This window comes from Afifella sp. IM 167 (assembly GCF_020144925.1).
GTDB lineage: Bacteria > Pseudomonadota > Alphaproteobacteria > Rhizobiales > Afifellaceae > Afifella.
In genome coordinates, this window is the sequence record NZ_NSLC01000009.1 from 57,432 (window position 1) to 169,647 (window position 112,216).

Here is a 112,216-nt window from a genome sequence, read left to right on the forward strand (position 1 = left end):
CACGCGCGGCGTCGATCTTTACGCGCACCAGGCGGGTTTCCTGCTCCAGGAACGGGTCGGGCGTGCGGATATGGATTCCTTCCGGCGCCGGCGGCGTCACGAAGTGCGGCAGCCGCGCCAGGTCGAACGTGGCGGTTGCGTCGGCGATCTCCGGCAGGATCTTGAGCGCTGTCCAGCAGGCGGAATGGCGCGACATCGCCCAGCCGGCGAGCGCATATTCCACCACCTCCGGGACGCTCGCGGGAAAGAGGAGCGGCATCTGCAGGTCGGTGCAGGTGACCTCGCAATTGTGCGGCTGGCTGGAAGACTTCGCCAAGTGATCGTCGCCCATCACGGCGAGTGCGCCGCTGAAGGGGGCGCTTCCGGCCGCATTGGCGTGGCGCAGGACGTCGATGGAGCGGTCGACGCCGGCGCCCTTGCCGTACCACAGGCCGAAGACGCCGTCGTACCGGCCGCCTTCGTAGAGATTGACCTGCTGGCTGCCCCAGACGGCCATCGCCGCGAGCTCTTCGTTGACGCCCGGCTGGAAGCGGATGTGGTGCTCCGTGAGCAGCGTTTCCTGGCGCTCGAATTCCCGGTCGAGGCCTCCGATCGGTGAGCCGCGGTAGCCGCAGGCAAATCCCGCCGTGTTGAGGCCGGCCGCCGCATCACGGCGGCGCTGCTCGAGCATCGCCCGCACCAGGGCATGGATGCCGGACAGGAGCACGGTTCCCTCCGAAGCCTCGAAGCGGTCGGCGAGGGATACGTCGCGCAAGATGGCGGTCATGAAGTCTCCAGGCATTGGACCTTCCCGGTGGGCCGCTCCCGGACGCGGCGTTTGCGCCGTTGGCCGCGGGCGGCGCCGACAGGGATGGCGCAGCCTATCAAATCGCGCGGCTCCACCCTGTCAATTGAAATCGAGAAAAGTTTGGGTTTGGTGGAGCATCGTATATCGAATGCGGAACCAAGGAAACAAGAGTCGATAAAATATCGGATATGAGTTGACGCTGGTGCGAAGGCGCCGATAGGCTTGCAAGGTCACGAGCGGTGGCTGATGCCGCCGGGGGAGGGCGCGATGAGGAAGACAAGACAGACTGGCCCGCGCCATGTGCGGCTGCGGCAGGCACGCATTTCATGTCGTCCCTGACGGCGGCGCGGCCCGAGGCGGAAGAGCTTCTCCAGCGCGTCGACGACGCCGCCATTCGCAAGACCACGCGATGCGGCGACGACGCCGTCATGGTCTGGCGCAAATGGGGTGAGGGCCGGCCCGTCGTTCTCCTGCACGGCGGGTCCGGAAGCTGGACGCACTGGATCCGGACCATCCCGTTTCTGGCGCGGCGCCGGTCCGTCTGGGTGCCCGACATGCCGGGTTTCGGCGATTCCGATCTGCCGGAAGACGTCGTCGATGCCGATAGCGTGGCACCTCACGTGTGCAATGGGATCTCCGAGGTGCTTGACGACCGGAGTTTCGACCTCGTCGGATTTTCGTTTGGCGGGCTGGTTGCGGGTCTCATCGCAGCCGAGGCGCCGGTGAACCTCGATCGCCTCGTCTTCGTCAGCGTTGCCGGCTTCGGCATCATCGAAAAGTCGCCGCAGCTCAAATCCCTGCGCAACGTCACCGATCCGCAGGAACGGGAGGACGTCCTGCGCTTCAATCTGAACGCGCTGATGCTGTCCGATCCCGCGGCGGCGGACGATCTGGCGCTCCTCATCCAGCAGAAGAACATCCCGCGCGACCGGGTGCGGGGCCGCAGCCAGGTCATGCAGCCGATCCTGCCGCGTCTGGCGGGCCGCTGGACGTGCCCGGCCTATGGCATCTGGGGGCGCGAGGACGCTCTCTACCGCACCGATATCGCCGCCCTGCAGAAGGCGGCTTCGACGCTTGGCCTTGCCGGCGAGACCTATCTGGAGGGCGCGGGACACTGGATCCAGTACGAGCGGCCGCAGGCCTTCAATGCCGTCCTCGATAGCTATCTGAACGCGACGGTCTAGGGCCGGGCCATGATGCGCGGCGCCTCGAAGACTTCGGCCCTGCCGCTGCACGATGTGAAGGTGCTGGAGCTTGGCCACATCGTCTCCGGCCCGACGGCGGGGCAGATCCTTGCCGATCTCGGCGCGGAGGTGATCAAGGTCGAGCCCTTGTCGGGCGATCAGGCGCGCCAGATGCCCGGCCCGACGGCCGCCATGTTCGGCTTCCTCAATCGCAACAAGCAAAGCATAGCCCTCGATCTGAAGGGCGGCGGCAAGGCGGTCTTCCTGCGCCTCGCGCGCGATGCCGATATCGTCGTCGACAATTTCGCCTACGGCGCTGCCGAGCGGCTTGGCATCGGCTATGAGCGGCTGGTCGGCACCAATCGCGGCCTCATCTGGCTGTCGATCAAGGGCTTCTTGCCGGGGCCGCTGCAGGAACTGCCAATGCTTGACGAACTCGCCCAGATGATGGGCGGGCTCGCCTATATGACCGGCCCGCCGGGCAGGCCGATGCGCGCCGGAGCATCCGTCATCGATGTGGGTGCCGCGACTTATGGCGTGATAGCGGTGCTGGCGGCGCTCCGGGCGCGCGATGCGGAGGACGGCGAGGGGCAGTACATCACCGCCGGACTCTTCGAGACCTCGGTCTATTGGGTCGGCCAGTGGATGGCGGCCGCACAGTACAGCGGCGAGACGTCGGTTCCGATCTCGGAGATTCAGCAGGGCACCCGCATGGGTTGGGGCGTCTACCGTCTGTTCGCCGCTGCCGACGGCCAGGAGATCTTCATCGGCATCGTCTCCAATGCGCATTTCGAGCGCTTCTGTGAGGCTTTCGGCCTGCAGGAGCTCCTTTCCGACGAGCGCTTCCACGATAACGCCGCGAGGGCTGCCGCGCGGCCCGTGCTCAACGAAAGGATCGAGGGGGTGATCGGCGCAATGGATTCCGCCGAAGTGCTCGGCCGACTGGAGGCGGCGAAAGTGCCCTTTGCGCCGTTGCGGCGGCCGGACGAGCTTGCCGCCGAGCGCCAGCTTGCCGAGAGCGGCCAGCTGGTCGAGGCCGAGTTTCCCGGCGCCAGGACCGGACGTGTGCCGAAACTGCCATTTCGCGCCAGCGGCTTCGACATGACGAGCCGCAGCCCGGCTCCGTCCCTGGGTGCCGATTCCAGGCGAATCCTCGCCGCGTCCGGCTATGGCGCGGAAGAGATTGAGCGGCTGATCGCCGAAGGCGCCGTCGGTGTCCCGGAGGAGGGCGCGCGATGACGGCTGCCGAAACGGGGCGCTCGCTTGCCAGCTATCTGGGTGAACTGAAGCCTCTGATGGGCGCCGGCGCGCCCGAAGTGGAAGCGACCCATCCGGTGGAGGCAAGCGAGGTTCGCCGCTTCATTCAGGCGTCGATGGACGATCCCGCCCGCTACTGCGACGAGGACGGGACGCTCCGTTTCGCCCCGCCTGCCTTTCCCATGCACATGTTCCGTCGCGGGCTCGACGAGGCCGATCCCCTGGAGGCGATGACGGATGCCGGGTTCGACGGGCTGCGGCGTTCGTTCCGCCCGGGCCTGCCGGCGATCGACTTTCCCTTCAGCCGGCTGCTCAACGGCGGCTATGCCTATTCCTTCTTCCGTCTCGTGCGCATCGGCGAAAGGGTGCGGCGTGCGAGCAGTTACCGCGATATCTATCATCGCGAGGGCCGCTCCGGCGGCAGCCTCTTCCTCCTCATTGCGGACGCCTATGCGACGGCCGACGGCGAGCCGCTCCTCGAAACCGTCGAGACGGTGATCATGCGATGAGCGAGGAGCCGCAGCGTGTCTTCGAGGACGTTTCCGTCGGCGACGCACTCGCCGATCTCGTCAAGGGGCCTCTCAGTCCCGCCCACCTGATGCGTTGGTCGTCGGCCATCGAGAACTGGCACCGCATCCACTACGACCGGCCCTACGCCATCGAGCACGACAGGCTTCCGGATATCCTCGTAAGCGGATCGTGGAAGCAGCACGTGCTCCTGCAGCTCCTTTCGCGCTGGGCAGGGAAGGGGGGCTGGGCCTGGCAGGTCCGCCTTCAGTTTCGTGCCATGAACGTGCCGGGCGAGGTGCTGACCGCCTGGGGCCGTGTTGCCGGCCTCCAACGTGCCGGCGCCTTCGGTCTCGCCGATCTTGAGATCGGCATCCGCAACGAGGCGGGTGCGGAGAGCACCCCGGGTTCGGCCCGGGTCCTTCTGCCCGTGCGCGGCGGGCCGCCTGTGCCGCGCCCCTTCACGCCGGATGTCGTGCCGCGGGCGCTGCGCTGAGGCCAGGGCGGATGGCCGCCGGCAAGCAATAAATCCGATAAAAATTTGGTTTATAAGAGCAGTTTCAGGATTTTCCGGAGCCGCAGGCAATCCAAAACTCGAAATATTATCGAGAGTTCATTGACAGTCCGGACGCCATTCGGATAATCGCCGGGAACCAATCGGTCGAGCCTGGCGGCTGCGTCGGGCGGCGGCTGCAACGCGATAAAGAGAAGAGGCAGGCATGGCGGTAACGTTCGAAGGCCGGGTGGCGGTCATCACCGGGGCAGGCGCGGGACTGGGGCGTTCGCACGCCCTTCTCCTGGCGCGGCGCGGTGCAAAGGTCGTGGTCAACGATCTCGGCGGCGCCGTCGACGGTACCGGCAATTCCACCAGCGCTGCGGACAGCGTCGTGGAAGAGATCCGCAAGGCCGGCGGCGAGGCCGTTGCCAATTACGACAGCGTCTCCGATCCGGCGGGCGCCGAGCGTATCGTCGGCACGGCAATCGATACCTTCGGCCGCCTCGACGTCCTCATCAACAATGCCGGCATCCTGCGCGACAAGACCTTCGCCAAGATGCCGCTGGAGGATTTCCGCACCGTCTGCGACGTGCATTTCCTCGGCTCGGTCTACTGCACTTCCTTCGCCTGGCCGCATATGCGCGAGAACAATTACGGCCGTGTCGTCATGACGAGTTCGGGTGCCGGCCTCTACGGCAATTTCGGCCAGTCCAACTACGGTGCGGCGAAGATGGGCGTCGTCGGCCTGATGAACGTCATCAAGCTCGAGGGTGCGCGCTACAACATCCGCGTCAACACGGTGGCGCCGATCGCTGCCACGCGCATGACCGAGGCGCTTATGCCCAAGCATGCGCTGCCGCATCTGAAGTCGGAATACGTCTCCTCCGCCGCCGCTTTTCTGGCGAGCGAGGCCTGCGATTTCTCCGGCCATATCATCAGCGCCGGCGCGGGCTATTTCGCCCGCGCGCAGATGATGGAATCGGAGGGCGCGTTCCTGGAAGGCGAGGCGGCCGGCGATCCCGATGCCGTCGCTGCCGCCTATGACAGGATCGGCGACCTCTCCACGGCGAGGGCCTTCGAATCTGCCGAAGACTACGTCAGCCAGGCGCTCGATCGCTTCAAGGAGCCGGCCGAGAGCGGGGCCGCATAATGGATACCGAGGCGGCGCACTTCCACGCCGAGATCCGCGACGGCACCGCCTGGGCGGTCTTCAACCGCCCGCGCTCCCTCAACGCCTTCTCCTTCCAGATGCGCGAGGAGATCATCCGCTTCCTGGGCGAGGTGGAGCACGATCCGAAGGTGCGCTGCGTCGTGCTCAGCGGCGCCGGCGACCATTTCATGGCCGGCGGAGACGTGAAGAGCTTCACCGAGCAGTTCGATCAGTCGCCGGCCGAGCGTCGCGCCCATTTCGAGGCGGCGTGCCATGCCATGCATCCCATCATCTACCGGTTGCGGCGCTTGCCGAAACCGGTCGTCGCCAGCGTGCGCGGCGCCTGTGCCGGCCTCGGCCTCAGCCTGGTGCTTGCCTCAGATCTCGCCATCGCCGCGGAGAAGGCCTTCTTCACGCTCGCCTACGCGCGGATCGGCACGACGCCGGATGGCGGAGCTTCCTATTTTCTTCCGCGCACGGTCGGCATGAAGCGGGCCATGGAGATCGCACTCCTGAGCGACCGTTTCGATGCGCAGAAGGCGCTTCAGTTCGGCATCCTCAATTGGGTGGTGCCGGATGCGGATCTGGAGAAGGAAACCATCGCCCTTGCCGGGCGGCTGTCGAGGAGCGCGCCGCATGCCGTCGCCCGCACCAAGGCGCTCCTTGCCGATGCGCTCTCGCGCGATCTGGAAGCTCATCTGCAGGCCGAGGCGGTCAGCTTCGGCGCCTGCGCGGCGACCAGCGAGATGGCGGAGGGCGTCGCCGCCTTCCTGGAAAAGCGCGATCCGCAATTTTCCCGCGGTTGAGCCGTCCGCGCGATAGCATGGCGCGCGCGTCTTTCACCAAGCTAGTCAAGGGACCATGATGCCCAGCAAGAACGTTGTTTCGGAGATCGCAGGCTCCGTCTGGAAGATCGAAAAGAAGGCCGGCGATACGGTCGAGGCCGAAGAGACGATCGTCATCCTGGAATCCATGAAGATGGAAATTCCGATCGCCTCGCCGATCGCAGGCAAGGTCGCCTCCCTGGCGGTGACGGAAGGCGACATGGTGGATGTCGACCAGCTCATCGCCGTGGTGGAGGGCTGAGCTCCGTTTCGGCTTCGGCCGCACAAAAGAAGATGTGGGAGGATATGTAGGCAGATGAGCTGGCAGCCCGAGATTGACGAGCTGAGACGGCGCGAAGAGCTCGCCCGCCGTATGGGCGGGCCCGAAAAGGTCAAGCGTCAGCACGATGGCGGCAAGCTCACCGTCCGCGAGCGCATCGACAGGCTCCTCGACAAGGGCAGCTTTCACGAGGTCGGCGCCATCGCCGGCAAGGCGACCTACGATGACGAAGGCGCCCTGACGGACTTCCTGCCGGCGAATTTCGTCATGGGTCGGGGCCGGATCGAGGGTAGGCCGGTGGTTGTCGGCGGCGATGATTTCACCGTGCGCGGTGGCGCTGGCGACGCGGCGATCGGCAGCAAGCAGGTTTACGCCGAGCAGATGGCGAACGAGCTGCGCCTGCCGCTGGTGCGTCTCATCGACGGGACCGGCGGCGGCGGTTCGGTCAAGTCGCTGGAGATCGACCAGCGCACCTATGTGCCAGCCAACCAGGGCTGGGACTGGGTGACGGACAATCTCGGCAAGGTGCCTGTGGTTGGCCTCGGCCTCGGCTCCGTCGCGGGCCTCGGCTCGGCGCGTCTCGTCACCAGCCATTATTCGCTGATGGTGCGCGAGATCTCCCACATGTTCATCGCCGGCCCGCCGCTGGTGGCGCGGCTCGGCCAGAACCTCACCAAGGAAGAACTCGGCGGCAGCGACATCCATGCGCGCGCCGGCGCCGTGGACGATGTCGTCGACAGCGAGGAGGAAGCCTTCGAGCGCACCCGCGCCTTCCTCTCCTATCTGCCGTCCAACGTCTTCGAGCTGCCGCCGCGCGCGGCCTGCGAGGACGATGTCGACCGGCGCGAGGAATGGCTGATCGAGGCCGTGCCGCGCGACCGGCGCAAGGTCTACGACATGCGCAAGGTCATCGCGGCGGTGGTCGATACGGGCTCCTTCTTCGAGATGGGCCGCAAATACGGCGGGCCGGTCATCACCGGTCTCTGCCGCCTCGATGGCTGGCCGGTGGCGATCCTCGGCAGCGATCCGCGCTTTTACGGCGGCGGCTGGACGGCGGATGCCGCGATCAAGGTCACCCGCTTCATCGATCTGGCCAACACCTTCCATCTCCCGGTGGTCAATCTGAGCGATGTGCCGGGCTTCCTGATCGGCAAGCAGGCGGAGGTGGACGGCACCATCCGCCATGGCGCCCGCGCGCTGGCCGCGCTCTATCAGGCGAGGGTGCCGTGGTGCACGGTGATCACCCGCCGCTCCTTCGGCGTCGCTGGCGCCGCGCACGGCAACCATGTGCGTCTGCATTACCGCTATGCCTGGCCCTCCGCCGACTGGGGCTCTCTGCCGATCGAGGGCGGCATCGAGGCCGCCTACCGTTCCGAGCTTGCCGCCGCGGAGGATCCGAAAGCCCTGCACGCGGAGATCGAGGAGCGGCTCAACCGCTACCGCTCGCCCTTCCGCACGGCCGAGGCCTTCCTTGCCGAGGAGATCATCGATCCGCGCGATACGCGCCCGCTCCTGTGCGAATTCGCCAATCTCGCGGCGCCCCTGCGCGAGCCGGGCATGACCGGCTTCGCCATGCGGCCCTGATCCGGGGTCGGACACTCAAAAAACGAGGTTTGTTCGAATTATTTCCTCCCGTTGACATGCGCGTGTGGGCAAAAATAACCTGATAAAAATTCGAGTTATGAGGGTGGCGAAGGCCGCTCCGACATTTTGAAAGGATGAGCATGGCTCCCCCGACCCCTTCACCCGATGCCCCGGGTGTCAAATTCCAGGCCTTCCTCGCCGAGGGCAGCTTCAGCCTGCAGGTCTGCGACGGCTGCGGCACGCAGATCTTCTTCCCGCGCACCCTCTGCCCGTCCTGCGGGTCGAGGGCGCTCACCTGGAAGAAGGCTTCCGGCGAGGGGACCGTCTATTCCACGACGACGGTGCGCCAGAAGCCGGAACGTGGCGGCGACTACAATGTCTCCATCGTCGAGCTTGCCGAGGGCGCGCGGATGATGAGCCGCGTGGAAGGGGTCGAGCCCGCTGCCGTCACCATCGGCATGGCGGTGACGGCCGTCATCGCCACCGACGACGCGGGTCCGCTCGTTGTCTTCAGGCCGGCCGAGGGAGGCGGCGCATGAGCGCGAGCGATCTGCGCTGCAAGGCCGCCTTCGTCGGGGCCGGGCTCGCCGGCATGGGCCTGGCGCCGGGCTACACGCATCTCGACATTCTCGGCGAGGCCGTCGCCGCGGCGCTGGAAGACGCCGGCATCGACAAGAGCGAGGTCGATGGTCTGTTCACCGCCAATATGGACAACATCCTGCCGACGCTCGTCGTCGGCGAGTATCTCGGCATTCGTCCGAAGGTTGCCCTCGGCACCAATACGGGCGGCAATTCCTTCGTCGATCACGCGCTCTGGGCGGCGATGGCGCTGGAGCAGGGGCTCTGCAATGTGGCCGTCATCTGCTACGGCAGCGTCGCCCGCACCGGCGGCAGCGCCGCTCCCGACCAGCCGCCCTACGAAATGCGCTACAGGCCGCGCGAGCCGATCTCCTCCTATGCCTTCGCGGCGGCGCGGCACATGCACGAATACGGCACGACCCGCGAGGATCTCGCCTCCGTCGCCGTCTCGGCCCGCAAATGGGCGGCGAAGAACCCGCTCGCCTTTGCCCGCGATCCGCTGAGTGTGGAGGACGTGCTGGCGAGCCGGATGATCTCCGATCCCCTCAGCCTTCTCGATTGCTGCCTCGTCACCGATGGCGCCGGTGCCGTCGTGATGGTGCGGGCCGACCGCGCCAGGGATGCCAGGCAGAGCCCGGTCTATCTTCTCGGCTGCGCCACGGCGCAGACGCATCGCCAGATCAGCCAGATGCCGGATCTTACCGTCACGCCGGCCGCCGAATCCGGCCCGCGCGCCTTCCAGATGGCGGGCCTGAAGCCCGCCGATGTGGACGTCCTTCAGCTCTACGACGCCTTCACCATCAACGTGCTCCTCTTCCTGGAGGATCTCGGCTTCTGCAAGAAGGGTGAGGCCGGGGCGCTGGTCGCCGGCGGAGCGATCGCGCCGGGCGGCGACCTGCCGGTCAACACCAATGGCGGCGGGCTCGCCTGCGTGCATCCGGGCATGTACGGCATCTTCACCCTCGTGGAGGGCATTACGCAGCTGCGCGGCGCCGGCGGCGAGCGTCAGGTGGAGGGCGCCGAAGTGGCGCTCTGCCACGGCAATGGCGGGCTTCTGTCCTGTCAGACGACGGCGCTCCTGGGCGCTGCCTCCGTCCTCTGAGGAAGCCCGAGCGAGGTCCTGCCGTGAAAAAGATCCTGATTGCCAATCGCGGCGAGATCGCCTGCCGGATCATTCGCTCGGCCCGGGCGATGGGCATCGCCACGGTTGCCGTCTATTCCGAGGCGGACGCCTCCGCTCTGCATGTGGAAATGGCCGACGAGGCCTACGCGATCGGCCCGGCGCGGGCGGCCGAAAGCTATCTCGTCATCGCCGGGCTCCTCGATGCGGCGCGCGAAAGCGGCGCCGACGCGGTGCATCCGGGCTATGGCTTTCTCGCCGAGAGCGCGGATTTCGCCGAGGCGGTGGCCGAGGCTGGGCTTATATGGATCGGTCCGGACGCGGCATGCATCCGCGCCATGGGCGACAAGCAGCGTGCCCGCAGCATCGCCGTTGAGGCTGGTGTCCCGGTTCTGCCCGGCAGCCGGCGCTTCACCCGTGCCGCCCCCGAGGGGCTGAAAGAAGCCGCCGAGGAGATCGGCTACCCGCTCCTCATCAAGGCGGCGGGCGGCGGCGGCGGCATCGGCATGCAGCGCGTCGATAGTCCTGACGAGCTGGTGCGCAAGGCCGCCTCCACCCAGACCATGGCGGAGAAGGTCTTCGGCGACGATGCCATCTACCTGGAGCGTCTGGTGGAAAGCCCGCGCCATGTCGAGGTTCAGGTGTTCGGCTTCGGCGATGGCGGCGGCGTGCATCTTTTCGACCGGGACTGCTCGGTGCAGCGGCGCTACCAGAAGATCATAGAGGAGGCGCCGGCCCCTAATGTCCCCGAGGCGGTGCGGCAGCGCATGTACGAGGCTGCGCTCGCCCTGGTACGCCAGGTTCGCTACCGCAGTCTCGGAACGGTGGAATTTCTCTACGACCAGGAAAACCAGGCGCCGTATTTCCTGGAGATGAATACGCGCATCCAGGTGGAGCATCCGGTGACGGAAATGATCACCGGCAAGGATCTCGTCGCCTGGCAGATCGAGGAGGCGCGGGGCGAGGGGCCGCGCCCGGCACAGGCGGAAATCCAACGCAACGGCGTCGCCATCGAGGCGAGGCTCTACGCGGAGCGGCCGGAAAAGAACTTCATGCCCTCACCGGGAAGGATCGAGCGCCTGGAGATTCCCGAAGCCGAGCATCTGCGCGTCGATTGCGGCATGCGGAGCGGCGATACCATGACTCCCTATTACGATCCGATGGTGGCCAAGATCGCGGTGTGGGGGGAGGACCGCTCCAGCGCGCTCGAGCGCCTGAACGGCGTGCTCCGCCAGACGGTGGTGGAGGGCATCCATTCCAATCGCGAGTTTCTCGCCGGCATCTGCCGGAACGCGAACTTCCGCGCCGGACGCTTCTCCACCCGTTTCGTGGAGGATCTGCGCGCCGAGAGCCTGAAGGCCGCCGTCTGAGAAGCCCTCAGGACGCGGCGCTCGCCTTCTTGCGTGCGGTGCGTCGTGGCCGGCGGGCGACGGGCGGTTCGGGCGGATTGTCCAGCAGCGTCATCATCCGCTCGACCATGGGATGGGCGGCAGCGACGAGATCGCGCGGGCGGCGATAGAGCAGCCACGTGATGATGAGCTGCGAGATGGCGCCGATCAGGATCGTCGCCGTCTGGTATGGGCTCGGATCCTCCGGCCATTCCCCGCGTTCTGCGCCTTCGCGGATCAACGCCACGACGATACGGCCGTAATCGTCGAGGATGGCGCGCACGCGCGATTCCCGCACGAGCACGCTCGGCCATATCTCCAGATAGAGCACCTGCGCCCAGTCCGGGTTGCGGCGCGCGAAGTCGGTGGTGAGCCAGAGAAAATGGGCGAGCCTTTCGCGCGAGGTTTCCATTTCCCGTGCCTGACGGGAGAATTCCTGGAAAAACTCGCTCTGCCGGGCGATCGGCACGGCATAGGCGAGCTCGGCCTTGCCTTTGAAGTAGTCGTAGAGCGAGGGCAGGGGGACGCCGGCCTCGGCGGCGATGTCGGCGACGCGCGCCTTCACCAGGCCGTCGCGCGCGAAGACGCGCACCGCGGCATCGAGGATCTCGGCGCTGCGCTGGCGGCTGCGATCCTGTTTCAGAACCCGCTCTTCGTCGTGCTGACGTGTGGCAGCCTCCTCGATCAGGTGCTCCCAGGGCTGCATCTCACTCATGATAATCCTCGAAGATCTCTCGGCTCTGACATCGCATCACGGCATGTGAGGCGATCCGGGGGAGGATGGCCACCCCTGCGAAAGGCGAGCGCTGACGGCATATGCCAGGCCGCCGGAAACGCCCGGTCAATCCCACCGAACTCATGGATTTGGGGAACATGCGAGGTCGCGCGCATTCTCCAGATCCGCCAGTGAGGAGAGCTTTTTCCATAGCTCGCCAGCGAACGCAAAGTCTGTTGCGTCGCAGCAGTCATCGAATTTTTCTCGGGCTGCCTTCGGCTCGAGAGGCCGCTGCGCATGCCCGCTCGCGAAGCGGATCTCCCCGCTGTCGAGGGTGCGCCCGTCGCGCAACCGGATCCAGGCGCGGTCGGCGTAGGAGAAGGCCGGTTCGACCGGGCACTGGGTGTTGGCGATTCGGACCTCGACCCGCCGCATGACATCCTGCACCTCCGCTCTGGCGACGAAGCTGTCGGTCAGCTCGCGCAGTGAAACATTCCGTGCGATCAGACAGGAGGCAACGGCAAATTGTAAGCTGAATTTTGCTTCAAGCGCGGTTTGCGGCTGGCCGTTGCGCAGGATCGCCGCCTGCGTCGGGCCGATTTCGGCGGTGACCCGCTCCACCGCCGAGGCGTCGAGGTCGTTGTCGCGGATCATCTCCAGCATGACGTCGATGACGCGATGGGTGGCGTAGCAGATCGGATATTTCTTGAAGGAGAGCCCTCCCTCCAGGATGGCGAGCTCCTTGCCGAAGCTTGCCGGCACCGGGCCGAGATCGACCTCTCCTTTCGGCGAAAGCGCGGCCAGAAGGCCCGCCGGGTGCTCCAGCGCATCCTCTGCCGCCGTCAGGCCGCCGATCGCCAGCCGCGTGGCGGTGACGGCCGAGGAGGCGGCGTGGCCGGCGTGGACCGGCTTCGTCATGGTGCCGAAATTGGCCGCGATGCCGCTTGCAAGGCTTGCCGCGATCGCAACCGCATTCGCCGCGACCTTCTCGTCGCAGCCGTTCAGTGCCGCGACCGCCGCCGTCGCACCGATCATCCCGAGCGTCGAGGTCGGGTGCCAGCCTTTCTGGTGATAGGGCGCGGGATCGCGCCGCGACAGCTCGGCCCAGGCCTCGTAGCCGACCAGATAGGCGCGGATGAGCGCTGCTCCCGAACAGCCGAGACGCTCGCCCTCGGCCAGAAGGGGAGGGACGAGGACGGTGCTTGGATGGGCGATCAGACCGACATCGTCATAGTCGAGCGCATGGGCGGCCGCCCCGTTGATCAGGGCGGCGGCCTGGGAGGAGGCGCGCGCGCCGGTGAAGAGCACGCTCGCTGTGCCGTTGTCCCCCTCGCGCTCCAGTTCCAGCGCCTTGACGATGTCGACCAGCGGCTCGTTGCGGCCCGCCAGGATGCAGGCGACGAGATCGGTGAAGCCGGCGGAAACGGTTTTCGAGGCGGCATCGGGGATCGGCTCGTCGAAGCCGTGCGCCGCCAGTCGGCCGATAGCTCTGGTCAGGTTCAGGGGAGCTGGGGTCATTGTCGTGAAACTCGATAAATAAGCGAGAAAAAGAGCGGAATGGTTCATCCATGCGAGTCTCGCAGGCGAAATGACAGTGACCCTTGGCGGCACGACTTGCAAGGAAAAGTAGCTGTTTCGCCAGAGGTGGCATGGGTGCGCACGGAGCTCCGATCGCCGGCGGTGTAGATGTGCGTTCAATCGAAAACCGAAAAATATTCGACAAATATCTTGACCGGTTCGAGGCCGACTTTTAGGTTTTGCAGCGAGGAAACGAACGAGTGAGTGAGGCCGGTGGCAGGATATTTCCGCCCCCAGAAGGGTGCCCCCGGGCACGCCGCGGCGAAGGCCGCCGCGCATGTCTGATTTCCGCGAGCGCGCCGTGCTCTGGCCGAAGGGGCGCTTCTTCGAGGATTTCGAGCCGGGCGACCGCTTTGAGCACCATTGGGGCCGCACCATCAACGAGGGCGACAACGCGCTCTTCACCGCGACGACGCTGCATTTCAACCCGCGCTACTTCAACGCCGAATACGCCCGTGCCGAAGGCCATCCGGGCGTCGTCGCATGTCCGATGCTCGTCTTCGCCATCGTCTTCGGGCTTTCGGTGGAGGACCTGTCCGAGAGCGGCGGCGCCTTCCTCGGCGTCGAGGACCTGACTTTCCAGCGGCCGGTCTATCCGGGCGAAACGCTCACTGCCCGCTCGGTCGTGCTGGAGCGGCGTCCCTCGTCCTCGCGGCCGGAGCTCGGCATCGTCAGCTGGCGCACCGAGGGCTTCAATCAGAATGCCGAGCGCGTGATCGAATTCACCCGAACGAACCTGGTGGGTCGTCGCGCGGCGGGGGAGGAGAAATAAGCATGGACATGATGACAGACCAGCGCCGGATGATCCGCGAAACGGCGCGCGATTTTGCCCGGCGGGAGATCCTGCCGGTCGCCAAGAAGCTCGATCCCATCGAAGGCGACATTCCGATGGAGCTGCGCGAGAAGATCGCCGAACTCGGCTTCTTCGGGATCATCGTGCCGGAGGAATACGGCGGCATGGGCCTTGGCTCCTACGAGCATTGCATGGTGACGGAAGAATTCGCCCGCGCCTGGATGTCGGTGGGTTCCATCATCGCCCATGGCAGCGCCATGGCCTGCTCGGTCGGGCTCAACGACGAGCAGAAGCAATACTACCTGCCGCGCATTGCCCGCGGAGAGCTGATCGGGGCCGGCTCCTTCTCCGAGCCCGGCGTCGGCTCCGACCTCGCCAGCCTCCAGTGCCGCGCCGAGAAGGACGGCGACAGCTGGGTCATCACCGGCAACAAATACTGGTGCACCTTCGCCGATGGAGCCGATTTCATCATCCTCCTTGCCCGCACCTCCAAGGATCCCGACCCGACGAAGAAGCATCGCGGCATCTCGGCCTTCCTCATCGACAAGGAGCGCGGCAAGCTGCCGGAAGGCTGCAGCGGCAACCCGATCCCGAAGATCGGTTATTTCGGCTGGAAGACCTGGGAGCTGTCCTTCGACGGCACGCGTGTGCCGGCCCACAAGATGATCGGCGAGCCGGGGGAGGGCTTCTACCGCATCCTGCACGGCATGGAGCGCCTGCGTGCCCAGACGGCCGCCCGCGCCATCGGCGTCGCCCGCGGCGCGCTCGAGGACGCCACCGAATACATGCACGAGCGCAAGCAGTTCGGCCATCCTCTGGCCGATTTCCAGGCCCTGCGCTTCAAGCTCGCCGAGATGGCGGTCAATCTGGAGGCCGCCCGCCAGCTCGTCTATTCGGTATGCGAGAAGATCGACGCCAATGTGCGTGCCGATCTGGAATCCTCGATGGCGAAGTATTTCGCTTCCGAGATGGCCGAGCGCGTCACCAGCGAGGCCCTCCAGATCCACGGCGGTGCCGGCTACACCAAGCTGCACTCCGTCGAGCGATATTGGCGCGACGCGCGCCTCACCAAGATCTTCGAGGGCACCTCGGAGATCCAGCTGCGCGTCATCTCCGATCATCTCCTCGGAAAGTCGGCGTCGTGAACCACCGCGCGCTCACGGGCAGCGACAACTATTTCGAGGATTTCACACCCGGAATGGTTGTCCGCCACGCCCGCGGCAAGACCGTGGAAGCGGCCGAGCACGTGCTCTTGACCAACCTCGTCATGAACACCGCGCACGGCCATTTCAACGAACACGCCATGCAGGGCGGGCTCTTCGGCCAGCGCATGGCGTTCGGCGGCTACACCGCCTCGCTCGTCATCGGCCTCGCTTCGCAGGACACGGCGGAAAATGCCGTCGAGGAGCTCGGCCTCGACGGCATCCGTTTCCCGACGCCCGTTTTCGCCGGCGATACGCTCTATGCCTATACCGAGGTGCTGGAGACGGGCGCCGCCGGGCGCGAGGATGCGGGCGTCGTCACCTTCCGGCACTGGGGCGTGAACCAGGACGATAAGATCGTCTTTGAGGGCAGGCGCCGCGCCCTCATCAAGAGGCGTCCGCAGAGCCGGCCATGACGACCCCCACGGGACCTCTTGCCGGCGTGCGCATCGTCGACCTGACGCAGATGCTCGCGGGCCCGTTTTGCACCATGCTCCTCGCAGATCAGGGGGCGGAGATCATCAAGATCGAGCCGATCGGCGGCGAATACATCCGTTTCGGCGCGCCGTTCCGCCCCGACGACACGATGCGCGTCTTCACCGGCTATTTCGCCAGCATCAACCGCAACAAGAAGAGCATCGCCATCGACCTGAAGAAGCCGGAGGGCCGCGAGCTGGTGCTGCGGCTTTGCCGCGAGGCCGATGCCCTGGTGGAGAATTACCGCGTCGGCGTCATGGACCGGCTTGGGCTTTCCTACGAGACGCTGCGTGAGGTCAATCCGCGCCTCGTCTACGCCTCCATACGCGGCTTCGGCGATCCGAGAACGGGCCGCAGCCCGCATGTCGAATGGACGGCCTACGACGTCGTGGCGCAGGCCATGGGCGGAGTCATGGGCATCAACGGCGCCGAGGCCGGCCGCCCCCTGAAGGTCGGGCCCGGCATCGGCGATACGGTTCCCGGCACGATGGCGGCCTTCGGCGTCGTCTGCGCCATCCTGCAGGCGCGCCAGAGCGGCAAGGGCCAGTATGTCGACGTCGCCATGGTCGATGCCATCCTGTCGGTCTGCGAGCGCATTGTCGCGCAATACTCCGTCACCGGCGTGGTGCCGCGGCCGGAAGGCAACCGCCATCCGATGTTCGCCCCCTTCGGCATGCTGCCGGCGAAGGATGGCTGGATCACCGTCGCCGGCCACACCGACCGGCTCTGGGGCATCCTGTGCACGCAGCTGGACCGGCCCGAGCTCATCACCGATCCGCGCAGCGCCACGCGCGAGGCGAGGGTGGAGAACCAGGCCTTCGTCTACGACGAGATCGGCCGCACGACAGGCGCCATGACCAAGCACGAGCTTGCCGCGCGCCTCGGCGGCAGGCTGCCCTTCGGCACGGTCAACGACGTCGAAGACATCCTGGACGACGATCATTTCCGCACGCGCGAGATGATCGTCGATGTCGAGCATCCGGGCTGCGCCGCGCCGCTGCAGATCGCCGGCAATGCCATCCGCATGACGGAGACGCCGGGTGGCGTGCGAAGCCGCGCGCCCATGCTCGGCGAGCACACCGACGACATCCTGGCCGGCATCGGCTGCTCGCCGGAAGAGATCGCGGCGCTGCGCCAGGGCCAGACCGTCGAATAGATGAACGGGAGATGAGATGACCTATCAGCGTCCGCGCCGGTTGCGCCGCGTGCAGCTGGCCACCCCGGCCAGCAGCGAGAAGATGATGGCCAAGGCCGCCACCAGCGCCGCCGACCATGTCTTCCTGGACCTTGAGGATGCCGTGGCGCCGAGCGCCAAGGCGAAGGCGCGCGGAATGGCCGTCGAGGCCCTGCGCAACCTCGACTGGGGCACGAAGACGCGATGCGTGCGCATCAACGACCTGACGACCAGATACGCCTATGAGGACATCATCGAGGTGGTGACGGGGGCGCGCGAGCATCTCGACACGATCATGATCCCGAAGGTCATCACCGCCTGCGACGTGCGCTTCGTGGCGACGCTCCTCAACCAGATCGAGATGAATATCGGCCTGGAGAAGAAGATCGGCATCGAGCTCCTGATCGAGGAAGCGGCGGGGCTGCAGAACGTCGTGGAGATCTGCCAGTCCGATCCGCGGCTGGAATGCGTGATCTTCGGGCTCGGCGACTATTCGGCGAGCCAGGGCGTCGGCATCCGCTCCGGGGGCGACCACGATTACCCGGGTGACCTCTGGCACTATCCGCGTTTCAAGCTCGCCATGGCTGCGCGTGCCGCGGGCATCGATCCGGTCGATGGGCCCTACGGCAATTATGGCAACGAGGCGGTCTACCGCGAGGAAGCGCGGCGGGCGGCCATCATCGGTTGCGTCGGCAAATGGGCGATCCATCCCTCGCAGATCCAGCCCGCGCTCGACGTCTTCACGCCGGCGCAGGAGGATGTCGATTTCGCCCGCAAGATGGCGCGCGAATACGCCAGGGCCGAAGCGGAGGGTCTCGGCGCCGTCAGCGTCGACGGCGTCATGGTGGACGTCGCCACGGTTCGCATGCTGCAGAACACGCTCGACAAGGCCGAACTGATCGGGATGTAGGCCGGAGGACGGCCGCAGACCGCTCCCGCCCGCCTCGCGCCGCAACCCGGCCCCAAGACCCAGACCCCAGACCCAGACCCAGACCCAGACCCAGACAAGGATGAGTCATGCCCGCCCGGACGATTGAAAGCCTCGCCGATTTCGCCGCGCTCGTCGGCGAGGAGGTCGCTGTGAGCGACTGGTTCGAGGTGAGCCAGGAGCGCATCGACCTGTTCGCCCGCGCTACCGAGGATTTTCAGTGGATCCATGTCGATCCGAAGCGCGCAGCGGCGGACTCGCCCTATGGCGGCACCATCGCGCACGGCTTCATGACGCTTTCCCTGCTCGCACCGCTCTTCGAGGATGCGGTGAAGATCGAGGAGGAAGGCATGGGCATCAATTACGGCCTGAACCGGGTGCGCTTCACCGCGCCCGTTCCCTCCGGCGCGCGCGTGCGCGGCCGCTTCAAGCTGACGGAGGCGCGTGACCTCGCGCCCGGCGTTCAGCTCGCCTGGGACGTGACGGTCGAGGTGGAGGGCGGCGAGCGCCCGGCCTGCGTCGTCGAGTGGATCACCCGCCGCTACCCTTGAGGATCGAGCCGGCAAAAGCGGGCCGGTCTCAGAACGTACTGCCGCCTTCGCCGACGATGGTGAAGGGGGCCCAATAGGCCGGGTGGCGCTCGCGCGGTGAGGCGGCGGGATCGTCGAGAACGGAGAGCATCGCGCGCCGGAGGGCCTCGGCGCGGCCGATCGCTGGGTCGTCGCCCTGAGCGGCGAGGGCGGTCGTGGTGAGCCTCGCGGCGGCGTCGGAATAGACCGGCCAGGAGGAGACGAGAAGGCTGCGGGCGCCGGCATAGAAGAAGGCGCTGGCAAGGCCGGAGAGGCCTTCTTCGTCGCCTTCGTCGCGCCCGGCCGCCGTGTTGCAGGCCGAAAGGATCACCCAGTCGGCGCCGAGCTTCAGACCGGCGATCTCGCTCGCCGTGAGGAGCCCGTCATCGGTGAGGCTCGCGTGCTCGGGCGGCGTCAGGACGAGGGCGGCCTCGTGCTGGCCGACCTCGTCGCCGAGAAGCCCGTGCGTGGCGAAGGAGACGGTGCGGAAGCGGGCGAGCGCGCCCGCCTCGCTCATTGTCTTGAGGCGCGTCTCGGTCGCCTCGCGTCCAAGCAGCAGCTCGGCCTGGCGGTTCTGGCCGAGGCGGTCGGCGATCGTCTGAAGCTCGCAGCGCGTGTCGGGAAGGGCGGCGAGACGGCGCAGCCGGTCGGGATCGGCGAGGCCGCTCGGGCCAGACGAGCCGAGCGACCTTTCGTCGGGCGGGGCGGCCGAGCGGCGCTGCGCGAGATCGGTCGTGGCGCAGGCGACCGGCCCCTGCCGCCGCGCCCTGTCGCCGATGGCCGGATCGCCCACCCCGAGAAACGCGAGGCCGCCGGGATCAGGCCGCGCATCGGAGCCCCGCAGCGTGCGCAGGGTGGAGGCGGCCGGCAGCACGCTCACGGCATGTTCGCGGATGATCCAGTCGACCGCGTCGCTTTTGCCGGCGCCGGGGCGGACGAGAAGGTTGAGGGGCAGGCCGACGAGCGTCTGGTCCGGCACGACGAGCCAGTGCCGCTTGCTGGCGATCTCGGCCTCGACCGGCGCGAAGGTCGCCTGATAGACGCGCTCCGCGAGTGCGGTGTCGAAGGCGGGCACGCCGGAAGGGGCGGCATCGGCCTCGGCGGCGACGTTCATGCTGCCGCGCGAGGCGACGGCGATCGGCTCCCGGCCGCAGCCTCTGTCGGTCAGCGCCGCCGCGCAGCGGAGCGCATGGACGGCTTCGCCGAGCTCCGCATCGACGGCGATGGGCTTCGCCACGACGCTCTCGCTGGTGACGGCGACGACGACGCTGCCGGTGGTGCCGGGAAGGGCGCGGCTCAGATCGGAGGTGGCGAAGAGGATGAGCGCCTCGTCGGGGCCGAGAAGCGCCTGCGCCTCGCCGAGCGAAAGCGGCGCGGGCTCCGAAAGGGCGGCATAGCGGGGGAAGCGCTCGGCGATCGCGCGCCTGAGGTCGGCGCTCTCCGCTTCGAGATCGGCGATTTCCTGGCGCAGGCGGGCGCGCCGGTTTGCTCCTTCCTCGGCGGCGGCTTCCTCGGCGGCGGGGCCCGTTGCGGCGAAGCTCGCGGCGAGCTCTCCGCGCGCGGCGCCGAGCGCGGCGAGCGCATCCTGGTAGCGGCGGACGGCGTCGGCGAGGGCGTCGTCGCCGGTCGTCTCCCGCGCGGCCCAGCGTGCGCCGGCCGCCACGACGGCGCGGGAGGCGGAGAGCTGCTTGATGCCCTGCGCCGCCGCGAAGGCTTCGGCGAGGAGCGCGGTTCGTTCGGCATCGTCGTTGCCCTCACTGGCATTCTCGGCGGCGCGCATGGCGGCATAGACATGGAACGGCAGATGCGAGGTGCTGCCCGGCAGGTCGCGCCGGTCCGGTGCCGAGAGAAGCGCGGTGGCCTGGCGGAGATCCGCCAGCGCCTCGGCATAGGACGGCTTCTCTGCCGTCTCGCGCGCGCCTTCGTCGCGCACCAGTTCCAGGACCCCGTTGAGCGCGAGAAGCGAGCCATAGGTGAAGCCGTCCTCACCACCATCCTTCGCTTCGTCGCCGAAGGCCTGCAGCGCCTCCTGGATCGCCTGATCCGCTTCGTCGAGGCGGTCGAGCCGGATGAGAAGCGCGGCCATGGAAGCGAGATCCTGCGCGAGCTCCGGATGCTCGGCCGGCAGCGTTGCGCGGTCGAGCGCCACCACGCGGCGCTGCAGCTCAAGCGCTTCCTCGCGCCGGTTGAGGAAGCCGAGCGTCGTCGCGAGATTGCTCATCTGCGCCATGCGGCGGGGATCGTTTTCCGGCGCCTGCGCGGTGGAGATGGCGAGGGCGCGCCGCAGCAGGCCTTCGGCCTCGGCGTAGCGCTTCTGCTCGACGCGCAGAGAGGCGACGTTGCCGAGGATGCGGGAAAATTCGAGGTCGGCGACGCCGCGCGCTTCTTCCGCTTGCAGGACGCGTGCGAAGAGCGCGTCGGCCTCCTCGAGCCGGCCGAGTTCCCGGGAGAGCGAGGCGAGATCGCCGAGCGCGTCGATCGCGGCGGGCTCGCCGACGCCCATCGCCTCTTCGAGGTTCGCCTGCGCGCTCTCCACGAGCCGCAGGGCTTCCTCCGTGGCGGCCGTCGAGCCGAGCTTGCGCAGAGCGCTGGCGCGATTGATGCGCAAGGTCGCGATCTGCAGCGCGTCCCCGCCGTCATAGGCGGCGAGCGCGGTTTTGAGGATTTCGGCCGCCTCCTCGGGGCGACCGAGCTCGGTGAGCGCGACGGCGACGTTGTTGCGCGAGGCCGCGACTTCACGGTCGCCGGGCGGCAGAATTTCCTGCTTGGCCTCGGCGACTTTCCGCAGGAGGGGCAGCACCGCTTCGACCTCGCCCGGGGATTGGGGACGGGACTGGCGGATGAGGAGGAGCCGCTCGATGTCGGCGAGCGTGGCGAGCGCGGCCTCCGGCGGCAGGTCGGCGCGATCCGCGATGATGCTGTCGAGGAGAGGTTCGAGCTCCGCCTCGTCGACCTTGCGGCCGAGACCGGCCGACAGGGCGTCGAGCGTGGTGGTGCGCGCCTCCTCGGTGCGCCCGGTTGTCCACAGCACCTTGGCGAGATTGCCGAGGGTCTTGGCGCGGTCGCGGATGGATTGCTCGGGGTTGGTCTGGTCCGGGACGGTCGCCTCTTGAAGCGCGGCGAGGGCCTGCCGATAGCGCTCCTCGGCGTCGCCGTAGCGGCCCATGCGGTCGTAGACACGGCCGAGATCGTTCAGGATCTCGGCGTGCTGGCGCGGCGCCGACGGCGCGCTGTCCGCATGCGCCTGCAGCGCGCCGCGGAGCAGCCTCTCGGCGGCGGCAAGGTCGTTCGTCTCGATCTTCAGACGGCCGAGCCGCGCCCGCAGCAGGGGATCGGGATGGCCCTCTGCCTCCGCCTTGGCGAGCGCGTCGCGGAGATAGGGCTCGGCCTCCCTGTAGCGGCCCTGGGCGAAGAGGAGTTCGCCCGCCATGGTCCGGGCAAAATCGGCTGAACCGCCGCTTTCGGAGCCGCGGTCGAAAATCTCGACGGCCGCGCGGAAATGGGCGATCGCGTCGTCCGGGCGGCCGTCTCGGAAAGCGGCCATGCCGGCGCGGGTCATGGTCTCGGCGATTTCGGGATCGTCGGCCGGCAACAGCGCCTGCTGCAATCGAAGCGCATGGGCAAGGAGCGCGCCGGCCTCCGCCCAGCGCTCCGCCTCGCCGAGATCGGTCGCGATCTGCCGCGCCTGCAGCGCGACCGTCGGTCCGAGCGCGCGCAATTGCTCCACCGGCCGTTCGAAGAGCCGAAGCGACCATTCCTGCGCCTTGTCCAGTTCGCCTGCGTTGAAGTGGAGATTGGCGACGGCGAGCGCCTGGCCGACATAGGCCGGCTGCTCGGGCGAGACGTTCCGCAGCGCGGCATCCGCCTCCTCGACGCGGCCCTGGTTGGTGAGGAGGAGGACGAGATGCGCGCGCGCCGTCTCGAACGGTTCGCCGGTGGTACCGGCCGCCTCCCAGAGCGCGATGGCGCGGCGGGTGAGGGCCACGGCGTTCTCCGGCTGAGCGAGGACGGCGTAGTGAAAGAGCGTGTAGGCGACCTCGGGCGCGCGCGTGCCGAGCGCATTGGCGTCGATCTCCGCCAGCCGGTCGATGCGCGTTCCGAGCCTCGCCAGCCCCTCCTGGCCGAGGACGCGCAGGAGCGTCGTCACGTTGACGAAGGCCTGGATCGTGCGCGGATCGTCCGGCCCGTGGAGTTGTCGGCGCAGAAGAAGGGCGCGCTCGGCGACCTCCGTCGCGCGCGGAAAATCCTGAGCCACCGCGAGCGCGCCGATCAGATCGTCGAGTGCCTCGGCGAGGCTTTCGTCGTCGGCAGCGCCCGCGACGGCGCGCTCGGCCGTTGCCAGATCCGGCGGGGCGTCCTGCGCTCTTGCGAAATCATCCGGAGCGGGCCCGAAAATCGCCACGGCGAGGAGGAGGGCGAACGAGGCTCGCCTCCAGGCTTGGGCGTGCCGGTGCCGGGGAGGCCTCATCTCAGGTGGCCCCATGGTGTCGCCGGGAGCGAGAGATCGATCAAGGGCGGGCCGATCCCACATTGGGAGCCGGTGCGTCCTGCCCGAGGGCGACGCGACGCGGCAGGACTTTCCAGGACATCTCCTCGACCCAGACGCTTTCCGGCGTGAGCCCGCCGAAGGCGCCGCGGGTCCGGCCGGCCTTGCTGACGGACTCGATCAGGTCGGAGAAGGCGCGGTTGCCGGCGCTCCGCGTCGCGCCGCGCGTGCAGGTCTCGACCAGGCCTTCGAGGTTGATCTGATCGGCGTTCTGCTTCGCCTCCGAAACGAGCACGAAGAGGCGCTCGTCGCCTGCGGAATAGTCCGGACAGTCCGAGCAGAGCGTGAGTGGCTCGCCGAGCCGTGTCGGGCGGGCCGTGCCCTCGACCCGCTCGTGATGGGCCCAGACGCAGAAATGGGAATCGATGTAGATCCGATTGACGTCGCGCGAGCCGGAGACGGCGCCCTTGACGGCGATGTCGAGCCGGTCGCACTGCTTGAGGGGCGCGCCGCCCGCGAGCGGTCGCGGCTCGGCGTAATTGCGGCACTCCGAAGCGAGGTTTCGGGGCGGGCCTTCCGGCGACAGGGCGTCCCGGTCGCTCTCTTCGACATTGACCGAAATCTCGACCGGATTCTGGTTGAGCGGCGAGCCCGTTTCCGCGATCGCCGCCATCGTGGCGGCCAGACGCTCGGCCAGCGCGATGCGGGTGAGAATGGGCAGGAGATCGCCGTCCTCCGGCTTCCATGCAAGGCCGATCGGCTCTTCGCCGACGCTGATCGCCCGGCCGAACCAGAGCTGCCCCGTGTCCCGGCCGACCGCCACGTCGTAATCCGCCGAGCCGATCTCGATGCGGCCGGTGCCGCGGGCGTTGAAGCGTTCGACCGCGTCTTTCAGGGCGGCCTCCAGCTTTTCGTCCGCCGCGCCGGGAGCCGATCCGAGGTCGGTGATCGGCGACAGGCGCAGGACGCTGTCGATCGGCACGGCGACGACCCGCGCATAGCGGGCATCGGAGGGGAGTTCGCCGGCGCGTGGGCAGAGCGATCCGGGCTCGGCCTCGCAATCCTCGGCGACCGGGCGGACATAGGAGGAGAGCGGCTCGATCCCGTCGATCTGGGCGTAGCCGATCCCCTCGCCGGGCACCGTCGTCGCGTCGGGGACGAGCTCGAGCACCGTGCCTTCGCTGAGGCCATGGACACTGCCGGCCGAAAGGAGGTCGCGATCGATCTCGAACTGCCGAATCCCGACGCTGGCGCTGCCCCCAAGCACCGTCGCATCGATCAGCGTTCCTTCCCAGAACGGCGTCTGCAGCCGGGCGGCGCCCGGCACGCTCTCGTCGTTCATGTCCGCCATCACCGCCTGGAAGAGCTGGCGATAGCTGATGGCGCCGGCCTCGCGCAGGCGGGAGGCGAGTTTGGCCGTGAACAGGCCGAACCAGCTCGGCGCGCCGCTCGATCCTTCCGGCGCGAAATCGACCTCACGCGCCACTTCCGACGATTGCGCGGCATAGAACGCGACGAGGCCGCCTTCCGGCTCGTCCTCGCCCGTCACCTCCGCGGCGAGGTCGCCTTCGGCCGATGCGGGGCGTGCCGGCCGTGCCTCGATGCCGAGGAGGGCGGGATCGACATAGCGATCGCGGGTCGCCGTGGATGCGGCGCGCAGGCCCGTGCCGGAATGGCAGGAATCCATCACGAACCAGACGTCGGCGCCTTTGCGGCGAATGTCGTCGACCGCTTCGCCGATCTCGTCGTCGACGAGGGCGTTGGGGATGACGCCCGAGCCCGGCTCGGCCCGTTTCACATCGGCCGGCAGGAAGAGCTCGTCATAGCCATCCGCCTCGTCGCCGTTCTGGTCGGGCTGGCGGGTGCCGTGACCGCTCATATGGATGATGACGAGGTCGCCGGACGTCGCGCGGCTCTGAAGGTCTGCGAAGGCGCCGAGGATGGCTTCGCGCGTCGGGCGCGTTCCGCCCTCCACCTTGTCCGCCAGGATGGTGACATCGCGGATGTCGTGTGCGCCGAGCGCGTCGCGCAGCAGGCGCACGTCGTTCGGCGGGCCTTCGAGATCGGCAAGGCCTATGGCATCGTCGTAATTAGAGACGCCGACGAGGAGCGCCATCGTCGAGGCCCGGGCTTGGCCACCCGCCGCAAAGGCCAGTGAAATCGCGGCAAAAAGAACGGCGGCAAGACGCATCGTCGTGGACTTTGACTCAAAATATCCCTGCGTCAGGTTGGCACAGCTCTCCTTGTGCAGCAATCTGTCGGCCCCTTCAGCGGCCGTTGCTTGAGGCTGCGCCGGGGTGGAGGAAGGAACGTCGGGCCGTGTCGGCCCGCGGGGATGGCTTCATGGTTGATCGCACGATGCTCTCCGTCTTGACCGCTTCACGCGGCTTCGTCGCACTCGTTGCCCTGCTCTCCGTGCTCGCCTGCGGACAGATGGCGCGCGCGGAAACCAGCCCCTTGCTGGCAAGCGAAATACTGGCGCTGGCCACCACCGATCCGGCAGCCGCGCTCGCCCGGGTTGATGCGGAGATCGCCGAGGCCGCGGCCGAGACGCCGCCGGATATTGTGAGGCTGCGCGACCTTTACCGGCTGAAGGCGGATCTCCTCCATGCGCAGGGCCGCCTGGCGGAGGCCGCGCGCGTGCTCCTGGAGCTTGCGGGCAGTGCCCAGGCGGGCCAGGAGTCGTCAGGCGGCGATCCGATTGCCATTCTCCACGAGGCCGGCGAGCTTCTCGCAAGGGCAGGGGATCAGCGGGCCGCGGAGCGGGTCTACCGCGCGGCGCTGGAAGAGGAGGCGGAGGCCGGCATGCCCGTCGAAGTGCGCCGGCGCACGCTCGCCCGGCTGGCGGAGATCGCCGAGGAGCGCGGCGACAGCGAGGCCGCATCGGCCTACCGCCAGAACGCGGCCGAACTCGCCGAACGTCAGCCCGTGCCGACGCGCGGGGCGGGCGAGGAGGCGGAAGCCGAGAGCGTCGATATCTATTACGCGACCGACCGCGCGCCGACGCACGATCCCTATCCGGGGCGCTTTTACGGCCATGACCGGGGCAAGCTCGAATATGGCGTCGCGACGGTCACCATTCCCAGGAACCATGTTCCAGGCCGCATCGAGGCGCCGTCGATCCTCAGCTTCGAGGTGACGCCGTCGCCGGCGCGCCACATCATCCTTGTCTCCGTCAAGCCGATGGCCGGCGACGACGTCTTCGCCCGCATGCGCGCCCACCTTGAGAAAAGCGATACGGACGACGCCTTCGTCTTCGTCCATGGCTACAATGTCAGCTTCGAGGACGCGGCCAAGCGCACCGCGCAGCTCGCCTACGACATGGGCTTCAACGGCCTTCCGATCCTTTATTCCTGGCCTTCGCGCGCCTCGACCATCGCCTATATGGCCGACGCGGCCGTGGTGCGGTTCAGCGGGCGCCGGTTGTGGCATTTTCTGGAGGATGTGGTGGCGCGCTCCGGCGCCAAGCGGATCCATCTGATCGCCCATTCGATGGGCAACCGCGCCATGACCGACGCGCTGGAACTCATGGCCCTGAAAAGGGGAGGCGGGGATATGCCCGTCTTCGACCAGATCATCTTCGCCGCGCCCGATGTCGATGCCGGGCTCTTTGCCGAAATGGCGACGACGATCCGTCCGCTCGGCAGGCGCCTGACGCTCTACGCGTCCAACGAGGACTGGGCGCTCGCCGTCTCGCGCAAGCTGCACGGCGACGCCCCGCGCGCGGGGCAGGGCGGCGAGAACATCCTCGCCACGCCGGTGGTCGACAGCGTGGACATGTCGCTTCTGGGCGAGGACATGCTGAAGCACGGCTATTTCGCCGACGATTCCTCCGCGCTCGTCGATCTCGTCTCCCTGTTCTGGCAGAATCCGGACCCGGCGCAGCGTTGCGGGCTGGAGCTGCGCGAAAGCAGCGAGCAGAAGGTGCGGGTCTGGGATTACCAGCCGAGCGCCTGCGACGGCGCTACGGTCCTGCCGCTGGTCGCGCGCCTGCGTCACGCCAAGATTGGCACGGTCGAAGGGGTGAAGCGCACGGTCGCCACTCTTCTCCACGACCGTTCGCTCGCCGCCCGTATCGAGCCGCTCGTGGAAAGGCTCGTCTCAAAGCCGTGAGGCTTCCTGCGGCTTAAGCGAGGATGCGCGCCGTCACGCGCCCCGGGCGTCGATCGGCCAGACCTCCGAGAGCCGTTCGCCCTCGAACACGTACAGATGGTCGTAGAGGTTGATCGTCGGGTCGCAATGGGGAACGACGAGTTCGACGAGGCTTCCGGGCGCGAGCGAGGCGCCTTCGGGAAGGGTGATGCGGCCATGCTCGTCGCTGGTGGCCGCATAGGCCGAGCCCTCGGGCGCCCCGCGCGCGATGAGCGGCGGAATCCCGTATTTTGATACCAGGCGCTTCTCGCCGGCATCCGCTGTGGCGAGGCCCGGATGGTTTGCGCTCGTCACCGACGTAGCGACGAAAACGCTCGGCGCGAACATCGGCGCGCCGCTGCCGTCGGGATCGACGGCGGCGTATTCGGTATCCATGACCGCGTAGCTGCCGCACTGCATCTCGGTGTAGAGGCCGCCGGCGAGTTCCGGCAGGACGGCGCCCGTGCTGCCGCCCGTTATCCGGGCGGGGGTATATCGAGCCTCGCTCTCGAGTGCCGCCAGCACAGCCGAAATGCGCGAGGCCGCCTCGGCCGCCCCGGCCTTACGCTCTTCGAATGCCCATGTGTGGGAGAGATGACCCGCATAAGCCTGCAGCCCGGCCGGCTCCACGCCCTCGCATTCCTGGAGACGGCGGGCGAGAAGAACGGCCTCCGCCGGTCCGGCAACGCCGGCGCGCTTGCGGCCCATGTCGAGATCGACGAGAAGTGGCACGACAACGCCGAGCCGCCGGGCCTCGAAGGCGATTCTCTCCGCGACATCGGGATGGTCGACCACGCAGGCGAGGCGTGCGCCGCCCGCACGAACCCGAACCACCCGGGCGATGGCCTGCTCGCTGGCGAAGGTGGATGTCAGCAGAATGTCGTTGATGCCGGCGTTGGCAAAGACCTCCGCTTCGCCCGGCGTCGCCGCACAGATCCCTGCCGCGCCCGCGGCGATCTGCCGGGCAGCGAGGGACGAGCATTTGTGCGCCTTGGCGTGAGGCCTGAGCGCCACCCCATGCTGGTCGCAGAGGCGTTGCATCCCGGCGATGTTCCGGTCGAGCGCGGCAAGGTCGACGATGAGCGACGGCGTCAGCAGCCGTTGCCGCGCGTCGCTCCTGCCGATCAGATGGGCGTTCGCGCTTGGCTTCACCTCTCGCCGACCTCCTCGCCGCGATAGCCGTAGACCGTCTTGGCGTGGTCGAGGCTCATCTTGCCTTCGGCGAGATCGCGCGCGATGACGGCCCGCTCGCGCCGTTCCGGCGAGCCGTAGCCGCCGGCTGCCGCCATCTCGGCGCTGAGCACGTCATCCCTGCCGAGCGTGCGGATGAACTTGGACGGCAGCGCCTCTTCCCGGTCGGAACCGGGATTGAGGGTGAGTTTGCCGCCTTTGCCCGGCCCGCCGCCATAGAGGCCCCAGGGCTGGGAGGTATATCGGTCGGAGCGGACCTGCACCCTGACGCCGTCGGTCAGGAAGCGATAGTCGCGCACGATGCCGAGCGCGCCGCGAAACTCTCCGGAACCGCCGGTGTCCGGCAGGAACCCATAGCGCTCCACCCGGATAGGATTCTCGCTCTCGATGAGCTCGATCGGCACATTGGCGAGGTTCCCGATGCAATAGGGGCCGGCGTCCTGGCCGTCCTGGTCGGGGCCGCCGCCGAGACCGGTGTTGTTGTGGAACTCCAGGTGCAGGAACGAGCGGCCTGTCTCCGTGCGGCCGGAGGCGGCAAGAGCGAACTCCGAGCCGCCGGCGCAGGCCGGCATCCGGCCGGGCAGGAGCTTGGCGAGAGCACCGAGGACGATGGAGCGCAGGCGAAAGCCGATCTGCCCGCGCGAGCCGACGGCGGCGGGGAATTCGACGGAGATGAACGTCCCCTTCGGCGCCGTCACGGTGATCGGCCGATACAGCCCGGCATTGTTGGGAATCTCCGCGGCGAGAACCGTGCGCAGCGCCGCATAGGTGCAGGAGACTGCGAACTCCCAGTTGCAGTGGACCGCGCCGCCGGTGTCGTCCTGGGTGCCGGTGAAATCGCAGACGATCTCGTCGCCCTTCTTGGTCAGCTTCAGATGCAGGTGGATCGGGCCGTGGCCGGCGCCGTCGTCGTCGTTCCATTCGTCGAACTCCACCTCGCCGTCGGGAAGCTCGGAGATCGAGTTGCGCGTCAGCTCTTCGGCATAGTCGACGAGATCCACAAGATAGGCGCCAAACGTCGCCGAGGTCATCTGGCGGGCGATTTTCTCCACCTCGCGCGCGGCCTCGTCGAGGGCGGCGAGCTGGGCATGAAGGTCGCCCATGACCCGCTCCGGGATGCGGGTATTCGCCTCGATGATGCGAAAGACGGCATCGCTGGCCTGGCCGCTTTCGCGCATCTTCACCGGCGGCAGCCGCAGCCCCTCCTCGAAGATTTCCTGGCTGTCGGCGGCGTTTCCGCCCGGCACACGGCCGCCCAGATCGGTGTGGTGCAGGACCAGCACGACGAAGGCCACCCGCTTTCCGTCCACGAAAACGGGCTTGAAGGTGAAGATGTCGTTGAGGTGCGAGCAGCCGGAATAGGGGTCGTTGGAGGCGAGCACGTCGCCTTCGCGGATGTCGTCCCCGAAATAGTCCAGGCAGCCTTTCAGCGCCGGCATGACGACGCCGAGATGGACCGGAACGGCGAGCCCCTGGGCGGCGAGGTTGCCGTCGCCGTCGCATATGGCTGCGGAGAAATCCATGGAGTTCTTCACGTTCGCCGTGCGCGCGGTGCGCGTCACCATGACGAGCGCATTGTCGGCGATGGTGACGAGAGCGTTCTTCAACAGCTCGCGCCGGATCGGGCTGATCTGGCTCATTGTGCGGCCTCCCCGGTACGCGTGAGGTGGATGTTGTTCCAGTGGTCCAGTTTCGCCTCCCAGCCCGGCCGGATGACGCAGGTGGTGTCGTATTCCTCGACGATCAGCGGTCCGGCGCGCGGCGCGTCTTTCATCTCCGCGCGGGTGATGACCGGCGTGTCGCACCAGCCGTGCTCGAGGCCGAAATAGGCCTTGCGGCCGCTCGCGCCGAGGCTGCGCTCGTTGCCGCGGCGGCACTGCTCGGGCATCCGCGGGGCGTCCGGAATGCCGCGGCAGACGGCCTTCACCGCCACGAACTGCAGGGGTTCGCCCTTCGATGCGTAGCCGAAGGTGCGGTGATGCTGGTCGTGGAAGGAGGTGATGAGTTCGCCCATTGCCGCTTCGTCTGCCGCAAGGCCGGCGAGCGTCACCGTGAGCGGCGCGGTCTGGCCGACATATTTCATGTCAATGTCGATGCGCATGTCCTGCCGGTCGGGGGCGAAGCCCTGGCCGTCGAGAAGCTTGCGGCCCTGCGCGACCAGGCCGTCGATCGCCTGCTGCAGGGCGTGCCGGTCGGTCTCGTCGAACCGGTGGTAGAAGGCCGTGACCAGCTGGTGCTCGACATCGGCGAAAAGCATGCCGAGCGCCGAATAAAGCCCGGCGACGGGCGGCATCACCACCCGGCCCACCCCTGCTTCCTCGGCAAGCGAACAGGCGTGCACGGGCCCGTTGCCGCCGATCGCCATCATGGCGAACTGGGAGGGGTCGCGGCCTTTCTCCGAAGTCACGCCGCGCAGGGCGCGCAGCATGGTGGCGTTGGCGATCAGATGGACCCCGTAGGCTGCCTCGGTCTCCTCGACTGAGAGTTCGCCGGAAAGCTTCGCGAAGGCCGCCTTCACGGCGGCGCTGTCGAGCGAGAGCTCGCCGGAGACGAGCGCTTCCGGATTGAGATAGCCCAGCATCAGATTGGCGTCGGTGACCGTCGGCTGCGTGCCGCCGCGACCATAGGCGATCGGGCCGGGTTCCGAACCGGCGCTGCGCGGGCCGACGGTGATGCCGCCGGCACTGTCGACGGCGGCGAGGCTGCCGCCGCCGGCGCCCACTTCGGCGATGTCGATGGTCGGCACCTGCACCGGATAGCCGGCGCCGCGCACCATGCGCGCTCCGAGCACGGGCTCGCCGCCGACCTCTGTCTCCGGCGAAACGGTGTAGACGCCGTTTTCCGTCAGCGTCGCCTTGGCGGTCGTCCCGCCCATGTCGAAGACCAGCATGTCGCCAAGGCCGAGATATTGCGCGAGCCTGGCTCCGCCAAGCACGCCGGCGGCCGGGCCGCTCTCGATGATGGTGATCGGCTGGTCCTTGACGAGCCTGCCCGGCGCGATGCCGCCCGAGGACTGCATGATCATCAGCGGCGCGGTGATCCCGATCGCATCCAGGCGCCCCTTCAACGCCTCGATATAGCGCGTGACGATCGGCCGGAGGTAGGCGTTCACCACGGCGGTCGACGTGCGTTCGTATTCGCCGATCTGCGGGACGAGGTCCGACGACGCCGTGACCATGATGTCCGGCATCCGCTCGCGGAAGAACGCTGCCAGGCGCTGCTCGTGGGCGGCGTTGACGTGGGAGTTGATGAGGGTGATGGCGACGGCTTCGACGCCGGCCGCCTCGAAGGCGGCGGCAATCGCCTCAAGCTCGCTCTCATCGAGCGGGGCGACGATCGCGCCGTCGGCGCCGATGCGCTCGCTCACCTCGAAGCGCAGATCGCGCGGCACCAGGGGATCCGGCTTGCGGTAGGTGATGTCGTAGAGGCGGGGGGTGCGAAAACGGGCGATCTCCAGCACGTCGCGGAAGCCGCGCGTGGTGACGAGCCCGACCTTGGCGCCCTTGCGCTCGATGATCGTGTTGGTGGCGACCGTGGTGGCGTGGACGAACTCGCGGACCTGCTCGGGCGCGACGTCGAGCTCCTGGAAGAGCGCCCGCGTTCCGACCTCGATCGCTTCGGAATAGTCCTTCGGCGTGGAGAGGATCTTCTTGGAGAAGATCTGCCCGTCGTCGCCGATCATGACGATGTCGGTAAAGGTGCCCCCGATGTCGACGCCGAGGCGAAAACGCTGCTTGGTCATGATGCTTTGCGTGTCATCCCTGTTGGAGCGAGAAGGGTTTTCAGCCATCCGCGCGCGCCGCGCGAAACGCGGCGACGACGTCGCGGATGTCGTCGGCGCCTTCGATGGCCAGGATGGTCTCGGCGAGCCGGTCGCTCGTCGCCCGGTCGGCCCCGAAGCCCCAGGCCAGGCAGTCGGCGAACTTGTCGGAGATTTCCTCCGGTGACATGGGCTGGTCGGGCGCGCCCTTCATGGTCTGGGTGCTCTTGGAGACGGTGCGGCCGTCCTTCAGCACGATCTCGATGGCGGCCGGCGCTATCGCCGTGGCCTCGATGGTGCCGGGCACCACCACCTCGAAACGGCTTGCGAGCGCGCTCTCCGGCGCCCGCACCCGCTCGGCCGTGTAGGTGGCAAGCCCGACGCGCCCGTCGGTCAGTGCCGCGGCGAGGCCGTAGCAGGCGTTGAACTGGGCATGCACCACCGGGTTGGCGTGATCGGGAACGAACGGCGCACCGACGATATCGGCATTGACCGCGCCCAGCGTGATGGTGGCGGAGGCGATGTCGTCCGGGCGGATGCCCTCTTCGTAAAGCTCCAGGCCGAGCTGGATCGTGGAATGCACGCAGCGGCAGCAGGGATAGGGCTTCATGGAGACGTCGAGCAGGTGCCAGCGGCTGCCGATCCTCTCGCGCAGGATATCGGGCGTCACCTCGCCGCGCTCGTAGAGGGCGAACAGGCCGGCCTTGCCTTCCAGGAAGCGGGTAGGACCGGTCACGCCGGTTTCGGCTAGGCGGGCGGCGAGGACGCCGTTGCGGGCGGCAAAACCGGGCCCCATGCGCTTGGCGAGCGCGCCGTCGGCAATGAACTGGGTGGTGCCGCTCATCTGGGTGAAGGCGAGGCCCATGGCATGCGCCATTCGCTCCCCGTCGAGGCCGAAGATGCGCCCGGCGGTCAGGGCGGCGGCGATCGATCCGAGCGCCGTCGTCGGATGCCAGCCCTTGCCGAGGCTATTGTAGCAGGCAAGGCCGAGGCGGCAGAATAGTTCAACGCCGCAGGCAACCGCGGTCACGAAGCTGCGGCCATCGACGCCCCCCTTTGCCTCGCTGGCGGCGAGGGCGGCCGGCAGGACCACGCAGAAAGCGTGGATGCGGGCGGGATCGTGCTGGTCGTCGAAGTCCAGCGCGTGCGCGGCAGCGCCATTGAGCATGGCAGCGATCGACGGGCCGCGGCCGGCCTCGTCCAGCAGGACCGTCGTGCGCCCCTCCGGTTCGAAGCCCGCGGTCGCGCGGTTCATTTCGGCGATCCCGGGCGCCCGCGCCGCCCCGGCGATCACGCCGAACGTGTCCAGCAGGAACCGGCCGACGGTGTCGCGCACCGGGGCGGGGAAATCGTCGGCGCCGAGGTCCGCGAATCGTCGGGCGACTTCCGCGCCGATGTTCATCCATTCATCGCCGGGCGCTTCGTCGGGCATGGCCACTTTCTGTCGGTTCATGAAGTCTCGTCTCGCCGTTCCGGCCGTGTTTTGTGGCGGCATATGCGTGGACAGGTGCGCGTCCAGCTGACTATGCTTCTCCGTCAACTGGCGGCGGCGATGCCCAGCCTCCGCTTCGGGTGGCTATAATGCCTAGTTGTATAGTCATTTCAAGTGGAGGAGAAACCCCGTGCCGTCCGCCAGCGCTTTTCCCCCGCTCTACGTCCAGATCCGCGACTACATCCGCAATGGCATCGAATCGGGCGAGTTCGGTTCGGGTGAGCGCCTTCCCTCGGAGAAGGAGCTGTCCGGGCGCTTCAAGACCACGCGGGCGACGGTGGCGCGCGCCCTCCAGGAACTGGTCTTCGAGGGATTGGTGCAGCGGCGGGCCGGAAGCGGCACCTTCGTTCTTCAGCCCGATCTCACCATCCCGTTCGAGACGACGCGCATCCGCTCCTTCGACGAGCAGGTCGCGGCGAGCGGAGAACGGATCTCCTACCGCCTCCTCAGTTTCGGCGAGGCGAATGATTCCAAGGCGATAGCTGCGCTTTCCGAGCCCGCGGGTTCGATCTACCTTCTCGAGCGCCTGCGTCTCGCCAATGCCGTTCCGCTGAGCCTTGAGCGCCGCTTCATTCCCGCCGACATCGGCGACCAGCTGACCGTCAGCGCTTTGAATACCCTCTCGATCCACCGCATCCTGGAAGAGCTGGTGCAACAGCCCGTCGCCGCGATCGAGGGCGTCATCCGGGTCGGCTCCGCCGGGGCGACGCTGAGCGAGCTGCTGAAAGTCCAGCAGGGAGCGCCCCTGCTCATTCGCGACTACACGCTGCGGAATGCGGAGGGGAGGGCGCTTGTCTTCGGCGAGTCCTTCTACAGGGAGCAGTTCCGCATCCCCTACCAGGTGCGCCAGGACGATTGATTTGGTCGCGATGGAGTCAACTTGACTAGTTGACTAGTCTCTTTATTCTCCCCGGTGGTCGCGTGCCGCACTTGGTGCACGACGTGGAGAAGAGCCGCGGTGCGAATGCGCGCGGCGACACCGATCACCCGGGCTCGGCGCGGGTGGCCGCCAAAAAAAGGGGAACCTGTTACATGTTTGGTGCATCTTTCGTCAGGAGCTGCCTCGGTGCGACCCTGGTCGCTGGCTTGGCCTTCGCCGCCTCATCCCATGCGAGCGCGCAGGACTGGCCGACCGACCCGGTTCAGATCATCGTCTCCTATTCCGCCGGCGGCGGAACCGATCGCCAGGCCCGGCTTCTCGCCGAGCCTTTGCAGGAGATTCTCGGCGTGCCGGTCACGGTCCAGAACCTTCCCGGCGGTGGCGGTCAGGTGGCCGCGATGGCCGTTCTGCGCGAGCCTGCTGACGCGCCGGTTCTGCTGGCGACCAATGAGCCCGACCTCACCATGGGCCCGCTTCTCAACAAGGCACCCTTTTCGCGCGACGACCTCAAGGTGATCGTGGTCGACGTCACCGATCCGCGCATTCTTCTGGTCACCAAGGACAGCCCGTACAAGACCTTCGAGGATTTCGTGAAGGCGGCGAAGGAGCATCCCGGCGATCTGACGATCTCCGCCGCCCAGGGCGGCGCCCAGGAAATGTTCGCGCAATGGCTGGTCAAGTCGCTGGATCTCGATGTCCGCATCGTCGGCTATGGCGGCGGCAGCGATGCGGCGAATGCCATGCTCGGCGGGCACGTCACCGCCGCGCTCGGCGACGATTTCTCCCGCATGAACATCCGCAGCGAATCCCGCGCTCTGCTGATCGCATCTGATGGGCCGAGCCCCCGCTGGCCCGAGGCCGAGGTCATGAAGGACGTCCTGCCGAAATATGGCGCCGATGTCCCGACGCCGGACTTCCTCGCCCGCTTCGGCATCTACGCTGTCCAGACGGCCATGAAGAACGAGCATCCGGACCACTACAAGACGCTGCAGGACGCCATTCTGAAGGCGATGAATTCCGACAGCTACCTTGCGGCCGTGGAGAAGGCGGGACTCGACGATCTGTCCAAGCGCGCAGCCGGAGAGAAATTCCAGTCCTCGTTCGACGCCACCGCCAGGACGGTCAAAAGCATCGCGGAGTAGGCCCATGCCTGCAGGGCTTCACGGCGGCGCCGCTCGATGCCATCGGAAGTCCTGCAGCCTGAAAGCTCTCGGCAAAGGAAGCGAAGGGGCGGAGGCGCATCGGCGCATCCGCCCGCCGCAATCGGGATTGAGGACATGACCAAGAGATTCCCCCTCGGCGAACTGGTCGTGCCGACGGCGATGCTGATCTTCGTCGTCGCCTATTGGCGACAGGCCTACGGGCTCAGCTTCGAGGCCAGGCTTTTTCCCACGGCGCTGACCCTCGCCTTACTCGCCCTGATCGCCGCGATCTTCCTCAAGCTCTTCCGGCAACGGCTTGCGGAGGAGCCGACGGATGAGGCCGCGGCGGTTGAAGGCGAGGCCGACACGGCACCGCAGCCGGTCTTCACGCTCGCACGCATTGCGGTGGTTCTCGTGCCGGCGATCCTCCTCTGCGCCTGGAACTTCCTCGGCGGTATTGTCTTCACCGCCCTAACGACCCTTGCGGTCGCCTTCGCCCTCGGCGAGCGGCGCCTGTCGCTCTTGATCCTCCTGCCGGTCGGCACGGCGCTCGGCCTGCATCTGATCTTCTGGGTCGTTCTCCACGCCCGCATCCCTCACGGCCTCGCGGCCGGCCTTTTCGGCTGAGCGCGACATGGAATTCCTCACCCACCTTTCCGACGGCTTCGAGGCTGCCTTCACCCTGCACGCGGCCGCCTTCGTGCTCCTCGGCACGCTGCTCGGCATCATCGTGGGGGCGACCCCGGGCCTCTCCTCCGGCATGGCCGTGGCGGTCCTGCTTCCGCTCACCTTCACGATGGATTCGCTGACGGGGCTCATCTTCCTGACCTCCGTCTACGTCGCGGTGACCTACGGAGGCGCGATCACCGCGATCATGCTCAACACCCCGGGCGCGCCGGAGAATGCCGCAACGGCACTCGACGGCCATGCGCTGACGCGGCTCGGCCAGTCGGGTCGTGCGCTTGGCGTTGCCATCGCCGCCTCGGCCCTGGGCGGCCTGCTCTCCTATTTCCTGATGCTGTTCGGCATCGCCTCGATCGCCCAGGTGGCGCTGACCTTCGGTCCGACCGAGATATTCCTGATCGCACTCAGCGGGGTCATGGTGCTGGGGGCGGTCGGGACGGGCTCGCCGGCAAAGATCCTCGCTTCCGGCATGTTCGGCCTTCTGATCGGCACCATCGGCATCGTGCCGACCGGGGAATGGCGTGCCACCTTCAGCGAGCCCTTTCTGGCCGACGGCGTCCAGATCGTGCCGGTTCTGATCGGCATGTTCGTCGTTGCGGAGCTGCTCATGCTCGCCGGGCGCAGCACGGTCGTGGACTCCGACATCGACGTCAATCGCAGCATGGGCGCCATCTTCGCAGGCTTCGGCGAAGCCCTGCGCATGCCGTGGACGCTCCTGCGCTCCTCCATGATCGGCATGGGTGTCGGGTTGATTCCCGCCGCCGGCGCGACCCTGGCGGCCTTTTCCTCCTATTCGGTCGCGCGCCGCATGTCGCGCCAGCCCGAGACCTACGGCAAGGGCTCCACGGAGGCGATCGTCGCTGCGGAATCGGCCAACAACGCCTGCTCGGGCGGCGCGCTGACGGTCTCTCTCGTGCTCGGCGTGCCGGGCAGCGTGACCACCGCCGTCATTCTTGGCGCCCTGACCATGCAGGGGCTGCAGCCCGGTCCGATGATGGTCGTTCAGCAGCCGACCCTGGTGTACGGGCTGATCATCGCCGCGATCCTTTCGCAGCCGGCCATGGTGCTGTTCGCCGCCCTGGCCGGCCACGCAATGTCGCGCGCGCTCACTGTCTCGACGCGCGTTCTCGTGCCGGTCCTCCTGATCCTGTCGATCTACGGCACCTTTGCGTTGCGCAACGCCATGTTCGACGTCTGGATGATGCTGGGCTTCGGCGTGCTCGGCTATTTCATGAAGCGCTACGATTATTCGCCCGCCGCTCTCGTCATGGGGGTGATGCTCGCTTCCATCACCGACGCCGAGCTGATCCGCACCATGCAGATCTTTGGGCACGACTGGTATCTTGCGTTCTTCCAGCGCCCAGTCTCGCTCGCAATCATCGTCATCCTGGTCGGCAGCCTCCTCCGGGCGGCCTACGGAAACCGGCGACGCCGGGCGAGCGAGGCGGAAGGGGCGCCCTCGTAGCGCCGGAAGGGCGGGATTGGAGCGGCCGCCCGCCTGTGGCTGGCGCGATCGCGTGCGAAGCAAGGAACCATCACCCATGCGCATCGGCATCGATGTCGGCGGCACGTTCACGGACGTCGTGGCGACGACTTCCGAGCGAGGGCTCGTCTTCGTCAAAACGAGCTCGACGCCCGATGATCCCTCCAGGGGGGTGATCGAGGGGCTGCACCTGCTCGCCGCCGAGCTTGGCCTCTCCTTCGAGGCGCTACTGCAAGACCTTGAGATGCTCGTACACGGAACGACGGTGGCGACGAACATCCTCGTCGAGCGCAACGGCGCCAGGGTAGGGCTCCTGACGACCGCGGGGTTTGGCGACCTGCTCGTCATGCGTGAGGGCACGAAGGCGCGGCGCTACTCCCTGCGCGATCCGTTCCCGGAACCGCTCGTTGCGAAGGAACTGCGCAAGGAGGTGAGGGAGCGGCTGCGGGCGGACGGCAGCGTGGAGACCGCCCTCGACCTGGAGGATCTGGATCGCGCAATCGCCGAGCTGAAAGACGCCGGCGTCGATGCCGTCGCCATCTGCTTCCTGCACGCGCACCGCAATTCCGGGCACGAGCGGCTCGCCCTGGAGCGGATCGAACAGTCCGGATGGCCCGTCTACGTCTCCATGGCAAGCGAGCTTCTGGCCAAGGAAGGCGAGTATGACCGGCTGTCGACGGCCGTGGTCAACGCCTATGTCGGGCCGGGTTTTAGCCGATATCTCCGCCGCCTGTCGGATCGGCTCGCCGCGGACGGGGCCACGGCGCCGATCCTCGTCATGCAGTCGAATGGCGGTGTCTTGCCGATCGCGGAGGCTGGAAGGCGCGCCGTGGGCGCCGTGACGAGCGGGCCGGCCGGCGGCGCTCGTGCGGCGGCTCTGTTCGCGCGCTCGATGAACCTGGAAAACGTGGTCAGCTACGACACCGGGGGCACCAGCAGCGATGTCTGCGTGGTCGAAGGCCATGTGCCGATCGAGAGCCCGTCGAAGACGATGTCCGACCTGAAGATCGCGGTGAGTGCCATCGAGATCAATCCGGTCGGCCTTGGCGGAGGCAGCATCGCCTGCCTCGATCCCGCCGGCATTCTGACCATCGGACCGCAAAGCGCCGGCGCCACCCCCGGGCCCGCCGCCTTCGGGCGCGGCGGCAACCGGGCGACGCTGACCGATGCGAACGTCGTGCTCGGCTGCATTGCTCCGGGTTCCTTTCTCGGCGGCCGGCTGAAGATCGCGCCGGCGCTCGCCCACGCCGCGATCGAGCGCGAGATTGCCGCCCCTTTGCAGATCGGCGTGGAGGAGGCGGCCTTTGCCATCCAGCAACTCGCCGTCTCGAAAATCTCCGAGGGTATCCGGCTCGCCACCGTCCGGCGCGGGGCCGATCCGCGCGATTTCGCTCTCATGTGTTTCGGCGGTGCCGGCGGCCTCCACGCCGACGCCGTCGCGCGCGAGCTGGAAATTCCCAAGGCGATCGTGCCGCGTCAGGCATCCGTCCTCTCGGCGCTCGGCTTTCTCGCCACGGAGGTTCGGCACGACTTCAGCCGCAGCCTCGGCAGGCCCCTGGACAGGATCTCGCCCGGGGGCCTCCGTGAGATTTTCGGCGAGCTCGTCAACGAGGGCCGCGAAGCGCTGCTCCGGGACGGTTTTTCGGGCGAGCGGCAGGTGATGCGGCTGACCGTCGAATGTCGCTATCGTCGCCAGGTGGACAGCATCGACGTTCCGCTCACGCAGGAGGAGCTGGAGGGGGACGGGCCGGCACTGCTGCAGGAGCGGTTCACCGACCTTTACCGCGGGCTCTTTCACCACTCCCATGATGAGCCCGGCTTCATCGACAGCTGCCGGCTCGCCGCTCTCGGCCGGATTCCGGCGCTCACGCTGCCGGTGGTCGAAACCTCTTCCGCCGTGCCCTACGGATCGCGACGGCTCTATCTCGATGAATGGATCGACTGCCCCGCCTACTGGTTCGACGACCTCGGCTCGGGCGCCGTCTTCGAGGGGCCGGGCCTGGTCGATTCCGACTCCACGACCGTCCTCGTCCTGCCGGGCAGCCGCGCCACCGTCGAGCCGAACGGCAGCCTCGTCATAACCCGTGGAGGTGTTTGAGCCATGGCCATCCCGAGCCCGGCGGACGACGTCGATCCGCTGACCCTCGCCGTCGTCCAGCACAAGCTCCGCGCCATCGCCGAGGAGATGGTCGAGACCATGGCGCGTACCTGTTTTTCGCCGATCCTCAACCAGAGCCGGGATTTCTCTAGCGTTGTGATGGACGGGCAGGCGAGAACCCTGGCCCAGGCGGAGCGGGTGCCGATCCACATGGGCGCGATGCCCTTCGCGATCGAAAAGATGGCGGCGGCATTCGAGGGCAGCCTGCGGCCCGGCGACATGCTCATTGCCAACGACCCCTATGCCGGCGGCAGCCATCTTCCCGATGTCACCATGGCCATGCCGGTCTTTGACGGCGGCGCGGTCCGGTTCTGGGTGGGGCTCAGAGCCCACCAGGGCGACATCGGCGGGATCTCGCCCGGCAGCTACAGCCCGGCCGCCACCGAGATCTGGCACGAAGGGCTGCGCATACCTCCGATGAAGCTGATCGAGGAGGGCGCGTTGCGCGCCGATCTCCTCCAGCTCCTCGCGCTCAACTCGCGCAAGGGCGACGACCTGAAGGGCGATATCCAGGCCCAGATCGCCGCGGTTCGCAGCGGGGCGGAGCGCGTGGCGGGCCTGATCGCACGCTATGGCGCGGAGGCGTCGGCGCGCTGCGCGGCGGCGGTGCTCGATTCGGGCGAAGCGCATATGCTGCGGTTCCTGCGCGCTTGCCGGCCGGGGCACTATGCGGGAATCAGCCATCTGGAGGGGGAGGGGGACGAGCCGCTGATCCCGATCTCGGCGAGCATCGATCTGTCGCCAGAGAGAATAATCGTCGACCTGCGCGATTGTCCGGACCAGATGGCGAGCTTCCTCAACAGCCCCATCGCCAACACCCGCGCCGCCGTCATCGTGGCGCTGCTGTATCTCAGCGACGATGAGGGCATGCTGAACGACGGGGCGACACGGCCGCTGGAAATCCTGACGCGGCCGGGATCGATCGTCGATCCGCGTGAGCCCGGTCCCGTCGCCGCCTGCACCTCGCTGACCGCAAGCGCCATCATCGAAGCCGTGCTGAAGGCGATGGCCGATGCCTGTCCGCAGGCCGCCATCGCCGGCTTCGCCCGGCGCTTTCGCTTCGCCCTCGCCGGCGCGCATGCCGGCGGAGAGCCGTTTATCTGGCACTTCTTCTTCAACCGCGGCGGGGCCGGTGCCAATGCCAGCCACGAAGGCTGGCCCAATCTCGGCGGCATCCACAATCCGGGGGGAACCCCGTCACCGAGCATAGAGCGCACGGAGGCTTCCTATCCGCTCGTGGTCGAGGAATATGCCTTGCGTGAAGGCTCGGGCGGCGCCGGACGGCGACGTGGTGGGGAGGGCGGTGTCATTCGTATCCGTTACGAGGGTGAAGGCGGCGCGACCATTGCGACGAGCGGTGACGGCGTTCGCGTGCCGCCCTACGGTCTGGCTGGCGGTGCTGACGGGCAGGGCCACGCCTATTGGATCGAAAGGGCGGATGGCAGCCGCATCCCGCTCGGACCGCGCGAGAGCGGCGCCGAGCTTGGGCCGGGCGACCGGATCGTCTGCCATGCGGCCGGCGGTGGCGGTTACGGAAGTCCCGAATAGATAGCCGGATCCGGAGAGGATCGATCCTCCGGCCGAAAATGTCCGGTCGCCGGGGACGAGGGCACCTGTAGCCATCGACGGAGCGGAAAGCTGCCGTTCTGGATCCACCCCTCCAGGCCCTTCAGCCCCGTTCTCGGAGAAACAGGCAGCGGACATCCAAAAAAAGGCTGAAACTCGCGGGCTCTGCCCCGGCCATATCGATGGCAGGCGGGCGGCGTTTATCCCCTCCTCGCGTCCGGAGCGCGCGTCTCGGTCCTGAGCACCATCTCGAACAGCGCACCGCCGCTTCTCGAGGGACGATAGCGCAGCCGCCCGCCATGCGCTTCCACGATCGCGCGCACGACCGACAGCCCGAGCCCGTTGCCGCCCGGCTCCCCGGATCGAGCCTGATCGCCGCGGACGAAGGGATCGAAGACGCGCCTCGCCATCTCGGGCGTGAGGCCCGGCCCCTCGTCGGCGACACCCAGCACCGTCTCGCCGCCGCTTTTCCCAAGAGAGATCGTGATCGCACCCCGGTTGGCATAGCGCCGCGCATTGGTGACGAGCGCCAGAAGAGCCTGCCGGATGCGCGTCGCATCGGCCAGCACGACGACATCGGAAAGCTCGAGTGCGAGGGAAAAACCCTGGGCCTTCAGGTCGGGCGCCAGGAGCTCGGCCATCTGCCCGATCTCCTGCGACAGACAGACCGGTTCGATGTGCAGGTCCAGATGCCCGCTATCGGCGAGCGTCACCGTGCGCAGATCCTCCACCAGCCTTGCCAGGCTGTCCACCTGGAGGACCAGACCCCGGAGCGCGCGCTCGTCCGGTTCGAACACGCCGTCGATCATGCCCTGCAGGCGACCCTTCAGGACGGTGAGCGGCGTGCGCAGCTCGTGCGCGATCGTGGCGTTCCAGAGTGCCATGTCGGCGGCCATGTCCTCCAGGCGCTGCGCCATGGTGTTGAAGTCGTCGATCAATCCGGCGGTCTCCCCCAGCGAGCGATCGCCGGGCGGAACCCGCGCCGACAGGTCGCCGCCCGCGATGCGCCGGGCGCTCTGGGCGAGCGTTTCCAGGGGCTCCAGAATGCGGCGCGCGAGGCGCAGGGCGACGAAGGCCGCAATCGGCAGGGCGACGAGGATGGCGGCCCCCAGGATCGCGAGATCCGTTGCCGTGAGCCACTCGCCCTGCGTGTCGAGCCGTGGATAGAAGGCGATGATCGCCGTGTAGGCGAGATAGGTGCCGAAGAAGACGAGCAGCCCCGCCACCACGGTGATGGCGGACATGGCGATGAGGATCTGGCGGCTCAGGCCGGCGCGCAGCTTCATGGCATCAGGTCGTCAGGCGATAGCCGACGCCGCGCACGCCGGGCAGGAGGCCGACCGCGCCAGCCTGCTCCAGCTTCCGCCGCAGCTTGCTGAGGTGGCTGTCCACCGTCCGGTCGAGCGCGTCCGAGCCCGGCAGGCAGGCATCCACCAGTTCGCTCCGGGTAAAAACCTTGGTCGGGTTTCGCGCCATGTGGGCGAGGATCCGGAACTCGGTCAGCGTCAGCGGAAGAGACGCCGTGCCGAAACTCGCCTGATATGCGTCGAGATCGATCGAGAGCTCGCCGACGCGCAGCACGCCCGCGGCGCTGGCCAGCCCCGATCGGCGGAGAACCGCCTTCGCCCGCGCTACCACCTCGATCGGGTTGAATGGCTTCACGACGTAGTCGTCCGCACCGATGCGCAGCCCCTGAAGGCGGTCGATATCCTGGTCGAGCGCCGTGATCATGATGGCGGGCGTGTTGCCCCGGCGGCGCAGCTCCGCCAGCACCTCCCATCCGTCGAGACGCGGCATGGTGACGTCAAGAAGCACGAGATCTGGCTTCAGTGCCAGATGGAGGTCGAGCGCGGTGCGCCCGTCGCGTGCGCCCACCGTGCGGAACCCTTCGCGCACGAGATAGGCGTCGAGAATGGCCGCGATCTCGTCGTCGTCCTCGGCGATCAGAACCAGGGCTGTCATGGCCGGCGTTCTCCTCGTCCACTGGATGCCACCTCGCTCGCCGCGCGTCGAGCGGTCGCCGCACGTCTCCACGAAACCGCAACACAGGCTCCACGGTGCGCCAACGGTGGGGATCGATAGAGACCGCGTCGCGCCCCGGCGACGATGCCATTGTCATGGAAACCAAAAAATGCCGCCTCTGCGCCGCTTCTCCATCCCAGCCCTCCTGGCCGCTGCCCTGCTGCTCGGTGCCTGCACGCGGGGCGAGAGCGAGGCGGCATCGCCGGAACCACCGGCTGAAGCCGCCCGCGTCGCTGTGCTCACGGTCCAGCCGCGCCGGGTGGTCGTCACCGACGAGCTGCCGGGGCGTGTCTCGGCCCTGCGCACGGCCGAGATCCGCCCGCAGGTCGGCGGCATCGTCCAGAAAGTCCTCTTCACCGAAGGCTCGGAGGTGGCGGCCGACCAGCCGCTCTTCCAGATCGACCCCGCGCCGTTCGCCGCCGACGTTGAGGCGGCGACCGCGGCGCTGGCCCGGGCGAAGGCGGATCTTCTCAACGCGGACGCCAAGCACAACCGGATAAAGGCGCTCGCGGACGCCCGAACCGCGAGCGCCGCAGCGCTGGGAGATGCGACGGCCGAGCTGGCGCGGGCACGCGCAAATGTCGCCGAGGCGCGGGCCAACCTGACCCGCCGCAAGCTGGAACTGGGTTACGCGACCGTCCGCAGTCCGATCGCGGGACGCATTGGCCAGGCCCTCGTCACCGAGGGGGGCCTTGCTTCCGTCGGCGCATCGACCGCCCTCGCCGTCGTCCAGCAGATGGACCGCGTCTACCTCGACGTCCGCCAGCCCTCAATGCGCCGGGAGCTGCTGGAGGAAATGCTCGAAAGGGGCAGCAGCGAGGAGGCCGGCGCTCTTCCGGTCGACATTCTGACGATCACGGGCAGGCCCTACGACTTCCAGGGCAGGATCCTCTTCTCCGAGAGCACGGTGGATCCCGGAACGGGCAGCATTGCCATGCGTGTCGAGGTGCCCAACCCTTCCCGCCAGTTGCTGCCCGGCATGTATCTGCGCGCCAGGGTGCCGAGCGCCATCTATGCGAATGCGTTGACGGTGCCGCAGGAAGCCGTGCTCCGCGATCCGTCCGGACGGGCCCAACTCGCCGTGATCGGGAACGACAATACCGCCAGCCGCCGCGACGTCGAACTCGGGCCGCTGGTGGACCGCCAGTATGTGATCCTCTCCGGCCTGAAGCCCGGCGAGACCGTGGTCGTGCGGGGTCAGGATCGCACGGAGGCCGGCGGGCCGCTGGAGCTTGTTCCCTACCGGCCTTCCTCACCCCAGACCAAGGCCTGAGGAGACCGCCCATGCCTCAGTTCTTCATCGAGCGCCCGGTCTTTGCCTGGGTTATCGCGATTTTCATCGTGCTGGCCGGCATCGCCGCGATCCCGCAGCTTCCGGTCTCGCGGTTTCCCGTGATCGCGCCGCCGAGCATCAGCATATTCGCCAGCTACACCGGCGCCAGCCCGCGGACGGTCAACGACAGCGTCACGGCGCCGATCGAGCGCGAACTGACGGCGGTCAAGAACGTCCTCTACTTCGAGTCCTCCTCCGACTCCTCCGGCAGTGCCAACATTACCGTCACCTTCAAGCCCGGCACCGACCCGGAGCTCGCCCAGATCGATGTGCAAAACCGCCTGAAATCCATCGAGCCGCGCCTGCCCGAGCCTGTCCGCCGCGCGGGCCTGTCCGTAGAAGGCGTCACGTCGGGCTTCCTGATGATCGTGTCCCTGCGCTCCGATGGGGGCGAGACCGATCCGCTGGCGCTGGAAGACTATCTCGTGCGCCGCCTGGCGCTGGAGCTCAAGCAGGTGCCTGGCGTCGGCCGCGTCCAGTCCTTCGGCTCGGAGGCGGCGATGCGCATCTGGATCGATCCCGCCAGGCTCGTCTCCTATTCGATCTCGACGGCCGAGATCGTCCAGGCCATCCAGACGCAGAACGTCCAGGTGGCGCCGGGGCGGCTCGGCGAGGCGCCGGCGGTTCCCGGCCAGGCTGTCAGCGTCCCGCTCACGCTCAGCGGCCAGCTGGAGACGCCGGAGGAATTCGCCGCCATCGTCCTGCGGTCGCAGCCCGACGGCTCGACGCTGACGCTCGGGGACGTCGCCCGCATCGAGGTCGGCCCGCAGACCATGGGCTTTTCCATCTTCGACGGCGGCAAGCCGGCGACCGCCGCCGCCATCCAGCTCGCGCCCGGCGCCAACGCCGTCAGCACGTCGGAAGCGGTGCGCGCGCGCCTGGCCGAACTGCAGCCTTCGATGCCCACGGGCGTCACCTACGCCGTGTCCTACGACACCGCGCCCTTCGTGAAGCTCTCGATCGTCAAGGTCGTGCAGACGCTCGCCGAGGCCATGGTCCTGGTGTTCCTGATCATGCTGCTGTTCCTCCAGAGCATCCGCTACACGCTGATCCCGGCGATCGTCGCGCCGATCGCGCTCCTCGGCACCTTCGCCGTGATGTGGGCCATCGGTTACTCGATCAATGCGCTGACGATGTTCGGCATGGTGCTGGCCATCGGCATCATCGTGGACGATGCGATCGTCGTCGTGGAAAACGTCGAACGGCTCATGGCGAGCGAGGGCCTGTCGCCGCGCGAGGCGACGCGCCGCGCCATGCGGGAGATCACGGGCGCGGTCATCGGCATCACCCTGGTGCTGACGGCGGTGTGCCTGCCGATGGGCCTTGCCGGCGGTTCCGTCGGCGCGATCTACCGCCAGTTCACGGTTTCGCTGGCGGTCTCGATCCTGTTCTCGGCTTTCCTGGCACTCAGCCTGACGCCCGCGCTCTGCGCCACGATCCTCAAGCCGGTCGTCCCCCATCATGAGAGGAAGGGTTTCTTCGCCGGGTTCAACCGGGGCTTCGACAGGCTGACGGGACGGTACACCGCATGGGTCGGCTGGCTGGTGAAGCGGGTCGGCCGTGTCATGCTGGTCTATGGCGTCCTCGTCGGCGCGCTGGTGCTGGGCTACCGCGCGCTGCCGACCGCTTTCGTGCCGGACGAGGACCAGGGAACGTTCATGACCTCCTTCACCCTGCCGGCCGACGCCACCGCCGAGCGGACGCAGGCTCTCGTCGAGCTCTTCGACAGGCACGCCGCGACACGCCCCGACATCGCCAACAATCTCTCCGTCATGGGCTTCGGGTTTTCCGGATCGGGCGCGAATGCGGCGATGGCCTTCACCACGCTCCGGGACTGGGATGAAAGGAGCGGCAGCACCGACGCCGAAATCGCGGCGGCCGAACGGGCGATGCGGCAGGCGACGGAAGGGGAGATCCTCATCATGAAACCGCCGGCCATCGAGGAATTGGGCACAACGTCTGGCATCGCCATGCGCCTCGTCGACCGCGCCGGGCGCGACGCGGCGGCGCTGCGCGATGCGGCGGAAAAGCTCGTCGCTCTCGCGGGGCAGAGCAAGCTCCTGCGGAATGTGCGCGTGGACGGCCTTCCCAGCGGGCCAAGCGTGAACCTTCGCGTCGACCGGCAGAAGGCCGGCGCCCTGGGGGTCTCCTTCACCGCCGTCAGCGACCTGCTCGCCTCCACCATGAGTTCGACCTACGTCAACGACTTTCCGCGCGCGGGTAGTCTCCAGCAGGTGATCCTGCAGGCGCAGGCGAAAGACCGCATGCAGGTCGAGGATGTCCTGAAGCTGCAGGTGCGCAACGACAAGGGTGGCATGGTCGCCCTTTACGAGATGGTCACGCCGGAATGGTCCGTCAGCCCGCTCCAGCTCAATCGCTACAACGGATACCCCTCGCTCAGCATCTCGGGAGACGCCGCGCCCGGCGTGTCGAGCGGCGATGCGATGAACGAGATCGAGCGGATCGCCAAGGGGCTTGCCGGCGGCTTCGCCGTCGAATGGACGGGCCAGTCCCTCCAGGAACGCCAATCCGGCGCGCAGGCGCCGCTTCTGATGGCGCTCTCCTTCGTCGTCGTCTTTCTTGTGCTCGCCGCCCTCTACGAGAGCTGGGCGATCCCGCTTTCGGTCATGCTGGTCGTGCCGCTCGGGATCCTGGGCGCGGTCGTCGCGGTGCATCTGCGTGGCTTTGAGAACGACGTGTTCTTCAAGGTCGGCCTGATCACCCTGATCGGCCTTTCGGCCAAGAACGCGGTGCTGATCGTGGAATTCGCCCGCAAGCTGCACGAGGAGGGAAGCTCGCTTGCCGAGGCGGCCGTCGAGGCAGCCCGTTTGCGGCTGCGCCCCATCGTCATGACCTCGCTCGCCTTCACGCTCGGCATCGTGCCGCTGGTTATCGCCAGGGGACCAAGCTCGGAGACGCAGAACGCCCTCGGCACCGGTCTCTTCGGAGGCATGATCTCGGCCACCGTCCTCGCCGTCCTCTTCGTGCCGGTCTTTTTCGCGCTCGTGATGCGGTTTGCCGAGCGCCGGGCGAGGGGTCCGGTCGAAGCGAGTCCCCCGGCGCCGGCCGGACCATGATCTGCAAGACCATCGCGTTCGCGGCCCACACCAAACGCTCGTCCGCGAACTCTGCTGCTGCTTCGTTCCGAGTGGAAAGACAGGCGCCGCGCGGATTGGAAATATTGTTATCGTAAGTGAAAGTCCAATTCGCCAAAAGATGCCGTTCCCGGCCGTGAAATGCACCTATTCGGTGCTTTACAGCTTTGATGGCGCTCACCATCCGGGCCGGTTCCGGACAGCTACTAGAACCATCTCGTTCGGATTGAGCCGATCCGAACGAAGAAGGCATTGCTCAGCGTATTGAATTCGGGGCCATTTCTGATCGATCGGGAGATTCCACTGGATCGGAAATGGCTTTGCGCAGCGCCCGATCGACGCTTCGGCGATGGCTGGACCCGGTCGGCTCGCGCTCGGGCGGTGCCGGTTTAGCGCAGCCAGCTCCAAGATGCGCTTGCCTCAATTTTCTGCATATCCGTCATAAATTTGTGCATGAGAAACTCTTTCTCTGTTCGGAAAATTTGATATCGTTTGGGGATCGTAGCAGAGAAGAGCCAGTCGGGAGATCGAATATGCGCGCGATCGTTTCATCGGCAGGTGCGCTTTGTATCGGCGCACTGCTTTCCACGACGCCTGTATTGGCGGCGGACGTGGTCAAATGGGACCTTTCCACCGAGTACGGACCGACGTCGCTGCCCGGCCGTGCAGACGCCTACTTCGCCGATCGCGTGAAAGAGCTGTCGGACGGGCAGATGGAGATCACAGTCCACTATAGTGGTGCCCTCGGCTTCAAGGCCAACGACCACTACACGGCGGTCGAAGACGGCGCGCTGCAGCTCGCCGACACGCCGTTCAACCGCATGAACGGCATCTATCCCATCTTCGAGATGCAATCGCTGCCGTTCCTGCAGTCCACGCTGGACGAGGCCAAGGCGCTCGATGACGTGATGCGGCCCTTCTACAACAGCAAGATGCGGCAGAACGATCAGTTCATTCTCTTCACCGCGCCGTGGACCCCGCAGGGCTTCTGGGCGAAGCAGAACGTCGAATCGGTCGACGACCTGAAGGAACTGAGGGTTCGCGTGGTCGATCTCGCCGCCGCCCAGACGCTGAAGCGTGCGGGTGCGGATGCCATTCAGCTGAGCTGGGCAGACACGCTGCCGGCCCTTTCCACCGGCTCTATCAACGGCGTGCTGACCTCCGACGATGGCGGCCTTTCGGCCAAGTTTCCGGAAGCGGGTCTGACCAGCTTTTCCGCCGTCGGCTTCACGGTGGGCGTGGACATGGTGCACGTGAACGCGGATGCCTTCTCCGATCTCTCCGAGGAACTGCAGGTCGTGCTCCTGACCGCTGCCGCGGAGGCGCAGGACTACGGCTGGTCGAACGCCAAGGAAACCGTGGCCGGCAACGTCGCCAAGATGCGCGAACTCGGCGTTGATGTGGTGGAGGAGGTCTCACCGGAGTTCAAGGCCGCACTGAAAGAGGCCTCCCAGCCGGCGATCGATGACTGGAAGGAGCGCTTCGGACCGCAGGCCGACATGGTCCTCGACCTCTACGAGAAGAAGGCATCGGGCCTGTGAAACCGGGTGTCTTTTGATTAACCGCGCGGTCTTGCTCTTTCGGCGCGGCGTCAGCCTTCTTTCCCTGGTCAGTGCGTGTCTGGCGGCGATGGGCGTGTTGCTCATCGCCGGCTTTATTCTCCTCGAGATCACGCTGCGGACGTTCTTCGCAACCTCGACCTTCATGATGAACGAGGTCGTGGGCTATCTGGTGGCCGCGATCGGTTTCCTGGCGCTCGGTCACACGTTCGAGCGAGGGGATGTCCTGCGGGTGAACCTGTTGCTGCAGCCGCTCGCCCGCTGGCCGCTCGCCCGCATTCTTCTCGAGATTCTGCTCGTGCTCGCCACGCTCGCCGTGACCGCATTTCTGATCCGCTACTTCTTCGTCAACGTCGAACGACAGTTCACGCGCGGATACACCAGCGGGACGATGTCGAACATGCCGCAATGGATTCCGACGGGGGTGATGCTGATCGGCCTGGCGGTCTTCTGGCTCCAGGTTTTCGCTTACGGACTGGGCATCGGTCTGCGCCAGATTGCGCCCGACTCCGATCCCCATGCTGAGAGTGGCATTCAATAGTGTCTGCGGCGGCGACAGAGCGCCGCGGGAGCGCCGGTATTGGAAATATTCGATAGTTCCGCCTTCATCATCCTCTTGATGTTCGTGCTGCTCGGCAGCGGAGCCTGGCTGTTCTCGGCCTTTCTGCTCGTCAGCACGCTCGGCCTGCTCTTCGTGGTCGACATGAACCCGGCCCGGATCGGTGCGATCATGTCCCAGGTGATGTGGCGCAGCGCGTCCTCCTGGGAGCTTTCGGCCATTCCGCTCTTCATTCTGATGGGCGAGCTGATCTTCCACACCGATATCGCTCGCCGGCTGTTTCGCGGGCTGTCGCCCTGGGTTGAGCGTCTGCCCGGGCGTCTGCTGCACGCGAATGTGGGCGGCTGCACCATCTTTGCCGCGATCAGCGGTTCGAGCGTGGCGACGGCGGCGACGATCGGGAAGATCACCATCGGCGAGCTCGACGAGCGCGGCTACGACCGCGACCTGTCGCTGGGCTCGCTGGCCGGGGCCGGGACCTTCGGCCTGATGATTCCGCCATCGATCAACATGATCATCTACGGCGTGATCGCGGAGGTCTCGGTCGCCAAGATGTTCGCGGCCGGCGTCTTTCCCGGTCTGCTGCTGGCGGTGCTCTACAGCGGCTACATCGTGGTGCGCTGCTGGTTCGATCCGTCGAAGGCGCCACCCGCAAAAAGGGCCTCCTGGGGAGACCGGCTGCGGGGCCTCGTCGATCTCGCCCCGGTAATGCTGCTCGTGTTCATCGTTCTCGGCACCATCTACACCGGGATTGCGACGCCGTCGGAATCGGCGGTGATGGGACTTGCCGCCACCATCGTGCTGGCGCTCGTGGGTCGTCAGCTTACCTTCGCCGTCTTTGTCCAGGCGCTGATGAGCACCGTGCGGACGTCGGCGATGATCCTCACCTTGATGACCGCTGCGAGCTTCATGTCGGCGGCGATGGGCTACATGCACGTGCCGCAGGACGTCGCCGCGGCCATCGGCTCCCTCGACATTTCGCCGCTGCAGCTCGTCTTGCTGCTGGCGGTCTTCTACATCGTGCTCGGCTGCTTCCTGGACGGCATCTCCATCATGCTGATGAGCCTGCCGATCGTTCTGCCGCTCGTGACGGCCGCCGGCTACGATCCGATCTGGTTCGGGGTCTTTCTCATCGTGGTGACGGAGCTCGGGCTGATCACGCCGCCGATCGGCTTCAATCTCTTCGTGCTCCAGGGGCTGACCCGGCTGAGCCTCGGGCGTCTTGCCAGGGCGGCCTTCCCGTTCTTCCTGCTGACCTGCCTGGCCGGCGCCATCCTGGTGGCGTTCCCCGAGCTGGTGCTCTGGCTACCGCGCGTGCTGTTCTAGAGCCTTGGGGAAATCCGGCTTCCGCGAAGAAGTTGCCGGGGGGCGAGGATGCGGATCCCCTGGGGCAGGATGATGCGCTGGGATGGAAAGCCGCGGCCCCATTCCTCGTCCCTTCGGTCGGGGGATCGATCGGGACGTCACATACGAAAACAAATGTCATTCTAGAAATTAATCTTGCATCTAGAATGGCTGCGATTGGTCGCTCGGATGGGGAAAAATCTCTGAGAAAATGTGATGTTTCGGCTAGATAGCGGGCCAGAATGGCGGGCTAGGCTGCCAATCTGAATTTCACATAAATCGGCAATGTTTCGCATAGGAAATTCCCGGTGGAGTCCGACATCTTTTCTGCTATCACCCGCCCATGACGGTCGATTTCAGTGACGAGTGGTTCCAGTCTCCCAGCCGGCGGTCGGTGATCGCCTCCGAAGCGATGGTCATCGGAGCGACGCCCCAGGCGACGTTCGCCGGATATGACGTCCTGCGCGCCGGCGGGAACGCCGTCGACGCGGCGATTGCGGCGATCGCCGTCACCAGCGTGGTCGAAGCTTCCCAGTGCGGGCTCGGCGGGGACTGTTTCGCGTTCGTGGCGCGGCCAGGTGAGGCGCCGCTCGCCTACAACGGCTCCGGGCGCGCGCCGAAGGGGCTTTCGGCGGAGCGGTTGCTGGCGGCGGGCACGGCGGAGATCGCGCGAACGAGCCCCCATGCCGTCACCGTTCCCGGGGCGGTTGAAGCCTGGTGCCGGCTTCACGCAGACTTCGGCGCGGTCGATCTCGAACGGCTTTTCGCGCCTGCGATCGCGTATGCCGAAAACGGCTACGTCGTGCAGCGGCGAGTGGCCCAAGACTGGGCCAAGGGCGCGTCTCTGCTGGCCACACAGGAAAACGCTGCGCGGTTCTATCTGCGGCCCGACGGAACGTCTCCCGTGGCCGGCAGCCTTCACCATCTGCCGGGCCTCGCGACCGCCTTTCGCGACATCGCCGCAAACGGAGCCGACGGCTTCTACCGGGGACGCGTCGCGGAGGACATCGTCACCTATCTGAGGGCGCTCGGCGGCTTTCACGAATCGGCCGATTTCGCGGACCATCGCGGCCAGTATGTCGAGCCGATCTCAAGGGACTTTCGCGGCCACCAGGTCTATGAGTGTCCGCCGAACGGGCAGGGCGTCGCGGCACTGATCATCCTCGGGCTCTTGGAACGGCTTCTGGGCTCGGACACGCTGGACAGCGCCCAAGGCATCCATCTGCTGGCGGAGGCGAGCAAGATCGCCTTTGCGGTGCGTGACGAACTGGTGGCCGATCCGGACGTCGCGCCGATGGACGTCGAAAGGTGGCTTTCCCAGGAGACAATCGCGGAGCTTGCGACCAAAATCGACCGCGCCCATGCCGGCACGCGACCGACCCTCGCTCAGATGATGCCGGCGCACGAAGACACGAGCTACGTCACCGTCGTCGATCGCGACGGGCTCGCCGTCAGTCTGATCTCCTCGATCTTCTCGGATTTCGGCAGCACGCTGGTGGAACCGCGCAGCGGCATCCTGCTGCAAAACCGCGGGGCCGGGTTCAAGGTCGCGCCCGGCCATCCGAACTGTGTCGCGCCAGGCAAGCGGCCGCTCCACACCATCATCCCGGGCATGGTGATGAAGGATGGCCGGCCGAGCCTCTCCTTCGGCGTTGTGGGCGGCCACTATCAGCCTGTCGGCCACGCCATGGTGCTGCACGCAATGCTTACCGAGGGGCTCGATCCGCAGGAAGCGCTGAACCGGCCGCGCAGCCTCTGCCAGACCGGGCCGCTGGAGCTGGAGACGACCAATTCGCCTGAGCTCGCTCGCGAACTCGAAAGGCTCGGACATCGCATCGTGCGGCCGGCACACCCTTTGGGGGGCGGCCACGTCATCCAGATCGACCACGAAAGGGGCGTGCTCGTCGGAGCCAGCGACCCGCGCCGGGACGGCGTCGTCGCCGGCTTCTGAGCGGCTGCTCGCAAGTGGGGCTCCGGCCAGCCGCTTGTTCGGGGTAGCGCTCGTCGCCCGAGGCACCGACCCACTAGGGATCGACGATGACCCGGTCTCCGCGCAACCTGCGCTCGGCCGTCGATGTTCGCCGCGTCAATCGAACAGCTTGAGGCGATCGGGTGCGCGCGCGGCGGCCCATTCCGAAACGTCGTCACTCGTCACGACCCCGCGCACGCCGGCGGCGATGCCGGACGCGATCAGCGGGGCGAGTTTGAAGCCGTGCCCGGAACAGGCGCTGACAGCCCATCCGCGTGCCCCCAGGGCCGCGACCTTGAACGCCTCGTCCGGCGTCACGGTGTAGAAGCAGGCCTTCGGGTCGATGATCGTGTAGGCGTCCATGTCGCGATAGGCGCGCACAAGTGCATCCCAGACCGGTGCGATGTCGTCCGCCGTCGCGGCGCGATCCTCGTCCGGGTCGCCGGTCAGCGAGAAACGATGATCGCCGATTTTGAGACGCGTTCCCCGGCGCGGCGGCAGCGCGTAGAGGCCTGCATCCTTCTCGCGCACGACGATGACGGGCGCGGTGCGCCAGGCCCTGGCCATGTCGGGGGGAGGGGCGAGATAGAGGACAGCCTGACGTGACGGCGTCACGCTTCCTGCGAATTGGGGAACCAGGCGGCCGATCCAGGCACCGGCCGCGACCACCACGGTATCGCCGGAAAAATGTCCGCCGGCGGTCGTGACGACGCCGCGCTCCGGGTCGACCTCGTGGACCTTGGTGTGGGCGTGGAAGCGCACGCCGAGCTCGCTGAGGTGGACGACGAGGTCGGTGAGGATGCGGACCGGAAACAGCAGGCCGGAGCCGCCGACGAACACGGCGCGCTCGATGCCGTCGGGCTCCAGCATCGGGAATCGGGCCGCAAGCTGATCGCGCGGGAGATCCTTGAACTCAACGCCGAGCTCGTCGAGCTGGGCCTTCGTGGAATCGTACCAGCCGTCCTCATGGCGCAGGACGTAGACCCCGCCAGTCGGCTCGTAGTGGCTGACACCGAGATCTGCCCACATGGAATCCCACGCCTTGAAGGCCTGCGGCATGAGCCGAGCGTATCCTCCGAGCTTGCCGTAAGCGTGGCGGTTGATGCGGTGCTCGTCGTGGGACGAACTGACTGGATTGGGGATCGGTCCCTGGTCGAAGACCTCGACGGAAATCCCCTGTCGGGCGAGCGCCCAGGCAAGGCTGAGGCCCATGATGCCCGCCCCGATGATCAGGACTTTTTCCGGGCCTTCGGCCGGGCTGGACGTCTTTGCAGGATCGCTCATCAATCGTTGCCGTAATGCTCTGCCATGAAGGTGGGGCTGAATTTTTCCGAGCTGATATCCTCGGTGCGCTTCTCGCGGGAGCGTCGCTCGGGCGGGCCGTAGCCGCCGGCACCGGCCGTCTCTACGATGAGCGCCTGGTCCGGTGTGATCGGCGTCAGGCCGGGCTTCGTCGGCATGTCGCAGACGGTGCCGTCGGCCTTTCGGAGCTTGAAGCCGCCGGTGCCGCCCGATGCGCCGCCGAAGACACCCCATGGTGGGGTGAGGAAACGCTCGCCTTGCCCGGTGAACGTGGTGGTGTGGTCGACGGGCCGGATCACGCGGCGCAGGCCGAGGCCGCCGCGATGGGTGCCGGCTCCGCCGGAATCGGGCACGAAGCCGTAGGATTCCACGAGCAGAGGATACTCCGTCTCGATCGCCTCGACCGGCAGGTTCGAGGTGTTGATGAGATGCACCTGCACCCCGTCCTTGCCGTCCTTGGTGGCGCGGCCACCGAAGCCGCCGCCGACCGTCTCGAGATAGACGTAGCTTCGCCCGGTCTCGCCGTCGGTACCGGAGAAGATGACGGCGGTGTTCGCTCCGTTGGCGGCGCCGACGGCACGCTCGGGCAGAGCCGGAGCGAGGGCGCCGAGCACGACGTCGATGACGCGCTGGCAGGTATTCGCCCGGCCGGCGACGGCGGCGGGGAAGGCGGCGTTCAGAATGGAGCCAGCTGGCGCGTCGATCTCGATCGCGTCGAGCATGCCCTGGTTGCTCGGCACGTCGGGATCGAGCAGGGCACGGACCGCGTAGACGATCGACGACTGCAGCGCCCGGAAGGGGACGTTGATGTTGCCGAGCACGGCCGGCGACGAGCCGGCGAAGTCGCAGCGGATGCGGCCGCCAAGGGCAGGGTCGCCGACGGTGATCTCGACGGCGATGGGCATCGCCGCCGCGCCGAAGCCGTCGTCGTCCATGACGTCTTCGAAGCGGTAGGCGCCGGGAGCGACGTTGGCGATCGCCTTCAGCATCCGGGCGTGGGTTCGCTCGATGAGCTGGTCGAAGGCGGTGGCGAGGTGTCCCCGTCCGTGGGTCGCCGCAAGCTCCTTGATGCGCCGTTCGCCGAGTTTACAGGCGGCGATCTGCGCATAATAGTCGCCGCGCCGCTCGTCCGGCACGCGGGCGTTCAGGAGCAGAAGGTCGAAGATGTCTGCGACCACCTCACCCTGGTTGAACAGGCGCACCGGTGGGATGCGCAGCCCTTCCTGGTAGATCTCCGTCATGCCGCCGGACATCGATCCCGGCGCCATGCCTCCAATGTCGGCATGATGGGCGATATTGCACATGAAGCAGAGCAGCTCGCCGTCGACGAATACCGGCATGGAGAGGGCCACATCCGGCAGATGGGAGCCGTCGGCGGTGTAGGGGTCGTTGGAGACGAAGATGTCGCCGGGCCGGAAGGCATCGAGGTCGTACTTGCGCAGCAGCGCTCCGGTCAGACCCAGCATGGAGCTGAGATGGATCGGCTGCGAGCGCTCGCAGAGCGAGATCATCCGGCCCGCCGGATCGATCAGGGCGGTGGAGTGGTCGTTGCGCTCCTTGATGTTCGTGGAAAACGCGCTCTTCATCAGCGCGATGTAGGTTTCGTCCGTCACCGAGCGCAGGCCGCTCAGGATGACCTCCAGCGTGATGGGGTCGAGCTCCGGCGGCTGGCTCATGCACTCACCTCGATCAGGAGATTGTGGCGGGCATCGACCGAGGCGACATCCTTCGGAAACACGACGACCGTGGTGTCGAGCTGTTCGATGATCGCCGGTCCCTCGATGCGATGGCCGTATGCGAGCTTGGCGCGGTCGTAGATCGCCGTCTCGACAGCACCGGAGCGGTCGAACCAGACCGGCCGGGACGCGATCGGCGTCGGTGTGGCCGCCGTGTCCGATGCGGCCTGTGCCGGCTCCATGTCGCGATGGTGCCTGCCTGAGGCGGCGATCCGAACGCTGGTGATCTCGATCGGCGCGCCGGGATTGTGGAAGCCGTAGGCCTCGTCATGAGCGGCCGAGAAGGCCTCTTCGAGGGCGGCGGGATCATCGTCGCCTTTGCCCGAGAAAGGCACGGCGAGTTCGAAGTTCTGGCCGAGATAGCGCATCTCCAGGCGGGTCTCGGTATGGGCGTCGCCGGGCTCGACCTCTTGCGCGCTGAACCACTCCTCCGCTTGCATCCGCAACTCGGCGAGCACCGGTGCCAGCGCCGCGGCGAGCGCGTCGTTGAGGGGCAGGTGGACGGTCCGCACGAAATGTTCCAGCTGGTCGGCGACGATCAGGCCCTGGGCGCACAAGAGGCCCGGATGGCGCGGCACCATGATCCTGCGAATGCCGAGCGCACGTGCCACGGACGCGGCATGAAGCGGCCCCGCGCCGCCATAGGCGATCAGGGTGAAGTCGCGCGGGTCGTGGCCGCGCTCGACGGAGATGGCGCGGATGCCGCGCACCATGTTGGCAACGGCGATATCGATGATGCCGAGCGCGGCCCATTCCTGCGAAAGGCCGGTCTCTTTGGCGAGTTCGGCGATGACGGCCGCTGCGGCGTCCACCTGCATCGGCATGCTGCCGCTCAGGAGGCCGTCGGCGGACAGGCGCCCGAGAAACAGGTTGGCGTCGCTCACGGTCGGTTTTGTGCCGCCGCGTCCGTAGCAGGCCGGGCCAGGGACGGCCCCGGCGCTTCGCGGTCCGACCTTGACCAGGCCATCGGTATCGACCCAGGCGATCGAGCCGCCGCCGGCGCCGATCGCATCGATATCGACCGAGGGCATGCGCACCGGATAGCCTTCGACCCAGCGCTCGTGGATGGTGCTGGCGGAAAAGCCGCGCAGGAGCGCCACGTCCGAACTAGTCCCGCCGATGTCGAGGGTAATCGCATTCGGCTCACCGATCTGCCGGGCGAGATGGACCGCTCCTGCAACGCCCGCGGCAGGTCCCGACAGCGCCGTGCGGATCGGGAAGGTGCGGGCGCGGCCAGCGGAAATCAGTCCGCCGCTCGACTGGTTGATGCCGAGAGGAACCGGCCCGACGGTCTCCTCGATGCCGTCTTCCAGCCGGGTGAGATAGGTGTGCATGATCGGCTGCAGATAGGCGTTGAGCACGGTGGTGGAGAGGCGTTCATACTCGCGGAACTCCGGCCTGACTTCGCAGGAGAGCGAGATCTCCACCTCCGGCATGGCACGGCGAAGAGCCTCGCCGAGCCTTAGTTCGTGCGCGTCCGTAAGGTAGGAAAACAGCAGGCACACCGCGACCGCATCCGGCTCGGCCGCGGCCACTTGGGCGACGACCCGGGCAATCTCGGCGTCTTCGAGCGCTTGCACGATGCGCCCGCCGCGCGTCACCCGCTCGGCGACCTCGAAGCGAAGATGGCGGGGGACGATGGGCGGCGGGTTGTCTTTCTGCAGATCGTAGATGCTCGGTCGGACCTGCCGGCCGATCTCCAGGAGATCGCGAAACCCCTCCGTCGTGATCAGGGCAACCCGGCAGGGCCGCTTCTCGATCAGGGCATTGGTCGCGACCGTGGTGCCGTGGGCGATGCGGCCGATGTCGCGCGGATGCAGGCCGGTCGCCGCGCACAGCTCGCCGATGCCGGCGAGAATGGCTTCCGCCGGATTGGCGGGCGTCGAGGGCCGCTTGTGGTAGTGGGTGAGGCCGGTCGAGGGCTCATAGGCGCACACGTCGGTGAAGGTGCCGCCGACATCGATGCCAAGGGTCCAGCTCACGGGGCTCACGTCCTGGTTGCCGCGTTGGGCGAGGGGTGCCCGCCAGCCACTGCCTGTCTCATCGCGCGTCGATGTCTCCGAGCTCGGCCAACGTCGGATAGCCCTTTCCGGTCAGATCGCGTGCCAGCAGCGCCTCGACGCTCTTGCGGTCGACGGGCCCTTCGGTCGCGATCACCAGGATCCGGCTGTCCGGGCCGAGCTTCATGGCCTCGCGTGCTGCCGGATCGGCGCACGCCGCCATCAGGCCCGCCATCCCGGCAACGCCGGAATCCCCGATCTCCATCGGCGGATCGCCGAAAGCGCCTGCCGTGATTGCCTGCATCGACCAGATCGCCATCTCGTCGGGGATGGTCATGAAGAAATCCGTTCCCTGGGCTAGCACGGGCCATGCCAGGGTGGAGACCTCGCCGACCGAAAGGCCGCTCATGATCGTGTCCAGGTCGCCTTCGGCCACGACGGGCCGACCGGCCACGGCGGACTTGTAGAGGCAGTCCGCCTTGTCGGGCTCGGTGACGACGAAGATGGGAGACACGGGCGAATTGTCCTTCTCGCGCAGGAGCCCGCAGATCGAGGCGGCGAGCCCGCCGCATCCGGCCTGGATGAAGACATGGGTCGGCTCGAAGGTCGGATGGCACTGCTCCTCGATCTCGATGATCATGGTGCCGTAGCCCGCCATCACCCAGAGGGGGGCGACGTCCATCTGGGGAGCCGTATCGGGAATGAGGAGCCAGCCGTTCTGCTTGGCCAATTGGGCAGCGGTCTGGGTAGAATCGTCGTAGGTGCCATCGATCCGCATCACCTCGGCCCCCTGAGCCTCGATCAGCTGCTGCCGGGTGGTGGAGACGCCGGCGTGAAGGAGGACGACGCACCGGCAGCCGGCCTGACGTGCGCCCCAGGCGACCGACAGGCCATGGTTGCCGTCCGATGCCGTGGCGACGGTGATCGAAGAGAGCGGGCGACTGACGGGCAGGGCGGCTTCGGCGTGAAGGGCTCTGGAGACCGCATAGGCTCCGCCAAGCGCCTTGAAGCTGCCCACGGAGAACCGGTCTCCTTCGTATTTGCAGCGAATGCTCGACAGGCCGCATGCCGCGGCGAGACCGGGAAGGTCGAGCAGGGGCGTGGGCCGATAGTCGTTCCAACCCGAAATCTCGCCGAACGCCTCCTCCGCTGCTGCGCGGCTGATATAGCGCTTCAACGCGCCATAGGGCGCGTCCTTCATGCGTAAGCTATTGGATACGAAGTGAATTTCCGGTCGCGGGATGGACATGATACCCCGGGCTCTTTCCAATACGCTAAATTTATGGCCGATTTTTCCGATATGCAATATGAGAAGGGGAGTTTCAAGCGCTTTGCGAAATCGGTCCGCTGTCCGATTTTGTCGCGGTCGGTCTATTTAACCGATTGAATCTAAATATTGAAAATTCATATTCGGTCCTGGTCGTTGCCGGCGTCAAGGCGCAGAGACCGTGATCCGCACATGTTTCGTCCGGTAAACGTCTTTCGAGAGAAGGCAGATTCCTTTATGATCAAGAACTAGATCGGGGATACCGCATGAAGACTAGGGACACGCCGGTGGCGGCGAAGAACGACGATTCGGCAAGCCGGCTCGGTCGGCGCCTGCGCGCATGGCGCACGGGGCGGGGCCTGACTTTGGCGGCCGTCAGCCAGAAGACGGGCGTTGCGAGCTCCTCGCTCTCCAAGATCGAGAACGAGCAGGTGTCGGTCTCCTATCACACGCTCAAGCGCATCTGCGACGGCCTCGACATGCCGATCGAAGACATCATCAATCCTGAGCACAAGAAGTTCGCTCCGGGGCGGCGCTCGATTACCCGCGCTCCCGACGGGTCCGAGTTCGGCTCGCGGCAGTACATCTACCGGGCCCATGCGACGGACATGTCCAAGAAGGAGATGATCCCGCTGGAGATGGTCGTTCTCGCCCGCGCTTCCGAAGATTTCGAGGACTGGAATAAGCACGAGGGTGAAGAGTTTGTGTATGTTCTTTCCGGTGCGATCGATGTCCTCACCGAGTTCTATGCGCCGACGCGGTTGACGGCTGGAGAGAGCCTGTATTTCGACAGCTCCATGGGGCATATGTATATCTCGGTCAGCGATGAGGATGCGCGAATTCTGTCGATTTGTTACGATCCGCGCGCCCATATGCAGCGGGATATCTCGGATTTCTTTCGCGCCGGCCGGCTGGACGTGCGCCCTTTGGCCAATGAGTCCGTGTAGCGCGGCGAAACGAGCTGCGGGCCGGTATCGTGCGTGGATCGCCCGCCAGGCACCCGAATCGATTGCCGGGGTTGATCCGCTCGAACGCCGTCGTGCGGCGAGCGCCGTGAGCCGGTCGAGGGTAGGGTGCCGCCAAGCCATCCGATGACACCGGTTGGGCAGGAAGCGCCAACAGGCGTGCCGCCTGGTCGAGCGCGTGTTCGGCGACGCCGCCCAGGCCGATTGACTCCATAAGTTTCACGACGTCACTGGGCGCGGTCGGACGCCGGCACCGGCGTGGCGGTCTTCTCAGCGCTCGGGATGCGGTTCGCCGAACTCGGGCCAGGCGCCCGGTCGAAGCGAGCCCGGCACCGGCCGAACCATGACTTGCACGCCCCACGCCCGCCTAATTCCCGGTACACACGCCACGCTCGTTCGCGAACTCTGCCTCTGCTGCCCCTCCCGGAGACCTTCGATGACTGCCAATCCAAGCGACGGCCACATCAGCCTCGACGTTGCCACGGAGGCCGATCTTCCGCGTTTCCGCAAGGATCTCAGGGACGCCTTCACGATCGCCGTCGTGGAAACGTTCGGATCGGAGGGCGAGGCGCCGATACCGTCCGACGAGGATGTCACCGCCTCCATGGAGGCGCCGAACGCCGTGGTTCACCGCATCCTCGAAGACGGACGATGGGTCGGCGGGGCCATCGTCACGATCGACGCCCAGACGAAGCACAACGCACTCGACCTCTTTTATGTGCATGCCGACGAACTTGGCCGCGGCATCGGCCGCAAGGCCTGGGCCGCGATCGAGGCGCGCTATCCCGATACCGAGCTCTGGACGACCCACACGCCGTATTTCGAAAAGCGCAACATCCACTTCTACGTCAATGTCTGCGGATTCCACATCGTCGAGTACCACCACGCCCGTCACCCGGACCCCAACCATCCGACCGAGGAGAACTTCCCGGACGAGGGTGGCATGTTCCGCTTCGAGAAGCGCTTCTGACCCGGAGCGTGCCGCGCAACGTCGGCTTCAGCGGCTTTTCGCCTTCGAAGCTGGCGGACAGCTTTCCACCCGGCCAGCCATCGCAATGACCTCTGCGGTCCCGCGCAAGTCCGGGTCGTGCCGCCTGTGGCTCGCCCTCGGGTAATCGCAGAACGCTCGCACAGGCGCCTCTCCTCCGGGTCGCTTGTCCTTGCTGCTGCAAAGGTCCGATTTGGGACGACTGACCTGCGTTTCAGGCCGGGACGTCGGTGCCGGTAGGGCGTGATGGCATAGAGGGAGCTTGTCGGTCGCGCGAGGGTGGTAGCGGAGGAGGGACTCGAACCCCCGACACGCGGATTATGATTCCGCTGCTCTAACCAGCTGAGCTACTCCGCCAACCGGGCGGGCCTGGCTTCCGCAGAAGGGGCCGCCTCAAGGGCGCGGGGCGCATCGAAGCGCCCGCGAACCGGCGTGGGATATACGGTCGGGGGCCTTCCCCGTCAAGCGAGGCGGATGGCGCGCGCCCGCGCCCCGGGCCGATCTGTCTCATCCGGCCCTGCGCGCCGCCGCGAGGCCCTCGGCGCGGGCATGGAAGGCCTCCACCGAGCGGGCGAAGAACTGGCGCACCAGCGCCTCCTTGAAGCCCCCCAGAAAGCCGGGTGCGAGGATGAAGTCGACCTGCATCTTCACCCGCGTGCGCGCCGGCCCGAGAGGCTCGAAGTTCCATTCGTGGCGGAGCTCGCGAAAGGGCTTTTCCCGCGAGCGGATGAGAAGATGCCTCGGCCGGTCGAAATGCGCGTAGCTGAGAAAGCGGACGGTAAAGCCGGGAAGCCCGACCTCCTGCATCACCGCGAGGTCGTCCCCGCGCCGCTCCACGATCTGTGCGCCGACGAAGCCGGGCAGGAACTGTGGATAGCTCTCCACATCCGCCACCATGTCGAAGACGGCCTCGCAGGCAAGTTCGACGCAGGTGTCGGAATCGAGATGGCCGGCCATGGCTCAGGCCCGCGCGGCGGCGCGGCAGGGCGCCGTGGCGGCGGCCGGCAGGGCAGGGGCTACGAGGCGCCTCGCGGCGTCCGGGCGTCGGTTCCCCGGGCGTCGGTTCCCCGTGCGTCGGTTCCCCGGGCGTCGGTTCCCCGTGCGTCGGTTCAAAGGCATCGGTGTCGTCCCGGCAGCGCCCAGGCGGCGCCGGGCTAGTCGGCCGAGGCTTGCACGCGCGAAAGGTGCTCGGCAAGGCGGGCGGCGTCCTGCGGCTCCGCGGCCGCGCTTTCGGCCGGCGCGTGGCCGATATCCTGATGGCAGGTGATGCAGGTGACGCCGGCCTGCTCGGCCTGCGGATGGGTGGCCTTCGCCGCTTCCGTCTGCTTGTCGAACGCCATGGCCGCGAAGGAGTGGCAGTTGCGGCAGGTCGCCGAATCGCTCGCCGTGAGCTGGTCGATCACGCGCTGCGACAGCTCGGCGCGCTGTGCTTCGTAGGCCTCGCGCGTGGAGAGCTTGCCGGTGAGATGACCCCACACGTCGCGCGCGCCGGCGCTCGCCTTGCCGAGAAGCAGGTCGTACCAAGGATGCTCGTCGACATGGCAGGCGATGCAGGGAACGCGCACGCCCACCGGGTTGGAGAAGTGGACCTGTTTTTCATAGGTCTCCTGCGGCCAGCTCATCTCGTGGCAGGCGACGCAGAATTCGTTGGTGCCGGTCCGCTGCACCACTTCGGTGGTGACGCCGGCTGCGGCAAGCCCGAGGACGCCGCCCAGCACCAGCACTCCGATCCATGCCCCACGTCCCATCGCATCCTCGCTTCGTGCCGCGGGCGGCGAGGCGCCCCCCGCATCGCCCTGTCTCGAAGGATAGGTATGGAGGAAAGGGGGGTGCCGGAAGTGCGGCGGCCGGTCGCCCTCTGCGGCGCGGCCGTGCTCAGTCCGCCTGCAGGAAGGCGTGCAGCGCCTCGATTTCAGGCGCCGTCAGCTTCTCCACCATGCCGCCGGTCGGCTGGTGCTCGGCGATATGCGTCTTGAAGGCATCGAGGTTGAGCGCCGCCATCTCTTCCTTCTTCGGCGCCAGCGTGCCGTGGCACATGGCGCATTTCGTCTTGAAGGTCGCTGCGGGGTCGAAGGCGTCCTGGGCGAGGGCGGAGGAAGCGGTGAGGAGCCCTGTGGCGAGGGCTGCTGCAACAATCGGGCGGCTGGAATGGCGCATCGTCTCTCTCTCGGGCCGTGGGCGCTTTTGCGCGGCCAGATATGGCGGCCGGCGAGAGGGTGATCAAGCGCGGCGGCGATGCGACCAATCCGCGCCTGATCTTTCCGTTTGCGTTAGATGCGGCCCATCAGGAGCAGGATGATGAGGATGACGAGAATGACGCCGACGATGCCCGACGGCCCGTAGCCCCAGCCACGGCTGTAGGGCCAGGTCGGCACCGCGCCGATGAGAATGAGGATGAGAATGATGAGGAGTATGGTTCCGACCGACATGCCGGGGTCCTTTCTTGGTTTCTCGGCTTCGATAGTCAGCCGCCTTCACAAGAACACCTCTTTCTTTGGCGGGGTTCCGCCTTTCCCGGCCTCTCTGCGGCTTCGGGGCGCAAAAAGACCTTAGGCGGCTTCATTTCTCGGCGGCCGTGAAGACCCCGTCCCAGTCGGGTGGAGGCGGCTCGGCACGGAAGCCGCAAAGCCGCGCCTCGTAGACGTCGAGGAGGCCGCAAAGCCTGTCCGGCGCGAGGGTGCGGAGCCGCGAAAGGGCGGCGAGCGCGGGCTCGGTCTGGGCGCGGGCATAAAGAGCGAGCATCTCCGCCTGCACCGCCTTCAGCGCCTCATAGCGGGCGGGCTCTTCAATGTCGGTCTCGTCGAGAATGGTGAAGAGCTGCAGCGGCTGCGCCCGCCCGACCACGCGCACCCGGTCGACGGGCAGGAGCATCATCCCTTCCGCCCCGGCCGCCGTCTCTTCGGAGAGGATGAGGGGCAGGGCGAACTGCTTGCAAAGCCCCTCCAGCCGCGCCGCGATGTTCACCGCATCCCCGATGGCCGAATAGTTGAAGCGGGTGCGCGAACCGAGATTGCCGACGCAGCAGTCACCGGTGTTGAGCCCGATGCCGATCTCGATCCGCCGCCCGCCCTTCGCCCCACTCTCTGCCCCACTCTCTGCCCCATTCTCTGCATTGAGCGCTTCGAGGCGCTGCAGCATCGCAAGCGCCGCCACGCAGGCCCGCCGGCGGTGCTCGGCGACGTCGAGCGGAGCGTTCCAGAAAGCCATGATGGCGTCGCCGATATACTTGTCGACCGTCGCATCCTCGGCCAGCAGGATATCGGTCATCGGCGTCAGGAAGTCGTTGAGGAGCTTCGTCAGCGCCTGGGGGTCGAGGCCTTCCGAAAGACTGGTGAAGCCGCGTATATCGGAAAACAGGATGGTCAGCTCGCGTGTCTCGCCGCCGAGCGCCAGCCGCTCCGGCTCGTCGGCCAGCCGCTGCACCAGCGCCGGCGCGAGGTAGCGCGAGAAGGCCGCCTTGACGAACAGCCGCTCGCGCTCCGTCACGATCAGCAGGACGGCGGTCGCGGCGACATGCGTGGCGCCGACGGAGGCTGCCGGCAGGATCGGATCGATGAGGAGCCGGTAATCGGCAAAGGCGAACCAGGAAATGCCCCCGATGAGAGCGGCCACGAGCAGCGTCACGAGCGCTCCGATGGAGGGGGCGACATAGGGGACGAGGAAAAGCACGAAGAGAGAAAGGGTGATGGCGAGGACGAACTCGGCCCCCGGCGCCCAGTCCGGCCTGGCCAGGTAGGTCTGTCCGAGAATCTGGTCGATCGCCTCGGCATGGACGAAGACGCCGGGAACGCCGCTGGCGAGCGGCGTGGCCACGAGGTCGCGCAGGCCGACGGCGCTGGTGCCGACGAGGACGATGCGCCCCTCGATGGCGTCCTGAAGCCCGTCTTCGCCCGCATTGGCGTTGATCACGGAGGCGGCCGGCAGCCGCGCCTCCGGGCCGGCGCCGGAATAGTAGAGGAAGAGGCCGCCCTCCGGCCCGGTCGGCACGTCGAAGGCGCCTACCTTGAGCGCGGTCATCGCCGGCTCGCCGGTTTCGGCTTCGCCGCTCGCGCCGGTGGAGCGGATGACGAGGCTGCCCGCGCCCTGCGCGACGCGCAGCGCTTCCACCGCGAGCAGCGGATAAAGCGCCCCGCCGGAAGCTTCGACCACCGGCACGCGCCGCACCACCCCGTCCGCCGCCGGCGGGAAGGAAAAGAAGCCGATCCCGCTCGCTGCCCGGTCGAATTCGGCAAGGTTGGCGAGCGCCCCGCCGACGGGGCGAAGATAGCTGCGTGGGTCGGTGCCGCCGAAGGCGAAGCCGGCCTTGGGGGCAGGGGGGCTGCCGCTGCTCTCCTGCGAGAAGACGAGGCCCGTCACCACCGGGTTGCGGCCGATCGCGGCCGCAAAGCTCCGGTCGTTGTCGAAACCCTCCATGCTCTCCGGCAATTCCACGCTCCCCCCGGCCTTGCGCAGGGCCGCGACGGCGTTCTCCAGCGAGGTGCGGTCCGGCTCGGGAAAGACGATGTCGAAGGCGATCGCGGCCGCCCCGGCCGCGCCGAGATTGTCCACCAGCCGGGCGAGCAGGCTGCGCGGCCAGGGCCATTGGCCGAGCGCGGCGATCGAGGCCTCGTCGATATCGACAATGACGACCGGGGCGCCGGCGCTCTGGCGCGGCTTCAGCCATTGGTAGCTGTCGAAGACGAGGGAACGCAGCCGTTCCATCGGACCGGCGCCGGCCGTGCCGAGCGCGATCACGATCGACATGGCGAGAAATCCCGCCGCCCAGATGGCGGCAAGTCGACGGCGCTGCCTGATCTTCCGTCTGCGTGCCATTTCCGTCACAGACTTTCAGAAACGTTAATTTTTCGGCACCCGGGGCGCTAACGACCCTAGCCTTTGCGTCCCTAAAACGCGAACTTCTCCAAACTACAACAACGATATGCGCAGCGAGGGGTGATGTTCGGGGTGAGGCGTACTCTGCGCGATGCAATCTTGCTGGGAAGCTGTCTTTTTTCCGCCGCCGCGATGGCACAGGGCGAGGTTCCTGTCGGGAAGGCGAACCTCGTCTCCTACGAGGACCTCCTCGCCAACCCCGATGATCTTGCCCTCAACTACGCCTATGCCCGCCAGCAGGCGGAGAGCGGTCAGCTGGAGCAGGCGGCCGGAGCGCTGGAGCGGCTGCTCCTTCTCCAGCCGAACTGGGACGAGCTGCGGCTCTTCTATGCTGTCGTCCTTTACCGGCTCGACGACCTGAAGGGCGCCGAGCGCGAGCTGCTCATCTTGCAGGAAAGGCCGCTCGGCGCCGGCGCCGCGAACGAGGTCGCCCGCTATCTCGCTCTGGTGCGCGCCGGTGATCGCTCGACCCGCCTGACCGGCTCCGTCTCGGTCGGCGGCAGCATCGACAGCAATCCCTCCTTTGCCTCCTCCGCCGATACCGGCTTCACCGCCGGCACGCTGGTGCCGCTGACGGCGAAGGAGCGCGTCGACGGCGCCTTCAACGCCGCCATCGACATGCGGCTGGAGCACGTCCTTGCCAATGGGCGCGGCGACCTCCTCTTCGTGGAGGGCAGCGGCTGGCTGAACGAGCAGTTCGATGTGGGCGAGGCGAGCTTCGTCACCGGTCACGGCAGGGCGGGGGCCACCTTCCATTTCCGCGATCTCGCGGTCACGCCCTCCGCGCGCTTCGGCGCCTATGCGCTTGATGGGGAGCTGTTCTACACCGAATACGGCCCCTCTCTCGCGGCGACCTACCGCATCAATCCGCACCTGAACGCTTTCGCCGAGTTCGCCGCCCTGTGGCAGGATTACGACCGCACCTCCTACAGCACGGTCGGCAGCGCCCGCGATGGCTGGCTCCTCAAGGGCGGCGGCGGGCTGACCGGGCGTCCCGTCCCGTGGCTGACCGTGACCGGCGATGCGTATCTCTTGAACAAGAACGCCTCCAGCGGCAGCTACAGCTACGACGGCGTCGAGCTGCATGCCCGCGATCTCATCCTGCTCGGCAAGGGTCAGTATGTGACGGCCGATGTCTGGTACTGGCGCATCGTCTACGACCGGCCCGATACGGCCGTGCTGCCGGGCGTCACCCGCGAGGACGATCGCTACCGCGCCCGTCTTGCCTATGGCCTGCCGCTTTCCACCATCGCCGAGGCGGCTGGCGGCACGTTGCCGGACGCGATCGGTCAGGTGAATCTCCAGGTCGGCGGAGAATATTATCTGCAGCAATCGAACATTTCCAATTACGACGGCGACAACTGGTCCGGGGACGTGCTTGTGACCAAGCGCTTCGCCTTTTGAGCGCGGGAGCTGCCGATGCCGAATGAACCGATCGATCCGCCGAAGACCCTGAGGGCGCTGGCTCTGGCCCTGGCGATTGGAGCGAGCCCGCTCGCGCTCGCCACCAGCCCGGCCATGGCCGCCGCCAGGATCGGCACGAGCGCGGCCGTCACGGGCGACGTCTATGTCCGTGGCGGCGCCTCCGGCCAGGAGCGCCAGGCGCAGGTGCGCGAGACGATCTTCCTTGAGGATCGGGTGCGCACCAAGCAGGAGAGCGCCCTGCAGATCCTTCTCGTCGACCGGTCGATCTTCACGGTCGGCGCGAACTGCGACATGACCATCGACCGCTTCGTCTACGATCCCGATAGCGGGGCAGGCGAGATGAGCGCGCGCGTCGTCAAGGGCGCCTTCCGCTTCATGAGCGGGCGGATCGGCGGCAACAATCCGACGAACGTCAACATCGCCACGCCGTCGGCGACGATCGGCATCCGCGGCACCTTCATCGAATCCATCATCGGCGTGGATGCCCGCGCCATCGCCGATGCGCTCGGGCTTGAGAGCCCGCCGGGCGCCAGCCCCTCCGGCGCCGCCTTCTACATCCTCCGCGGGCCGGGCCAGGGCCACAACACCTTCAACAATACCGGCATCATGGAGATCTCCAACTCCGCCGGTTCGCAGACCGTGATGACGGCGAACTTCGCCGTCTATGTGCCCGGGCCGGGCTATCCGCCGTCGGCGCCCTTTCCGGTCACCCAGCAGCTTCTCGACTATCTGAGCTTCCACCTCCGCTCCACGCCGAACGGGCCGCCGGTCAACCCGCTGAACCTGGATGGTAGCGGCAGCCAGCAGAGCGGCCAGTCGCTGTTCAACCAGCCGACGCCCGGGCCGGGCAGCGAGCAGTACAACTTCAACAGCGGCCACACGGATAACCATCTGCCGCCGCCTTTCCGATATGGCGGAGGTTTCCGGCCGCAGCCTTTCTGAGATGCGGGGCAGGGAGGTATCCCGAACCGTTTTGCCCCCGGCCCAAATCCACGGCCTGAACCGCCAGGTCCCAGAGGGGAGTTCGATGCGACGCCGCGCGCTCCTGTGCGCCGAAGCCGGAGCCGGGCTCGGCCATCTCACGAAGCTTCTGAGGCTCGGCGAGCTTCTGCTGAAGGACGGCTGGACGGTGCGCATCGTCGGTCCGGGGGCCGGTGGCTTTCCGGGTGAGGCCGCGGCGGGCATCGTCTTTTCCGAGGGCGAGCGCTGGGGCCATGCGCTGGGCGCGCCGCCGCAGCGAACGGGTTCCTCCGCCTCGCTCGGCGATACGCTCGCCGATCTCGGCTTCCGCGACCCGCAGGCGATCCGAGACCAGATCACCTACTGGCATCTTCGCTTCGCCGATTTCGTCCCGGACCTCGTGGTCACCGATTATGCGCCGGGCGCCGTGCTTGCCGCGCGCGACCGCATCCCCGCGCTCGTCGCCGGAAGCGGCTTCACCGTGCCGCCGGCCACGATGGCGCATTTTCCTCCCCTGCACGAGCTGTCGCCGGTGCGCGAAAGCGAGGAAGCGCTCTGTCAGACGGTCAATGCCGTCCTCGCGGAGGGTGGTGTGCGGCCGATCGGGTGCCTTCCCGAAGTCTTTGCGGGTGAGGCCCAGAACGTCTTCACCTATCCTCTCCTCGATCCCTATCGCGGCGTCAGGGACGAACCTGTTCTCGGCGCTCTCGCGGCCGAGACGATGCGCCCGCAGGCGGCGGACCCCGAAGCGGTGGGTGAGGAGGTCTTCGTCTACTTTCAGGCCGGCGAACGCCAGGATCGCCTCCTGCGCCTCGTCGCGGCGCTTCGCCGCCTTCGGCTGCCGGTCCGCGCCTATCTTCCCGGCGCGCCGCCGGCCTATCTCGACTGGCTGGCCGCCTCCGGCGCCGTCATCGAACCGCGCCCCGTCCCGCTGGCGCGGATCGTTCGCTCGCGCCTCCTCGTCCATCATGGCTCGCATGGCTTCGCCGCCCTCGGCCTCGCCGCCGGCCTTCCCCAGGCGACGTTCGGCTGGGACATCGAGAAGAACCTCAACGGCAAGGCGGTCGAGAAGGCCGGCGCCGGCCTCGATCGCCATATCGACCATGTCTGCGACGAAGAGGTCGAGGCCGTGATGCATGAGGTGCTGGAGGGGGCGCATTTTGCCGATGCCGCGCGCGCGCTCTCGGCCGAGCTTTCTGTGTTCTCCGGCGGCCGCGCCGAAGCGGTGTTTCTTCACACGGCGCGCCGCCTCGCCGGCCTTCCCGTCAGCTGATGGTCTTTTTCAGCGCCACCTTGGTGCGGTGCGCCGGTTCGATCTTCTCGGCCGGGCCGCGGTGATAGTCGCGTTGCCATTTTTTCCCGGCCGCTTCCGATTCCGGCGAGTGCAGATCGGCGTTGAAGGATCTGCGGGCCGCCGCCCAGGCGCGGTGGGCCCGGATGAGCTCTTCGTCTTCCTCGATGGCGCACCGCCTGGGCTGGAACTCTTCGATCATGCCCCGCCGGATGGGGAAGAAAGCGCAGATCGGCTCATCCTTCTCGAAGAACACCGTCGCGCCCGGCTTGGTGAAGCGCCAGTTCATGGTGAAGGTGGCGCTCGTCCAGTCGGTTTCCACGATTCCTGTGAGCGGCTGGATGTCCGCCTTAGGCCGGTTGGTCGGGCCGGCGACCCACAGGTCGTAGCCGGGTGGCGTGCGGATGAGGACGGGCAGGCTGAAGGTGAGGATGCCGTGGCCGAAATGGCTGAGGGCCGGCTGCCGGCGCGGGTCGCCGTACTCGATCTGGATCGCCTCCACCTCCGGGCCGCCGTCCCACGTCGCCGAGAAGAGGGCGGGATTGGCGATCTCCCAGGAATGCGCATTGGCGATCGTGAGCGGCAGGCAACGATAGGCGAAGCGGTCGCTTGTGGCGTCCATCCATTCCCTCTCCGAAGGGGAGGGCCGGATGACGATGTCGCTGTCGTCGATGACGAAGAAGTCGAGAAAAAGCTCGCTCATGGGGCCCTGTGGGAAGCCTCGGCGCACGATAGGCGAGTGGACGGCTTCTGTCAGCGGCCGGCATCGAAGGAAACGGGCCTGCATTCGGGTTCGCTGCCGGCAGCGGGCTTGTAATTGTGTGCGTCAGGCGCGATCAGTCTGGGCAGCGAAGGCCGTGTCGGCCGTAACGGAGGAATTGCATGCGCGAGATCGGACATTTCATCGGCGGGCGCGAGGTGCCGGGAAGGAGCGGACGGACCGCGGATATCTTCCTGCCGATGACGGGCGAAGTGCAGGCGAAGGTGGCTCTTGCCTCCAAGGGCGAGGTTCGCGAGGCGGTCGAGAATGCCAGGCAGGCTCAGCCGGCCTGGGCCGCGCAGAACCCGCAGAAGCGCGCCCGCGTCCTGATGAAGTTTCTCGAGCTCGCCCATAAGGAATACGATTCTCTCGCCGAGCTCCTGGCGCGCGAGCACGGCAAGACCGTTCCCGATGCGCGCGGCGACATCCAGCGTGGCCTGGAAGTGGTGGAGTTCGCCTGCGGCATCCCCCACCTGATGAAGGGCGAGTTCTCCGAGAGCGCGGGCCCCGGCATCGACATGTATTCCATGCGCCAGCCGCTCGGCGTCGTCGCCGGCATCACGCCGTTCAATTTCCCGGCCATGATCCCGATGTGGAAGTTCGCCCCGGCGATCGCCTGCGGCAACGCCTTCATCCTCAAGCCGTCCGAGCGCGATCCCGGCGTGCCGATGCGCCTCGCCGAGCTGCTGGTCGAGGCCGGCCTGCCGGCCGGCATCCTCAACGTCGTCAACGGCGACAAGGAAGCGGTCGACGCCATCCTCGACGACGAGGACATCAAGGCGGTCGGCTTCGTCGGCTCCTCGGCGATCGCCGAGTACATCTATTCCAAGGGCTGCGCGGCCGGAAAGCGCGTCCAGTGCTTCGGCGGCGCCAAGAACCACATGATCATCATGCCCGATGCCGATATGGATCAGGTGGTCGATGCGCTGATCGGCGCGGGCTACGGCTCTGCCGGCGAGCGGTGCATGGCGATTTCGGTTGCCGTGCCGGTGGGCGAGGAGACGGCCGACCGGCTCGTCGAGAAGCTCGTCCCGCGCGTGGAAAGCCTGAAGATCGGCCCCTCGACGGACCCCGATGCCGATTTCGGTCCGCTGGTGACCGCCGAGGCGGTGAAGAAGGTGCGCTCCTATGTCGATCTCGGCGTCGAAGAGGGCGCCGAGCTCCTCGTCGACGGGCGCGACTTCAGCCTGCAGGGCTACGAGAACGGCTTCTACATGGGCGGCTGCCTGTTCGACCGGGTGACCGACGAGATGCGCATCTACAAGGAGGAGATCTTCGGACCGGTCCTCTCCGTCGTCCGCGCCAGGGACTACAAGGAGGCGCTCGACCTGCCGACGAAGCACGAATACGGCAACGGCGTCGCCATCTTCACGCGCGACGGCGATGCGGCCCGCGACTTCGCCTCCAAGGTGGAGGTCGGCATGGTCGGCATCAACGTGCCGATCCCGGTGCCGCTCGCCTACCACACCTTCGGCGGCTGGAAGCGCTCCGGCTTCGGCGACCTCAACCAGCACGGGCCGGATTCGATCCGCTTCTACACGAAGACCAAGACCGTCACCTCGCGCTGGCCCTCCGGCGTCAAAGACGGCGCGGAATTCGTCCTTCCGACGATGCGCTAGTGGTCTGACTCGAGGCGCCGGCGCGAATGAGGTCGGCGCCTTTCTCGGCAATCATGATCGTCGCCGCGTTCGTGTTGCCGCTCACGATCGTCGGCATGATCGACGCGTCGCAGACGCGCAGGCCGTCAAGGCCCTTCACGCGAAGGTCCGGGCCGACCACCGCTTCGTCGTCCGTGCCCATGCGGCAGGTACTGGTGTAGTGCCAGCAGGTGCTTGCGACATCGCGAGCTTCGGCGACGATCTCTTCGCGGGTCCCGAACGCCCCTCGCAGCCCGGCGCGCACCTCATCGAAGACTTTGTGGTTGGCAACTTCGCGGCAAAACTCAACGATCTCGACGCTACGGTCGAGGTCATCCGGGTCGTCGAAGTAGTTCGGATCGATGGCGGGCCGGTCGAAGGGGCTGCCGGTCGCCAGCTTCACCGTGCCCTCGCTGCGGGGGCGGCAGACGTAGCCCCAGATCGATAGCCCCGGCGGCATGTCACGGAACCGCTCTGCGCTCGTTGCTGCGCAGAAGAGTTGCGCGCTCGAATATTCGTCGGACTCGCGTAGGCGCGCAAAGGCGCCAGCCTCGATCTGCATCGTCGACAGGGGGCCGGTGCGGTGCTTCTCGAACATCTCCTTCGCCGTGTCGGGATCCGGCATGGCCTTCCCGAGCCCCATCGCCTCGGGGTCCTTGACCATGATCTCGATGGAGGGCCGGGCGAGGTGGTCGCGCAAGTGCCGCCCCACGCCAGTGAGGTCATGGACCGGCGCGATGCCGTGGGCGGCTATCTCGTCTGCGGGGCCGATTCCGGACAGCAGAAGGATGTGGGGCGAGCCAATCGCGCCCGCCGCGAGGATCACCTCGGCGTCGGCCATCGTGCGCTTGGCAGTTCGCCCGACGGCGTAGTCGACGCCGGTTACGCGCCCCTTGTCGACGACGAGGCCCGTCACGTGCGCAAAGCTTTCGACTGTCAGGTTCGGCCGGTCGAGCGCGGGTTCAAGGAAGCCGTTCGCCGTGGTGAAGCGCACACCGTTCAAGAGCGTGCCCTGGTGATATCCGCAGCCTTCTTGCCGGGCGCCGTTGAGATCGAGATTTCGCGGCACGCCGAGATCCTCCAGCGCCTCGAAATACATCTCGTGCAAAGGGTGGCGGCCGTTGTACTCTCCAACGTGCAGAGGGCCCTCTCGTCCATGCCATTCGTCGTCATGGATCGCGTTGCACTCTGATTTGCGAAAGAAGGGCAAGACGTCGTCGTAGCCCCAGCCCGTGCAGCCCAGTTGGGCCCAGTGGTCGTAGTCGCCACGATTGCCGCGGACGTAGGCCGACCAGTTGATTGTGCCCGATCCGCCAATGCATTTGCCGCGGTTGAGCAGAATGCGTCGTCCGTTCAGATGTCGCTGCGGCTCCGACCGGAAGGCCCAGTCGAGCTCGGTATCCCAGAAGAACTTGGCGGCTCCCGGCGCAGCGATGAGCGGGGCTTTGGCTGCGCCTCCGGCTTCGAGGAGAAGAACGCGGCAGGTCTCGTCCTCGGACAGGCGAGCGGCCAGCACGCAACCGGCTGACCCGGCGCCAACGATGACGATGTCGAAGTGGCTGGGTTCCATTATCCCCATCCGCTCGGATTGGCTCGGCCGAATAGTAGCATTGCCTCGGCAATTATGCACCGACCCGGAGGCGCGCTTGGGGCCGAAAGCGGTACGAAGGTCGGCTTCGTCCGCACAGCCATCGCCGTGCTCGCCGCGGCGAGTGTCTGGTCTCCGCCCAAAGTCGCGCCATCTACGCACCGAATGTCAACTTCAGGGAGCGTCGGCGCGCGCAACGACCAGCACGCTTGCCTCAGAGCTGGAAGCCCTCGGTTCTGCGCCGCGATGATGGCATCAGGATCGGCCCGTCAGGCCTCCTGCTTTTGGTCTCGCTGGCCTTCGCCCTGCTGCGGGCTCGGGGGGGCTGGCTCGGGCGCCGGGGTCGCGAGCTGGAATTCCGGCGCCGCGGCGGGGTCGTAGGCCTCGTATTCCTCCAGCCGCGCGAAGGCGTCTCTGAGCGCCTCCGACCAGGCGTGGGAAAGCTTGCGGAAGTAGGGGTCGTCGACGTCGATCCGGCGCTGCTCGCCGATCTCCAGCGTATCCTTGCGGTAGATGAGAAGGTCGATCGGCAGGCCGACCGAGAGGTTGGAGCGCAGCGTCGAATCGAAGGAGATGAGCACGAGCTTGGCCGCCTCGCCCATGCGCATGGGCGACACCGTCACGCGGTCGAGGATCGGCTTGCCGTATTTGTGCTCGCCGATCTGGAAGTAGGGCGTGTCCTTCGTCGCCTCGATGAAGTTGCCTTCCTGGTAGATCTGGAAGAGGCGGTGCACGTCGCCCCCGATCTGGCCGCCGAAGATGAAGGAGGAGACGAACAGCGAAGGATTCGCCTGCACCGCCTCGTCTTCCTCGTGCAGCACCTCGCGCACGGTCTGGCCGACGAGCCGGGCGGCCTGGAACATCGTCTCCACGGTCATCAGCGAGGGCAGGCCCGTCTCCGAGACCGTATGCAGGCGCTCGTTGAGTAGCGAGACGACCGCCTGCGTCAGCGACAGGTTGCCGGCCGAAAGCAGCACCAGGACGCGGTCGCCCTTGCGCTCCCACACATGCATCTTGTTGAAGACGGAGACGTTGTCGACGCCGGCATTGGTGCGGGTATCGGACGCGAAGACGATGCCGCGGTCGAGCCTCAGCCCCACGCAATATGTCATGATGATCTTCCCCGCGGCGTGAATCGTCCGCAGCCGTTATTGCTGCTGTTGTTCGACAACGACGTCAACGGACAAAGTTTCCGCGCCCGCGAAGCGGTGCAGGCCGACAATGGGTGCGGCGCCTCCGGCGTCCAGCCCGCAGGCGAGCCGCACGTAATTGTCCGCCGGGCAGACGCCGTTGGCCACGTCGAAGCCGACCCAGCCGAGATCGGGCAGGAAGGCTTCCGCCCAGGCGTGGTGGGCGACCGCCGCCTGCTCGTCTTCCAGATGCAGGTATCCGGTCACGTAGCGGGCCGGGATGCCGATGGAGCGGGCGGCCGCGCAAAAGATATGGCTGTAGTCCTGGCAGACGCCGAGGCCTTCCGCGAAGGCCTCGGCGGCGTTGGTGCCGGAATGCGTGGAATCGGTGTCGAAGGTCATGTGCTCGTAGATCGCGCCCATCAGGTCATGTAGGACGGCGAGCCTTTCCTCGCCGCCGATCGAGCGGGCGATCTTGCGGATGGCCGGCGAGGCCTCGGTCGACGTCGTGGAGCGCAGGAACACCGAGGGATTGGCGACCTCTTCGGGACGGCCGACGATGCCGCCCATGTTCTTCGTCTCGACATAGCCTTCGGCGACGATCGTCAGCACGTTTTCCGGCTGCGCCTGGGTGACGAGATGGGTGAGATTGCCGAAGCCGTCCGTGAAGCTCGACGCGCTTTCGATCCCCGGCGCCTCGATACGCCATTCCTCGACGGTCTGCGAGGCGTTGTCGCGCGCCGTCAGGCGCAGGCGCTGGATCGCATACCGGCCGGCGCTGGCGTAGTGATATTGCGTCGTGTGGCGGATCTTGAGGCGCATGCCGCTCATGCCGTCGGATTGAAGTAGAAGTCGGACGCAAGGCCGGTCGTGACGCGGTTGTTGCGGTCGATGAAGTCGGTCAGGAATTCGTGCAGGCCGTTCTGGAAGATCGCGCCCATGTCGCTGTGCTTCAAAAGCCGGTGCGTGGAGCGGATCAGCTCGGCCGTGGGGCGCTCCTCGCCGTAGATCTCCGTGATCCCCTCCGCCGTGACGTTGAGCCAGTCGTAGCAGAAGCGCAGCGAGCGCGGCATCTCCGGCCGGAGGATGACGAATTCCGCGATCCGCCAGGGCTTGTAGTCCTCGTGGAAGACGTGGCGGTAGGAGCGGTGCGCCGACACCGCCCGCAGGATCGTCTCCCACTGATAATTGTCGATCGGCCCGCCGACCGACTGATGGTCCGGCAGGAGCACGTAATACTTCACGTCGAGGATGCGGGCGGTGTTGTCGGCGCGCTCCATGAAGGCGCCGAACTGGCAGAAATAATAGCCTTCGTCGCGCAGGATCGTGCCGAGCAGCGCGCCGCGGAACTGGGCCGTGCGCTCGCGGATCCAGTCCAGGAAATCGGGAAGCCGGGCATTGGTCATCTGGTGCGGCGAGACCGCCTGCATGCCCATCCAGGTATCGTTGAGCGTTTCCCACATGTCGCGCGTCAGCTTGGTGCGCACGATGCGGGCATTGGTGCGCGCGGCGGTCAGCGAGGAGCGCACGGAGGAATGGTTGCGCTCGTCGAAGAGCAGATAGTTGATGGCGCTCTCGCCCGTCACCTCGTCATAGGCGTCCTTGTAGCCGTCGATGACGCCGGCGCTCTGCAGGGTGGAGAGCCATTCCTCCTTGTGGCCGCCGCCGATGCTCGGCGTCAGCGAGATGCGGAAGCCGGCCTCGCACAGCCGGGCGATATTCTCCGCGCGCTCGATGTAGCGCGACATCCAGAAGAGACTCGATGCGACCCGCCCCAGCATCTTCAGACCGTGGGCGGGCTGGTCGGGGAGGGGCAACGATTCCGGATCGCCATACCCCCGGGCCGGGCGCTGGCTCCCTCGGATAGCGCGGCGTCTCTCTTTGCCATGTCAGCCGTCATTGGTTTGTCCCTTGTCGGTTCATGGCCTAATCCGTCAGCACCCAGGTGTCCTTCGTGCCGCCGCCTTGCGAGGAATTGACGACGAGGGAGCCCTTCTTCAGCGCCACGCGCGTCAGGCCGCCGGCGACGAGCCGCACGCGGTCGGAAACGAGGCTGTAGGGCCTCAGATCGACATGCCGCGGCGCCACCCCCGTCTTGGTGAAGGCCGGGCAGGCCGAAAGCGCCAGCGTCGGCTGGGCAATGTAGTTGCGCGGGCGCGCCTTCAGGACCTTGCGGAACTGCTCGATCTGCTTCTTGGAGGAGGTCGGGCCGACGAGCATGCCGTAGCCGCCCGAGCCGTGCACTTCCTTCACCACCAGCTCCGGCAGGTGATCGAGCACATAGGAAAGCGCTTCCGGCTCCGAGCAGCGCCAGGTCGGCACGTTCTTCAGGATCGGCTTCTCGCCCGTATAGAACTCCACGATGTCCGGCACCCACGAATAGATCGCCTTGTCGTCGGCGATGCCGGCGCCGGGAGCGTTGACGATGGTCACCCGCCCGGCACGGTAAAGGTCCATCAGGCCCGGCACGCCGAGCGCCGAATCCGGTCGGAAGGTGAGGGGGTCGAGGAAGTCGTCGTCGATGCGCCGGTAAAGCACGTGCACGCGCCGCGGCCCGCGCGTCGTGCGCATGTAGAGGGCCCCGTCGGAGACGAACAGATCCTGCCCCTCCAGAAGCTCCGCGCCCATCTGGTCGGCGAGGAAGGAGTGCTCGAAATAGGCCGAGTTGTGGATGCCGGGGGTCAGCACACCGATGGACGTTTCCTCCGGCGCCACCGGCGAGACCGCCTCGAGCGTCTGGCGCAGGAGTTCCGGGTAATGCTGCACCGGGGCGACGCAATGGGCGGCGAAGAGCTCGGGGAAGAGATGCAGCATCGCTTCCCGGTTCTCCAGCATGTAGGAGACGCCGGAGGGCGTTCTGAGATTGTCTTCCAGCACGAAGAAGTCGTCTTCGCCGGTCCGCACGAGATCCGTGCCGATGATGTGGCTGAAAATGCCGAGAGGCGGCCGGTGCCCGATCATCTCCGGGCAATAGGCCTCGTTCATCAGGATCACGTCGGCCGGGATGCGGCCCGCACGGATGATTTCCTGCCGGTGATAGATGTCGAGCAGGAAGGCGTTGAGCGCGCGCACGCGCTGCTCGATCCCGCGTTCCAAGAGGCGCCATTCGCGCGCCGAGATCAGGCGGGGAATGAGATCGAAGGGAATGAGCCGCTCGATCGTGTCGACCGAGGCGAGGGCCTTCTTGTCGGCATAGACCGGGAAGGTAATCCCGAGCCGGCGGAAAATCGACTCCGCCTCCGCCCGCTTGCGCTTCAGCTCGCGCGCTGGCTGCTCCTCGAGCCACTTGCACAATGTAGCGTAGTGCGCCCGCGGCGAGCCGTCGGGCTCGAGCATTTCATTGAAGGGGTTCTCGCGCGAGGAGCGCTCTCGGATTGGTGGTTCCATGTTCTGTTGTACAGGCTAGCCAAAGCCTCTGGTGAGGTCACGCATAAAAAGTGAGCCGAATTAAAGGAAAGGTGCCGCATACAGGTGCGGTTCCCCGCCGCGGTCACCGATGAGCCACCTTCGATGTCGCGAGGAAATGCGGCGATCTTAACGATAGGTCAAAGTTGAGAATGTTTATGACTTGGGCCGCCAAGCCAAATGTGGCTAAGTTGCGGCTAATGCGGCAAAGCTGTGGATAAGACTGGGGATTTTGGAATGAAAACCATGCGTATCTGGGCATTCTGTCTCGCCGCCGCGCTTTCGCTTGCCGCTTTCGGAAGCGTCGCCGAGGCCGGTATTACGGCTCGCATCGATCTGTCCGCACAGAAGATGCGGGTCTATTCCAACGGCAAGCTCGCCTATACATGGACCGTCTCCACCGCACGGAGCGGCTATCGCACGCCGACCGGGACCTACCGTCCCCAGCGCATGCACAAGATGTGGTATTCGCGCAAATACGACATGTCGCCGATGCCGCACTCGATCTTCTTCCGCGGCGGCTACGCCATTCATGGCACCAACGCCGTGAAGAATCTCGGCCGTCCCGCATCGCATGGCTGCGTGCGCCTGCATCCCTCGAACGCCCGCACGCTCTACAACCTTGTCAAGCAGAGCGGGCCGAGCAATACGCGCATCATCATCACGCGCTGAAGGCTGGCGGGGCCTGTGAGCCCCGCTCTCCTGCGGCGCCGGGCGCAGGAGGGATACAGCCGATGTCGTCGCTTTTCGTCGTCCGGGCAGGGGCTGAGGACGCCTCCGCGCCTCCGCTCGTTCTCCTGCACGGTTTCGGCGGCTCCCACCGAACCTTTGACGAGGTTGTCGCCGCGCTCGGCCGGGCGCGGCCGATCCTCCTCTACGATCTGCCGGGCCATGGCCGCTCGCTCGGCTTTCCCGGCACCGGCCATGCCGTCACCGCCGCCCGCGCCATCGCCGCAGATCTTGCTGGGCGCGCTCCGCAAGGCTTTCATCTTGTCGGCCATTCCATGGGCGGCGCGGCCGCCGCGCTGGTCGCGCTGAAGGCGCCGGAGGCGGCCCGTTCGCTGACGCTGCTTGCGCCGGGCGGGTTCGGCCCGGAGATCAATTATCGCCTGCTGGAGCGCTACGCCGCCGCCACGGAAGCGGAGGAGCTGCGCATGCTGATGGAGCAGTTCTTCGGCTGGCGCATCCCGGTGCCGCAGACGATGATCGCCCGGATCGCCGAAGAAAGACGGGTGCCCGGCCAGCGCGAGGCGCTGATGGAGATCGGCGCGACGCTGTCGCAGGACGGCCGCCAGAAGATGCTGCCGATCGCCGCGATCGGAGATCTCGCCCGTCCGGTGAAGGTCGTCTGGGGCACGCAGGACCGCGTCCTGCCGACCCGCCAGGCGCACAAGCTTCCGGGGCGGATCGCCGTCCATGTCTTTGAGGAGATCGGCCACATGCTGCCGCACGAGGAGCCGGCCGGAATGGCCGGCCTCATTTTGGAGAATGCGCGCTAGTCGACGCGCAGGACCTCGGCGCCCGCGGCCTTCTTCAGTTCCTCCGGCCTGACGCAGAAGACGGCGTTCGGCGCCCCGGCCGCTGCCCAGACCTCGTCGAAGGCCAGAAGGTCCTCGTCGATATAGGTGGAGATGGTCCGCGTCGCGCCGATCGGGGCGACGCCGCCGATGGCAAATCCCGTCAGTTCGCGTACCTGCCTGGGGTCGACCCGCTCCAGATGCTCGCCGAGATGGGCGGCGATCTTCTTCTCGTCGACCCGGTTCTTGCCGGAGACCAGGAGCAGCACCGGCTCGCCGCTTTCCGCCTTCTTGAAGATCAGCGACTTGACGATCTGGGCGACTGACGTGCCGCAGGCCTTCGCCGCATCCTCCGCAGTGCGGGTCGTATCGGGCATGCGCCGGATCTCGATCGATATGCCGGCCGCCCGTGCCGCCGCCTCGACGCGGTCGGTGCTTCTCTCCTTTGCCGCCATTTCCATTTCCTTTCCCATTGATTAACCATAGATAGCCGTGGACACAGGATGTCGTATGCCTGCTCGCCCGGGGCAATTCTGCTAGCTTCGCGGGCGTTGGGGCGAAAGGGGATCGAACATGAACACGGTGCCGGGGGCAGGAGCTACCGTGCGCAGCCTTCAGGATCGGATCCGTGACGCCCGGATCCGCGAATCGGACCGCATGGACGGCATCGTCGATCTGCGCGAGACGGAACGCACGCGCCTGGAACTCCTCGTGGAGGAGATGGCCGGCGTCATCGAGGAGCTGCCCGAGCGCGACCGCGACCGGTTTCTTCTCGCCATCCTGCCGGGCGATCCGCCGCGCTACTGGGTCGATGCGACGAGCTTCGTCATGATGGCGCGCGACAAGCGCACCTACCGTTTTCTTCAGGATACGCTGAACGGCCGCATCGTTCTCGGCGAGACCGGCGATGCCGCCTCCATGGCCGACAAGGTCACCAGCCACATCGCCGACCGCGTGGTGGAGCGCGAGCGTGCGCTCGCCGCCGACGCGGCCGAGACGGCCCGGCAGAATCGCATCGCCGATTCCAGGAAGGTCGATACCCACGCCCGCAAGAGCCTTTCCGGCTTCTGGGTGATGATGGCCTTCATCTTCGGCGTCCTGTGCGGCGCCCTGGCGCTTCTCGCCTACGCCTGGTTCAGGGTTTCCTGACATCGAAGTTGAGGCTGAGCGCCTCCTGCACGCGGCCCTTCTCGTCGAAGCAGCGATGGCGCACGGTGAGCCGCCACGCCGAACCGCGATCGTCGATGTCGTGGAGGGCGTAGCCGCCTGATTTCGGCCCGGCGGCGGGGCCGCTCGACCCGGCGGGCACGCCGATCACCGGAATGGCGCCCTTCGGGCCGCGGACTGCCGTCACCGAGCGGATGTGGTCGTGGCCGTGCAGGATCAGCTCCGCCCCGTGCCGGGCGACGGCGCGGCGCAGCCGGTGTCCGTCGGTCAGCCGCCGCAGCGTGCGCCGCGGATCGATCAGTTTCGGAGGATGATGGATGAGTATGACGCGGAAGAGGCCTTCCTCTCCGGCCTCGGCAAGCAGCTTTTCCAGCCTTTCGGTCTGCCGGCGGCCGATCCGGCCTGTCGCCATGAAGGGTGCCGAGGCGACGGCGGAGGAGAGCCCGATCAGCGCCACCCCGTCCTTGCGTCGCATGAAGGGAAAGATCGCCGGGCCGACGAACTCCGCCTGGCTGTCGTTCGACATCCAGGGGGCCCACAGCCGCCGGTAGCGGTGATGCGCGCGCGGCACATAGGCATCGTGGTTGCCCGGAATGGCCGTCACCATCGCCGGCGGGCCGAGCGCCTCCAGCCACAGCCGGGCATTCTCGAATTCGTCGCGCAGCGCAAGATTCGTGAGGTCGCCGGTGACGGCGATATGGTTCGGCTCGGCCGCCTGCAGGTCGGCCGTCAGAAGCTCGAGGCTGCCGGTCGTCATCGCGCCGCGCCGGTTCTGGTGCCAGTTGGCGTAGCCGATGATACGCTTGGAGATGAGCTCGCGCAGCCGGGGCTGCGGCACCGCCGGCAGGTGCACGTCCGAAATGTGTCCGAGGCGGAACATGGGGCTTCGCCGATCCTTTCGTGTTGCCGCGAGGATAGCCGGTGCCGTTAAGGTGCGTCGACCACAGGAGTTCTGTCATGGCGGGCGCTTCCACACGCCTCAATCCCCTGCAACGCCTTATGCAGCGCTCGCTGCTCGCCGCAAGCCGCCTGAGGCGCGGCATGACGCTCGGCGTGCGCGCCGCCCTGATCGCGGAGGGAAGGATCCTCCTCGTGCGGCACACATACGTCCCGGGCTGGTATCTGCCGGGGGGAGGGGTGGAGGCCGGCGAGACGACGCTGCAGGCCGTCACGCGCGAAATCCGCGAGGAGACGGGCTCCGAGCTCTCCGGCGAGCCGGAGCTCTTCGGCATCTACCGCAATTTCCGCGCCCATCCGAACGACCATGTCGTTCTCTATGTCTGCCGAGATTTCCGCCGGCTCGAGATCGACCCCACGGGCATGGAGATCGCCGAGATCGGCGACTTTGCCCTCGGCGCTCTGCCGGAGGATGCCACGCCCTCCACCCGCGCCCGCATCGCCGAGATCGGCGGGCAGGCGGCGCGGACGGAGGATTGGTAGAACCGCTTCAGCCCTTGGGGATGCCCACGCCGGGCAGGCGGTCGCGGTTGTGCGGGGAATCGAGCACCAGCAGCGGCCCGAGCGGCACGATCCGCGTCGGATTGATGTTGGCGTGGCTGTAATAGTAGTGCCGCTTGATGTGGCTGAAGTTGACCGTCTCCTTCACCCCGTGGATCTGGTAGAGGTCGCGCAGGTACCCCGACAGGTTCGAATAGTCGGAGATGCGCCGCTTGTTGCACTTGAAGTGGCTGAAATAGACGGCGTCGAAGCGCACCAGTGTCGTGAAGAGCCGCCAGTCGGCCTCCGTCAGCCGGTCGCCGACGAGGAAACGCTGGTCGTCCAGCCGCTGATCGAGCTCGTCGAGAACGTTGAAGAGCGCCTTGTAGTTCTCCTCGTAGACGGCCTGCTTGGTGGCGAAGCCTGCCTTGTAGACGCCGTTGTTGACGTTCTCGTAGACGAGCGCGTTCACCTCGTCTATCGCCTCGCGCTCCCCCTCCGGATAGAAGTCGAACTCGGCCTTGCCGCCGATTCCGTCGAAGGCGGAATTGAACATGCGGATGATTTCGGCCGATTCGTTGGAGACGATCGTCTCCTTCTCCTTGTCCCAGAGGACAGGCACGGTCACCCGTCCCGTATAGTCCGGCTTGGCCTTCAGGTAGATCTCGTAAAGACGGCGCAGCTCGTAGAGATGGTCCGGATGCTCGTCGTCGAAGATCCACCCTTCCGACAGCATCAGCGGGCTCACTACAGAAAGGCCGATCATGTCGGTCAGCCCTTTCAGCCGGCGGAAGATGAGGGTGCGGTGCGCCCAGGGGCAGGCAAGGGAAACATAGAGATGGTAGCGCCCCGGCTCGGCCTTGAAGCCGCCTTCGCCAGACGGGCCAGGCGAGCCGTCGGCCGTCACCCAGTTGCGGAAGGAGGTCTGCTCGCGCTCGAATCTCCCGCCGGTCTTCTCGGTGTCGTACCACTGATCCTGCCAGACGCCGTCGACCAACAAACCCATGAAGCTTCTCCCCATCCCCGCCTCGCGGCCCTACCTGCCTCTTAACGAAGGCGCGGCACCTCGACCAGAACGATCTCGGCACTTTCTGCATCGCCTGCATGCGCGATGACGAGTTCGGCCTCCTCGCGGATGGCCGCGCCGTCGCCGGCCTGCAGCTCCTTGCCGTTGACCGTGACGGAGCCTGCGGCCGCCACGAGATAGATGTAGCGGCCCTCCTGGGGCGTGTGCCGCAGGGATTGGCCCGGCGTCAGCGTCGCGCCGTAGAGCGTCGCGTCCTGGCGGATCGGAAGGGCGCCTTCCTCGCAGTTACCGGAGGCGAGGGGAACGAGCTGGCCGGCACGCTCCGCCTTCGGGAAGGAGGCGCTTGCCCAGCGCGGCTCTCCGCCCTTGGCGGTCGGCAGGATCCAGATCTGGAAGAGCTGCGTCTCCTCGTTCTCGAAGTTCCACTCCTCATGCGCGATGCCGGTTCCCGCGCTCATCACCTGCACGTCGCCGGCCGCCGTGCGCCCTTCGTTGCCGAGATGGTCGCGATGGGTGATGGCGCCTTTGCGCACATAGGTGATGATTTCCATGTCGCGGTGGGGATGGCGGTCGAATCCCCCTTTCGGCGCGATCGTGTCGTCGTTCCAGACCCTGAGCGCGCCCCAATGGATGCGCGCCGGATCGTGGTACTCGGCGAAGGAGAAATGGTGCCTGGTGCTCAGCCAGCCATGGTCGGCGGCGCCGAGGCTGGAAAAGGGACGAATGTCGATCATCTTGCCCTCCAAGGGAAAAGCTCGGCCACAGGTAGGCCGGCCCATGGGCGCCGCAAGCGCCGGGCGCCCCGCAAGGGCGGTGAAAGGACTGTTCGCGCATCGCGCAGCTTCGGGAAAGATTGCGGCACCGGAAGGGCTGTGATAGAGGCGCGCCCCATGGAACCAAGGATCTCTATTGCGCGTCTCCGACGAGGCATGCCCCGCTGCTGAGCGGCGGTGTCGCTGCCGTGCGCCGAAGGCTGCGGCCGGTCTTTTCGAAGTTCCAGGATTCCCCAAAATGTCCGACATCCTCATCCGGCCGGAAGCGCCGGAGGACGAGCCGACCATCTCCGCTCTGATCGCCGCCGCCTTCGGCCCGGGCGCCTATGCGCGCGCCGCCTTCCGCGTGCGCGAGCAGGCCCCGCATGCCCCCGAGCTCTCCTTCGTTGCTCTGCTGGATGGCGCGATCGCGGCTTCGGTACGCCTGACGCCGGTGACGGTCGGTGCGGACGCGGGCTTTCTCCTGGGGCCGCTGGTGGTCGATCCGCCGCTGAAGAGCCGCGGTTACGGCAAGGCGCTGGTGCGCCATGCGCTCCTGGAGGCGCGAAAGATCGGCATCCGTTTCGTCATCCTGGTGGGCGATGCGCCCTATTACGGCCCGCTCGGCTTCGTGCCGCTGCCGCCGGGCCGGGTGAGGATGCCGGGCCCGTGCGATCCGAAGCGGCTGCTCGTCGCCGAGCTGGAGGAAGGCGTCGGCGCAAGCCTCTCCGGTATGGTCGCCGGCAGGCTCCGCTGAGCGGCGGGCAATAAAGCCGGCAGGCTCCGCTGAGCGGCGGCAATAAAAAAGGGGCGCGGCGCGCCCCTTTCCGCCTCGCTTTACGAGCGCCGGCGCTCAGTCGTCGTCCACCTCTTCGGCGGCGGAGGAGACCTGGCGGGAGATGTAGAGCTGCATGCCGAGCATCTCCATCAGGTCCTGCTGCTCCTCGACGAAATCGACGTGCTCTTCCTCGTCGGAAAGGATGGTCATGAAGAGGTTGGAGGTGCCGATGTCGCCGGCGTCCTGGCACTCGCGGGCGGCCTTGCTGTAATACTCGATCGCCTCTTCCTCCATCTCCAGCTGGGTCTGGAAGATGTGCTTGACGTCCTTCGGCTGGTCGATCTTGTCGAGGGTATGGACGTCCGGCTTGCCTTCCAGGAAGAGCAGGCGCGTCAGGAAGATGTTGGCGTGCTCGCGCTCCTCGTCGATCTCCTCGCGCATGCGCTTGGCGAGCCGGTCGACGCCCCAGTCGTCGAGCTTGCGCTCCTGCAGAAGGTAGGTGTTGACCGTCGTCAGCTCCATCGTCAGGGCGCGCTGGAGATGCTTCAGTGAAATATCGGGGGCTTTCATGGAATATCCTCTTGGGTGTCGGTGAAGGCCGCGCAAAAAAGCGGCGCATGACATTCGCAATTTAGGATGTGACCGTGGTCCATCCAGTGCTTTTGGGAAAACCGCGACGCTATGAGGCAGTTCCGGGCTTCTGCCGGCCTGCGAGCTAGCGTCCTTCGCGCCACCAGAGAGCCGCGAAGGCGCCGATCATGAGCGCAAGGCCGAGAAGCCCGCCGAACAGCGGCAGCCGGTCGACGCTCTTGAGGATGGTCGCGTCGGAGCGCTTGAAGCCGATCCAGCCGGAGCCGGCCGCAGCCGCCCGGCGCGAGACCGCGGCGATGCGCGGGATCGAGCCGCCATTCTCGGCAAGTCGCACCACCGCCCCGCCGCTCGACTGCGCCACCGGGGCGAGACGCTCCGTGGTGCTCGTCACTTCGCGGAACTCGACCGGATCGGCGGTGCCGATATGGGCAAGCGTCGTCAGCTTGCCGTCGCTCACCTTGTAAAGGCCGAGATCGGCGTTCTCGATCTTGCCGCGCCACAGGCCGGGCTCGGCCCGCTCCATCGGCACGTCTTCCGTCTCGCCGTTCGGCCCGGTCGCCGTCACGGCGGGCGGATTGTCGGAGAGCGTCTGCCGCTCCACCGTCAGGCTGCTGCCCTCGGCCTCGGCGCTCAGAGCTTCTTCCTCCAGCTCCGGCTCGCCCATCAGCCAGTGCACGATGCGCCGCAGAAGCGCGCCATGCGGCCCGCCGCCTTCAAAGCCGCGGGCCCACAGCCAGGCATGGTCGGAAAGGAGCATGGCGATACGCCCGCGATCCTCGTGCGAGAGGACGAGGAGGGGCCGCCCCTTCGCGCCCTGCAGCGGCACGTCGCCCCGGATGACCTCGGTATCGACGAGGCGGAACCAGCGGCTCCAGTCGGGCGGGTCGGAGGCGGCGCCGGGCAGGTCCCGAGTAACGGGATGCTTCGTGCCGAGTTCGGTGACGCTCGGCCGGTAGGGCTCCTCCAGCACCTCGCCCGTCGGTTCGGCCGGGAGGACGGAGCCGAGCGGCGTGCGGTAGAGGCTCGCCGGCGTCGAATAGTCGGGCCCGGCGGCGATCAGCACCGCGCCGCCGTCGCGCACATAGCGGGCGATGTTGTCGAAGTAGAGGATCGGCAGCACGCCGCGGCGCTGGTAGCGGTCGAAGATGATGAGGTCGAATTCGTCGATCTTCTCGGAGAACAGCTCGCGCGTCGGAAAGGCGATCAGCGACAGCTCGTGGATCGGCGTGCCGTCCTGCTTTTCCGGCGGTCGCAGGATGGTGAAGTGGACGAGGTCCACGGCGGCGTCGGCCTTCAGCACGTTGCGCCAGGTGCGCTCGCCCGCATGCGGCTCGCCGGAGACGAGGAGGACGCGCAGATGCTCGCGCACCACGTCGATCTCGGCGACGGCGACGTTGTTGTCGGTGGTGATCTCCCCCTCGGCCGGCTCCACCTCCAGTTCCACGATGGTGCGGCCGGCATGGTCGATCGGCAGGTCGATCGTCTCGCTCTCGCCGGCGCCGGCCATGTCGGTGGCGACCTCGCGCCCGTCGATCCTGAGCGTGACCCTGAGGCGCTGGCCCGGGGCGAGCCTGTCGTCGAGGACGCGGTAGGTGAGGCTCTGATTCTCGCCCAGGATCGCAAAGCGCGGCGCCTTGTCGAGGACGATGCGGCGGTCGTATTCGTCCTCCTCACCGGTAATGAGGGCGTGAAGCGGCGCGCCGAGGCCGAGGCTCGCCGGATCCGAGGGCGTGTCGTGGACGATGCCGTCGGTGACCATCACGGCGCCCCCGAGGCGGTCGGGCGGAACATCGTCGAGGGCTTCCGAGAGTGCCCCGAAGAGGGCGGTACCCGTGTCGTCCGGCGCATCGCCCACGCGCACTTCGCGCAACTCGAAGCCGGACAGAGCGGCGATGCGCTGTTTCAGCGCCGCGACGGCGCTTTCGGTCTGCGCGCGCCGCTCGCCGATTCCCTGGCTGCCGCTCTCGTCGACGACGAGGGCGACGACGGCAGGCAAGGGATCGCGCTCCTCGCGTTGCAGCACCGGATTGACCAGTGCGACGACGAGAAGCGCGGCCGCGAGCAGCCGCAGCCACGCACCGGGCAGGCGCCGGAAGAGGGCGTAAAGGCCGAGGAGGGCGAGCAGCCCTCCCAGCCCGGCGATCATCCACCAGGCGATGAGGGGTTCGAAGTCGACGGCGAAACGGGTCACTGGCCAAGCCGCTCCAGAAGGGCAGGGATGTGGACCTGGTCGGCCTTGTAGTTACCGGTGAGCGTGTACATGACGATGTTGACGCCGGCCCGGAAGGCAAGCTCGCGCTGGCGCGGATCGGCCGGCACGGTCGGATAGAGGAACTGGTTGTCGGCCGAGATCGCCCAGGCGGCTGCAAGGTCGTTGCCGGTGATCATGATCGGCGACACGCCGTCGCCGCCGCGCGCCGGCCGGCCGCTCTCCGTCGGCTGGTCGGAGAGCGCCTCCACCCAGAGTTCCGAGCCGTCCCAGCGGCCGGGAAACTGGCCGAGGAGATAGAAGGCCTTGGTGAGCACATGGTCCGGCGGCACGGGTTCCAGCGGCGGCACGTCGATCTCGCCGAGAAGCCGGCGAAGCGCCTGCGTCTCCGGCGTCGCGGTGACGGCCGAGCTCGGCATCGGGTCGCCGGCGTCGCGCGTGTCGAAGAGGATGGTGCCGCCGTTCTTCATGTAGGCGTCGACCTTGGACATCACCGCCGCGTCCGGCGGCTCCGCTTCGGCGCTGATCGGCCAGTAGATGAGGGCGTAGAAGGACAGCTCGTCGCTCGCAAGGTCGAGGCCGACCGGATCGCCGGGCTCCAGCGCCGTGCGTGTGGAGAGGTATTCCGTAAGGCCCCTGAGGCCGGCCCGGCTCGTCTCGTCCACCAGGTCGTCGCCGGTGACGACATAGGCAAGGCGGGTGGAGAGCGTGCCGGCCAGCGCCTCGTCGGCCGAGACTTCCTGCGCGGAGGCGGTGTGCGGCGTGGCGATGACGAGGGCGGCCAGCACGATGAGGCCCGCCGTCACGGTCCGGCGCGGCACGAGCCGTCCGGAAAGGGCGAGCGCGGCGATGGCGTCGAGTGCGGCGAGGAGGGCGGCGGCCGCCAGCAGCCATGGCCAGAGCGGCTCGGCGCGCTGCGGCGCCAGTGAGCCGACGCGCCCGCCCCAGGCGAGCGAGGCAGGGCGGAGCGGGGTGAGGTCGGTCTCCTCGTCGACGGCGTTGAGGGCGCGCACGTCCCCGCCGCGCTCATACAGGCCGGGAGGCGTCATCGCGCTCGGCAGAGAGTTCGCGATGTCGGCCACCAGCGAGGCTTCCGGTCCTGGCGGGCGCAGCCTGCCGTAGCCGTCGAGCATCGAGGCCGGACGCCAGGGGGCGGTTCGCGTCGACGCGGCCTGCGCCGCGGCCGTCGCGGCTGTGCCGCGGCTCTCGCTCTGGAGCCGCACGGCGGCCTGCGAGGTATCGACGACGGCGCGCAGCATGTCGACAAAGGCGCCGGCGATCGGCAGGTTCGACCAGCGCGGATCGGCCGTGACGTGGAAGAGGATGATGCGGCCGCCGCCGCGTTCCGTGGCGGTGATGAGCGGCGTGCCGTCGCGAAGCTCGGCCCAGGTCTCGGCTTCGTTCAGCGACCCCGGTTCGGCGAGGATCTGCCGCTGGATGCGCACATCCTGCGGGATATCTATGCCGCGAAAGGGGCTCTCGGGCGAGAGCCGGCCGATCGGCTGCGGCTCGTCCCAGGAGAGCGAGCCGCCGAGCGAGCGCTCGCCCTCGCGCAGCCGCACGGGCAGGAGCTCCGGATCGCTCGCGGCGATGTTGGCGCTGGCAAATCGCAAGAGCGTGCCGCCGGCCGAGATCCATGTCTTCAGCCGCTCCACCGTCTCCGGCGGCAGGTTGCCGGTCTGGGTGAGGACGAGGACGGAGATGCCGGCGTCGAGAAGCTGGTCGATCGCCTCCGGCACCGTTTCCGCGCTCGCCTCCCGGATGTCGGTATAGGGCGAGAGGGCGCGCTCCACATAGGTGAGCGGCGCGAGGAGCGGCTGCGCGGCACCGCCGCCTTCGCCGGAGATGAGGCCGACGGATTTGCGCCGCCAGCGCCCGTCGAGAAGCTGCACGGCACCGGCACTCCGCTCGCCATCGATGGCGAAGCGGGCGATCTCGTTGCGCATCTCGGTCGGCAGGGAGACGGTGACCTTGGTGTCGCCATTGGCCGAAAGGCTGGCCGGCATCTCCACCATCCTGCGGCCTTCCGAATCGAAGCCGGCGATCGTCACGTCCAGCGCCGGGCCGACCCGCGAGACGGTGATCTCGGCGTTGTCGGCGGCATTGTGCGGCGGGCGCAGCACCGAGAGCGCGGCCGAGGAGGCGATCATCAAGGGATCGTCGTCGATCCGCGCGAGCGTTTCGGCGAAGGCGGCCGCGTCGCCGCCGTCGAGCGGACCCGCGATCCATGCGACCTCCGTCGAGCCGGCGGGAAAGAGCTCGGCGAGCCGGCCGCGCAGGGCGCCGCGGTCGGCGGGATAGGGATGCGGCTCGATGGCGGCGAGCCGCCTTGAGGCTTCCGCCGCGGTGCCGGCGGCGATGTCGGCATTCGCCTCGCCCGCCGTCGCGGCGAGCGCCACCGGCCGGTCGGCGCGGCCGGCCTCGTCGATCAGCCGGGCCGCCACTTCGCGCCGCGTCTCGAAATCGGGCGCCGTGTCCCAGCCATTGTCGAGAAGGACGAGGAGGGGTCCCTGGCGCGGCGCGGCGAGATTCTCCTGCGGGCGCAGGACCGGCTCGGCCAGCGCGACGACGATCAGCGCGGCGAGCAGAAGACGCAGTGCCGTCAGCCACCAGGGCGTGCGGCGCGGTGTGGTGTTCTCCGCCTGCAGGCCGAGCAGGATGCGCGTCGGCGGAAAAATCTGTCGGACCGGCCGCGGCGGCGTCATCCGCATGATCAGCCACAGGATCGGCAGCACGGCGAGGCCGGCGAGCATCCAGGGGGAGAGGAAGGCGAGGTTGGAGATCATGCCGTCAGCCGCGGCTCGACGGGCGCCGTCAGGCTCGATTGCAGCGCCAGGAGGCCTTCCGAAGCCGGTCTGTCGGTATGGTGCACGCAGAAGGAATAGCCGGCGCGCTGCGCCATCTTGGCGATCTCGGCCCGGTGCGCCTGAAGCCGCTCCTGATAGCGCTCCCTTAAAAGGTCGGCCCGCTCGGCGAGCCATATCGAGCCGGTCTCCGGATCCTCGAATTCCAGCCGCCCGTCATAGGGAAAGCTCTCCTCGGCGGGGTCGAACACCTGCAGGAGATGCAGCCGCAGTGCCCGCTCGCCGGCCCTGGCGAGGCGCTCGCGGATCGTTTCGGTATCGGCAAGGAAATCGGAGACGATGACGACCTCCGAAAAGCGCCGTGCCGCGGTAAGGTCCGGCCATTCGCCGTCCGCCGGCGCGCGCAGCAGCGCCTGTGCAAAACGCTCCGGCAGGTCGCGCCCGGGGCGCGCCGGCATCAGGCCCGGCACGCCGACGCGCTCTCCGCCTCTTCCCAGAAGCTCGGCCAGCGCCAGCACGAGAATGAGGGCGCGCTCGCGCTTTTCCTGCTCGGCGAGCCGGGAACGGAAATGCATGGAGGGCGAAAGATCCGGCCACAGCCAGACGGTCTGCAGCGCCTCCCATTCGCGCTCGCGCACGAACAGGTGATGGTCGCGGGCCGAGCGGCGCCAGTCGATGCGCTTAGCCGGTTCGCCCATCTGGTAGGAGCGGAATTGCCAGAAGGTTTCGCCCGCGCCGGGGCGGCGGCGTCCGTGGAAGCCGAACATAGCGTTCGCCGCCACCCTGTGCGCCGCGACCAGAAGATCGGGCAAGCGCGAGGCGAGCCGCCTGGATTCGGCGATGTCGTCGTGGCGAACGGGGGTAGCGTCAGCTGCCATCCGTGTCAGAGCACCTCGCTCTGGGCGCTGCGGATGACGTCCTGCACCGTCGTGCCTTCCGCCCTGGCGGCGAAGGTCACCGCCATGCGGTGCTGCAGGATCGGCATCGCAAGCGCGTCGACGTCGTCGAGGGAAGGCGCGAGCCGGCCGTCGAGGAGCGCCCTGGCGCGCACCGTCAGCATCAGTGCCTGGCTGGCGCGCGGGCCGGGGCCCCAGGAGAGCTTTTCGGCAAGCGCGGTGTCGCTTTCGCCCGGGCGCACCGAGCGCACGAGCTTCAAAATCGCTTCCACGACGCTCTCGCCGACGGGCATCCTGCGCACCAGCGCCTGGATGCGCGTCAGGCGTTCCGCGTCGAGGACGGTCTCCGTCTCCGCATCGCGCGCGCCGGTCGTCTCCATCAGCATGCGCCGCTCGGCCTCGATGCCCGGATAGGCGATGTCGATCTGCATCAGGAAGCGGTCGAGCTGCGCCTCGGGCAGGGGATAGGTGCCCTCCTGCTCCAGCGGGTTCTGCGTGGCGAGCACATGGAAGGGCTGCGGCAGGTCGTGGCGCTGGCCCGCGATCGTCACATGCTGCTCCTGCATCGCCTGCAGCAGCGCGGACTGGGTGCGCGGGCTGGCGCGGTTGATCTCGTCGGCCATCAGAAGCTGGGCGAAGATCGGGCCGCGGATGAAGCGGAAGGCGCGCCGGCCTTCGCCGCTCTCCTCCAGCACCTCCGCGCCGAGGATGTCGGAAGGCATGAGGTCCGGGGTGAACTGGATGCGCCTTGCTTCAAGGCCGAGAACGGTGCCGAGCGTTTCCACGAGCTTCGTCTTGGCAAGGCCCGGCACGCCGACGACCAGGCCGTGGCCGCCGGAAAGGAGGGTGGTCAGCGCGCGTTCCACCACGACGTCCTGGCCGTAGATGACGCGGCCGACGGCCGCGCGCACCCGCCCGAGAAGATCGACAGCCTCCTCCGCCTCGCGGACGATTTCTTCCGGGTTCGTCTCCGGCTGCACGATTGCGCTCATTCCGCCTCGCCCTTGCCTGTCACGTTGTCTGACCTGTCTTTGGCACCTGCTGCGCCGTGCTTCGTTTTCACCGCAGCCCGCTTCGTTTTCACGGCAGATTGTGTCATGCCGGGGGCGTTGCAGCATTCACTTTCTCATGAGGGAAATGGGCTCCAGGCCGTCGATGGAAAGGGAGATGACGACAAATCCGAAGCTGCCGGCGAGCCTCGCCGCCCTGATGAAGCGGGCCGAGGAAGGTGCTCCCGCAAGGCCCGTGGAGAAATGGAATCCGCCGCATTGCGGGCGGATCGACATGCGTATCGCCGCCGATGGCACCTGGTTCTACATGGGAACGCCGATCGGCCGGCCGGCGCTCGTTAAGCTCTTCGCCTCGGTGCTGCGGCGCGAGGAGGACGGCGAATTCGTCCTCGTCACGCCGGTGGAAAAGATCGGCATCGCCGTCGACGACGCGCCCTTTCTCGCCGTCGAGATGGCGGCGGAAGGCGAGGGCGAGGGGCGTCGAATCACTTTCCGCACCAATGCCGACGATCTGGTCGTCGCCGACCGGGATCATCCTCTGCGCTTCGAGGTCGAGGACGGCACGCTCGGCCTCAAGCCCTATCTGCGCGTGCGCGGCCGTCTCGACGCGCTCCTCACCCGCGCGCTGACGCACGATCTGATCGGGCTTGCCGAGGAGCGGGAGGGCCGGCTCGGTGTCGTCTCGGGCGGCGCCTTCTTCGCGCTGCCGCAGATCGGCGAGGAAAGCTCCGGCGCATGAGGCAGGATGTATACACCGCCGCCGATTTCCGGCGCCGGGCGGAGCGGGCCTTCCAGGCGGAGGCCCATTCGCCGCGCGAATTCGGCGATCACAGCTTCAACCCGGAGCTTGTCGAGCATTTCAGGCGCGTCAAGCGGCGCGACGCGGCCGTGCTGGTGCCGGTGGTCGATCGCCCGGATGGGGCCATGGTCATCCTCACCCAGCGCACCGAGAACCTCTCCAGCCACGCCGGCCAGATCGCCTTTCCCGGCGGCAAGGTGGATGCGGGCGAGAGCGCCGAGGAGGCCGCGCTGCGCGAGGCGGAGGAAGAGATCGGCCTGCCGCGCTCGGCCGTCGAGGTCGTCCTGCGGGCCCCCGACTATCTGACGGGCTCGGGCTTTCGCATTTCGCCGATCCTCGCCGTTGTAGAGCCGGATGTGCGCCTCACCCTCAATCCGCATGAGGTCGCCGACGCCTTCGAGACGCCGCTCGCCTTCCTGATGGACCGGGCGAACCATCGCCAGAACAGCCGGGTCTGGCAGGGGATGCGGCGCAACTTCTTCGAGATGCCCTGGGAGGATCGCTACATCTGGGGCGTCACGGCCGGCATCGTGAAGATGCTCGCCGACGAGCTTTATGGAGATACGCCTTGAGCCTGCCGAGCCTTGCCGGCCATACCTTCCTGGACGATCCCGCGCTGAAGGCGGTGCTCGCGGCGCTGGGCGGCGGGAACGAGACGCGCATCGTCGGCGGCACGGTGCGCAACGCCCTCCTCGGCGATCCGGTCAGCGACGTTGATCTCGCCACCATCCACCATCCGCAGGAGGTCATGGCGAGGGCCGATGCGGCCGGGCTGAAGCCGGTCGCGACGGGGATCGAGCACGGCACCATCACCGTCGTTGCGCATGGAAAACCCTTCGAGGTGACCACCTTGCGCGCCGATGTGGAGACGGATGGCAGGCATGCCGTCGTGCGCTTCACCGAGGACTGGGCCGAGGATGCGGCGCGGCGCGACTTCACCCTGAACGCACTTTATTGCGACGGCGAGGGCCATGTCTTCGACCCGCACGGCGGCTACGCCGATCTCGCCGCGCGGGTGATCCGCTTCGTCGGCGATCCGGAGGAGCGCATCCGCGAGGATTATCTGAGAATCCTGCGCTTCTTCCGCTTCTTCGCCTGGTACGGATCGGGCCGCCCGGATGCGGATGGGCTGAAGGCCTGCGCGCGGCTCAAGGCGGGCATCGCGACGCTGTCGGCCGAGCGCGTCTGGTCGGAGCTGAAGCGGCTGCTTGCCGCGCCCGATCCCTCGCGCGCGCTCCTTTGGATGCGCACCACCGCTGTCCTCGCCAAGGCGCTGCCGGAATGCTGGGGCATCGACGCCATCCACCGCACCGTGGTCGCCGAGGAAGCGGAGGGTCTCGCGCCCGATCCGCTGACGCGGCTGATGGCGATCATACCGCCGCATCATGCGCGCATCGACCAGCTCGCCACCCGCCTTCGCCTGTCGCGCAGGGAGGCCGAACGCCTGCGCGCCTGGGCCGATGCGCCGGATGCCGATCCGTCGCTCTCGCCAGAGGCGCTCTCAAAGCTTCTTTATGAATGGGGGAGCGAGCCGGTATGCGACCGGTTGCTCCTGGCTCTTGCCCGCGCGCGAGAGGAGGAGAACGCGGAGAAGGCGACCGCGCTGAAGCGCCAGCTGGAGACTGCCCGGGCCTATGAAAGGCCGGCTTTCCCGCTCTCCGGCAAGGATCTGATCGAGGCCGGCCACAAGGAAGGGCCCGCCCTAGGCAGGCTTCTGGCGGAGATCGAGGGACGCTGGGTCGATTCGGGCTTCGCCCTGCCGCGCGAGGAACTTCTCGCCCTCGCGACAAAGGCCAGCGACTAGAGGCCCGCGACTGAGGCGGGAGCCGGCGGGCATGTCGCTCCGCCGGCCGTTCGGACTACGGAAAATCCGCGCCCTTATTCGTCGTGGATCTTGGCCTTCACCTTTTCCACCATCTTCGGCGTCATCTGGATGTCCGGATGCGCCGAGCGCACATGCTCGGAGACCTTCGAGAGGAGATCGGCCTCGGTTTCGGCGCGGGCCTTGTACTCGCAGCCGGGAACGAGCTCGCCGCAGGTGATCGTCTTCATGATTTCCTCCTTCGACTGTGGACGTGGTCCATAGCCAATGTGAGCGCTCGGCCGAAGGTTTCAATCGCCAATCGGGCTTCTGTGGCCGCTTGTCGCCATGGATCGGCCGCGCCCGAAGCAGAAGAATGCACGTTTCGGTTGTATTAAAGCTTTACCTCGGCCTTGAACGCGCCAATACTTGGCGGGGCAGTTGGGCGGTTGTGGCTCGGAGGATGAAGTGAGCAACAATTACACTGGCCTGCGCCGACTTCGCCGCAAGGACAGGCAAGCCGCCACGCGCTGCGCGGCCCGTCTTCTGAAGATGCGCAAGAGCCTCGCGCCCCTGCGTCAGCGCCGGCGCGACAGCGCGCTGCTCCTGGCGACCTGGAACATCCGCGATTTCGATTCCAACCATTTCGGCTACGGCCCGCGCCTGCCGGAGACCTTCTACTACATCGCCGAAATCATCTCCTGCTTCGACCTCGTGGCCATTCAGGAGGTCAATCGCGACCTCGGTCCGCTGCGCAAGGTGATGGAGATCCTCGGCCGCGAATGGGACTACATCGCCACCGACACGACCGAGGGGCCGGGCGGCAACGGCGAGCGCATGGCCTTCGTCTACAACACCGAAAAGGTCTGGTTCCGCAGGATCGCCGGCGAGGTGGTGCTGCCGGAGGGCCAGCTCGTGGTCAGCCGCAGCCGGGTGAAGAGCGACGACGCCGAGCCCGACATGACCGCCACCGAGGAAAAGGCGGTGAAGAAGGAATTCAGGGAAGTGAAGCAGCAGTTTGCCCGCACGCCCTTCCTCGTCGCCTTCCAGTCCGGCTGGTTTAGGTTCAGCCTGTGCACCGTGCACATCTATTTCGGCGCTGACAGCGGCGAGAAGCTCAAGCGCCGCATCGAGGAGATCCGCCGGCTGGTGAAGTTCTTCGCCGCCCGCCAGGACCAGCAGAACCGGCGCGAGCTCGACGCACGCGGAAACCCCGAGAACTACATCCTCCTTGGCGACTTCAACGTGAAGAGCCCGGAGCACGAGACCATGCAGGCGCTGAAAAGCGAGGGCTTCGTGGTGCCGGAAGCCATCGACGGCGAGGCGGTGCGCAAGAAGGGCGATCACTTCTACGACCAGATCGCCACGCGCGTGAAGGACGACCGCTTCAAGGTGACGGCGGGCGGCATCGTCGACATGTATTCCGACGTCTTCCGCAACAACGCCGAGGACAAGGCGCTCTACAAGCACCTCCTGCCGGCGGCCGACCCGGAGAAGAACGAGAAGTACAAGGCAAAGACCTTCGACGCGCTCTACAAGAAGTGGCGGACCTGGCAGATGTCCGACCACAGCCCGCTCTGGATCGAGATCGAGACCGACTTCGCCGACCAGTATCTTGAGGAGATCGCCGGTTAGGCCCGTTCTGCCCGCCCGCCTAGGGCCACTTCACCACGGGCGGCATGGAGGAAAGGATCGAGGCGATGTTGCCGCCGGTCTTCAGGCCGAAGATCGTGCCGCGGTCGTAGAGGAGGTTGAATTCCACATAGCGCCCGCGCCGTTCCAGCTGCTCGTCGCGATCCGCCTCGCTGTAGACGCCGGCGAAGTTGCGGGCGACGAGGCGGGGATAGACGTCGAGAAAATGCCTGCCCACCTCCTGCACGAAAGCGAGGTCGCGTTCGAAGCCTTCCTCGCTGCCGTCGCCGCTATTGAGGTAGTCGAAGAAGATGCCGCCGATGCCGCGCGCCTCGCCGCGATGCGGCAAAAAGAAATAGTCGTCGCACCAGCTTTTGAGGTGCGCGTAGTCGACGCTCTCATGGCAATCGCAGGCGCCCGCCATCGCCGCGTGGAATTCCTGGGTGTCCGGGTCCTCCTGCACGCGCCGCCGGTCGAGGACGGGGGTGAGATCGGCGCCGCCGCCGAACCATTGCCGGCTCGTCACCACCATGCGCGTGTTCATGTGCACGGCCGGGGCGTGCGGGTTCTTCAAATGCCCGATCAGCGAGATGCCCGAGGCCCAGAAGCGCGGATCCTCCGTGGCCCCGGGAATCTGCGCGCGAAATTCGGGCGCGAACTCGCCGAAGACGGTGGAGGTGTGCACGCCCACCTTCTCGAAGACGCGGCCCTTCATCATCGCCATGACGCCGCCCCCGCCGGGCGCGCCGGAATGATCCTTGCGCTCCCAGGGCGTCTTCTCGAAGCGGCCGGCCGCCTCCTCGCCATGCGGCGCGTCGCCTGGCAGGAGATCCTCCAGCTTCTCGAAGGCGGCGCAGATCTCGCCTTGCAGCGTCTCGAACCAGGCGCGCGCCCGCGCCTTCTTGCCTTCGATATCCGCCGGCGGCGACATCGCTTCGAGGTTCGGGCGGTAGAGATGATTGTTGCGGCTCATGCACCGCGATTAACGGATGGGCCGTTCTGCGGCAATATGAGCGCAACCCGAGCGGGGCCGGCCGAGTTGCTGAGGCCGGGAGTATGTTGCCCCGCACCCGGACTTTGCACCGATTAGGAGATTGCCATGAGCCAGACGCACCCGGCCGTCGCGCCGCGCGACCAGCCCGAGCTTCGTTCCACGCTGTCGCAGAACTGGGGCTGGATCGTCGGCTTCGGCCTCGTGGCCCTTGTCGGCGGCTTCCTGGCGCTCGTCGCCATCGTCACCGCCACGGTGGCGAGCGTCTATCTCATCGGCGTGATGATGTTCGTCTCCGGCATCGCCGAGATCGCGCAGGGCCTGCAATCGCGGCGCTGGTCGCGCTTCTTCCTCTGGGTGCTTCTGGGCGCGCTCTATGTCGTCGCGGCCGTCGCGGTCTTCATCGCGCCGATCTTCGCGGCGGTGGTACTGACCTGGGTCCTCGGCGTCGTCCTCGTCGCGGCGGGTCTGGTGCGCCTCATGCTGGCCCTTTCCATGCGCTCGCAGTCGCTCTGGGGCTGGGTGCTGGTCTCCGCGCTGCTGACGCTTCTCATCGGCGTCATCATCCTCATCGGCTGGCCCGCCTCCAGCCTCTGGGCGCTCGGCATCTTCCTCGCGGTCGACCTGATCGTCATCGGCACGGCCTGGGTGGCGATGGGCATGTCGCTCAGGAAGGCGCGCTGAGGCGCGCCGACTCCCACTCTCCTGCACGCCGCGCTATAATCTCCGAAGGCGGCTTCGCGTGAGGGTTGGGCGCCATGAGGGAAGGTTTTCGCAGGAAGGGGAGGGCGGGCGATCCGGCCGGCCTCGATCTGTGGCGGCGCGAGACCTTCGTGCTGCCGCGCGGCAAGGCGCGCGAGCGGGCGCGCGAATTCCTCAAGCGTTTTCCGAAGGCCGCCTATCAGAGCGAGGTGGAAAGCTGGCGCGAGCTGGAGACCGGCGAGATCGAATTCACCATGCGCCGGCTTCCGACAGCCGATTGAGCTAGCCGGGCCCGGGCAAGCCGCCTGTCTGCCGCAGCGCTTCGAAGAGCGCGATCGAGGCGGCATTCGCCACGTTGAGCGAGCGCGTCTCGCGCCGGATCGGCAGGCGCACGAGCGCATCGGCCCCCTCGCGCACGCCGTCCGGCAGGCCGGCCGATTCGCGCCCCAGAAGCAGGATGTCGCCGTCGCGGAAGGCGAAGCCGGGCAGGGTGGCGATGCCCCGGGAGGAGAGGGCGACGAGACGCCGTCCTGCGGCGATCCGCCAGCTCTCGAAGGCGGAAAAATCCGCATGCTCGCTCAGCGCGGCGATCTGCAGGTAGTCCATGCCGGCGCGCTTCAGGTTGCGGTCGCTGAGCGCGAATCCCGCCGGATGGATGATGTGCACCGCCGCCCCGAGGCAGGCGCCGAGCCTCAGGATCGCCCCGGCGTTCTGGGCGATGTCGGGCTGATAGAGGGCAAGGTCGATCATCGGCTCACTTTCGCGCATTCAGCCGGCGCATCTTCTCGCCGGTGCATGAAGGGGCCATATAGGCCGCCATGTTCTCCTTCTTCGAGCGGCTCGTAGATCCCTTCCGGGAAGCGCCCGGCGCACCGCCGCAGGGCACCTTCGCCTTCATCCGGCACTATGTCCGCCAGCTCGGCTGGCCGCTCGGCGCGCTGCTTTTCACCGGCCTCGGCGTGGCTGTCACCGACGCGCTCATCTTCGCCTTCATCGGGCGGCTGGTGGATATGCTCTCCAAGGCCAACCCGGCGACCTTTTGGGCCGACCACGGCGCCGTGGTGGCGGGGATGGGCTTCGTCGTGCTCGTCCTGCGCCCGGCTTTCATGATCCTCAACGGCCTCCTCAGCGAGCAGACCATCTCGCCGAACTTCGCCAACATGGTCCGCTGGCAGAACTACCGCTACGTGCTCCGGCAGAGCTTTTCCTTCTTCTCCAACGATTTCGCCGGCCGCATCGCCAACAAGGTGATGCAGACGGGCATCTCTCTGTCGGAGTTCGTCACCGGCCTGGTGGAGACCTTCTGGTTCGTCGCGGTTTTTTCCGTCTCCGCGCTCTTCCTCCTGGCGGAGGCGGACTGGCGGCTGATGCTGCCCGCCGCTCTCTGGCTCATCGGCTATGTCGTGCTCGCCTCGCTGATGATCCCGAAGATCCGCGCCGCCTCCAAGCTCGTCTCCGACCAGCGTTCGATCGTCAACGGGCGCATCGTCGACAGCTACACCAACATCCAGACGGTGAAGCTCTTCGCCGAGGATGACGGCGAGGAGGCGTTCGTCGGCTCGGCGCTTTCCACCTTCGTGGCGCGGCTCTACCGGCTGACGCGGCGCATCACCACGATTCGCATCGTCCTGTCGCTTCTCAACGCCGCCATGGTCGCCGCGATCACCGCGGTGGCGCTTCTTCTCTGGCAGGGAGGGGCGATCACCGTCGGTGCCATCGCGACCGGGCTCGCGCTTGCCATGCGCCTGTCGAACATGTCCGGCTGGGTGATGTTTCAGCTCTCATCCCTGTTCCGCAATCTCGGCGTCGTGCAGGACGGGCTGGAGACGGTGTCGCGCAGCTACGAGGTGACGGATGCGCCCGCCGCGCCCGATCTCGCCGTCGGGGGAGGGGAGATTCGCTTCGAGAACGTCACCTTCCACTACGGCCGGCCCTCCGGCGTCATCGAGAACCTTTCCCTGACGGTGCGGCCGGGCGAGAGGATCGGCCTCGTCGGTGTCTCCGGCGCCGGCAAGTCGACGCTGGTGAGCCTCCTCTTGCGCTTCTACGACCTCGAAGGCGGGCGCATCCTGATCGACGGCCAGGACATCTCTTCCGTCACGCAGCGCTCGCTGCGCAGCGCCATTGGCGTCGTCACCCAGGATACCTCCCTCCTGCATCGCTCCGTGCGCGACAACATCGTCTACGGCCGCCCCGACGCGGATGAGGAAGCCTTCCGCGAGGCGGCCCGCGCCGCCGAGGCGGAGGACTTCATCGGCGCTCTCGCCGACAGCCGCGGCCGGCACGGCTACGAGGCGCATGTGGGCGAGCGCGGCGTCAAGCTCTCCGGCGGACAGCGTCAGCGGATCGCCATTGCCCGCGTCCTGTTGAAGGACGCCCCGATTCTCGTCCTCGACGAGGCGACCTCCTCGCTCGATTCGGAGGTCGAGGCGGTGATCCAGGAGAATCTGGAGCGCCTCATGGAAGCAAAGACTGTGATTGCGATCGCTCACCGGCTGTCAACCATCGCGGCAATGGACCGGCTGGTGGTGCTGGAGCGCGGGCGCATCGTGGAAAGCGGCACCCATCAGGCTCTCATCGCCCGCGGCGGCGTCTATTCGCGACTCTGGAGCCGCCAGTCCGGCGGATTTCTGGCCGATCTGGAAACGGCTTAGGCGAAAGCGCGCCGACCGCCTGCAAGGGCGCAAACCGTCGCGCGCGACATTCTGCCCGAGCGGCGAAGCATCACTGGACACCCCTCGGCCGGGATGACAAAAGGCTCAAGGGGCGATAGAAGGCCGCGCTTGCGCAGCGCCGGAGGGTGTGGAATCAAGCGTGGCCGGTGGAACGGTACCTGCCGCGCCTCTTTCCCGCCGCCTGTGGCCGTCCGACCTTTGAGGGTAGATTCGTGTCTTACACATATCCGACCACTGTTCCCGAATCCGCCAGCGATCCCGATCCTTCCGATCCGCATTACCAGCCGTCCCGTCGCGATTTCTTCGTGATCGCAACGGGCGCTTTCGCGGCCGTCGGCGCGGTCGCGTTCGTCTGGCCGTTTGTTGACCAGATGAACCCGGATGCTTCGGCTCTGGCGCTCGCTTCGATCGAGGTCGACGTCTCGGCGATGGAGCCGGGCCAGTCGATCACCGTCGTGTGGCGCGGCAAGCCGGTCTTCATCCGCTATCGCACCGACGAGGAAATCGCCGCTGCCAAGGACACCCAGCTCTCCGAGCTGAAGGATCCGGTCGCGCGCAACGACAACCTCGAGGCGGGTGCGCCCGCTACCGACGAGAACCGCGCCGCCGCCGGTCACGAGGCCTTCCTCGTCATGGTGGGCATCTGCACCCATCTCGGCTGCGTGCCGCTGGGCGAGGCGGGCGACTACAACGGCTGGTTCTGCCCGTGCCACGGCTCGGTTTACGACACCGCCGGCCGTATCCGTCATGGCCCGGCGCCGGAGAATCTCCTTGTTCCGCCGCTGACCTTCGCGGACGACACCACCATCAAGATCGGCTGACGGCCGGAGCGAGTAAATGCAAGGCACATCCGAATACACGCCGCGGACCGGCATCGAACGCTGGATCGACAAACGCATGCCGCTGCCGCGGCTGATGTACGATTCCTTCGTCTCCTACCCGATCCCGCGCAACCTCAACTACGCCTACGCCTTCGGCGGGATCCTGAGCGTCATGCTCATTTCGCAGATCCTGACCGGCGTCGTGCTGGCCATGCACTATGCGGCCAACAGCGAAATCGCCTTCACGTCGGTCGAGCACATCATGCGCGACGTGAACTACGGCTGGCTGCTGCGCTACCTGCACATGAACGGCTCCTCGATGTTCTTCCTCGCGGTGTACGTTCATATCTTCCGCGGCCTCTACTACGGCTCCTACAAGTCGCCGCGCGAGATCCAGTGGCTCCTGGGCGTGGTTCTCTTCCTCCTGATGATGGCGACGGCCTTCATGGGCTACGTCCTTCCCTGGGGGCAGATGAGCTTCTGGGCGGCTACCGTCATCACCAACCTGTTCTCCGCCATCCCGCTCGTCGGCGATGCGATCAGGACCTGGCTCTGGGGCGGCTTCTCGGTCGGCGATCCGACGCTGAACCGCTTCTTCTCTCTGCATTATCTGCTGCCGTTCATGATCGCCGGCGTGGTCATCCTCCACGTCTGGGCCTTCCATGTGACCGGCCAGACCAACCCGACGGGCGTGGAGCCGAAGTCCCGCCGCGACGTCGTTCCCTTCACGCCGCATGCGACGATGAAGGACGCCGTGGCGCTGGTGGCCTTCTTCCTCGTCTTCGCCTGGTTCGTCTTCTACATGCCGAACTATCTCGGCCACCCGGACAACTACGTGGAGGCCAACCCGCTGGTGACGCCGCCGCACATCGTGCCGGAATGGTACTTCCTGCCGTTCTACGCGATCCTGCGCGCGATCCCGTCCAAGCTGGGAGGCGTCATCGCCCTCGGCCTTTCGGTGGTGGTCCTCTTCCTGGTGCCCTGGCTGGATACCTCCAAGGTGCTTTCCGCGGCCTACCGCCCGCTCTACCGGATCTTCTTCTGGGTCTTCGTGGTGGTGTGCATCGGCCTCGGCTACATCGGCGCCATGCCGCCGGAGGGTGGCTACATCATCGCCGGCCAGCTCCTGACGGCCTACTACTTCATCCACTTCTTCATCATCCTGCCGCTGCTCGGCTTCATCGAGACGCCGAAACCGCGGCCCGCTTCCATCACGGAGGCGGTGCTGGGAAGACCCGACGAGCCGGGTGAGCCCGCCACGCCAGCCGGCGCGACGGCCATGCCCGAGCGTCGTGGCTGATGCGAGACGGGAAGCGAACGAGACCATGAAAAACATGCTCAAGCTCATCACGCAGCTTTCCGCTGCCGGCGCACTCGTCCTCGCCAGCTTCGCGATGGCTTCCGCGGCCGAAGAGGCCCTGCCGCACTTTCCGCTGAAGGAGCCCGAGGAGGTCGACTGGAGCTTTTCCGGCCCATTCGGCACCTACGACCAGCAGCAGCTGCAGCGCGGCTTCCAGGTCTACAGGGAAATCTGCTCGGCCTGCCATTCGCTGAACCTGGTGCCGTTCCGTGCGCTCGGCTGGGAAGGCGGTCCGCATTTCTCCGAGGAAGAGGTGAAGGCGCTTGCCGCCGAGTACACGGTGACAGACGGGCCGGACGACACCGGCGAGATGTTCGAGCGCCCCGGCGCGCCCTACGACTATTTCCCGGCGCCGTTCCCGAATGCCAAGGCCGCGGCCTACGCCAATGGCGGCGCCGCCCCGCCGGACCTGTCGGTGATCGCCCAGGGCCGCGGTGTGGAGCGTGGCTTTCCGACCTTCATCACGGACATCTTCACCACCTACCAGGAGGGCGGTCCCGACTATATCCACGCCCTTCTGACCGGTTACGAGGATCCGCCTGAGGGCGAGGACGTGCGGCCGGGTCAGTACTACAACCCGCACTACGCCTATGCTGCGGCGCTGGCGATGCCTCCCCCCCTGTTCGACGACGCGATCACCTACGCGCAGAACGAGGACGAGGATCCCAACAACGACGTGCCGCAGACCGTCGACCAGTATTCCAAGGACGTCGCCGCTTTCCTGATGTGGGCCGCCGAGCCGCACATGGAGGCCCGCAAGTCGATGGGCTTCACGGTGCTCGCCTTCCTGCTGATCCTGACGGCGTTGACCTACTACACCAAGCGCCGCGTCTGGTCCGACGTCGAGCACTGAGCCCGAACGGACCGATCCGACCTTCCAAGGCCGCGGCTTGCCCGCGGCCTTTTCTTTGGCGAAGCTGCCTTTCCCGCCATCCGGCTTTCTTCTGAAGAAGGGCAGGCTCCGATGTCCGCATCCCTCAGCCTCGTGCGGCGCCGCGCCCCTTGGCGTTCCGCCCTTGCGCTCCTCGCTCTCGTCTGCGCTTTCACGGGCGCGCTGTCTCCGTCTGGGGCCATGGCAGGGCAGGGCGCCACGGTGCTTACCGTCACGGGCGCGGTCGGGGCCTCCAACCGCCCACCCTTCGAGGCTTTCCGCGACGCGCTCTTCGCCGCCCAGGACCAGCATTTCGACAAGGCCTATGCCTTCGACAGGGACATGCTGGCCGCGCTGCCGCAGGAGAGCGTGCGCGCCGAGATCGAGGGCTGGCCGAAGGCCGTGGAGCTGAAAGGCCCGAGCCTTGCTTCGGTGCTGCGGAAGGCCGGCGTTGGGGAGAGCGCGGAACTCACCCTCTTTGCTCTCGACGGCTACAATGTCGCTCTCGCAGGCGAGGACCGCGCCCGCTATAAGTGGATCCTGGCAATCGAGGCCGGGGGCGAGCCCCTCGCGCTCGGGGGACGGGGACCTTCATGGCTCGTGCGCGACACGGGCGGCTCTGCCGCGACGGCGGACGCCGAAAGCCCCATGGTCTGGGCGCTCTATCACATCAAGGCGGAGTAAGATGGCAAGCCTGATCGAGACGCTGGAAAGCGCCATTCGCACGATTCCGGATTATCCCAAGCCCGGCATCGAGTTTCGCGACATCACCACGCTTCTCGGCAATGCGCGCGCCTTCCGCCGCGCCGTCGACGAGCTGGTGCAGCCCTGGGCGGGTTCCAAGGTCGACAAGGTGGCCGGGGTCGAGGCGCGCGGCTTCATCCTCGGCGGCGCCGTCGCGCACCAGCTTTCGGCCGGCTTCGTACCGATCCGCAAGAAGGGCAAGCTGCCCCACGATACGGTGCGCATCGCCTACAGTTTGGAATACGGCCTCGACGAGATGGAGATCCACAAGGACGCCATCCTCCCGGGTGAGCGCGTCATCCTCGTCGATGATCTGATCGCCACGGGCGGCACCGCCGAGGCGGCCGTCCGCCTGATGCAGCAGATCGGCGCGGACGTCGCCGCCGCCGTCTTCGTCATCGACCTGCCCGATCTCGGCGGAGCCGCCAAGCTCGAAGAGCTCGGCGTCCCGGTCCGCACGCTGGTCAGCTTCGCCGGCGACTGAGCGCCGCGATGGCTCGCTCCGGGCCAGCCGAGGCCTCCTGACGTCTCAGCCTGCCGGCGCCGTCGCGGCGCGCAGCCTGTCCACCTTCTTGCCGGCGACGAGGCGCCGGATCTCGAAGAGGATATGTCCTGTCTGGTCGCCGCGCGGTAGCGGCTGTGGCAGCGGCTCCGGCGCCGGTCCCCATTTGACGTCCTTCCAGCGCGCATAGAGCAGCGCATCGAGCGGGTTGCGCGCCAGGATGTCCCGGGCGATTTCCTGCGGCACGTCGGCGACGGTGAGGGCGCCTGGCCGGTTCGAGACGTTCTCGTCGGTGACGGCCATCTCGCCGATACCGAGGTTGCGGGAGATCACGTTCAGCATCTCGTTGGTGTGCTCCAGGCCGGCGACGAACCAGAACTCCCGCAGGAGCCTTTCCACCTCCGCGAAGCGGCGGGCCGAATCGAAGCTCAGCAGCCGCGGATAGCCGAAGCCGACATAGCGCGTGAGGATGAAGCGGCACACGATGTCGCGCGGAAAGGAGCGGTAGACCATCGAAAAGGGCGCCGTGCCCTTGCCGCGCAGATCGGCCAGCTTGTTGCGGAAATTGTAGTAGGAGACCGCCAGCGAGAGCGGATCGCGGATGAGCACACATTCGCGGATATCGCGCGCCGGAAAGAGCGAGGCGACGTTGCGCGACAGCGAATGCCCGCCGATGAAGTCGAGCCGGTCGAGCTCCTTCGGCATCTTCTTCATGTCGGTATAGCCGCCGCCGAGATCGCGCAGGAACGAGCGCCGGCGCGGCGGATAGAGGAGCCGCTCCTTCATGTAGCGGTCGAAATGGCCCTCCACCGTGCTGCCGGCGCATTTCGGCACGTGACAGAAGAGGTAGAGCGGCCGGCCGGGATCTCCCGGGTCGTGCGGACCGCTCATCAGCCGGCCTCGGGCGCCCGCCGCCGCACGAACACCTTGCCGGTGAAGCTGTAGACCAGCTCTCCGTCCTGGTTGTGCGCCTCGTTGTGCAGGATCACGAGCCCCCAACCGGGCATGGAGCGCAGGTCGCGTTTTTCGCGAACCTCCGACACATAGGTGAGCGTATCGCCCGCATGCACCGGCTTGCGCCAACGCATGTCCTCGAAGCCGGGGGAGGGGCCGGCATGGTCGGCGCGCCCGCCTTCGGCTTCGGCGAGGCGCTGGTGCTCCTTGTCGAAGGCGACATAGAGCTTCATGAAGGCGGCGGCCGTGTGCCAGCCGGATGCGATCATCCGGCCGAAAGGGCTCGCCGAGCCGCCCGCCTCGCTGGTGTGGAAGGGCTGCGGATCGAAGGCCTTGGCGAAGCGGATGATCTCCTCGGCGCTGAAACGGTGCGAGCCGAGCTCCGAGCGGTCGCCGATCGCGATGTCCTCGAAGGCCTTCATGTCGCGCTCGTTTGGCGGCAGCGGAAAGCGATCGGGTTCAGCATCCTCAGAACCGGCTCGCCGGCGCCGTTCCAGACCTCGTGGCGGAAGCGGACGGTGCCGAAGCCGGGGCGGCTGCGCGAGGCCTTCACCTCCAGGACCTCCGACACGCCGGAAAGCACGTCGCCGGGCCTGACCGGCCTCAGCCAGCGCGTCTCGTCGACGCCGCCGGCGCCGGCGGCGTCCGTGTCGTGGAGCCAGCCGTCACACATCATGCGCATGAAGATCGCCGTCGTATGCCAGCCGGAGGCGGCGAGCCCGCCGAGCATGGAGCGGGAGGCGGCCGCCTCGTCGAGATGGAAGGGCTGCGGGTCGAACTCGGCGGCAAAGGCGATGATCGCCTCGCGGGTCACCTCGTAGGTGGCGAGCGGCAGCTTTTCGCCGGGCTGAAAGTCCTCGAAATAGCGCATCGCGCTTTCTAGGCCCGGCAATGCCGGCTTGTCGAGAATCTCAGGCGTTGAACTTGAAGAGCAGGACATCGCCGTCTTCCACGACGTATTCCTTGCCCTCGTCGCGCGCCTTGCCGGCCTCTTTGGCGGCGTTCTCGCCGCCGAGGGAGACGAAGTCCTCGTACTTGATCGTCTGGGCGCGGATGAAGCCGCGCTCGAAGTCGGAATGGATGGTGCCGGCCGCCTGCGGGGCCTTGGAGCCCTTGCGGATCGTCCAGGCGCGCGCCTCCTTCGGTCCGGCGGTGAAGAAGGTGATGAGGTCGAGCAGCTCGTAGCCGGCCCGGATCAGCCGGTCGAGGCCGGGCTCTTCGAGGCCGAGCGTCGATAGGAACTCCGCCTGCTCTTCCGCGTCGAGCTGGGCGATCTCCGCCTCGATGGCGGCCGAGATGACGACGCAGGCCGCGCCTTCCGCTTTCGCCTTTTCCTCCACGCGCCTGGAATGCGCGTTGCCGTCCTTCGCCTCTTCCTCCGAGACGTTGCAGACATAGAGCACGGGCTTGGAGGTCAGCAGGCCGAGCGTGCGCAGGATGGCGCGCTCTTCCGGCGAAAGGCCGGCGCGGATCGTGCGCACCATCTGGCCTTCCTGCAGGGCGGCGAGCGCCTTCTCCATCACGGGCAGGAAGGCGAGTGCCTCCTTGTCCTTTGCCGTCGCCTTCTTGCGCATGGCGACGACGCGGCGCTCCAGGCTGTCGAGGTCGGAGAGCATCAGCTCCGTCTCGACCGTCTCGGCGTCGGCGATCGGGTCGATGCGGCCCTCCACATGGGTCACGTCCCCGTCCTCGAAGCAGCGCAGCACATGCGCGACCGCGTCCACCTCGCGGATATTGCCGAGGAACTGGTTGCCGAGGCCCTCGCCCTTGGAGGCGCCGCGCACCAGGCCGGCGATGTCGACGAAGGAAAGCCGCGTCGGCACGATCTGCGCCGACTTGGTGATCTCGGCGATCGTCTTCAGGCGCGGATCGGGAACGGCGACTTCACCCGTGTTCGGCTCGATTGTGCAGAAGGGATAGTTCGCCGCCTGCGCGGCCGCGGTCTTGGTCAGCGCGTTGAAGAGCGTCGACTTGCCGACGTTCGGAAGGCCGACGATGCCGCATTTGAAACCCATGGAAATGCCCGTTCAGGAAAGGAAAAAAGAATCTGCGTTGAGGAGGTTACGAGCCGCGGCCGAAGAGGCGCTTGAGCCCGTCGGCGAGCGCGCCGGGATGGCGGCCCTCCGGGCCCGTCCCGGAGGAGGGCGGGCGTTTCGGAGGGGGAGGCGGCTCCTCCTGGGATGCGGTCGCCAGATGCACGCGGTTCATGAAGTTCGCCTCGTCGCCGGCCGCCAGCAGGGCGACATTGTCGGCGACCGCGTCGAGCAGAGGCTCGCGCCAGGAGCGTTCCTCCTGCGAGAAATCGTGCAGCACCCAGCCGTTGACGAGCTCCTTGGAGCCCGGATGGCCGATGCCGAGGCGCATGCGCCGGTAGTTCTTGCCGATATGCTGGTCGAGCGAGCGCAGCCCGTTATGGCCGCCATGCCCGCCGCCCTTCTTCAGCCTGACCTTGCCGGGGGCAAGGTCGAGGTCGTCGTGGATGACGAGGATGTCCTCGGGCGTCAGCTTGTAGAAGCGCATCGCCTCGCCGACGGACTGGCCGGAATGGTTCATGAAGGTCGCCGGCTTGAGGACGGCGGCCTTCTCCCCTTCGAGCTGGCCTTCCGCGAGCTCGCCCTGGAAGCGGGCCCGCCAGTTGGAGAAGCGGTGACGGCGGTGGATCTGATCCACCGCCATGAAGCCGATATTGTGCCGGTGATTGGCGTAGCGGCGGCCGGGATTTCCGAGACCGACGATGAGGAGCATACGAAGTCTCCCTTTCTGGCCAGGCACCCGCAGGGGCGGGGAGACTACTCCTCGCCTTTTTCGCCTTCGCTCTCGTCGCCTTCGCTCTCCTCGCCCTCGGCCTCTTCGGCCTCGCTCTCCTCGTCTTCCTCCGCTTCCTCGCTGACGAGGGCGGCCGGGGCGGCGATGGTGGCGATGGTGAAGTCGCGATCGCTGATCGTCGGCGTCACGCCTTCCGGCAGGGCGATGTTGGAGATGTGGATGCTGTCTCCGATGTCGAGGCCGGCAAGGTCGGCGACGAGCTGATCGGGAATGGCATCGGCCGGAACGTGGACCTCGACCGTGTGGCGAACGACGTTGAGGACGCCGCCGCGCTCCAGGCCGGTCGATTCCTCTTCGTTGATGAAGTGCACCGGCAGCTCCAGCGTCAGCTGGGTGTTCTTCGACACGCGCAGGAAATCGACATGCATCAGGAAGTCGCGCACCGGGTCGAGCTGGAAGTCCTTCGGGATGACCCGGATCTTCTGCCCGTCGACGTTGATGGTCGCCACGGTGGTCAAGAAGCCGCCTGCGTGCAGCTTCAGGTTCACTTCCTTGTAATTCAGCGCGATCGGCATGGCGGACTTCTTGTCGCCATAGATAACGGCAGGGACCTTGCCCTCACGGCGCACGCTGCGTGCGGCCCCCTTGCCGCTCCGCTCGCGCACCTCTGCCTTGAGCTCGTATGACTGGCTCATTGGTGCACTCCTGTTTGTCGTAAAGAGAAAGAGCCGCATCTGCGGCCCCTCTTGCGCGCGGCCTCCAAGGGTGCCGTCGCGCGTGGCGCCTTATAGGGCAGGAGCCGGCGCAACGCAATTGGCGCGCTCGGCTCACAAAAGGACGTAGCCGAGCGCGGCCGCGCAGGCCACCACGGCCCAGGCCGGCAGGCGTGCGAACCGCAGCGCCGCGAAGGCGGCGAGCGCGATCACGGCGGCGCCGGCGGAGGTGATGCCGGAGGTGATGACGGGGTCCCAGAGCGCCGCCGCGAGGATGCCGACCACCGCCGCGTTGACGCCGGCAAGCGCCTTGCGGGCCCGCGGCGCATGCTGCAGCTCGCGCCAGAAGGGAAGGGCGGCGAGGAGGAGGAGGGCGCCCGGCAGGAAGATCGCAGCGAGCGCGACGAAGGCCCCGCCGAGACTGCCGAGCGAAGTTGGCGCCAGGGCGCCGAGATAGGCCGAGAAGGCAAAGAGCGGGCCGGGCAGCGCCTGCGCCGCCCCGTAGCCGGCGAGGAAGGCGTCGCGGCCGACGAGCCCCGGATCGACGATCTCCGTCTCCAAGAGCGGCAGGACGACATGGCCCCCGCCGAAGACGAGTGAGCCGGCATGGTAGAAATGCGCCGCAAGCCCGAGCCCGCCGCCATCGCCCCGCAAGGCAAAAGCGGCGAAAAGCAGCGCGAGGAAGAGGGCGAAGGCGGCCACCCCGAGCCGCCTTGTGACCGGGGTGTCGATGGCCGCTTCCGCCCCGCGCCCCTCGACCGCCGCGTGCTGCACCAGGAACGGGCCGGCGATGGCGCCAAGCGCGATGACGCCGAGCTGCGTCCAGGGCGTCGGGAAGGCGAGCACCAGCGCGGCCCCGACGACGGCGATGGCGATGCGGGGAAGGTCGGGCGTCAGGCTTTTCGCCATGCCGATGAGGGCGAGCGCCACGACCGCGACGGCGGCCGCCTTGAGGCCGGAGATCCAGCCGGAGCCGAGAACGGGCGAGAGATAGCCGTAGGCCTCGGCGAAGCCATACATCAGCACCGCTGAGGGTAGCGTGAAGCCGATGAAGGCGGCGAGCATGCCGGCGTAGCCGGCGCGCATCAGGCCGATCGCCATCCCCACCTGGCTGGAGGCCGGGCCCGGCAGGAACTGGCAGAGCGCGATGAGGTCGGCATAGGCCGCGTCGCTCAGCCATTTGCGGCTGTCGACGAAGGCCTCGCGATAATAGCCGAGATGGGCGACGGGGCCCCCGAAGGAGGTGAGGCCCCTGATCAGGAAGACGAAGAACACCTCGAGGGGGTTACCGTCTCTCGCCGCCGCTTCGTCCCGCATCCGCTCCGCCTCGTCACCCTTTCTCTCGGTATCCCATCTGCATGACGGGAGCTTCAAGGCGGGCGCGGTTTTGGGCGGCGGCCGGAACGCGCTTGACATTCCAGCTACTGGAAGGACGACACGGGCGAAGGCGCGCAATCCAGCCGCCACCGAATGTCGCCGCCGGGAAGCTCTCGCAAGGGGCGGGCCCTGCCGGCGCGAAGGAGAAGCCGATGAGCAGGTTCGCGGTTCTCGCGCTCGCCGTTGGAGGGCTGTCTTTTGCCTCTCTTGCCGCCGCAGACGGAATGCACGGTCAGGGCCAGATGATGCACGACGAGGGTGCAATGATGCACGACCAGAGCGGGATGCACGACGAAAGCGGGATGCACGCCGCCGAATCCGGCCACGGTCATGAGGCGGAGACGCCGTATGGCGTGCCGGGCACCGTCGGTGCCAAGGGCCGACGCATCGAGATCGTGCTCTCCGAAAACGATCAGGGCATGTTCTACGCACCGGACCATGTCGAGGTGGCGCGGGGGAGTGAGGTCCGCTTCGATCTCCGCAACGAGGGCGTCCTGGAGCATGAATTCGTCATCGGCACGGCCGAAACGAACCGGCATCACGCACAG

99 protein-coding genes and 1 tRNA gene (2 of these 100 only partly in view) are annotated in these 112,216 nt (G+C 67.2%); 54 read left to right on the forward strand and 46 right to left on the reverse strand.

Annotation, left to right across the window (positions count from 1 at the left end):
• A protein-coding gene (locus tag CLD20_RS16145; RefSeq protein ID WP_224407693.1) for an indolepyruvate ferredoxin oxidoreductase family protein crosses the window boundary here: on the reverse strand, positions 1 to 766 show its beginning. Its footprint begins 2,672 nt before the window's first position; 766 of the gene's 3,438 nt are visible here — the first part of the coding sequence; its start codon is at positions 764 to 766; the stop codon falls past the left edge of the window.
• A gap of 347 nt (positions 767 to 1,113) precedes the next feature.
• Here CLD20_RS16145 and CLD20_RS16150 point away from each other — a divergent pair, with 347 nt between their 5' ends.
• The 11 genes from CLD20_RS16150 to CLD20_RS16200 all read left to right on the forward strand — a co-directional run bounded on the left by CLD20_RS16150 (position 1,114) and on the right by CLD20_RS16200 (position 11,138).
• Entirely contained in the window at positions 1,114 to 1,971 is an 858-nt protein-coding gene (locus tag CLD20_RS16150) for an alpha/beta fold hydrolase (protein ID WP_224407694.1), read from the forward strand.
• Positions 1,972 to 1,980: 9 nt separating this feature from the next.
• Positions 1,981 to 3,210 carry a CaiB/BaiF CoA-transferase family protein gene (locus CLD20_RS16155; protein WP_224407695.1) on the forward strand — a complete coding sequence of 410 codons (1,230 nt, stop codon included), beginning with the start codon at positions 1,981 to 1,983 and terminating at the stop codon, positions 3,208 to 3,210.
• Complete coding sequence (locus CLD20_RS16160; protein ID WP_224407696.1) at positions 3,207 to 3,737, forward strand: MaoC family dehydratase N-terminal domain-containing protein; 531 nt, start codon at positions 3,207 to 3,209, stop codon at positions 3,735 to 3,737. Before CLD20_RS16155 ends, CLD20_RS16160 begins: the two co-directional genes overlap by 4 nt.
• Positions 3,734 to 4,231 (forward strand): acyl dehydratase, encoded by a 498-nt coding sequence (locus CLD20_RS16165; protein ID WP_224407697.1) that lies wholly within the window; start codon positions 3,734 to 3,736, stop codon positions 4,229 to 4,231. Before CLD20_RS16160 ends, CLD20_RS16165 begins: the two co-directional genes overlap by 4 nt.
• 223 nt (positions 4,232 to 4,454) lie before the next feature.
• Positions 4,455 to 5,381, forward strand: a complete 927-nt coding sequence (locus CLD20_RS16170; RefSeq protein WP_224407698.1) for an SDR family oxidoreductase — start codon at positions 4,455 to 4,457, stop codon at positions 5,379 to 5,381.
• Positions 5,381 to 6,187, forward strand: a complete 807-nt coding sequence (locus CLD20_RS16175) for an enoyl-CoA hydratase/isomerase family protein (protein ID WP_224407699.1) — start codon at positions 5,381 to 5,383, stop codon at positions 6,185 to 6,187. Before CLD20_RS16170 ends, CLD20_RS16175 begins: the two co-directional genes overlap by 1 nt.
• 58 nt (positions 6,188 to 6,245) lie before the next feature.
• Positions 6,246 to 6,467 carry a biotin/lipoyl-binding carrier protein gene (locus tag CLD20_RS16180; RefSeq protein WP_224407700.1) on the forward strand — a complete coding sequence of 74 codons (222 nt, stop codon included), beginning with the start codon at positions 6,246 to 6,248 and terminating at the stop codon, positions 6,465 to 6,467.
• A 54-nt stretch (positions 6,468 to 6,521) separates the two neighbouring features.
• Complete coding sequence (locus tag CLD20_RS16185) at positions 6,522 to 8,069, forward strand: acyl-CoA carboxylase subunit beta (protein WP_224407701.1); 1,548 nt, start codon at positions 6,522 to 6,524, stop codon at positions 8,067 to 8,069.
• Between the two features lie 140 nt (positions 8,070 to 8,209).
• Entirely contained in the window at positions 8,210 to 8,608 is a 399-nt protein-coding gene (locus CLD20_RS16190; RefSeq protein ID WP_224407702.1) for a Zn-ribbon domain-containing OB-fold protein, read from the forward strand.
• Entirely contained in the window at positions 8,605 to 9,750 is a 1,146-nt protein-coding gene (locus tag CLD20_RS16195) for an acetyl-CoA acetyltransferase (RefSeq protein WP_224407703.1), read from the forward strand. The genes CLD20_RS16190 and CLD20_RS16195 overlap by 4 nt, the downstream gene beginning before the upstream one ends.
• Before the next feature lie 23 nt (positions 9,751 to 9,773).
• Positions 9,774 to 11,138: a biotin carboxylase N-terminal domain-containing protein gene (locus CLD20_RS16200; protein WP_224407704.1), complete on the forward strand. Its 1,365-nt coding sequence runs from the start codon at positions 9,774 to 9,776 to the stop codon at positions 11,136 to 11,138.
• Between the two features lie 7 nt (positions 11,139 to 11,145).
• On the opposite strand, the gene CLD20_RS16205 is transcribed toward CLD20_RS16200, so the two are convergent.
• Both CLD20_RS16205 and CLD20_RS16210 read right to left on the reverse strand, forming a co-directional pair.
• Positions 11,146 to 11,871, reverse strand: a complete 726-nt coding sequence (locus tag CLD20_RS16205; RefSeq protein ID WP_224407705.1) for a TetR/AcrR family transcriptional regulator — start codon at positions 11,869 to 11,871, stop codon at positions 11,146 to 11,148.
• Positions 11,872 to 12,012: 141 nt separating this feature from the next.
• Positions 12,013 to 13,389, reverse strand: coding sequence for an MmgE/PrpD family protein (locus CLD20_RS16210; RefSeq protein ID WP_224407706.1), 1,377 nt, complete (start codon positions 13,387 to 13,389; stop codon positions 12,013 to 12,015).
• Between the two features lie 337 nt (positions 13,390 to 13,726).
• Between CLD20_RS16210 and CLD20_RS16215 the strand changes: the two genes are divergently transcribed.
• The 6 genes from CLD20_RS16215 (at position 13,727) to CLD20_RS16240 (ending at position 18,574) form a co-directional block, all read left to right on the forward strand.
• On the forward strand, positions 13,727 to 14,221 hold the full coding sequence (locus CLD20_RS16215) for a MaoC family dehydratase (protein WP_224407707.1): 495 nt from the start codon (positions 13,727 to 13,729) through the stop codon (positions 14,219 to 14,221).
• A 2-nt stretch (positions 14,222 to 14,223) separates the two neighbouring features.
• A complete protein-coding gene (locus tag CLD20_RS16220; RefSeq protein ID WP_224407708.1) occupies positions 14,224 to 15,387 on the forward strand; it encodes an acyl-CoA dehydrogenase family protein in 1,164 nt (387 codons plus the stop codon).
• Entirely contained in the window at positions 15,384 to 15,860 is a 477-nt protein-coding gene (locus CLD20_RS16225) for a MaoC family dehydratase (protein WP_224407709.1), read from the forward strand. Before CLD20_RS16220 ends, CLD20_RS16225 begins: the two co-directional genes overlap by 4 nt.
• Entirely contained in the window at positions 15,857 to 17,077 is a 1,221-nt protein-coding gene (locus CLD20_RS16230) for a CaiB/BaiF CoA-transferase family protein (RefSeq protein ID WP_224407710.1), read from the forward strand. The genes CLD20_RS16225 and CLD20_RS16230 overlap by 4 nt, the downstream gene beginning before the upstream one ends.
• Before the next feature lie 16 nt (positions 17,078 to 17,093).
• Positions 17,094 to 18,005, forward strand: a complete 912-nt coding sequence (locus CLD20_RS16235) for a CoA ester lyase (RefSeq protein WP_224407711.1) — start codon at positions 17,094 to 17,096, stop codon at positions 18,003 to 18,005.
• A 107-nt stretch (positions 18,006 to 18,112) separates the two neighbouring features.
• Entirely contained in the window at positions 18,113 to 18,574 is a 462-nt protein-coding gene (locus CLD20_RS16240) for a MaoC family dehydratase (RefSeq protein ID WP_224407712.1), read from the forward strand.
• A gap of 28 nt (positions 18,575 to 18,602) precedes the next feature.
• Here CLD20_RS16240 and CLD20_RS16245 read toward each other — a convergent pair whose 3' ends face one another.
• Both CLD20_RS16245 and CLD20_RS16250 read right to left on the reverse strand, forming a co-directional pair.
• A complete protein-coding gene (locus tag CLD20_RS16245; RefSeq protein WP_224407713.1) occupies positions 18,603 to 23,060 on the reverse strand; it encodes a CHAT domain-containing protein in 4,458 nt (1,485 codons plus the stop codon).
• Positions 23,061 to 23,100: 40 nt separating this feature from the next.
• On the reverse strand, positions 23,101 to 25,194 hold the full coding sequence (locus CLD20_RS16250) for a caspase family protein (RefSeq protein WP_224407714.1): 2,094 nt from the start codon (positions 25,192 to 25,194) through the stop codon (positions 23,101 to 23,103).
• Positions 25,195 to 25,421: 227 nt separating this feature from the next.
• On the opposite strand from CLD20_RS16250, the gene CLD20_RS16255 reads away from it, so the two are divergent.
• Positions 25,422 to 27,191: an alpha/beta hydrolase gene (locus CLD20_RS16255; RefSeq protein ID WP_224407715.1), complete on the forward strand. Its 1,770-nt coding sequence runs from the start codon at positions 25,422 to 25,424 to the stop codon at positions 27,189 to 27,191.
• A 33-nt stretch (positions 27,192 to 27,224) separates the two neighbouring features.
• Here the strand turns inward: CLD20_RS16255 and CLD20_RS16260 are convergent, their stop codons facing one another.
• The 4 genes from CLD20_RS16260 to CLD20_RS16275 are packed head-to-tail and all read right to left on the reverse strand — an operon-like array spanning position 27,225 to position 33,613.
• Positions 27,225 to 28,361 (reverse strand): alanine racemase, encoded by a 1,137-nt coding sequence (locus CLD20_RS16260; RefSeq protein ID WP_224407716.1) that lies wholly within the window; start codon positions 28,359 to 28,361, stop codon positions 27,225 to 27,227.
• A complete protein-coding gene (locus CLD20_RS16265; protein WP_224407717.1) occupies positions 28,358 to 30,040 on the reverse strand; it encodes a hydantoinase B/oxoprolinase family protein in 1,683 nt (560 codons plus the stop codon). Before CLD20_RS16265 ends, CLD20_RS16260 begins: the two co-directional genes overlap by 4 nt.
• A complete protein-coding gene (locus tag CLD20_RS16270) occupies positions 30,037 to 32,142 on the reverse strand; it encodes a hydantoinase/oxoprolinase family protein (RefSeq protein WP_224407718.1) in 2,106 nt (701 codons plus the stop codon). The genes CLD20_RS16265 and CLD20_RS16270 overlap by 4 nt, the downstream gene beginning before the upstream one ends.
• Before the next feature lie 40 nt (positions 32,143 to 32,182).
• Positions 32,183 to 33,613 carry an MmgE/PrpD family protein gene (locus CLD20_RS16275; protein WP_224407719.1) on the reverse strand — a complete coding sequence of 477 codons (1,431 nt, stop codon included), beginning with the start codon at positions 33,611 to 33,613 and terminating at the stop codon, positions 32,183 to 32,185.
• A 169-nt stretch (positions 33,614 to 33,782) separates the two neighbouring features.
• Here CLD20_RS16275 and CLD20_RS16280 point away from each other — a divergent pair, with 169 nt between their 5' ends.
• The 6 genes from CLD20_RS16280 (at position 33,783) to CLD20_RS16305 (ending at position 41,547) form a co-directional block, all read left to right on the forward strand.
• On the forward strand, positions 33,783 to 34,511 hold the full coding sequence (locus CLD20_RS16280) for a GntR family transcriptional regulator (RefSeq protein WP_224407720.1): 729 nt from the start codon (positions 33,783 to 33,785) through the stop codon (positions 34,509 to 34,511).
• Positions 34,512 to 34,684: 173 nt separating this feature from the next.
• Positions 34,685 to 35,674 carry a tripartite tricarboxylate transporter substrate binding protein gene (locus CLD20_RS16285; RefSeq protein WP_224407721.1) on the forward strand — a complete coding sequence of 330 codons (990 nt, stop codon included), beginning with the start codon at positions 34,685 to 34,687 and terminating at the stop codon, positions 35,672 to 35,674.
• A gap of 135 nt (positions 35,675 to 35,809) precedes the next feature.
• Complete coding sequence (locus CLD20_RS16290) at positions 35,810 to 36,301, forward strand: tripartite tricarboxylate transporter TctB family protein (RefSeq protein ID WP_224407722.1); 492 nt, start codon at positions 35,810 to 35,812, stop codon at positions 36,299 to 36,301.
• Positions 36,302 to 36,308: 7 nt separating this feature from the next.
• Positions 36,309 to 37,823 (forward strand): tripartite tricarboxylate transporter permease, encoded by a 1,515-nt coding sequence (locus CLD20_RS16295; RefSeq protein WP_224407723.1) that lies wholly within the window; start codon positions 36,309 to 36,311, stop codon positions 37,821 to 37,823.
• A 76-nt stretch (positions 37,824 to 37,899) separates the two neighbouring features.
• Complete coding sequence (locus CLD20_RS16300; RefSeq protein WP_224407724.1) at positions 37,900 to 39,939, forward strand: hydantoinase/oxoprolinase family protein; 2,040 nt, start codon at positions 37,900 to 37,902, stop codon at positions 39,937 to 39,939.
• 3 nt (positions 39,940 to 39,942) lie between these two features.
• Positions 39,943 to 41,547 (forward strand): hydantoinase B/oxoprolinase family protein, encoded by a 1,605-nt coding sequence (locus tag CLD20_RS16305; RefSeq protein ID WP_224407725.1) that lies wholly within the window; start codon positions 39,943 to 39,945, stop codon positions 41,545 to 41,547.
• 218 nt (positions 41,548 to 41,765) lie between these two features.
• On the opposite strand, the gene CLD20_RS16310 is transcribed toward CLD20_RS16305, so the two are convergent.
• Together CLD20_RS16310 and CLD20_RS16315 are read right to left on the reverse strand one after the other, a co-directional pair.
• Complete coding sequence (locus CLD20_RS16310) at positions 41,766 to 42,851, reverse strand: ATP-binding protein (protein ID WP_224407726.1); 1,086 nt, start codon at positions 42,849 to 42,851, stop codon at positions 41,766 to 41,768.
• Positions 42,852 to 42,855: 4 nt separating this feature from the next.
• On the reverse strand, positions 42,856 to 43,527 hold the full coding sequence (locus CLD20_RS16315) for a response regulator (protein ID WP_224407727.1): 672 nt from the start codon (positions 43,525 to 43,527) through the stop codon (positions 42,856 to 42,858).
• Between the two features lie 169 nt (positions 43,528 to 43,696).
• On the opposite strand from CLD20_RS16315, the gene CLD20_RS16320 reads away from it, so the two are divergent.
• From CLD20_RS16320 to CLD20_RS16345, 6 genes are all read left to right on the forward strand, one after another.
• A complete protein-coding gene (locus tag CLD20_RS16320; protein WP_224407728.1) occupies positions 43,697 to 44,860 on the forward strand; it encodes an efflux RND transporter periplasmic adaptor subunit in 1,164 nt (387 codons plus the stop codon).
• A gap of 11 nt (positions 44,861 to 44,871) precedes the next feature.
• On the forward strand, positions 44,872 to 47,997 hold the full coding sequence (locus CLD20_RS16325) for a multidrug efflux RND transporter permease subunit (RefSeq protein ID WP_224407729.1): 3,126 nt from the start codon (positions 44,872 to 44,874) through the stop codon (positions 47,995 to 47,997).
• A 551-nt stretch (positions 47,998 to 48,548) separates the two neighbouring features.
• Positions 48,549 to 49,556, forward strand: a complete 1,008-nt coding sequence (locus CLD20_RS16330) for a TRAP transporter substrate-binding protein (RefSeq protein WP_224407730.1) — start codon at positions 48,549 to 48,551, stop codon at positions 49,554 to 49,556.
• A 94-nt stretch (positions 49,557 to 49,650) separates the two neighbouring features.
• Positions 49,651 to 50,115, forward strand: coding sequence for a TRAP transporter small permease subunit (locus CLD20_RS16335; protein ID WP_224407731.1), 465 nt, complete (start codon positions 49,651 to 49,653; stop codon positions 50,113 to 50,115).
• Positions 50,116 to 50,154: 39 nt separating this feature from the next.
• Positions 50,155 to 51,459 carry a TRAP transporter large permease gene (locus CLD20_RS16340; protein ID WP_224407732.1) on the forward strand — a complete coding sequence of 435 codons (1,305 nt, stop codon included), beginning with the start codon at positions 50,155 to 50,157 and terminating at the stop codon, positions 51,457 to 51,459.
• A gap of 361 nt (positions 51,460 to 51,820) precedes the next feature.
• Positions 51,821 to 53,428 carry a gamma-glutamyltransferase family protein gene (locus CLD20_RS16345; protein ID WP_224407733.1) on the forward strand — a complete coding sequence of 536 codons (1,608 nt, stop codon included), beginning with the start codon at positions 51,821 to 51,823 and terminating at the stop codon, positions 53,426 to 53,428.
• Between the two features lie 135 nt (positions 53,429 to 53,563).
• Here CLD20_RS16345 and CLD20_RS16350 read toward each other — a convergent pair whose 3' ends face one another.
• From CLD20_RS16350 to CLD20_RS16365, 4 genes are read right to left on the reverse strand one after another with little or no spacing between them, the layout of a single operon-like run.
• On the reverse strand, positions 53,564 to 54,730 hold the full coding sequence (locus CLD20_RS16350) for an FAD-binding oxidoreductase (protein WP_224407734.1): 1,167 nt from the start codon (positions 54,728 to 54,730) through the stop codon (positions 53,564 to 53,566).
• Positions 54,730 to 56,424 (reverse strand): hydantoinase B/oxoprolinase family protein, encoded by a 1,695-nt coding sequence (locus tag CLD20_RS16355; protein ID WP_224407735.1) that lies wholly within the window; start codon positions 56,422 to 56,424, stop codon positions 54,730 to 54,732. The genes CLD20_RS16350 and CLD20_RS16355 overlap by 1 nt, the downstream gene beginning before the upstream one ends.
• On the reverse strand, positions 56,421 to 58,466 hold the full coding sequence (locus CLD20_RS16360) for a hydantoinase/oxoprolinase family protein (RefSeq protein ID WP_224407736.1): 2,046 nt from the start codon (positions 58,464 to 58,466) through the stop codon (positions 56,421 to 56,423). Before CLD20_RS16360 ends, CLD20_RS16355 begins: the two co-directional genes overlap by 4 nt.
• 58 nt (positions 58,467 to 58,524) lie before the next feature.
• Positions 58,525 to 59,685 (reverse strand): diaminopropionate ammonia-lyase, encoded by a 1,161-nt coding sequence (locus CLD20_RS16365; RefSeq protein WP_224407737.1) that lies wholly within the window; start codon positions 59,683 to 59,685, stop codon positions 58,525 to 58,527.
• A 353-nt stretch (positions 59,686 to 60,038) separates the two neighbouring features.
• Here CLD20_RS16365 and CLD20_RS16370 point away from each other — a divergent pair, with 353 nt between their 5' ends.
• Together CLD20_RS16370 and CLD20_RS16375 are read left to right on the forward strand one after the other, a co-directional pair.
• Entirely contained in the window at positions 60,039 to 60,698 is a 660-nt protein-coding gene (locus CLD20_RS16370) for an XRE family transcriptional regulator (protein ID WP_224407738.1), read from the forward strand.
• 454 nt (positions 60,699 to 61,152) lie between these two features.
• Positions 61,153 to 61,686: a GNAT family N-acetyltransferase gene (locus CLD20_RS16375; protein ID WP_224407739.1), complete on the forward strand. Its 534-nt coding sequence runs from the start codon at positions 61,153 to 61,155 to the stop codon at positions 61,684 to 61,686.
• Between the two features lie 298 nt (positions 61,687 to 61,984).
• Here CLD20_RS16375 and CLD20_RS16380 read toward each other — a convergent pair.
• From CLD20_RS16380 to CLD20_RS16405, 6 genes are all read right to left on the reverse strand, one after another.
• Positions 61,985 to 62,061, reverse strand: a tRNA-Met gene (locus CLD20_RS16380).
• 150 nt (positions 62,062 to 62,211) lie between these two features.
• Positions 62,212 to 62,661: a type II toxin-antitoxin system RatA family toxin gene (locus tag CLD20_RS16385; RefSeq protein WP_224407740.1), complete on the reverse strand. Its 450-nt coding sequence runs from the start codon at positions 62,659 to 62,661 to the stop codon at positions 62,212 to 62,214.
• Positions 62,662 to 62,858: 197 nt separating this feature from the next.
• Positions 62,859 to 63,452, reverse strand: coding sequence for a NapC/NirT family cytochrome c (locus tag CLD20_RS16390; protein WP_224407741.1), 594 nt, complete (start codon positions 63,450 to 63,452; stop codon positions 62,859 to 62,861).
• Positions 63,453 to 63,579: 127 nt separating this feature from the next.
• The gene (locus tag CLD20_RS16395; protein ID WP_224407742.1) at positions 63,580 to 63,861 is read right to left on the reverse strand and encodes a hypothetical protein; all 282 of its coding nucleotides are present in this window, start codon (positions 63,859 to 63,861) and stop codon (positions 63,580 to 63,582) included.
• Positions 63,862 to 63,974: 113 nt separating this feature from the next.
• Entirely contained in the window at positions 63,975 to 64,133 is a 159-nt protein-coding gene (locus tag CLD20_RS16400) for a DUF3309 family protein (protein WP_224407743.1), read from the reverse strand.
• 130 nt (positions 64,134 to 64,263) lie between these two features.
• The gene (locus CLD20_RS16405; RefSeq protein ID WP_304504367.1) at positions 64,264 to 66,516 is read right to left on the reverse strand and encodes a CHASE2 domain-containing protein; all 2,253 of its coding nucleotides are present in this window, start codon (positions 66,514 to 66,516) and stop codon (positions 64,264 to 64,266) included.
• A 159-nt stretch (positions 66,517 to 66,675) separates the two neighbouring features.
• Here CLD20_RS16405 and CLD20_RS16410 point away from each other — a divergent pair, with 159 nt between their 5' ends.
• From CLD20_RS16410 to CLD20_RS16420, 3 genes are all read left to right on the forward strand, one after another.
• Positions 66,676 to 67,980 (forward strand): hypothetical protein, encoded by a 1,305-nt coding sequence (locus CLD20_RS16410; protein WP_224407744.1) that lies wholly within the window; start codon positions 66,676 to 66,678, stop codon positions 67,978 to 67,980.
• Positions 67,981 to 67,995: 15 nt separating this feature from the next.
• Positions 67,996 to 68,943 (forward strand): FecR domain-containing protein, encoded by a 948-nt coding sequence (locus tag CLD20_RS16415; RefSeq protein ID WP_224407745.1) that lies wholly within the window; start codon positions 67,996 to 67,998, stop codon positions 68,941 to 68,943.
• An 85-nt stretch (positions 68,944 to 69,028) separates the two neighbouring features.
• Positions 69,029 to 70,234 (forward strand): glycosyltransferase, encoded by a 1,206-nt coding sequence (locus CLD20_RS16420; RefSeq protein ID WP_224407746.1) that lies wholly within the window; start codon positions 69,029 to 69,031, stop codon positions 70,232 to 70,234.
• Here the strand turns inward: CLD20_RS16420 and CLD20_RS16425 are convergent.
• On the reverse strand, positions 70,227 to 70,955 hold the full coding sequence (locus CLD20_RS16425; protein WP_224407747.1) for a DUF6065 family protein: 729 nt from the start codon (positions 70,953 to 70,955) through the stop codon (positions 70,227 to 70,229). The two genes, CLD20_RS16420 and CLD20_RS16425, sit on opposite strands and share 8 nt — an antisense overlap.
• 179 nt (positions 70,956 to 71,134) lie before the next feature.
• Here CLD20_RS16425 and CLD20_RS16430 point away from each other — a divergent pair, with 179 nt between their 5' ends.
• Complete coding sequence (locus CLD20_RS16430) at positions 71,135 to 72,631, forward strand: CoA-acylating methylmalonate-semialdehyde dehydrogenase (protein ID WP_224407748.1); 1,497 nt, start codon at positions 71,135 to 71,137, stop codon at positions 72,629 to 72,631.
• Here the strand turns inward: CLD20_RS16430 and CLD20_RS16435 are convergent.
• The 5 genes from CLD20_RS16435 to CLD20_RS16455 form a co-directional block, all read right to left on the reverse strand.
• Positions 72,591 to 74,219, reverse strand: a complete 1,629-nt coding sequence (locus CLD20_RS16435) for a GMC family oxidoreductase (protein ID WP_224407749.1) — start codon at positions 74,217 to 74,219, stop codon at positions 72,591 to 72,593. The genes CLD20_RS16430 and CLD20_RS16435 overlap by 41 nt on opposite strands.
• A gap of 287 nt (positions 74,220 to 74,506) precedes the next feature.
• Positions 74,507 to 75,349: a proteasome-type protease gene (locus CLD20_RS16440; protein ID WP_224407750.1), complete on the reverse strand. Its 843-nt coding sequence runs from the start codon at positions 75,347 to 75,349 to the stop codon at positions 74,507 to 74,509.
• A gap of 36 nt (positions 75,350 to 75,385) precedes the next feature.
• The gene (locus CLD20_RS16445) at positions 75,386 to 76,189 is read right to left on the reverse strand and encodes a transglutaminase family protein (RefSeq protein WP_224407751.1); all 804 of its coding nucleotides are present in this window, start codon (positions 76,187 to 76,189) and stop codon (positions 75,386 to 75,388) included.
• A gap of 5 nt (positions 76,190 to 76,194) precedes the next feature.
• Positions 76,195 to 77,184: an alpha-E domain-containing protein gene (locus CLD20_RS16450; protein ID WP_224407752.1), complete on the reverse strand. Its 990-nt coding sequence runs from the start codon at positions 77,182 to 77,184 to the stop codon at positions 76,195 to 76,197.
• A gap of 109 nt (positions 77,185 to 77,293) precedes the next feature.
• Positions 77,294 to 78,754: a circularly permuted type 2 ATP-grasp protein gene (locus CLD20_RS16455; RefSeq protein ID WP_224407753.1), complete on the reverse strand. Its 1,461-nt coding sequence runs from the start codon at positions 78,752 to 78,754 to the stop codon at positions 77,294 to 77,296.
• Between the two features lie 255 nt (positions 78,755 to 79,009).
• On the opposite strand from CLD20_RS16455, the gene CLD20_RS16460 reads away from it, so the two are divergent.
• On the forward strand, positions 79,010 to 79,444 hold the full coding sequence (locus CLD20_RS16460; RefSeq protein WP_370636923.1) for a L,D-transpeptidase: 435 nt from the start codon (positions 79,010 to 79,012) through the stop codon (positions 79,442 to 79,444).
• A 62-nt stretch (positions 79,445 to 79,506) separates the two neighbouring features.
• Positions 79,507 to 80,271, forward strand: a complete 765-nt coding sequence (locus tag CLD20_RS16465; protein WP_224407754.1) for an alpha/beta fold hydrolase — start codon at positions 79,507 to 79,509, stop codon at positions 80,269 to 80,271.
• Here the strand turns inward: CLD20_RS16465 and CLD20_RS16470 are convergent.
• Complete coding sequence (locus CLD20_RS16470; RefSeq protein WP_224407755.1) at positions 80,268 to 80,744, reverse strand: YbaK/EbsC family protein; 477 nt, start codon at positions 80,742 to 80,744, stop codon at positions 80,268 to 80,270. The genes CLD20_RS16465 and CLD20_RS16470 overlap by 4 nt on opposite strands.
• 118 nt (positions 80,745 to 80,862) lie before the next feature.
• Between CLD20_RS16470 and CLD20_RS16475 the strand changes: the two genes are divergently transcribed.
• Complete coding sequence (locus CLD20_RS16475; protein ID WP_224407756.1) at positions 80,863 to 81,438, forward strand: hypothetical protein; 576 nt, start codon at positions 80,863 to 80,865, stop codon at positions 81,436 to 81,438.
• Here the strand turns inward: CLD20_RS16475 and CLD20_RS16480 are convergent.
• Positions 81,425 to 82,336: a metallophosphoesterase gene (locus CLD20_RS16480; protein ID WP_224407757.1), complete on the reverse strand. Its 912-nt coding sequence runs from the start codon at positions 82,334 to 82,336 to the stop codon at positions 81,425 to 81,427. The genes CLD20_RS16475 and CLD20_RS16480 overlap by 14 nt on opposite strands.
• 77 nt (positions 82,337 to 82,413) lie before the next feature.
• On the opposite strand from CLD20_RS16480, the gene CLD20_RS16485 reads away from it, so the two are divergent.
• Positions 82,414 to 82,896 carry an NUDIX domain-containing protein gene (locus CLD20_RS16485; protein ID WP_224407758.1) on the forward strand — a complete coding sequence of 161 codons (483 nt, stop codon included), beginning with the start codon at positions 82,414 to 82,416 and terminating at the stop codon, positions 82,894 to 82,896.
• Between the two features lie 7 nt (positions 82,897 to 82,903).
• Here CLD20_RS16485 and CLD20_RS16490 read toward each other — a convergent pair whose 3' ends face one another.
• Positions 82,904 to 83,899: a glutathione S-transferase family protein gene (locus tag CLD20_RS16490; RefSeq protein WP_224407759.1), complete on the reverse strand. Its 996-nt coding sequence runs from the start codon at positions 83,897 to 83,899 to the stop codon at positions 82,904 to 82,906.
• Between the two features lie 41 nt (positions 83,900 to 83,940).
• The gene (locus tag CLD20_RS16495) at positions 83,941 to 84,654 is read right to left on the reverse strand and encodes a pirin family protein (protein WP_224407760.1); all 714 of its coding nucleotides are present in this window, start codon (positions 84,652 to 84,654) and stop codon (positions 83,941 to 83,943) included.
• A gap of 277 nt (positions 84,655 to 84,931) precedes the next feature.
• On the opposite strand from CLD20_RS16495, the gene CLD20_RS16500 reads away from it, so the two are divergent.
• Positions 84,932 to 85,429, forward strand: coding sequence for a GNAT family N-acetyltransferase (locus CLD20_RS16500; RefSeq protein WP_224407761.1), 498 nt, complete (start codon positions 84,932 to 84,934; stop codon positions 85,427 to 85,429).
• A gap of 96 nt (positions 85,430 to 85,525) precedes the next feature.
• Here the strand turns inward: CLD20_RS16500 and CLD20_RS16505 are convergent, their stop codons facing one another.
• The 5 genes from CLD20_RS16505 to CLD20_RS16525 all read right to left on the reverse strand — a co-directional run bounded on the left by CLD20_RS16505 (position 85,526) and on the right by CLD20_RS16525 (position 92,942).
• Positions 85,526 to 86,020, reverse strand: coding sequence for a bacterioferritin (locus CLD20_RS16505; RefSeq protein ID WP_224407762.1), 495 nt, complete (start codon positions 86,018 to 86,020; stop codon positions 85,526 to 85,528).
• Between the two features lie 145 nt (positions 86,021 to 86,165).
• The gene (locus CLD20_RS16510; RefSeq protein WP_224407763.1) at positions 86,166 to 88,232 is read right to left on the reverse strand and encodes a hypothetical protein; all 2,067 of its coding nucleotides are present in this window, start codon (positions 88,230 to 88,232) and stop codon (positions 86,166 to 86,168) included.
• Complete coding sequence (locus CLD20_RS16515) at positions 88,229 to 91,036, reverse strand: DUF4159 domain-containing protein (protein WP_224407764.1); 2,808 nt, start codon at positions 91,034 to 91,036, stop codon at positions 88,229 to 88,231. Before CLD20_RS16515 ends, CLD20_RS16510 begins: the two co-directional genes overlap by 4 nt.
• Positions 91,033 to 91,932, reverse strand: a complete 900-nt coding sequence (locus tag CLD20_RS16520) for a DUF58 domain-containing protein (protein ID WP_224407765.1) — start codon at positions 91,930 to 91,932, stop codon at positions 91,033 to 91,035. Before CLD20_RS16520 ends, CLD20_RS16515 begins: the two co-directional genes overlap by 4 nt.
• Positions 91,933 to 91,937: 5 nt before the next feature.
• A complete protein-coding gene (locus tag CLD20_RS16525; RefSeq protein ID WP_224407766.1) occupies positions 91,938 to 92,942 on the reverse strand; it encodes a MoxR family ATPase in 1,005 nt (334 codons plus the stop codon).
• 163 nt (positions 92,943 to 93,105) lie between these two features.
• Here CLD20_RS16525 and CLD20_RS16530 point away from each other — a divergent pair, with 163 nt between their 5' ends.
• Genes CLD20_RS16530 through CLD20_RS16540 form a run of 3 tightly spaced genes read left to right on the forward strand, consistent with a single transcriptional unit; the run spans position 93,106 to position 95,563 of the window.
• A complete protein-coding gene (locus tag CLD20_RS16530; protein WP_370636925.1) occupies positions 93,106 to 93,699 on the forward strand; it encodes a DUF1285 domain-containing protein in 594 nt (197 codons plus the stop codon).
• Entirely contained in the window at positions 93,696 to 94,331 is a 636-nt protein-coding gene (locus tag CLD20_RS16535) for a CoA pyrophosphatase (RefSeq protein WP_224407767.1), read from the forward strand. The genes CLD20_RS16530 and CLD20_RS16535 overlap by 4 nt, the downstream gene beginning before the upstream one ends.
• The gene (locus tag CLD20_RS16540) at positions 94,328 to 95,563 is read left to right on the forward strand and encodes a CCA tRNA nucleotidyltransferase (RefSeq protein WP_224407768.1); all 1,236 of its coding nucleotides are present in this window, start codon (positions 94,328 to 94,330) and stop codon (positions 95,561 to 95,563) included. The genes CLD20_RS16535 and CLD20_RS16540 overlap by 4 nt, the downstream gene beginning before the upstream one ends.
• A 74-nt stretch (positions 95,564 to 95,637) precedes the next feature.
• Here CLD20_RS16540 and CLD20_RS16545 read toward each other — a convergent pair whose 3' ends face one another.
• Entirely contained in the window at positions 95,638 to 95,811 is a 174-nt protein-coding gene (locus tag CLD20_RS16545) for a DUF1059 domain-containing protein (protein WP_224407769.1), read from the reverse strand.
• 217 nt (positions 95,812 to 96,028) lie between these two features.
• Between CLD20_RS16545 and CLD20_RS16550 the strand changes: the two genes are divergently transcribed.
• On the forward strand, positions 96,029 to 97,195 hold the full coding sequence (locus tag CLD20_RS16550) for an endonuclease/exonuclease/phosphatase family protein (protein WP_224407770.1): 1,167 nt from the start codon (positions 96,029 to 96,031) through the stop codon (positions 97,193 to 97,195).
• A gap of 19 nt (positions 97,196 to 97,214) precedes the next feature.
• Here the strand turns inward: CLD20_RS16550 and hemF are convergent, their stop codons facing one another.
• Entirely contained in the window at positions 97,215 to 98,165 is a 951-nt protein-coding gene (gene hemF, locus CLD20_RS16555; protein WP_370636924.1) for an oxygen-dependent coproporphyrinogen oxidase, read from the reverse strand.
• 126 nt (positions 98,166 to 98,291) lie between these two features.
• Between hemF and CLD20_RS16560 the strand changes: the two genes are divergently transcribed.
• On the forward strand, positions 98,292 to 98,867 hold the full coding sequence (locus CLD20_RS16560; RefSeq protein ID WP_224407771.1) for an HdeD family acid-resistance protein: 576 nt from the start codon (positions 98,292 to 98,294) through the stop codon (positions 98,865 to 98,867).
• A 74-nt stretch (positions 98,868 to 98,941) separates the two neighbouring features.
• Positions 98,942 to 99,166 (forward strand): hypothetical protein, encoded by a 225-nt coding sequence (locus CLD20_RS16565; protein WP_224407772.1) that lies wholly within the window; start codon positions 98,942 to 98,944, stop codon positions 99,164 to 99,166.
• Position 99,167: 1 nt separating this feature from the next.
• Here the strand turns inward: CLD20_RS16565 and CLD20_RS16570 are convergent, their stop codons facing one another.
• Positions 99,168 to 99,653 (reverse strand): tRNA (cytidine(34)-2'-O)-methyltransferase, encoded by a 486-nt coding sequence (locus CLD20_RS16570; protein WP_224407773.1) that lies wholly within the window; start codon positions 99,651 to 99,653, stop codon positions 99,168 to 99,170.
• 50 nt (positions 99,654 to 99,703) lie between these two features.
• On the opposite strand from CLD20_RS16570, the gene CLD20_RS16575 reads away from it, so the two are divergent.
• From CLD20_RS16575 to CLD20_RS16600, 6 genes are all read left to right on the forward strand, one after another.
• Positions 99,704 to 101,539, forward strand: a complete 1,836-nt coding sequence (locus CLD20_RS16575; RefSeq protein ID WP_224407774.1) for an ABC transporter ATP-binding protein — start codon at positions 99,704 to 99,706, stop codon at positions 101,537 to 101,539.
• Positions 101,540 to 101,772: 233 nt separating this feature from the next.
• Positions 101,773 to 102,381, forward strand: a complete 609-nt coding sequence (gene petA / locus CLD20_RS16580; RefSeq protein WP_224407775.1) for a ubiquinol-cytochrome c reductase iron-sulfur subunit — start codon at positions 101,773 to 101,775, stop codon at positions 102,379 to 102,381.
• A 16-nt stretch (positions 102,382 to 102,397) separates the two neighbouring features.
• Positions 102,398 to 103,681, forward strand: coding sequence for a cytochrome b N-terminal domain-containing protein (locus CLD20_RS16585; protein WP_224407776.1), 1,284 nt, complete (start codon positions 102,398 to 102,400; stop codon positions 103,679 to 103,681).
• A 34-nt stretch (positions 103,682 to 103,715) separates the two neighbouring features.
• Positions 103,716 to 104,594 carry a cytochrome c1 gene (locus CLD20_RS16590; RefSeq protein ID WP_224407834.1) on the forward strand — a complete coding sequence of 293 codons (879 nt, stop codon included), beginning with the start codon at positions 103,716 to 103,718 and terminating at the stop codon, positions 104,592 to 104,594.
• A gap of 111 nt (positions 104,595 to 104,705) precedes the next feature.
• Positions 104,706 to 105,296, forward strand: a complete 591-nt coding sequence (locus tag CLD20_RS16595) for a hypothetical protein (RefSeq protein WP_224407777.1) — start codon at positions 104,706 to 104,708, stop codon at positions 105,294 to 105,296.
• Position 105,297: 1 nt separating this feature from the next.
• Entirely contained in the window at positions 105,298 to 105,840 is a 543-nt protein-coding gene (locus CLD20_RS16600; RefSeq protein ID WP_224407778.1) for an adenine phosphoribosyltransferase, read from the forward strand.
• 45 nt (positions 105,841 to 105,885) lie between these two features.
• On the opposite strand, the gene CLD20_RS16605 is transcribed toward CLD20_RS16600, so the two are convergent.
• The 7 genes from CLD20_RS16605 to chrA form a co-directional block, all read right to left on the reverse strand.
• Positions 105,886 to 106,749 (reverse strand): sulfotransferase family protein, encoded by an 864-nt coding sequence (locus tag CLD20_RS16605; protein ID WP_224407779.1) that lies wholly within the window; start codon positions 106,747 to 106,749, stop codon positions 105,886 to 105,888.
• A complete protein-coding gene (locus tag CLD20_RS16610; RefSeq protein ID WP_224407780.1) occupies positions 106,749 to 107,234 on the reverse strand; it encodes a MaoC family dehydratase in 486 nt (161 codons plus the stop codon). Before CLD20_RS16610 ends, CLD20_RS16605 begins: the two co-directional genes overlap by 1 nt.
• Entirely contained in the window at positions 107,231 to 107,683 is a 453-nt protein-coding gene (locus tag CLD20_RS16615) for a MaoC family dehydratase (protein ID WP_224407781.1), read from the reverse strand. Before CLD20_RS16615 ends, CLD20_RS16610 begins: the two co-directional genes overlap by 4 nt.
• A 40-nt stretch (positions 107,684 to 107,723) precedes the next feature.
• A complete protein-coding gene (gene ychF, locus CLD20_RS16620; RefSeq protein ID WP_224407782.1) occupies positions 107,724 to 108,827 on the reverse strand; it encodes a redox-regulated ATPase YchF in 1,104 nt (367 codons plus the stop codon).
• Between the two features lie 46 nt (positions 108,828 to 108,873).
• The gene (gene pth / locus CLD20_RS16625; RefSeq protein WP_224407783.1) at positions 108,874 to 109,557 is read right to left on the reverse strand and encodes an aminoacyl-tRNA hydrolase; all 684 of its coding nucleotides are present in this window, start codon (positions 109,555 to 109,557) and stop codon (positions 108,874 to 108,876) included.
• Positions 109,558 to 109,601: 44 nt separating this feature from the next.
• Positions 109,602 to 110,273: a 50S ribosomal protein L25/general stress protein Ctc gene (locus CLD20_RS16630; RefSeq protein WP_224407784.1), complete on the reverse strand. Its 672-nt coding sequence runs from the start codon at positions 110,271 to 110,273 to the stop codon at positions 109,602 to 109,604.
• Between the two features lie 132 nt (positions 110,274 to 110,405).
• Positions 110,406 to 111,608: a chromate efflux transporter gene (chrA, locus tag CLD20_RS16635; protein ID WP_224407785.1), complete on the reverse strand. Its 1,203-nt coding sequence runs from the start codon at positions 111,606 to 111,608 to the stop codon at positions 110,406 to 110,408.
• Between the two features lie 212 nt (positions 111,609 to 111,820).
• On the opposite strand from chrA, the gene CLD20_RS16640 reads away from it, so the two are divergent.
• Positions 111,821 to 112,216, forward strand: the 5' portion of a protein-coding gene (locus CLD20_RS16640) for a plastocyanin/azurin family copper-binding protein (RefSeq protein WP_224407786.1). It continues 174 nt past the right edge of the window; the window shows 396 of its 570 coding nt (coding positions 1-396); it begins with the start codon at positions 111,821 to 111,823; the stop codon falls past the right edge of the window.

What these genes read in the sequence shown, in the direction of transcription:
- CLD20_RS16150 (WP_224407694.1), top strand. Translation starts at nt 1,114, where the DNA reads ATGTCGTCCCTGACGGCGGCGCGGCCCGAGGCGGAAGAGCTTCTCCAG.
- CLD20_RS16155 (WP_224407695.1), top strand. Translation starts at nt 1,981, where the DNA reads ATGATGCGCGGCGCCTCGAAGACTTCGGCCCTGCCGCTGCACGATGTG.
- CLD20_RS16160 (WP_224407696.1), top strand. Translation starts at nt 3,207, where the DNA reads ATGACGGCTGCCGAAACGGGGCGCTCGCTTGCCAGCTATCTGGGTGAA.
- CLD20_RS16165 (WP_224407697.1), top strand. Translation starts at nt 3,734, where the DNA reads ATGAGCGAGGAGCCGCAGCGTGTCTTCGAGGACGTTTCCGTCGGCGAC.
- CLD20_RS16170 (WP_224407698.1), top strand. Translation starts at nt 4,455, where the DNA reads ATGGCGGTAACGTTCGAAGGCCGGGTGGCGGTCATCACCGGGGCAGGC.
- CLD20_RS16175 (WP_224407699.1), top strand. Translation starts at nt 5,381, where the DNA reads ATGGATACCGAGGCGGCGCACTTCCACGCCGAGATCCGCGACGGCACC.
- CLD20_RS16180 (WP_224407700.1), top strand. Translation starts at nt 6,246, where the DNA reads ATGCCCAGCAAGAACGTTGTTTCGGAGATCGCAGGCTCCGTCTGGAAG.
- CLD20_RS16185 (WP_224407701.1), top strand. Translation starts at nt 6,522, where the DNA reads ATGAGCTGGCAGCCCGAGATTGACGAGCTGAGACGGCGCGAAGAGCTC.
- CLD20_RS16190 (WP_224407702.1), top strand. Translation starts at nt 8,210, where the DNA reads ATGGCTCCCCCGACCCCTTCACCCGATGCCCCGGGTGTCAAATTCCAG.
- CLD20_RS16195 (WP_224407703.1), top strand. Translation starts at nt 8,605, where the DNA reads ATGAGCGCGAGCGATCTGCGCTGCAAGGCCGCCTTCGTCGGGGCCGGG.
- CLD20_RS16205 (WP_224407705.1), bottom strand. Translation starts at nt 11,871, where the DNA reads ATGAGTGAGATGCAGCCCTGGGAGCACCTGATCGAGGAGGCTGCCACA.
- CLD20_RS16210 (WP_224407706.1), bottom strand. Translation starts at nt 13,389, where the DNA reads ATGACCCCAGCTCCCCTGAACCTGACCAGAGCTATCGGCCGACTGGCG.
- CLD20_RS16215 (WP_224407707.1), top strand. Translation starts at nt 13,727, where the DNA reads ATGTCTGATTTCCGCGAGCGCGCCGTGCTCTGGCCGAAGGGGCGCTTC.
- CLD20_RS16220 (WP_224407708.1), top strand. Translation starts at nt 14,224, where the DNA reads ATGGACATGATGACAGACCAGCGCCGGATGATCCGCGAAACGGCGCGC.
- CLD20_RS16230 (WP_224407710.1), top strand. Translation starts at nt 15,857, where the DNA reads ATGACGACCCCCACGGGACCTCTTGCCGGCGTGCGCATCGTCGACCTG.
- CLD20_RS16235 (WP_224407711.1), top strand. Translation starts at nt 17,094, where the DNA reads ATGACCTATCAGCGTCCGCGCCGGTTGCGCCGCGTGCAGCTGGCCACC.
- CLD20_RS16240 (WP_224407712.1), top strand. Translation starts at nt 18,113, where the DNA reads ATGCCCGCCCGGACGATTGAAAGCCTCGCCGATTTCGCCGCGCTCGTC.
- CLD20_RS16245 (WP_224407713.1), bottom strand. Translation starts at nt 23,060, where the DNA reads ATGAGGCCTCCCCGGCACCGGCACGCCCAAGCCTGGAGGCGAGCCTCG.
- CLD20_RS16250 (WP_224407714.1), bottom strand. Translation starts at nt 25,194, where the DNA reads ATGGCGCTCCTCGTCGGCGTCTCTAATTACGACGATGCCATAGGCCTT.
- CLD20_RS16255 (WP_224407715.1), top strand. Translation starts at nt 25,422, where the DNA reads ATGGTTGATCGCACGATGCTCTCCGTCTTGACCGCTTCACGCGGCTTC.
- CLD20_RS16265 (WP_224407717.1), bottom strand. Translation starts at nt 30,040, where the DNA reads ATGAGCCAGATCAGCCCGATCCGGCGCGAGCTGTTGAAGAACGCTCTC.
- CLD20_RS16270 (WP_224407718.1), bottom strand. Translation starts at nt 32,142, where the DNA reads ATGACCAAGCAGCGTTTTCGCCTCGGCGTCGACATCGGGGGCACCTTT.
- CLD20_RS16275 (WP_224407719.1), bottom strand. Translation starts at nt 33,613, where the DNA reads ATGAACCGACAGAAAGTGGCCATGCCCGACGAAGCGCCCGGCGATGAA.
- CLD20_RS16285 (WP_224407721.1), top strand. Translation starts at nt 34,685, where the DNA reads ATGTTTGGTGCATCTTTCGTCAGGAGCTGCCTCGGTGCGACCCTGGTC.
- CLD20_RS16290 (WP_224407722.1), top strand. Translation starts at nt 35,810, where the DNA reads ATGACCAAGAGATTCCCCCTCGGCGAACTGGTCGTGCCGACGGCGATG.
- CLD20_RS16295 (WP_224407723.1), top strand. Translation starts at nt 36,309, where the DNA reads ATGGAATTCCTCACCCACCTTTCCGACGGCTTCGAGGCTGCCTTCACC.
- CLD20_RS16300 (WP_224407724.1), top strand. Translation starts at nt 37,900, where the DNA reads ATGCGCATCGGCATCGATGTCGGCGGCACGTTCACGGACGTCGTGGCG.
- CLD20_RS16305 (WP_224407725.1), top strand. Translation starts at nt 39,943, where the DNA reads ATGGCCATCCCGAGCCCGGCGGACGACGTCGATCCGCTGACCCTCGCC.
- CLD20_RS16310 (WP_224407726.1), bottom strand. Translation starts at nt 42,851, where the DNA reads ATGAAGCTGCGCGCCGGCCTGAGCCGCCAGATCCTCATCGCCATGTCC.
- CLD20_RS16315 (WP_224407727.1), bottom strand. Translation starts at nt 43,527, where the DNA reads ATGACAGCCCTGGTTCTGATCGCCGAGGACGACGACGAGATCGCGGCC.
- CLD20_RS16320 (WP_224407728.1), top strand. Translation starts at nt 43,697, where the DNA reads ATGCCGCCTCTGCGCCGCTTCTCCATCCCAGCCCTCCTGGCCGCTGCC.
- CLD20_RS16325 (WP_224407729.1), top strand. Translation starts at nt 44,872, where the DNA reads ATGCCTCAGTTCTTCATCGAGCGCCCGGTCTTTGCCTGGGTTATCGCG.
- CLD20_RS16330 (WP_224407730.1), top strand. Translation starts at nt 48,549, where the DNA reads ATGCGCGCGATCGTTTCATCGGCAGGTGCGCTTTGTATCGGCGCACTG.
- CLD20_RS16345 (WP_224407733.1), top strand. Translation starts at nt 51,821, where the DNA reads ATGACGGTCGATTTCAGTGACGAGTGGTTCCAGTCTCCCAGCCGGCGG.
- CLD20_RS16350 (WP_224407734.1), bottom strand. Translation starts at nt 54,730, where the DNA reads ATGAGCGATCCTGCAAAGACGTCCAGCCCGGCCGAAGGCCCGGAAAAA.
- CLD20_RS16355 (WP_224407735.1), bottom strand. Translation starts at nt 56,424, where the DNA reads ATGAGCCAGCCGCCGGAGCTCGACCCCATCACGCTGGAGGTCATCCTG.
- CLD20_RS16365 (WP_224407737.1), bottom strand. Translation starts at nt 59,685, where the DNA reads ATGAAGGACGCGCCCTATGGCGCGTTGAAGCGCTATATCAGCCGCGCA.
- CLD20_RS16375 (WP_224407739.1), top strand. Translation starts at nt 61,153, where the DNA reads ATGACTGCCAATCCAAGCGACGGCCACATCAGCCTCGACGTTGCCACG.
- CLD20_RS16385 (WP_224407740.1), bottom strand. Translation starts at nt 62,661, where the DNA reads ATGGCCGGCCATCTCGATTCCGACACCTGCGTCGAACTTGCCTGCGAG.
- CLD20_RS16390 (WP_224407741.1), bottom strand. Translation starts at nt 63,452, where the DNA reads ATGGGACGTGGGGCATGGATCGGAGTGCTGGTGCTGGGCGGCGTCCTC.
- CLD20_RS16395 (WP_224407742.1), bottom strand. Translation starts at nt 63,861, where the DNA reads ATGCGCCATTCCAGCCGCCCGATTGTTGCAGCAGCCCTCGCCACAGGG.
- CLD20_RS16400 (WP_224407743.1), bottom strand. Translation starts at nt 64,133, where the DNA reads ATGTCGGTCGGAACCATACTCCTCATCATTCTCATCCTCATTCTCATC.
- CLD20_RS16405 (WP_304504367.1), bottom strand. Translation starts at nt 66,516, where the DNA reads ATGGCACGCAGACGGAAGATCAGGCAGCGCCGTCGACTTGCCGCCATC.
- CLD20_RS16415 (WP_224407745.1), top strand. Translation starts at nt 67,996, where the DNA reads ATGCCGAATGAACCGATCGATCCGCCGAAGACCCTGAGGGCGCTGGCT.
- CLD20_RS16420 (WP_224407746.1), top strand. Translation starts at nt 69,029, where the DNA reads ATGCGACGCCGCGCGCTCCTGTGCGCCGAAGCCGGAGCCGGGCTCGGC.
- CLD20_RS16425 (WP_224407747.1), bottom strand. Translation starts at nt 70,955, where the DNA reads ATGAGCGAGCTTTTTCTCGACTTCTTCGTCATCGACGACAGCGACATC.
- CLD20_RS16430 (WP_224407748.1), top strand. Translation starts at nt 71,135, where the DNA reads ATGCGCGAGATCGGACATTTCATCGGCGGGCGCGAGGTGCCGGGAAGG.
- CLD20_RS16435 (WP_224407749.1), bottom strand. Translation starts at nt 74,219, where the DNA reads ATGGAACCCAGCCACTTCGACATCGTCATCGTTGGCGCCGGGTCAGCC.
- CLD20_RS16440 (WP_224407750.1), bottom strand. Translation starts at nt 75,349, where the DNA reads ATGACATATTGCGTGGGGCTGAGGCTCGACCGCGGCATCGTCTTCGCG.
- CLD20_RS16445 (WP_224407751.1), bottom strand. Translation starts at nt 76,189, where the DNA reads ATGCGCCTCAAGATCCGCCACACGACGCAATATCACTACGCCAGCGCC.
- CLD20_RS16455 (WP_224407753.1), bottom strand. Translation starts at nt 78,754, where the DNA reads ATGGAACCACCAATCCGAGAGCGCTCCTCGCGCGAGAACCCCTTCAAT.
- CLD20_RS16460 (WP_370636923.1), top strand. Translation starts at nt 79,010, where the DNA reads ATGAAAACCATGCGTATCTGGGCATTCTGTCTCGCCGCCGCGCTTTCG.
- CLD20_RS16465 (WP_224407754.1), top strand. Translation starts at nt 79,507, where the DNA reads ATGTCGTCGCTTTTCGTCGTCCGGGCAGGGGCTGAGGACGCCTCCGCG.
- CLD20_RS16470 (WP_224407755.1), bottom strand. Translation starts at nt 80,744, where the DNA reads ATGGCGGCAAAGGAGAGAAGCACCGACCGCGTCGAGGCGGCGGCACGG.
- CLD20_RS16475 (WP_224407756.1), top strand. Translation starts at nt 80,863, where the DNA reads ATGAACACGGTGCCGGGGGCAGGAGCTACCGTGCGCAGCCTTCAGGAT.
- CLD20_RS16480 (WP_224407757.1), bottom strand. Translation starts at nt 82,336, where the DNA reads ATGTTCCGCCTCGGACACATTTCGGACGTGCACCTGCCGGCGGTGCCG.
- CLD20_RS16485 (WP_224407758.1), top strand. Translation starts at nt 82,414, where the DNA reads ATGGCGGGCGCTTCCACACGCCTCAATCCCCTGCAACGCCTTATGCAG.
- CLD20_RS16490 (WP_224407759.1), bottom strand. Translation starts at nt 83,899, where the DNA reads ATGGGTTTGTTGGTCGACGGCGTCTGGCAGGATCAGTGGTACGACACC.
- CLD20_RS16495 (WP_224407760.1), bottom strand. Translation starts at nt 84,654, where the DNA reads ATGATCGACATTCGTCCCTTTTCCAGCCTCGGCGCCGCCGACCATGGC.
- CLD20_RS16500 (WP_224407761.1), top strand. Translation starts at nt 84,932, where the DNA reads ATGTCCGACATCCTCATCCGGCCGGAAGCGCCGGAGGACGAGCCGACC.
- CLD20_RS16505 (WP_224407762.1), bottom strand. Translation starts at nt 86,020, where the DNA reads ATGAAAGCCCCCGATATTTCACTGAAGCATCTCCAGCGCGCCCTGACG.
- CLD20_RS16515 (WP_224407764.1), bottom strand. Translation starts at nt 91,036, where the DNA reads ATGATCTCCAACCTCGCCTTCCTCTCCCCCTGGATGCTCGCCGGCCTC.
- CLD20_RS16520 (WP_224407765.1), bottom strand. Translation starts at nt 91,932, where the DNA reads ATGGCAGCTGACGCTACCCCCGTTCGCCACGACGACATCGCCGAATCC.
- CLD20_RS16525 (WP_224407766.1), bottom strand. Translation starts at nt 92,942, where the DNA reads ATGAGCGCAATCGTGCAGCCGGAGACGAACCCGGAAGAAATCGTCCGC.
- CLD20_RS16530 (WP_370636925.1), top strand. Translation starts at nt 93,106, where the DNA reads ATGGAAAGGGAGATGACGACAAATCCGAAGCTGCCGGCGAGCCTCGCC.
- CLD20_RS16535 (WP_224407767.1), top strand. Translation starts at nt 93,696, where the DNA reads ATGAGGCAGGATGTATACACCGCCGCCGATTTCCGGCGCCGGGCGGAG.
- CLD20_RS16545 (WP_224407769.1), bottom strand. Translation starts at nt 95,811, where the DNA reads ATGAAGACGATCACCTGCGGCGAGCTCGTTCCCGGCTGCGAGTACAAG.
- hemF (WP_370636924.1), bottom strand. Translation starts at nt 98,165, where the DNA reads ATGAGCCGCAACAATCATCTCTACCGCCCGAACCTCGAAGCGATGTCG.
- CLD20_RS16560 (WP_224407771.1), top strand. Translation starts at nt 98,292, where the DNA reads ATGAGCCAGACGCACCCGGCCGTCGCGCCGCGCGACCAGCCCGAGCTT.
- CLD20_RS16565 (WP_224407772.1), top strand. Translation starts at nt 98,942, where the DNA reads ATGAGGGAAGGTTTTCGCAGGAAGGGGAGGGCGGGCGATCCGGCCGGC.
- CLD20_RS16570 (WP_224407773.1), bottom strand. Translation starts at nt 99,653, where the DNA reads ATGCGCGAAAGTGAGCCGATGATCGACCTTGCCCTCTATCAGCCCGAC.
- CLD20_RS16575 (WP_224407774.1), top strand. Translation starts at nt 99,704, where the DNA reads ATGTTCTCCTTCTTCGAGCGGCTCGTAGATCCCTTCCGGGAAGCGCCC.
- CLD20_RS16585 (WP_224407776.1), top strand. Translation starts at nt 102,398, where the DNA reads ATGCAAGGCACATCCGAATACACGCCGCGGACCGGCATCGAACGCTGG.
- CLD20_RS16590 (WP_224407834.1), top strand. Translation starts at nt 103,716, where the DNA reads ATGCTCAAGCTCATCACGCAGCTTTCCGCTGCCGGCGCACTCGTCCTC.
- CLD20_RS16595 (WP_224407777.1), top strand. Translation starts at nt 104,706, where the DNA reads ATGTCCGCATCCCTCAGCCTCGTGCGGCGCCGCGCCCCTTGGCGTTCC.
- CLD20_RS16600 (WP_224407778.1), top strand. Translation starts at nt 105,298, where the DNA reads ATGGCAAGCCTGATCGAGACGCTGGAAAGCGCCATTCGCACGATTCCG.
- CLD20_RS16605 (WP_224407779.1), bottom strand. Translation starts at nt 106,749, where the DNA reads ATGAGCGGTCCGCACGACCCGGGAGATCCCGGCCGGCCGCTCTACCTC.
- CLD20_RS16610 (WP_224407780.1), bottom strand. Translation starts at nt 107,234, where the DNA reads ATGAAGGCCTTCGAGGACATCGCGATCGGCGACCGCTCGGAGCTCGGC.
- CLD20_RS16615 (WP_224407781.1), bottom strand. Translation starts at nt 107,683, where the DNA reads ATGCGCTATTTCGAGGACTTTCAGCCCGGCGAAAAGCTGCCGCTCGCC.
- ychF (WP_224407782.1), bottom strand. Translation starts at nt 108,827, where the DNA reads ATGGGTTTCAAATGCGGCATCGTCGGCCTTCCGAACGTCGGCAAGTCG.
- pth (WP_224407783.1), bottom strand. Translation starts at nt 109,557, where the DNA reads ATGCTCCTCATCGTCGGTCTCGGAAATCCCGGCCGCCGCTACGCCAAT.
- CLD20_RS16630 (WP_224407784.1), bottom strand. Translation starts at nt 110,273, where the DNA reads ATGAGCCAGTCATACGAGCTCAAGGCAGAGGTGCGCGAGCGGAGCGGC.
- chrA (WP_224407785.1), bottom strand. Translation starts at nt 111,608, where the DNA reads ATGCGGGACGAAGCGGCGGCGAGAGACGGTAACCCCCTCGAGGTGTTC.